Raw genomic sequence first — 115,343 nt, forward strand, 5'->3', positions numbered from 1 at the left:
ATGTTAGAAGGACAAGTAGCTGTTTTAAGTTCAGGTTATATTTCTGGAGAAGCTTCACTAGAACTTTTAAATGCAATGCGTAGTAGCGATTTGTTTAGACCAGACCAATACAGCTATTTATTATACCCAGATAAAGAATTACCGCGTTTTGTAGATAAAAACAATATACCACCAGATGCTGTTAAACAATCTAAATTATTACAGCAATTATTAGAAGATGGAAATCGTCAAATTATAGAAAAAGACAATTTAGGAGTTTATCATTTTAACGGTAATTTCAATAATGCAGAACGTTTAAAAGAAGCTTTGGTTGAATTGCCCGAAGACTATCAAAATATAGTAGAAAAAGATAAAACTTTACTATTAGATGTGTTTGAAGCAATGTTCGATCATAAATCATTTACAGGAAGATCAGGAACATTTTTCGGTTATGAAGGACTAGGCTCAATATACTGGCACATGGTTTCAAAATTATTATTAAGTGTTCAAGAAACATGCCTATTAGCTGTTGCAAATAATGAAAACGAAATCACTATAGGACGTTTATTAGATCATTATTACGAAATTAATGAAGGTATTGGTGTGCATAAATCGCCAAAACTATATGGTGCATTTCCAACAGATCCATATTCGCATACGCCATCAGGTAAAGGAGCACAACAGCCAGGAATGACAGGTCAAGTAAAAGAAGATATTTTAAGCAGATTTGGAGAACTTGGTGTTTTTGTAAAAGAAGGAAAACTACAATTTAATCCAAAATTACTTCGAGGAGAAGAGTTTTTAAGTGAACCAAAATCTTTTAAGTATGTAGCGATTAATAATGATGTTAAAACAATAAACCTAGAAGCAGAATCCATCTGTTTTACATATTGTCAAGTGCCAATTGTATATCAATTAGAAAATAAAAATGGTGTATTAGTAAGCTATAATAACAATAAGGTATCGGAATTTGACGGTTTAGAACTCGATAGAGCTACAAGTGAAACGGTATTTAAGAGAACAGGAAGCATTGATAAAATTATAGTTTCATTAAAAAAATAAAGAGCAAAATCATGAAAAATCACATAACAGTAATAGGAAGTATACTTGTTGTCTTGTTAGTGTTTTCATGTAATAATACAGCTAAAGAAAGTAAAATAGATACTGTGAAAAAACAGAAGACATTACATGCAAAAGATATATTAGGAAACCCTAATTATTTAGCAATATCCTATGGCGGCTATCGTCAAAAATCCAGAGATAGCCAACCTACAATAAAAGAACTCAAAAGCGATATGAAATTATTATCAGCTATGGGTATAAAAATCATTAGAACTTATAATGTACAACTTCAACAAGCACCAAATTTACTGAAAGCAATTAATGAGTTGAAAAAAGAAGATGCGTCTTTTGAAATGTATGTAATGTTAGGCGCATGGATAGATTGCCTAAATGCATGGACAGATCAAGCGCCAAATCATGATGTTGAAAGCCCTAATAACGCTGCAGAAATTGATAGAGCAGTAGCTTTAGCAAATCAATATCCAGATATTGTAAAAATTATAGCGGTAGGTAATGAAGCTATGGTAAAATGGGCGGCTAGTTATTATGTGCAACCTAATGTAATTTTAAAATGGGTTAATCATCTGCAAGAATTAAAGAAAAACAAAAAATTACCTAAAGATTTATGGATTACCAGTTCAGATGATTTTGCATCTTGGGGAGGTGGAGAAGATCAATACCATGTTGAAGATTTAGAAAAGCTAATTAAGACAGTTGATTATATCTCTATGCATACTTATCCGTATCACAACTCTCACTATAATCCTCAATTTTGGGGAGTGCCGCAATCAGAACAATCATTATCTAAAGTCGAGAAAATTGATGCAGCCATGGAGCGCGCTATCGAATTTTCAAAACGTCAATACGATAGTGTTAAAAATTATATGAAAAGTATAGGTGTTAACAAGCCAATTCATATAGGAGAAACGGGTTGGGCTAGTGTGTCTAATGGGTTTTATGGTTCTAATGGATCAAAGGCAACGGACGAATACAAACAAGGGTTATATTATAAACTAATGAGGGCTTGGACAAATGAAGCAGGAATTTCTTGTTTTTATTTTGAAGCTTTTAATGAGCAATGGAAAGATGCTGAAAACCCTAACGGATCTGAGAATCATTTTGGATTATTTACCATAGATGGAAAAGCTAAATACCCAATATGGAATTTGGTAGATAAAGCCACATTTAAAGGGTTAACCAGAGATGGTAACCCAATACTAAAAACTTATGAAGGTAATAAAGACCTTTTAATAGAAAATGTTTTGGCGCCACCATCATTAAATGAAATTATGGCGCATTAATAATTATAATTATGAGACTATTACTATATATTCTTTGTTGTTTTTTATTGATAAATATGAGTTGTAGCAAAAAACAAGAACAGTTAATAGTTGAGGTTTATGAAACTTCTGCTAGCGGAAATAAACTGACTAAAATCACTGATTTTAGCCCAGAGAAAGTTAAAGATAGTATAAAGATTTTATCAGATAAAAAATTGCAAACCATTACAGGTTTTGGTGGGGCATTTACAGAATCTTCTGCGTATTTATTAAATAAATTAAGTAAAGAAAATCGTGATAAAATATTAAAAGCTTACTTCTCTAAAGATGGCGCCAATTATTCATTGACAAGAACACATATGAACTCTTGCGATTTCTCTCTAAACCAATATTCATATTCGCCAGTAGAAGATGATCTTATGTTAGAGCATTTTACGATTGAGGATGATATGGACGATTTAATCCCTATGATTAAAGATGCTATGTCTGCATCAGAAGATGGTTTTAAAATTTTTGCCTCGCCATGGACAGCAGCACCTTGGATGAAAGATAATAACGATTGGGTTGGTGGAAAATTATTACCTAAATATTACGATACTTGGGCATTATTCTTTTCTAAATATGTAGATGCTTACGAAGCAGAAAATATACCAATTTGGGGTTTCACTGTAGAGAACGAACCACATGGCAATGGCAATAATTGGGAGAGTATGCACTTTACCCCAGAAGAAATGACAGATTTTGTGCAGAACCATTTAGGGCCAAAGTTAGAAGCTGATGGTAAAGGAGACAAAATTATTTTGGGTTACGATCAAAATAGAGAAGGATTAAAAGAATGGGTAGATGTAATGTATGCCACTGAAGAATCTTCAAAATACTATGATGGTACAGCTATACATTGGTATGAGAGTACGTACGATTTCTTTCCAGAAGCTTTACAATATGCACACAATAAAGCACCAAATAAATATTTAATAGAAACAGAAGGATGTGTAGATTCTGAAGTTCCAAAGTGGAAAGATGACATATGGTACTGGTCTAAAGAAGCCACAGATTGGGGTTGGGATTGGGCACCAGAACATCAAAAACATTTGCACCCTAAATATGCTCCGGTAAATCGTTATGCAAGAGATATTATAGGTTGCCTAAACAATTGGGTAGATGGATGGGTCGATTGGAATATGGTTTTAGATCGTCAAGGTGGACCAAACTGGTTTAAAAATTGGTGTGTAGCACCAGTAATTGTAGATCCAGATGCAGACGAAGTATATTTTACGCCTTTGTATTATACAATGGCTCATTTTAGTAAATATATACGCCCTGGTGCAGAGGTTTTAGATGTTGAAAATTCGGATGAAGATATAATGGTAACAGCGGCAAAGAACCCTGATGGTTCAATTGCAGTTGTCATTTTTAATGAAGGAAAGCAAACAAAAGATTTCAATTTAAGTTTAAATGAAAAAGCAATAAATGTTCAAATTAAAGGACAAGCAATACAAACTATTATAATACCAACTAATACTAAATAATTATGTCAAATGTAAAAACAGCAAAACAAGACAAAGTTCCTTTTGGACAAAAAATGGCCTTTGGCTCAGGGCATTTAGTACTAAATTTATTACCAGGAGCATTAGCCGTTTTTATGTTCTTTTTAGTAACTGCTTTTGGTATGGATCCATGGTTGGCAGGTTTACTAGGAGGTTTACCTAGAATATTTGATGCTCTCACGGATCCAATAATGGGCTTTATTTCGGATAACACTAAATCTAAATGGGGTAGACGCCGACCATATATTTTTATCGGTGCTGTTTTAAGTGGTATACTATTCGCGCTTTTATTCCAATTGAGTGAAGATAATTCGGTGATGTTTAATTTTTGGTATTTTCTTTTAATGTCTTTATTGTTTCTTGTTGGAAACACAATGTATGCCACGCCATTGGTAGGTTTAGGGTATGAAATGACTACCGATTATAACGAACGAACTCGCTTAATGGCATTTGCAAACACAGTTGGACAAATTGCTTGGATGTTAGTGCCTTGGTTTTGGGTAGTTATTGCAGATCCTACAGTATTTCCTATAAGTGAAGAAGTATTAAGAAGTATTGGCGAAATGGGGCTTACAGGTGATGAATTACAAAAAATAACAACCGAAAAACTACAAGGAACAGGAGTTCGTAAATTATCATTAATAGTAGGTTTAGTCTGTGCCGTCCTTGGTATTTTACCAGCAATATTCTGTAAAGGACTTGATGCTGGAAAAATGGAAAACAGAAAAGAAATAGGTCTTAAAACATTATCGTCTAATTTTAAAGAGTTAGGTCAAGGTATAAAGGAAGTGTTTAAAAACAAGCCTTTTATGAAGTTATGTGGAGCTACATTTTTAGTATTCAATGGATTTCAAATAGTGGCTTCGTTTAGTTTCTTCATAATTGTATTTTATATATACAATGGGGATTATGGCTTAGCAAGTACTTGGCCAGCTTGGTTTGCTTCACTTACGGCAATAATAACAGCCTTTATGGTTATTCCTATCGTTTCTCGTATTGCTAACAAATGGGGAAAACGAAAAGCTTTTATTATCTCTACAGTGATTTCTATTATTGGTTACTGTCTTAAATGGTGGGGTTTTGATAATGATTTAAACGCACAATTTAATCAATCAAGTGCTGGTGTAGGATTAAATAATTTTGTAGCATCAATATTCGATACGATCAATCCTTTTTTAGATAGTATTGGTATGTCATGGTTTAGTATGGATTCCAGTCAAGGCGGTCCATGGTTAATGTTTGTGCCTATTCCGCTTATGGCTTTTGGTTTAGGTGGCTTATTTACTTTAATGATGAGTATGACTGCTGATGTGTGTGATTTAGATGAACTTGAAAATGGAATGCCTCGTAAAGAAGGTACTTTTGGTGCAATATACTGGTGGTTTGTAAAACTAGGTCAAGCTATTGCATTAGTACTTGGAGGAGCAATTTTAAGTTTAGTTGGTTTCGACGAAGGTGCGGTATCTCAAACAGCAGAAACAATGACAAAGTTGCGAATAGCAGATATTGTTATACCAGCTGTAACAGCAGCTATTGCTGTTTGGATTATGTGGAAATATAATTTAAATGAAACCAGATCAAGAGAAATTAAAATAGAATTAGTTAAGCGCCGAGGAGAGTTATAATAATCAATCATCAAAATATAAGAATAAAAATGTCTTACAGAGAAGAGTCGTATTATAAATATAAAGGCTATAGTCAAATAGCAACACAAGGGATAGATTTATCAAGACTATCGCTTGAAGAATTAAGAAACTTATGGGCTAAAACGATGGCAGATGGTTTTCATGGTATATGCTTTAGTATGTATGAAGATGGCCAAAACCCAGGAGATGATATTAGTTTTGAACAAGTAGAACGTCGTGTAAAAATCTTAAAACCTCATGTAGAAGCCATTCGTTCTTTTTCGTGTATAGAAGGAAATGAACATGTTCCTGTAGCAGCTAAAAAACATGGATTAAAAACTTTAGTTGGTGCATGGTTGAGTGACGATAAGGAAGATAATGAAAAAGAAATTGAAGGATTAATTGCGCTTGCAAAAGCAGGGCATGTAGATGTAGCAGCAGTTGGTAATGAGGTGTTATATAGAAATGATTTATCGTTAGAAGAATTGTTAGGTTACATAAAACGAGTGAAGGAAGCGTTGTCTGGTTTAAATATACCAGTGGGTTATGTAGATGCTTATTACGAGTTTTCTCTTCATCCAGAATTGGTTGAAAATACTGATGTTATATTGGCTAATTTATATCCTTTTTGGGAAGGTTGTCCTATTGAATATGCTCTAGGTCATATGCAAGCCATGTACGGTCAAGTTGTTGATGCGGCTCAAGGAAAACCAATTATAGTTACAGAAACAGGTTGGCCTAGTGAAGGCGGAAGTTTTGAAGGGTCTGTAGCTAGTGATGTGGCAGCAATGAAATACTTTATTGATGCGGTACGTTGGACTAAAGAAAACGACATTCCTATATTTTATTTCTCATCTTTTGATGAATCTTGGAAAACAGGTGATGAAGGAGATGTCGGAGCCTATTGGGGACTTTGGGACAAGTATGAGCATCTTAAGTTTTAGTTAAGCATTCTTAAATTGTTATTTAGTACCTATACAATGGATGATTGTAACCCTTTCTGTAATTAAACTTTTTCACTATCTATTTTGCTTGTTTTTCATTAATATAGAATCATATTTTACTTAATATTAGATGAGAAGAGCCTAAACTAAAGAGCCTAACATTTAAATGTTAGGCTTTATTTTTATTTGTAGAAAAGCGTTTATATGACATTTTCTACTCTTATAAGCTATACCATACCCAAATATACTATTACGTAATCACAACCTTAACACAACATTACTACAACATCAATAATTTATCACAGTAAAGAGATGTTGATAGTATCGATGAACTGTTATTAAAAATCGTTCAAATTCCATTTAAAGTACATTTTGTCAAAATCGTAATAAAATAACACTTTTTTTATGTTGTATGTTTTTTGTAGTGGCTAATAATGCGAGATTGTTAATGATGTAGATGTATTTTTATAAGATATACAAATTTAAATTAACTACTTAAATAAAATTTTATGAAAAAAATTACTCTTTTAACTTTTTTACTCATCGGGTCATTAGTTTTCTCTCAAGAACTAGTTACTAATGGTGATTTTGAAACAGGTATGGCTGATCCATGGTTTGGTAATGCAGCTAATGTTGTAGATCAAGGAGGGAACTTCCTTAATCAAGCTAATGTTATGTCAGCTAATCCAGGACAACCTTTTCTGGTTAACTTAAGCCAAAATGTAGATTTAACAAATGGTGTAACATATGAAATGTCTTTTGATGCATTTACTGATAGTGCAACAGGTAGCAGAACTATAGTAGCTGGATTAGGTCAAAATGCAGCACCATTTGCAGCTTTAGTAGAAACTCTAACAATAACTTCTACTTTACAGACATTTACTTTTCAGTTTACGATAAACTATGGTGATGGTGTTGGTGATAGAGTTATATTTGATATGGCTGAGGAAACTGGCTTTATATTTATAGACAATGTATCTGTTACAGAGGTAATGACTACATGTAATAATGGAGTTCAAGATGGAGATGAAACCGGTGTAGATTGTGGAGGATCTGTATGTGAACCATGCATAACTTTACCAGGAGTGCCAGCTCCTACACCACCAGCAAGAGATGCGGCTAGTGTTTTTTCAATATTTAGTAATGCTTATACAAATCAACCAAATGTAGTCTTCGGCGCATTTAACGTTGGTACACAAGATATTACTAATATTCAAGTTGATAGTGATGATGTTACTCAAGTGACTTTAATTCAACCAGATCCTCAATTTCTATTAGTTGATTGGGGTACTATTGTTGATAATACTAGCATGACTCATTTTCATATGGATTATTGGATTGATACAAACCTTACAACAGGGTTAATAGCTAATCCAGCATGGTCTAACCATGTAGGTGATGTTGGTGAAACCTCTTCGTTTGGACTGACTAACCCCGTTTCTACATTTGGAGATTGGGTATCTATAGATGTTCCTCTTTCGACTTTTGATTTTGGAAATAATAGTAATAACCAACAAAGAGATGCATTAAGACAATTTGTACTAACTCTAGCAGGGGCAGATACGGGTAGTAGAACTATCTTTTTAGATAATATATACTTACATAATAATACGACATTAAGTACTAATGAATTTGAGATAGCACAAATTCAAGCTTTCCCTAACCCAACAAAAGGCAGTTGGGAAATTAATAGTATTAATAGAACAATTGAAAGTATTGAGGTTTTTGACATTTTAGGGAAAAATGTATTATCATTAACCCCTAATGCAACAGAAGTATCAATAGATGCTTCAGCATTAATAACAGGTATTTATCTAGCTAGAGTAACTTCTCAAGAAGGTACACAAACACTACGATTAGTTAAAAATTAAGATATTTTAATTTTATTAAATAAAAAACCGCATTCTAAAATGCGGTTTTTTTGTTTAATAATGTTTATAAAAGATTTATAGATTAGTTTAAAATTTAATCCCACTTTTCTTTTATTTTTTCATTCATACCTTCAAGCCATTTAAACTGTTGCTTAATTTGTTCGCGACGTTCAGCAATAGCTTTAGATTTGGCTTCAATGTCGTTTAATACCTTCTGTCTACGTAAACGTTGTTCTTCTTCTTTTTGAAGTATAACCTTTCTTTCGCTTTTTAGCTTAGACTTTTCTAGGTATCGACTTACAGCAATAACACCGAATATTACAAGTAAAAGCCCTATGCTGATTAATACAGTAATAACCCATTCTTTCATAATGTGTTATATTTAAGAGGTTAGTTGTTCTTAAAGATACAAAAAAGTTTATAGATCGTCTTTTAAGTATTCAGAATAATTATAGAGGAGCTCTAGATAGGTATTCTATGATAGAAGTAGTTGCTCCTTTATGTAGTGTAATATAATCCGAATTTAATTGCCCAGATTTTACTCTAAATGGTTGGTCTTCTATTAATGTATGGATAATATCATTAAATTCCTTTTGATTAGAAATTGAAAATAAACCACCATTTTTTTGCATTTTCATGGCTTCTGGAAATTTTTTATGATTATTACCAATAACGATAGGTAAGCTAAATACAGCCGGTTCTAAAATATTGTGCAACCCTGTTTTTCCAATAGCACCTCCTACATAGGCAATATCGGCATAATGATAAGCTTTACTTAACTGACCTATGGTATCTAAAATAAAAACCTTATAATCTTGCAAAGTATTGCTAGACATATTTGTATAGCTTACAGTGTCAGATTCAATTTGTGATACTAAAGATTTGGTATATGATGGTTTTATGTTGTGTGGAGCAATAATAAATTTTATGTCTTTATTTTTACAGCTATTGATTAATGGAATAAAAATAGCATCATCTTCAGGCCAAGAGCTTCCAAAAATGATAGTCGTTTGGTTGTCTTTAAATGTTTCTATATGTGTAAGCGTATTATCAATGTTTAATTGATGACTAACGCGATCATACCGTGTATCTCCAGATACGGAAACAGAAGAATAACCAATACCTTCAATTAAGATTTTGGAGCTTTCGTCTTGAGTAAAAATATGTTCAAAAGCAAATAAGGCATTTCGCATAAAACCACCATAAGACTTAAAAAAAGATTGTTCGGCTCTAAATGTGGCAGAAATTAATAAAGCTCGTAATTGTCGTTGTTGAATCTCTTCTAAAAAATTGGGCCAAATATCATACTTCACAAAAACGATAAGATCAGGATGCACTAGATCTAAAAACTGCTTAGCATTGTTTTTTGTATCTAAAGGTAAATAAACAGCAATATCTGCAATAGGAGAATCTTTTCGTATTTCATAACCCGAAGGAGAAAAAAAGGATAATACAATTTTATGTGTTGGATACTTTTCTTTTAATTGTTGAAAGACAGGAAGTCCTTGCTCGTACTCGCCTAAAGAAGCACAATGAAACCAGAATGTTCTATCTTTTTCTGAAATATGAGTTTTAAGTCTTGTAAAAGTTTCAGATCGGCCAACAACTCCAAGTTTTAGCTTTTTATTAAAAATAGAAGCACCTTTAATAAAGAGATTAGCAATGTGAATACCTGAAGAATATAATGTTTTCAAAAACTCAAATTATTTTATGCTAAAATACAGTTCTTTCAATGAAATGCATTGAACTCATCTTGACTTTTTGTATTTTCGCCAGAGCTTCAAGCGTATTATTCAACAAACGATTCCTTCAGAATGAGAAAAATTCAAATGGTAGATCTTCAAGGTCAATATGCCAAAATTAAAGATATAGTAGATCCATCTATAGAAGAGGTAATGAACAGTGCAACTTTTATAAACGGACCTAAAGTACATCAGTTTCAGAAAAATTTAGAAAATTACCTTAATGTAAAACATGTTATTCCTTGTGCTAACGGAACGGATGCTTTACAGATAGCAATGATGGGTTTAGGTTTAAAACCTGGAGACGAAGTAATAACGGCAGATTTTACGTTTGCGGCTACTGTTGAGGTTATTGCATTGTTACAATTGACACCAGTATTAGTAGATGTTGACCCTGTAACTTTTAATATAGATGTAGATGCTATTAAAAAAGCGATTACACCAAAAACAAAAGCGATTGTCCCAGTACATTTATTTGGATTAGCAGCAGATATGGATGCGATTATGGATTTGGCTAAAGAACATAATCTATATGTAATAGAAGATAATGCACAAGGTATTGGAGGAGATTATACGCATAAAGATGGCTCTAAAACAAAAACAGGAGCGATAGGAGATGTCGCTTCTACTTCATTTTTTCCGTCTAAGAATTTAGGATGTTATGGAGATGGAGGCGCTATTTTTACAAATGATGATGATCTTGCACATACGATTAGAGGTATTGTAAACCACGGAATGTATAAACGTTATCATCATGATGTTGTTGGAGTCAATTCTCGTTTAGATTCAATTCAAGCAGCTGTTTTAGATGCTAAATTACCGCATTTAGATGCATACAATACGGCACGAAGGCATGCTGCTAGAAAATATAATGAAGCTTTTAAAAACCATCCTAGAATAACAACTCCAACCGGTTTATCGAGTTGCGACGGTATTTGTGATAACTGCAACTGTCATGTATTTCATCAATATACACTTAACTTAAATGGAGTAGATAGAGATGCACTAGTGGCGCATTTAAATGAAAACAATATTCCTTGCGGTGTGTATTACCCTATTCCTTTACATAAACAAAAAGCATATGTAGATAGCCGCTATAACGAAGCTGATTTTGTAGTGACCAATCAATTAGTAACATCTGTAATTTCATTACCAATGCATACAGAACTTGATGATGAGCAGATTGATTTTATTACTTCAACAGTTTTAAATTTTATAAACGCTAATTCGTAGCATGAAAATTCTAGTTACAGGTGGGCTTGGTTATATCGGTTCTCATACTGTTGTAGAATTACAGAATGAAGGTTATGACGTTGTTATTATAGATAATTTACAAAATTCTTCAATTGAGGTATTAGAAGGTGTTACTAAAATAACAGGGGTAAAGCCATTGTTTGAAGAGTTAGATTTAAGAGATAAATCTAAAGTTCATACGTTTTTTAAAAAGCATCGAGATATCACTGGTGTTATTCATTTTGCAGCAAGCAAAGCTGTAGGAGAAAGTGTAGAACAACCATTACATTATTACGAAAATAATATTAATACACTAGTTTATGTGCTTCAAGAATTAAGTAAACTAGAAGAACAGAACTTTATTTTTAGTTCATCATGCACAGTATACGGACAAGCGGATGAGTTGCCAATTGACGAAAACGCTCCTATAAAATTAGCAGCATCTCCATATGGCAATACAAAACAAATTGGGGAAGAGATCATTAAAGATGCATGTAAGGTAGATGCTGATTTAAATGCAATCGCATTACGATATTTTAATCCTATTGGAGCACACTCATCTGCTTGTATTGGAGAATTACCGCTTGGTGTACCTCAAAATTTAGTGCCTTTTATTACGCAAAGTGCTATTGGCCTTAGAGGAGAATTACAAGTTTTTGGTAACGATTATCCAACACCAGATGGTACATGTATAAGAGATTACATTCATGTTGTAGATTTAGCTAAAGCACACGTAGTAGCTTTACAACGATTATTGACTAAAAAGAATTTAACCAACTACGAAACTTTTAATCTAGGGACAGGCAAAGGAAGTTCTGTGTTAGAAGTCATTCAATCTTTTGAAAAGGTATCTAACCAAAAATTAAATTATAAAATTGCAGATCGACGAGCAGGAGATGTAATTTCGGCGTATGCAGATACAACCAAAGCAAATACTATTTTAGGATGGAAGACAGAATTAACTTTAGAAGATGCCATGTCTTCTGCCTGGAAATGGGAACAAAACATTAGAAAATAATATAAATAAATTCAATACATATGAAGAAGCTACTTTTACTACTCCTGGTAACCATATCATTTAGTGTAACGGCGCAAGACATCTATTTACATTGTGGTAAATTGATCGACACCAAATCTGGTGAAGTACTCACTGAGAAAACCATCATTGTTTCGGGAAATAAGATTGTATCTGTTGAAAATGGATACGTGAATCCTAAAAAATCAGAAGATTCAATCGTAGATTTAAAAGATAAAACAGTAATGCCAGGGTTAATCGATTTGCATGTGCATATTGAGAGCGAAACTAATCCTAGAAGTTTTGTAGCAAAGTATACAGATAATGAAGCTGATGTTGCATTTCAATCTACAGTATATGCTAAACGCACCTTAATGGCAGGTTTTACAACAGTGAGAGATTTAGGAGGTTCTGGAGTTAATATTGCATTACGAAAAGCCATTGACGCAGGTAAAGTTGATGGGCCACGTATTTTTACGGCTGGTAAAATAATAGCATCTACAGGAGGTCATGGAGATGCTACCAATGGTGCTAAAACAGGATTGTTAGAAGATCCAGGGCCAGATGAAGGTGTTGTAAATTCGGCAGCAGACGCTCGTAAAGCAGTGCGTCAACGCTATAAAAACGGAGCAGATGTTATTAAAATTACAGCAACAGGTGGTGTGCTAAGTGTAGCAAAAAATGGGAGTAATTCTCAGTTTACGGTTGATGAGTTAGAAGCAGTAGTAGAAACGGCTAAAGATTACGGAATGCTAACGGCAGCACATGCGCATGGAGATGAAGGTATGCAGCGCGCAGTTAAAGCTGGGATTAAAACGATTGAACATGGCACATTTATGAGTGAAGTTACTATGGATTTAATGAAGCAAAAACAATCGTATTTGGTGCCAACCATTAGTGCAGGAAAGTATGTTGCGGAAAAAGCAAAGATTGATGGGTTTTATCCAGCAATTATAGTTCCTAAAGCCTTAGAAGTAGGTCCACAATTACAAGGTACTTTTACTAAAGCCTATAAACGAGGAGTGCCAATTGCTTTTGGAACAGATGCAGGTGTATTTCCTCATGGAGAAAACGGAAAAGAATTTCGTTATATGGAAGAAGCAGGAATGCCCGCTATAGAAACCATTCAGTCTGCAACTATTACTAATGCTAAATTATTAAATAGCGAGAATGAATTAGGAGAAATCGCAGCAGGATTCTTTGCTGATATTGTTGCTACAAACGATGATCCTACAAAAAAGATTTCTACAATGGAGAATATTGTTTTTGTAATGAAAAACGGGGTGATTTATAAGAAATAAACTTTATTATTTAGGGTGATTCATTATTCTTATTCCTAATTAATTTTTACCGCCATCACGCTGTGGTGATCTAGGCGAAGGCCATGTTCTTTTTTCTCCAGTTCTTGGGTTAATAGGCATTTTTACTTGATCCCGTGGTGTTTTTTCATCCTCACTTGCCATATATGTTAATATCGCAGTAAGTATTACATTATTTCTTACATCATCAAATACAATTTTATCATAAGTATCTCTATTGGTGTGCCATGTATAATTCCAATATGACCAGCTTAAAGAACTTAAACTAAACGCTGGTGCTCCTGCAGCTAAAAATGAAGCATAATCAGATCCTCCACCACCTGGAAATCCTGGGAAATTAGTTTCTATTTCTCCTCTTATCTCTTGAGGAACGGATTGTAACCATCTTCCTATAAAATCATAAGCGTGTAAAAAACCTTGCCCAGAAATGTTAACTACGCGTCCTGTACCATTATCTTGATTAAATACAGCTTGTATTTCTTTAACGATTTCTGGATGATCTTCAACAAAAGCTCTAGACCCATTTAAGCCTTGCTCTTCACTTCCCCAATGTCCTACTAAAATAGTGCGCTTAGGATTTGGATACATTTTCTTTAAAACACGCATTGCTTCCATCATTACTAGAGTTCCTGTACCATTATCTGTAGCTCCTGTGCCTCCATCCCAAGAATCGAAATGTGCAGATAAGATGACATATTCATTTGGTTTTTCAGAACCTTTAATTTCAGCAATAGTATTAAAATTTGGCACACGCCCTAATTCTTTAGATTCTGCTACAATTTTAATTCTAGGTTTATCTCCATATTCTGCCAATCTGTACAATAATGTATAGTCTTCTAATTCTAAATCTACTGTAGGAATCTTTTTTGTTCTAGCACTAAAAATCTTATTTACTCCAAAACCTCTAGACCAACGACTAGATACAATACCAGCTGCACCTGCATTTTCTAACGCTTCTATTATTGTTCTCCCGTTATACCCTGATCGTCCAATATTTTCTCGCCATGCCTTAGTTTGTTCATCACGTTCATCTTTCATTTTTTGAAACGATACTTCTGTTGCAAATTCTTCCCAATTATAATCTGGTCTTCCTGTCGGTTCTTTCATAGAAATCATAACTAATTTCCCTTTTACATTAGGTAACCAATTCTGGAATGCTATTGAATCTTTAATATTTGCGGGTAAAGTAATTACTTCCGCGGTTACGCCTTCACTCGTTGTACTTGGGTTCCATGCTAATTGAGTGCCTTTTAATGTTTGTATACGTGGATATACCATGTCTATATGTGTAATACCACGTTCCCATCCGCGCCATTCTCCCCACTTTTCATTTCGGGCGTCAATACCCCAAGATTTGTATTTAGAAACTGCCCAATCATTGGCTTGTTTCATTTGTGGAGTTCCAACAAGGCGAGGTCCTATAACATCTAAAAGTTCGTGGCCAAGTTTTTCTAATTGTGAGTTTTCATTAGCTTCAGCAATAATATTTTCGATTACTGAATTTTTGTTTTGGCTAGTTACTATATTAAAGCATAACAAAACAGTTAAAACTGATAACGATAATATGCGTTTCATTTGGTTGTATTTATTGGTTTATATATACGAGTTAGTTTAGGTATACAAATTACAATTTTTAAACACAACAAAAATGCTTTTAAATGTTAAAACCCACTGAAGTAGCTTCAATGGGTTTTAATACAATCTAAAATATTATGTCTAAAGTGTATATACAGCTCTAAAGGTTATAAACCGTGGTTGTAAAAATGTTCTAGAACTAAGTATAGCTAAATTGGTTACGTTATTATTAATATTGGCATCTATATTTAATATGTTATTAGCTCTAACTTCAAACTCCCATTTGGCGTCTCTGTCTTTTCTGTATCCTACACGTGCACTCCATGTTTGAAATGACTCTGAACGACCATCTACATCTTGGTTATTATATGCATAATCTGTAACGAAAGTGACAGAATCCCATATGTATGCATCAAAACGTATAGATGGTGCATTAGTAACAATACGAGAATCTCTTGTTCCTTGGTCTGTATTATTTACTGTATAATTATATCGTAATCTTACATTTGGAGCCTCTCTAAAATTGGTGCGAATTTCAGGCCTATAACCTTGTACAAAACTCTCATTAACTGATTGGCGACCACCAACAAATTGATTTAATATACTATAGTTAAAATTTGCTCTCATCGATGTTATTATTTTACCAAAAGTTTTTTGCCAACTTCCAGTAACCGTTACTGTTTCATCAGCAAACTGAGAATTGAAGAATGTCCCTGTTCTAATAACATTATCAAACGATGTAATACTTCTTATTTGATCAGTATTTCGAGTATAGCTAGCTCTTGCAAAAACATTTGTATTATTAAACAAATTAAAACTTCTGTAAAACAAAGAAAAGTTATGCCTTAAACCATTCTGTAATTCGGCATTACCAAAGGATAAATTATCAAAGCTATTTAATACAAGACCTTCTGCTAAACTGGTTACATCAGTAAACTGATTACTTAATCTATAATTAAATTGTAAACTCTCAGAAGTTTTAAATTGAATACGTGCTTCTAGCTCGGGCAATACTCTAAAGAAATTATCTTCAAATTTATCACCAAATTGAATATTTTGATTTCCATAAGAATGGAATGACAATCCTGGCCTAAGTGTAAATTTGCCAACTCGAACATTATATCTCGTCGCTAAATATATATCTCTAAAATTATATTCCGTATCGTTTACAAGTCCTAAAGTTCCTCCTTCTCCATCGGACACATCGCTCGTAGGGTCTAATTGACTTCCATTATCTAAAAATTGAAAGATATTAGAGTTAAACTCTTGACGACTTAAAATAGTTCCTAGGGTGAAACTAATATTACTTTTTGGACCTAAAATGTTATAATAATCTAACTTGGCATCTAATTGATTTGTTTTTACCAATTGATTCTGACCGATATCATAAACATCTAAAGTCTGATCAAAACCTATTGTTTCTGCTGTCTCATCATAGGCATCTGTAACATTAGGGTCAAGACTATTTTGTAATAATGCATTATAGAACGGATCTTCATTTCTTATAAGGTGCTGTGCTTCTAAAGCAAAAATGTTGTTTTCATTTAATGTATAATAATAATTTAAATTCTGATTGATACTGTATGGTGTTGCTTCATCTAATTGAGACGTTTCACCAATTACCGAAGACAACTCTGATTGACGTTCTTCATCTTTAGATAATCTTGCTAATACATCATAATCTAATTGGTTATTAGCATTTGGTTTATATGATGCACTTAATTTAGCTAAACCTTGATCAGAAGCTTCACGACCTGTATTAATAGTTTCTTCATCAGGTATACCCAAATCTGGGTCTGTATATTGTATAAAACTTTCTTGTCTTGTATTTAAACGTGTTGTATTATAAATAACAAAACCACTTATATCTAGTGTCGTTTTTGGAGAATAACTGAAATTAGTTGCTAATAATTTAGACTCTACACGTTGTGCATTTCTAGAATTGGTTAATCCACCTAAACCATTATTTCCTAAATTAATATTTGTTCCGCTGCTAGCGCTTGGTGCTCTAAATCCACCACCAAAGTTTCTAACATCTCTATTAGAAAGTGCTGGTTCTCCTATATTATTAATATCACCAATGACATTGACACTATATTTAGGACTGTAATAGAATAATTTGGGCTGAACCAAATAGAGTTCGTCATTTGGTGAAGGAGCTGTACCAACACCAACGGTAATATCTCCAAACCAGAAATTCTCTTTACCTTCTTTTAATCTAATATTAATTGCTACATTATCTTGATTATTTTGCACACCACGTAATTGGCTAACTTCAGAAAAATTACGTAATACTTCAATCTTATCTACGGCATTAGAAGGAATATTTTCAGTTGCCAACTTAGAATCTCCGTCAAAGAAATCTTTACCATTTACTGTTATTTTCTGAACGGTATTACCTTCAACTTCTATTTGTCCATTATCATTGATTTCAACGCCTGGAAGTTTCCCTAAAACGTCTCCTAACTTACGTTCAGATCCATTTTTAAAAGAATCTGCATTATATATTATAGTGTCTCCTTTTATTGTAACTGGTAATTCATAAGTTAACTCTACAGCATCTAATGAGTTGTCTGGAACTAAAGTAAAATCTCTGATAAGATCTTCTTCTTTAGTTGTTATTATAGTATCTAAGGTTTTCATGCCCACATAACTCACTTGAACTTTGTAAGCTTTATTTTTACCTAAGGATAATCTGTATTTTCCTTTTGCGTCTGTAATACCGTAGGATTCTAGTGTGCTTGTCTCTTGCTCTATAGCAATGACATTAGCTAATTCTAGAACAATGCCAGTACTGTCTTTAACTGTTCCTTCTAATTTAACTTGGGCAAAAGTAGTGCTAGCTACGCATAGTAGCAGAATAGTGATTAATTTTTTCATGTTTTGGTTAGGGTAAGTTTTTTGATTAATGAATTTAATTAGAAACCTCTTCGTCCGCCACCGCCGCGATTTCCACCACGTCCACGACTGTTACTAAATTCTTCCATTTTCTTTGTAACTATTTTATTGTATTCTTCCTTAGTTACTTCATCTCCTTTAGTTGGAGCTACAATTTTTATTTTCTCTTCAGGATTTATTACTATTTTATTACATATCATTGTAATATTTCCTGCACTGACTTCTAATATTAAACCCGGAAGTCCCCAATATTCTCCTGGTCCTTGACTTACGGCCACTTGAGGAGTATACCATGCTATGACTTCGACAGTTTTTTGTTGATCTTCTTCTTCTTCTTCTTCTGATTTATCTTCTGAACGACCATTTCTTCCTCTTCTAAACATACTTGTAAAATCTACATCTGTAGAAACCTTAGTTGCAGTTGCTTTAAATGCAGTATACTGACCTATTGTTTTAGATTCACCTGTCATTTTCCATTGCAAAGGTTCCATACTCTGTTTTATTAAAAACTTTTTTCCAAAGAATTCTTGATCTTGTATGTATGATTTTGTTTTTAGGTTTTTATATTCTGGTCCAGAAGCAAGACTACTTGCAAAGCCTCCGCCAAATCCACGACCACCTCCAGCTGTTGGTGCGCCTAATTTTTCGTCTTCTTTAAATATTGATTCTTCTTGATTAAAGGATAGCACATACGTTTTCTCTAAGAATTGTTTCATTCTTGCTTCTGCTTGCTTCTTTTGTGCTTCACTTAATTGTCTTCCACCACCAAATTGATTAAGATCGATTGTTGTTTTTGAAATATAGTGTGCTTTACCTTGAAAGCCTTGAGCATTTACATTTAATGAAAAAAGAAGAGTAACTACTAGAATACTGAGTTTAGAAAAAAATGATTTCATAATTAATACGTCTAAAATTGATGTTAATCAAACAAAAGTAATTGATGCTATCTTGTTTTTATACTGTTTATCACAACATTAACATTACTTTTATTTACAAGGATTATTCCTTTAACACCTATTTAGACTCTATATTACTATAATCGTTTAACCTGTAAACGTTAAACTCATGTTAAATATATTAACCTCTTCGACGCCCACGATTATTTCTGAATTCTTGCATTTTTTCAGTAATCGTTTTTTTATAAAGTTTCTTAGTGATTTCCTTACCTCGTGTTGGTGCTTCTATTTTAGATTTTTCATCAGGATTCATAATCAATTTAGAACATAACATTGTAGTATCGCCAGCACTAACTTCTAAAATTAGACCTGGTAAACCCCAATATTCTGATGGCCCATGACGAACAGGAATCTGCATAGTATACCAAGCCTCTACTTGAGTTAATGGAATTTCTAGTGTTTTGGTTTCACTATCAGGAGTTTCAGATTCATTCTCAGTGGTAGTATTTTGAACATCAGACCAAGAGAATGTATACCAATTTAATTCAGAAGTTGGAATTAGCGCTACTGCTTTAAAACAAGTGTAATTACCAATCTGTTTGGTCTCAGATCCTATTTTCCAGTCTATAGATTGCAATTTATCTTTAACTAAAAATTGTTTGCCATAAAATTCTTGTTTTTGTACCTGAGTATTGGTTTTTACATTTTTATATTGATCGCCTGCTGCAAAGTTTTTCCCCCAAGAATCTGTAGCTCCAGAAATAGCATCTAATTTTTCATCTTCCTTAAATATAGATTCTTCTTTATTGAATGTTAAAACAAATGTTTTTTCTAGTCTGTTTTTTAACCGTGATTGTACTTGTTTTTTTTGAGCTTCACTCATTCTAGCTCCCCAACTTCCAAGCTCTAATGAAGACTTAGATACATAATATGCTTTACCCTGAAACTCTTGTGCAACAGGTTTTTCGATTGTGTTGGTAGAAGAGAAAAAGAAGGTAAGTACTAATACACTAATTTTTAAGACGATTGGTTTCATAATAACTTTGTTTAATTATTTAGCTAAAATATTAAACAAATATGTTTAATCATAATTATTCTTATCGTTTAAATAATATTTAACATAAAAAAACACTGGTTTAGAATACTTTAATAAGCACTTTCATGTATTACAAATCGTATCGCAGCCTAAAGGTTATGTATCTTGGTTGTATAAATGTTTGACTAAAATTAGATGAAAAGTTACTGACACTATTTCTATCTCTAGAACGTGTATTTAATAAATTAGTGGCTCTAATCTCGTATTCTAGTTTAGAATCGCTGTTCTTTCTATAGGATAATGTTGCGTTCCAAAAATCAAAAGAGTTTAATGTCTCATCTTCATCACTAATTCGCGTATAGCTGTAATCTGTTCTAAATGTCAAAGCTTTAAAAATATATGCATCAAATTCTACAGATGGAGTATTAGTAAAGAACTTAGTATTTCTACCTCCTTGATTATTATCTGCGGCACTATATGTATATCTAAATTGAATATTTGGTGCATTTATAAAATTAGTACGTATTTGCGCAAAGTAATTTTGATTGTAATTCTCATTTATAGTTGGCACACCTAAAATTAATTGATTAAATCTATTATAGGTAAAACTACCACCTACTGTACCTTTTATTCTTCTGAGACGTTTTTCAAATGACCCAGTTGCTCTAATAGATTCGTTATCTATTGGAGAATTAAATACCGTACGTGTTCTAATAACGCTATTAAAGTCAACGTTACTTTGAACCTGATCTATACTTTTTGTATATGTAATATTTCCAAAAGCTGTGGTTCTGTTAAATTGATTAAAGCTCGAATAATTAATACTGGCAACATGAGATAATGCATTTTCTAAGACTGGATTTCCTGAAAATGGTGAATTAAAATTTGTTAATACTAATCCTCTTGCAAATTGTTTAACATCATTAAACTGAGTTCTTAGATTGTATCTTAAGTTGATACTCTCGGTTTTCTTTAATTTAATTCTAGCACTAAAATCGGGTAGAATTCTAAAAAAATCATCATCAAATTGCTCTCCAAATTGCCTGTTGTTTATATTATAGGCATGTAAGTTAAAGCCTGGTACAAATGTAAAAATACCTGTTATAAATTGATAGTGAGCTCTTAAATAAACATCTGTAAATCTGTAATTTATATCGTTAGAAATTAATCCGTCATTAATTGTAGGAGTTGGCACAAACTCATTACGATCTGTATCTTCTGTATTGCCTAATAATTGAAAGAAATTTGAATCGAAGTCTTGTCTACTTGAAATGACTCCTAGAGTAAAGTTAATATTACTTTTATCTGTAAGCACATTCCAATAGTCTAATTTAGCATCAAATTGATTGGTTTTTACGCGACGTTCTTGAGATAAGTTATAGTTATTAAAATCTCTGTTTAGACCTAAATTATTTGCTGTAGCATCAAAAGCATCTGCATTTAAATCATCATTATTTGTAGGATCATTTTCTAATGCAGCATTATAAAAAGGGTCTTCATCTTGAAGTAGATATTGTGAGTTAAATGCAAAAATATTTTTCGCATTTAATGTGTAGTAGTAATTAAAACTTTGTTTTAAACTATATGGTGTTATATCTTGAAACTGATCTGTATTTCCTGTAACTGTTGAAAAGAAATCTTGATTTTGAGTGGTTTTTGATATACGACCTTGCGCATTGTATTCTAACTGATTCCTAGCATTAGGCTTATATCTTCCTTTTAATTTTAGTAAGCCTACATCTGAAGCCTGCTCGGTTTGAGTCACAGTAGCTTCATCTGGCGGTGTATTTAAAGACTCATCTATTGGTGTATCTGGATTATCTTCAAACTGTACAAATTGCGAAAAACGATTCTGTCTTAAAATTGTACGATTATTAGAAAATATACCAAAGCCACTAATGTTTATACTTTTCTTAGGAGTATACGTAAAATTAGCAGCTCCTAAATTAGTTTCTACATCTAAAGCATTATTATTTTGTGTAGCTAAAAATCCAATATCATTATTTCCTAAGTCAATATTAGTACCACTAGATGCACTTGGAGCTCTAAATCCACTAGAAAATCTAAAAAGATCACTTCTATTTAAAACCACTTCTCCAATATTATTAAGGTCTCCAATAAGATTAATGCTATACTTAGGACTGTAATAAAATAGCTTAGGCTGAAATACATGTAAATTGTCACCAGGCAATGTTGAACTACTAGGTAATCCAGCATCAATTGCAACGCTACTATTAGTCACATTAATATCGCTAGAGGTTCCAGCTCCAGCAGTAATATCTCCAAACCAAAAATTCTTTTTCCCTTCTTTAAGTTTAAGGTTTAATGCTAGGTTATCAGAATTATCCTGTACTCCTTTGAGTTGATCTACTTCTGAAAAATTCCTTAATAACTGAACCTTATCTACAGCATTAGAAGGAATGTTTTTTGTACCTAATTTTGTATCTCCTTCAAAAAAATCTTTGCCATCTACCATAAGTTTAGGTATTGTTTTTCCTTCAAATTTTACTTCGCCAGCATCATTAACTTCAAAGCCTGGCAAGTTTTTAAGCAAATCTCCTAATTTTCTATCTGTGGGTTTTTTAAAAGAATCTGCATTATAGGTTATAGTATCACCATCTACTTTTACAGGAATATCATAGGTTAATTGTATCTCATCTAATAAGTTATCTTCCTTTAAAACAAAATCTTTGACACTATTTTTTTCTTTTGTTTCTAATATTTCACTTATAGCTTTATATCCAATTGAGCTAATTTGTATTTTGTATTTAGTATTTTTCTTTAAATCAAGTCTGTATTTACCTGCTTCATTAGTAATTGCAAAAGATTCTAACCCATTGGTTTCGCTATTAATAGCAACTACATTTACAATTTCTAAGGGATTTCCAATACTGTCTTTTACAATACCTTCTACTTTAACTTGAGCAAAAGAAATGCTGGCTACTATGAAAAACATAGCAGTGAATATATATTTCATGCGATATGATTTATGGATTAAATTTTATGAAACACCTGTTTTTAATTAGAACTTTAAAGTAAAAACAGGCACTTCATTATTTGATTGATGATTGATAGTCATTTAAAGTTTAGCCTCCAATTCTTATAAATTGAACAGCTTCACCATTTCTTCCTCTAGATTTAAACTCTTCCATTTGTTCTTCGGTTTTCTTGCGAACAATCTCATCGTATTCTTTTTGAGATATTTTTTTGCCTTTTTTAGGTTCTTTAATTTCAAAACCGTCTTCTGGATTAATTTCAATCTTGCTACAAATTGTAGTAGTTCTTCCATCATTAACTTCAAGTATTAACCCTGGAAGACCGTGATAAATACCTGGACCTGTACTTACCGGGATTTGTGGTGTATACCAAGCTGTAACAGTAACCTCAACTTCTTTAGTTTCTGGTTCTTTCTTTTCTTTTTTATCATCATCTTTCTTTTCATTAACGCTAAAACTTGAAAATGAACTCACACGCTCTGTTCTTGTAAACGTTTTTGTGGCTTTATAGCATATGTATTCTCCTATATTTTTAGTTTCATTTTCTAACTTCCAATCGTGCTTTTCAAGTTCATCTTGTACCAAGAATAATTTACTAAAACTTTCTCTAGAACTTGTATACCTGTCTTCTTTTATGTTTTTGTATAATAAATCTCCTCCTGCACCTGAAAAGCTAACAGACATACTAAATCCACTTGAATTAGGAGCAGGTGCTGCCAATTTTTCTTCTTTTTTATAAACGGATTGCTGCTTATCGAAACTTAATTTATAGGTCTGTTGTGTGCCTTTCTTTAATTGCTCCATAAGCTGTTCTTGAATCTCAGAAGAGACTTTAAAACTGCCTGAAGATGTTTTTATTCCACCTCCATCTTCTTCATCTAATTTAAGATCTAGCTTGGTTAGGGTTTTGTAAGTTGCTACTCCTTTAAATTCTTGTGCACAGACAGAACCTGAAATTAGTATTGTAAGTAATAGTTTAATGATTGTTTTCATGATTTATTATTTTGATTTGTAACATTTAATTGCCTTTTCTCTAATGGTTTCAACACCTTTTAAAAATTCTTTTTTGTTATTTGAATTTCCTTTAATGGAATATGAAATATTCGATTTTAAACCATTCTCCGTTTTTTCTCTATTACACGTAATTTTAAAAGAAATATCTTCTCCATCTTTAACATCATCAAAAATATCTTCAATATCGTTAACTGTGAATGTAGATTTTAGGTCTTCTTCAGAATCTACAGTGACATGAATACTCATGCGCTCAATTTCAACTTTCTTATCAGAAATTTTCATATCTCCCTTTAAATTCTTCGTTTGTGCAAAACTTATAGTTACTACTATAAGTGCTAAGGCAGTCATTAATTTCTTCACAGCATTTATTTTATGATTAGTATTCTACAAATATCTAAATCCCATTTGTTTTATAGCGTTAACCAACGTTAACGTGTGTTAAGCGATTAGTATTCTTAAATTTTAACATTTACTTTTGACCTATGAATGATAAACGTTATAGATATATACTGTATACAATTACTTTAGTAATTATAGCCACTATTGGTATACAGATTTATTGGAACTATAAAAACTATCTCGTTAATAAACAACAGCTCGTTAATGATGTTCAAGTCAGTTTAGACAAAGCTGTTGACGATTATTACGCTGATTTAGCAAAGCAAACTACTATTGCTTTTTCTTTTGATGGTATTTCTCAAAAAGATGCATTTAAAGAGGGCAGTCAGTTTAGTGAAATTCTTAAAACTATAGACAAGACTAACGAAAAATTCAAAAATCTTAATTCTATAAACACAGATAGTATAGAAGGAATTAGAATTTTTAGAGGAAGCAGCATAGATTCATTAATGCATACTACAGATAAGGCTGACGGAGATATAAACATATCACCAACAGAAGTCGTAAAAGGAAAAGCTACTTATTCTAATGTTAGAATTAATGACGTAGCCTCATTAACTCAAAAGGTATTTATATCTATACAAAACGATACATTAGACATAAGAAAAGTTGATAGTATATTAAAAATCGATTTATTACGAAAAAATATTACTGCTGATTATGACTTAAGTTATAAAACGCACAAGCATGCTAAAGGAGATATAAGGCTTATAAATTCTAGGTATACAGATACTACTGAAAGTAAATCTGATTCTATTGGCTCTTGGAAATTATCGTATGGATTAACAGCTTACTCAAAATCATCTTTATTACCTAGAGATAAAGAATTACAAATCAATTTTACCAACGAGACTAAGGCGGTACTTCAGCGTATGTTAGGTGGTATATCTATTTCTACTTTATTAGTATTAGCCGTGATAAGTTGTTTATTTTATCTTTTGAAGATTATAAAGCATCAAAAGCAATTAGCAGAAGTAAAAAATGATTTGATTAGTAATATTACACACGAGTTTAAAACCCCTATTGCCACCATAAGTGTTGCCTTAGAAAGTATTACTAATTTTAATAGTATTGAAGATAAGGAAAAGACAAAAAAGTATATTAACATGTCTTCTAATCAGTTATCTAAACTTAATATTATGGTAGAAAAGCTATTAGAGACTGCAACCTTAGACAGTGATAGTTTAGAGCTTAATAAAGAAGAGATAGATATTGTTCATTTGCTGACCACACTGTGTAATAAGTATCAAATTCACAATACTGAGAAAACAATCCAAACATATTTTAAAATAGAAACATTGGTGTCAAAAATTGATGTTTTTCATTTTGAAAACGCCATAAATAACATCCTAGATAATGCTATTAAATATGGGGGAAATATAATTACTATAGACCTTTCTCCTAAAAATGAAGGTTTTGAAATCACAATCTCCGATAATGGTACTGGTATTACTAAAGCAAACAAAGATCGAATCTTCGAAAAATTCTATCGTGTGCCAAAAGGCAATACACATGATGTTAAAGGCTTCGGCATAGGATTGTACTATACAAAAACCATTATCGACAAGCATAATGGAACTATTGCTTTAGATTTAAATAATGCATTAACCACTTTTAAAATTAATATGCCTAATGGCTAATCCTATAAAAATACTCCTTGCTGAAGACGAAGCTGCTTTAGGGCAAATTATAAAAGAAAGTCTAGAGACTAGAGATTTCGAAGTTTTGCTTTGCAATGATGGTGAAAAAGCCCTAAAAGCTTATCAATCTGAAAAACCCGAACTTTTGGTTTTAGACGTAATGATGCCCAAAAAAGATGGATTTACTTTAGCCAAAGAAATTAGAAATGTTGATGATACCATTCCTATTATATTTTTAACAGCAAAATCTCAAACTCAAGATGTTGTTGAAGGTTTTACTATTGGAGGCAATGATTACCTCAAAAAGCCTTTTAGTATGGAAGAACTCATCGTCCGTATTCATAATTTAATTAATAGAACACAGCTACAAAAAACAGCAGATGTTCTTAACATCGGAGATTATACGTTTGATTTTCCTAAACAAAAATTGAATTATAAAAATGAAGATGCTACACAATTAACACATAGAGAAGCACATTTATTATTTCACCTTATTAAAAACCAGAATAGCGTTTTAGATCGTTCTTTAATTTTAAATAAATTATGGGGGACTGATGATTTTTTCTCTGCCAGAAGCATGGATGTCTTTATTACTAAACTTAGAAAAAAACTAAATAAAGACGAGCGGATTAAAATTTTGAATGTTAGAGGCTTTGGTTATAAGCTTACTATCTAAAAATATAGTATTTTAAATAATATTTTAGCAATTCTTAAAGTTATAAGTCTAGCAATTTTTGTAATTTTCAAGTTACTATGCAACGACTTCTATTTTTGCTTTTGTGTTTTACAACTTCAATATATGCTCAAGAGCAAATCGAAACTGCATTTATAGATTCTACTCATTTTGAAGCTGATGAAATATTTGGTGTCGATACATTTTCAACCACATATTTCTCTGATAAAAACAACAGTTTCTTCAAAAAGACAACAGATACTACTATTAGTTATTCTAATTTTCAACTCGGTAAAATTACATCTGCCAACGCTTTTAATCCATTAAAAATAAATCTCTTTTATAGAGATTTTAACACGGTCGTTATTGTAGATAATCGCTTAGCTGAAGTTTTTAGAATAGACTTTAATACATTGTTAGAATATAGAAACGTTTCTTTTGTATCTACAGGGTTTGATAATACCATATGGATCTTTAATCAAGATTTACAGCAGTTAGAGTTATACGATTATCTAAGCGGCAAAACACGTCTTAAAACTGTGCCATTACAAACTCGAGTTCTAGACCTTAAAAGTGATTATAACTATTGCTATTTGCTCACGGAATCTCATTTGTATGTCTATAGTTATTTTGGAAGCCTTATTCGTAAAATTAAAAATGATGGGTATACCGAAATGGCATTTAGTAAAGCACATTTAGTATTAAAAAAGGATAATAATTTGTTTTTACTCTCTAAAAATGACACAGAAATACATCCTATTAAAAGCGATAATTTGTTAATAAATCAGTTTTTGGTAACCAATGAAACCTTGTATATTTACAATCGCGAAAAATTAAGCCGTTACCAACTAAAATCTAAATAAATTATGCACGTTGCTATTGCAGGAAATATAGGAGCCGGAAAAACAACGCTTACAAAACTATTGGCTAAACATTATAAATGGGAAGCTCAGTTAGAAGATGTTGTAGACAATCCGTATTTAGATGATTTTTATAATGAAATGGAACGTTGGAGCTTCAACCTGCAAGTGTATTTTTTAAATAGTAGATTTCGTCAAGTCAATCAAATTCAACAAAGCGGAAAAGATATTATACAAGATAGAACCATCTATGAAGATGCTTTTATTTTTGCTCCTAACCTACATGCCATGGGTTTAATGACTAATCGCGATTTTAAAAATTATTCTTCGCTCTTTGATCTTATGGAATCCTTTGTTAAAGGCCCAGATTTATTAATTTATTTACGCAGTTCTATTCCTAATTTAGTATCACAGATTCATAAACGCGGTCGTGATTATGAAAATTCTATCAGTATAGACTACCTCAGTAGACTGAACGAGCGTTACGAAGCATGGATTAGTAAATACAATAAAGGAAACTTACTTATAATCGATGTCGATAATTTAGATTTTGTTAGTAACCCTGAAGATTTAGGTGGCATCATCAATAAAATTGATGCTGAGATTAACGGATTATTTTAATTCTTAGCTTGTTTAAGCCTATGTCTTTTTCTAAATTCTGTAGGGCTAACTCCAACTTGTTTTTTAAAGAATTTAGAAAAATGTCCAGGTTCATTATAACCTAAAATATATGTTATTTGTTCTGAAGTTTTATCAGAGAACAGTAATAACCGTCTTGCTTCTGTAATTATTCTATCGTTAATAAATGCAAGTGCCGTTTTATCACTATACATTTTAAAAAGATTCGAAAGGGTTTTAGGCGATTTGTTTAGCATTGCTGCATAATCAGACACTTGATGTTTTTCTTTAAAATGCTCTTCAACCAAAACATTAAAACGTCTTATAATATCAATTTTAACTGTTGGCAATTCAGGCTGTATTATATCTAATTTTACTAAACGAGTAGATTTTATTAATATCCTTTTTAACATCACTCGGAGCATCTCACCTTGAATAGTATCTTTAGTTTCAAATTCTTCCAAAAGTATTTGAAACATCATCATATAACTACTTTCCCCTTTCTCGTTCAAGAATATCACACGAGGAAGAGAAGATCCAAAAAATAAAACACCGTTACATGATACCTCATGGTCATGATCTCTTATACAATAAAACTCTCTATTAAATACAAGTGCTATGGCTCCTTTCTGTTCTTTATCTATTTGCACTACATTCAAGGGAGTACAGAACAACAGATGAGATTTATCTAATCTAAAATCATAACCATCAATGATTAAGTTTAGATTTTCTTCCCTTGCCCAAATAATCTTGTAAAACCCTTTTTGTTTAAGCAATTGCTGAGACGTTGAGCAATTAAAATCTGTAACATTAAACATGTCTTTCTCTATATTGCTTGTGTAGTTTAAGTACATAATAAAAAATTAAAGAAAATTAATGTTATTTAGATGACTAATACTTTTTATAAACAGATTATGCGAAATATACAAGATTTAAGGAAGAATCTATATTCTATAGCATAACTTTCACTGATACTTTTGTCTTCAATAATTTATAGAACAATTAAGTTCTCAACTAAAAAGACAAAAAAATGGAAAATCAAATTAAAAATGCATTATTAGATTTAAAAGAATTATTAGGGAAAGGGCAATTCATCGAAGCTATGGAAAAATACTTAGATGATGATGTAGTTCTACAAGAGGCAAACAATGAACCTAAAGTAGGAAAAGAAGTTTGTCTTCAAGCTGAAAAAGAATTATTAGCAACAGTAACAGATTTTGGCGGCTACCAAATGAAGAATATTGCTGTTTCAGGAGATACTTCTTATTATGAAGCTGTAATGGATTTCACTACAAATGATGGTACTAAACATCACTTCGAACAAGTTAATAGAACACAATGGAGAAATGGAAAAATAATTAACGAACGTTACTTCCACGCTTAATCATATTTCTATAAAAAAGCATCTTTATTATAAAGATGCTTTTTTATTCTAAATTAAATAATATTATAAATAAAGTTCCTAACTTTACAAACTTTGTAAAAATGCGCAGATAAATTCATTAAATAATAGATTCTAAGTATTAAAATTACATATATTTTGCATAAGCCAATTACAATCTTATCTTTTTTAATACTTTTTATTACAACTGCAAACGCGCAATTAAGCGATTTAGCTCGACTAGATTATACCATTATTCCAGAAAACAACTCTAATATAGAATATTCTAAAACTAGAGCTCTATTTAATATACCTGTAAAATTAAAAAGAGAAGGAGAATACCTTTTGTTAGGTTTAGATTACAGCACTGTTAATCTTAATATAAATAGAGATAACCCTACTTTTGATAAAGATTTAATTGGTGATTTTCAATCCTTAGACCTTTCATTAGGCTACACAAAACCTTTAAAAAATGACTGGAGACTTGGTATAAGAGTTAAACCTGGGTTTAGTACCAATTTAACCGCAAACAGTTTGTCTTTTGAAGATTTAGTTATATCAGCAGATGTTGTTTTTATAAGAGAACGAGAATTAGAGAACAATAAAAAAGATCGATTAATTTTAGGTGTAACTTATTCTCAAAACCGAGGTTTCCTTTTTCCATTACCATTTGTTAGCTATTACAAAAAATTTCATGAAAAATGGTCTTACAATATTGGTATTCCAAAAACTAATTTGCAATATCACCTGTCAGATAAACATCGTTTTAAATTTTCAACTGAGTTAGATGGTTTTACTGCAAATCTCCAAAATGGTATTGAAATTGATGGCCAAAATGCTACGGCAAGAATTTTTAATGTCTCAACCATTTTAGGCGGAATTCAGTATGAATATCATATCATAGACCATCTAGAGTTTTTTGCGCAAGCCGCATATACATTCTCAAACAATATAAGGTTAAGAACAAACAATAGAGATAACCTTATTACTATAAATAATGAGTCTAGTCTATTTTTAAAAACAGGACTTCGTTTAAAAATATAAATTATGCAGGTATTAAAAAAATCATCCCTTAAAGTCATATTGTTCTTATTCTTTTCCACGACTATAGGAGCACAAGAATTTTACTTTGCAGGCGCAGGCGCAGCTTTAGAACTTGATAATAATTTGATAGGAGCAAATGCTAGACTTTTTTATGGAATTAATGAAACGTTTTGCTTTGGTCCCGAAATATCTTTCTTTCCGTATCAAGACACTGAAGATGGTTATGAAGAGAACATAATAGATCTTAATATAAATGCTCACTATATTTATGAAGTTAGCCATAAACTAGGAATTTATCCTTTATCTGGGATTAATTATACTATTGAAAAAATGCGTTTAATAGAAGATAACAATGAATCCGAAACAGAAAATGAATTTGGTATAAACTATGGATTTGGCTTACACTATATCGTAAATAATTTTTATGTATTTGCAGAATTCAAAGGAGTTGTTGGGCAATTAAGTGGTGAATTTATAACTGCTGGCGCAGTATTTTATTTAGATAAGCCCAATAAAAAATCAAAAGAAGAACACTAAAAAAATAAAATTTGTTTTATCAAACACCTACCGCATACATTGATTAATTGATGATAATCATATTGGTAATGCCCTATCTACACCAAACAAGATGATTAATGATTTTTATTTATATTAGAGATTATAAGTTTATATAGCGCAATTAAAATTATTTAAAACCATAATTATAATGTTTGATGTATTTATAGGTATTACAGCCCTTGCCGGATTACTGAGTTATCTTAATTATAAATTTTTAAGATTACCCGAAACGATTGGTATTATGATTTTATCTATTGCCGTATCTCTATTATTTGCATCTGTTTATTTTATTGATAAAATTCATTTTGTAGAGTTTACTCTAGCAGTTAGAGGAATAGATTTTAAAACTATTTTATTCGATTTTTTATTAGGCATTCTTCTTTTTGCAGGATCAATTCATGTAAATCTGCATGGACTACTTAAAGAAAAAGGTTCTGTAATTATTTACGCTACTTTCGGTGTTTTAATTTCTACATTTTTAATTGGCACGGTATTCTTTTATACAACAAATGCTATGGGTTTACCTATAGACTATATGTACTGTTTAGTCTTTGGGTCTTTAATTTCACCTACAGATCCTGTAGCTGTATTAGCTTTATTAAAAAAAGCTGGTGCTCCAAAACATATGGAAATTAAAATTGTAGGAGAATCATTATTTAATGATGGAGTAGGCATTGTTGTTTTTCTATCTTTATTCTCTTTAGCAACAATGGCTCAAGAATTTGAGATTTTACATATTGCTGAAGAATTTGCATTAGAAGCTGGCGGCGGATTACTCATGGGGTTTGTTTTAGGTTTCATAGGAAAAAGATGCATAAAAAGTATAATAGATCAACCTATAATTGCAGTTCATATATCATTAGCTATCGTTTTAGGTGGTTATTGGCTATCGGGGTTTCTTCATGTATCCGGTGCAATTGCGATGGTAGTTGCTGGTCTTATTATTGGACACAGTCTTCACTCTAAAGAAGTGTCAGAAGATCTTAAAACTCATATGAATATCTTTTGGAAAGTATTAGATGAAATTTTTAATGCTGTACTTTTTGTACTCATAGGAATAGAAATTATTGCTCTTGATTTTAACTTTACTCATTTATTATTAGGAATAATTTCCATATTCATTGTTCTTTTTTCGAGATATATTGCAATATTTCTATCTAATTTTTTACTTAAAAAATCTCACAAGGCAGATAATAAGGAACGAATTATATTAACTTGGGCAGGTTTACGTGGTGGTATATCTATCGCATTAGCACTAACATTACCCGAAGGAGATATAAAAGATATTATTCTGTATGCAACTTATGTTATTGTAGTGTTTTCAATTATTGTTCAAGGCTTAAGTGTAGAAAAACTCATTAAAAAACTATTGAGTTAAGCTCTTAAAATTTTCTTGCCAAAAGACATTAATCAGCATTTAAATTATAAAAAATGTTAAATCTTTCTATATAATTAACCCTATCATATAATTACAGAGTTTACACGATAAAGATTTATTACTTTAGTGCAATTATCTAATTAAATCAAGGATTAAACCAACGTAATAATGAAAAAACTATCGCTTTTATTTACACTAGTGTTAGCTTTTAATTTTCTTTTAGCTCAAGAAAATAGCACTGATGTACCTACCCCAAATTATCGAGCTGCAGCCAAATATTCTCCAACTAATATTGCTAAACTAGTTCACTCAACATCTGTAAGGCCTAATTGGTTAAAAAAAGGAAATCGTTTCTGGTACAGCTATAAAACCACAGAAGGCTCTAAATACTATATAGTAGATGCTGACAAACGCACTAAATCTGAATTATTTGATAACGAGAAAATGGCGCAATGGTTAACAGAGATAACAAAAGATCCTTATGATGCGCAACACTTGCCTCGTTTTAATTTTGAATTTGTGAAAGGTGAAACTGCAATTCGTTTTAGAATAACTTCAACTGAAAAAGTAGAGGTTGTTAATGAAGATGCTGAAACCAAAAATGATTCTACAGCGACAAAAAAGAAAAAAAGAAAACCAAAAATGGAAAATAAAACGTTCCATTTTGAATACCGTTTAGGCAGTAACTCGCTAACACTTTTAGACAACAAAAAGAAAGGTAAAGAAGATTGGAAACGTTGGGCAAATATAGCCCCAGATAGTTCTATTGTTTTGTTTTCTAAACATTACAATTTGTATTGGATGGATAAAGAAAACTTTCTTAAAGCTGTTAAAAATGAAAAAGATTCTACTATAGTAGAAAACCAATGGACTAAAGACGGTGAGTTATATAACTCGTACGGTGGAGGAAGTGGACGTGGAGAAACTAATGAATCCATGAAAAAAGATAAAGATAAACGTAAAAGAATCTTTGGAACTTGGTCTCACGATTCTAAAAAGTTTGTTTTTCAAAGAAGAGATGAGAGACACATTAATGATTTATGGGTTATCAATTCAACAGCTAGCAAACGTCCTACACTAGAAACCTATAAATATCATATGCCTGGTGAGGATGAGTTTTATAAAACAGAACTCCATATTTTTGATATGCCTTCTAAGACTAATATTCAAGTACAATTAGATACTGTAAAACAACAAAATATTCAGGTCTATCGTGAGCCTATAAAAAAAGCTAATTTTTCTGATGACTTTATTCCTTCTTTACTACTCTCTAAAAAAGGAAAGATCTATTACAATGTTATTAGTAGAGATCGTAAAAAAATGGACATCTGTGTTGCAGATATTAATACAGGTGAAACTAAAGTTTTAATAGAAGAGCGTTTTAATACTTATATAGAATCTCGACCATTGGTATTATTAAATAACGAGACAGAAATGTTACATTGGGCAGAGCGTTCAGGCTGGGCTCACTATTATTTATATAATATTAATGGTAATTTAAAGAATCAAATTACCAAAGGAGCTTACCATGTTGAAAGTGCTATTGGTGTTGACGAAAAAACACGCACGCTATATTTTAGTGCACATGGTATTCCTAAAGACCAAGATCCGTACTATGAGCATATGTATAAAATTAACTTAAATGGTTCTGGATTAAAGCCACTGAATCCTGGCAATTATAATACACAAAATAGTATGGCTGATTCTAATAGTTTCTTTGTAAGCAACTATTCTAGAGTTAATACGGTTCCTAAATCTGAATTAAGAAATAGTGCTGGAAAGGTAGTGATGCAGTTAGAAGAAGCAGATTTATCAAGATTAATGGAAACAGGTTATCAATTCCCTGAGCCATTTAAAACGAAAGCTGATGATGGAGTTACTGATATATATGGAGTGATGTATAGACCTTTTGATTTAGATTCTACAAAAAAATATCCATTATTAGAATATGTTTATCCTGGACCTCAAACTGAAGCTGTAAACAAGTCGTTTTCTGTACGTATGGATCGTTTAGATCGTATGGCTCAAGTTGGTTTTGTGGTTATTACTTTAGGTAATAGAGGTGGCCATCCAGATCGTTCTAAATGGTATCATAACTATGGTTACGGTAATCTTAGAGATTATGGTTTAGCAGATAAAAAACATGTTGCAGAACAACTTGCAGATAAATATGATTATATAGACATTAATAAAGTTGGCATCTATGGACATTCAGGTGGTGGTTTTATGTCTACTGCAGCCATATTAGTATATCCTGATTTCTTTAAAGCTGCAGTATCTTCTGCTGGGAACCACGATAATAGTATATATAACAGTTGGTGGAGTGAAACACATCATGGAGTACTAGAGGAAAAAGATGCTAAAGGAAATACAAAATATAAATACATGATTGATACTAACCAATCTTTAGCTAAAAACCTAAAAGGAAAGCTAATGTTAATCCATGGTGACGTTGATAATAATGTACATCCAGGTGGTACAATTAGAATGGCAAATGCGTTGATTAATGCTAATAAACGTTTCGATTTTATGATTATGCCAGGGCAACGTCATGGATTTGGAAGAATGACTGAGTATTCATTCTGGTTAAGAGCAGATCATTTTAGCAAACATTTCTTAGGAGTTGAAGCGACAAGTGTAGATATTACAGAAATGAATAGAGATCGGCCTAAGAGTAAGTAGTTAAAATTAAAAAAGAAAAACTCTTAACAGACTCATGGTTTAGTTGAGAGTTTTTCTTTTTTTATCTTAATGAAATCTGTAACTGTTATTTATGACGAGTCAATATAAAGTATAAAAAAGCTACTAAGACTTAATAGTAGATTTTTTCTTTTTACTTAAAAAGTTACTAAAGATTAAAATAATCATTCCTGTGGTTACCGATAAATCAGCAACATTAAAAATTCCTGTTTTTAATTTCCAGCCTAGATCTATAAAGAAAAAATCAGTAACAGATCCTAAAACAATTCTGTCAAAAACATTAGCAATTCCACCACCAACAATACAACAAAAAGCAATTAGGCTTAGACGATCTAATGTTTTGGTTTTAACGATATAATAAATAACATATCCTAATACTATTGTTGGTAAGATTAGGAGGAAGATGAGTTTTAAAGTCGGATTCATGTCGCTGCCCATACCTAAAAATGCTCCTTCATTTTCAACCCATATTAATTGAAAATAATCTCCAATAACATCTATTTTTCCTCTAGCACCTTCAGTCATCGTTGACCTAACGTATACTTTGCTAATTTGGTCTATAGCAATGTTAGCTATAATGATTAATGCAATACTGAGATTACGAGATAATTTCATAAGGTGTTTTTAAGCGTTAGTTTCAAAAGTTGCTGAAGCAGTTTCAGACTCTCTATTTATTTTCCTTACTAAACCTTGTAAAACTTTACCAGGTCCAACTTCAGTGAAGTGTTTTGCACCATCTTCAATCATTTGTTGTACAGATTGTGTCCAACGTACAGGAGCTGTTAATTGCGAAATTAAATTCGCTTTTATTTCATTTTCATCAGTAATCGCTGACGCTGTTACATTCTGATATATTGGGCAATTGGGTTTGCTAAATGTTGTGTTTTCTATAGCAGCAGCTAATTCTTCTCGAGCTGGTTCCATCATTGGAGAATGAAATGCTCCACCAACAGGTAATACTAAAGCACGTCTTGCGCCTGCTTCTTTCAAAGCTTCACAAGCTTTATTAATTGCTTCAACCTCACCAGAAATTACTAATTGACCAGGACAGTTATAATTTGCGGCTACAACAACACCTTCTGTCGTTTCACATATTTTTTCAACCACAACATCATCCAAACCTAAAACTGCAGCCATTGTGCTAGGTTGAGCTTCACAAGCTTTTTGCATGGCTTGCGCACGTTGAGAGACTAACTTTAATCCGTCTTCAAAAGTTAAAGCACCAGCTGCAACTAAAGCAGAAAATTCCCCAAGTGAGTGACCAGCAACCATATCTGGTTTAAAACTCTCACCTAAGGTTTTTGCTAAGATTACAGAATGTAAGAAAATTGAAGGTTGTGTTACTTTAGTTTCTTTTAAATCTTCAGCAGAACCTTCAAACATAACGTCAGTAATATGAAAACCTAAAATATCATTAGCCTTTTCAAATAACTCTTGCGCTAAAGGTGAATTCTCGTAAAGATCCAATCCCATTCCTGAGAATTGTGCTCCTTGTCCTGGAAAAATATATGCGTTCATTTGTAATTCAAATTAAGGTGCAAAAATAGGAATATTTTTTTTAGATATTAGCTCACTAAGCTGTTAGATATTAGAGCAAAGATTGTATAGAATTTCATATTATGTTGTATGCCTATATTCTAGTTTCTAACAGTTCCGAAACTTCGGAATGTTCTATTTCTATATTTATAAACTAGCTACAGCAGCCTCTGCACAACGCTCTCCATCCATAGCAGCAGAAATTATTCCGCCAGCATAACCACCACCTTCACCACAAGGAAATAAATTAGATATTTCAGGATGCTCTAAAGTTTCTGTTCTTGGAATATTTACAGGAGATGAGGTACGCGATTCTACACCAATAATATTTGCTTCTTCAGTGTAATAGCCTCTCATTTTTTCGCCAAAAGCTTTAAAACCTTTTCGTAATGAACTACCAATTATCTTAGGTAATAAGGAATGCATTGGAGCAGATTTTAAGCCAGGTTGATAAGATGTTTCGTTTAAACTAGAAGACAATTTGCCTTCAACAAAATCGGTAAGACGTTGTCCAGGAGCAGATTGTGTTCTTCCTCCAGAAGTAAAGGCTAAACGTTCTAAGTCTTTTTGATATTCTAGAGCTTTCAAAGCACCAAAATGTTCGTATTTATAAAGATCTTTATCAGCATTAATTTCAGTCACAATTCCTGAGTTAGCAAATTTGTTGTTTCGTTTAGAAGGAGACATGCCATTAACTACAACTTCTCCATTAGTAGTTGCAGCAGGAACAATGAAACCGCCAGGACACATACAAAAAGAATATACACCTCTATTATTAACTTGTTGCACCAAACTGTAAGCTGCTGCAGGTAATAGTTCACTACGCGGCTCTCCTTTACAGTGGTATTGAATACCATCTATGATTTCTTGTGGATGCTCAACCCGAACTCCCATTGCAAATGACTTCGCTTTTAAAGCTACATTTTTATCATTCAATAAATAAAAAATATCTCTAGCAGAATGACCTGTTGCTAAAATGACTTTTTCAACATCAAATTCATTTCCATTTTGAAGTTGAATAGCAACAATTTTATTGTCTTTTAAAGTAAAGTCCGAAACTCTAGATTCAAAATGCACTTCTCCTCCAAAATTTAAAATGGTTTCTCTAATATTTTGAACCACTTTTGGTAATTTATTTGTGCCAATATGCGGATGCGCATCTACTAAAATTTGATCTGTGGCTCCATGAAATACTAAGTTTTCGAAAATACGACGAACATCACCACGTTTTAAACTTCGTGTATATAGTTTACCATCACTATAAGTACCAGCTCCACCTTCCCCAAAACAATAGTTAGAATCTTCGTTTACAAAATGATCTTGATTTATAGCTTTTAAATCACGACGACGTTCTTGTACATTTTTACCACGCTCTAAAACAACAGGCTTAAAGCCTAGTTCTATACAGCGTAATGCTGCCCACATTCCTGCTGGTCCAAAACCTATAATGTGGATTGGTTTAGCATTAGAAACATCTTTATAGTCAAAGGTATAATCTGATGTCTCAGGAACAGGTTCATTGATATAAACTTCAACCTTATAGTTGAACATGATATTACGTTTACGTGCATCAATTGATTTTCTAAGAATTTTAATTCCAGAAATTTCAGAAGGTTGCATCCCTAAATCATATGCAGCTTTATTAAGCAAACCATCTGGTTGTCCTTCTCGGTGCATATTGATACGTAATTGCAAAGCTTTTATCATATTGCGAAATTAGTTATATTTATTAGGTATAAAAACCTAGCTAATTAAATATAAAACTTTGACTTATGAATTTCACATTAACAACACAAATAAAGGCAACACCAAAACAGATTTATAAGTCGTGGTTAAGTACACAAAGGCATAGTAAAATGACAGGAAGTCCTGCTTATGTTTCAGATAAAATAGGGGATACTTTTAAAACAAGAAAGGGGTATATTACAGGAAGTAATATTGAATTAGAACCTTATACTAGAATAGTACAATCGTGGAGAAGTTCTAATTTTGAAGACAATGAAAGCGATTCTCAAATTGAAATTTTGCTTTCTGAAGATGGTGAAGAAACGACTTTAACTCTCAATCATACTAACGTACCTGAGTTTGGGGAAGATTATAAAGAAGATTGGAATAAGCATTACTTTGAACCTATGAAACGTTATTTTGAAGCTTTAAATAAAGCTTAATTTACTTTGAAATAATTTGATCGATGATTTCAAAATATTTAGATAAATCCACAGTGAAATCTGTAATTTCCTTCTTTCCAGAATACAAGTGTTTAACACCTTTTTTAGCACTACCTTCATAAAGTACTGAAGCTCCTGTAGATTTGTGAACTAGATTAAAATCTTTATCATAAATCAATGTTAGTGGAACAACTTTACTGCCATTATTTAGTTTTGAAATGAGTTCACTGTCCAAATCAAAATACATTTCGTAAGGCCATTCAAATGCTTCTACAAATTTCTTAGCAGATTCAACTCTTGAAGCAGGATCTATAGAAATTGAAATTATTTTTACGCCAGTACGTTTTTGCCATTCTGCGTATTTATCTTTTAGAGTATTGTATTTTATAATACAAGGCTTACAATATGTAGCCCAAAAATCGATGATAATAGGGCCATCGTGTTTAAACGTATTACTATTTATCGTTTCACCATCTATTGTAGTCAATGTAGATGCAATTGGGAATGTTTTAGATTGACTAGAAGCAAAGTAAGTTATACTAACAGTCATTAAAATAGCGAATATCTTTTTCATCTTTTAAATAGTTATGGTTTATATATAAAGACGCAAAATTTAAACTAAAGGTTGTCTAAGGTACAAAAAAAATACAGGTCTTCTAGTTATCTAGAAAACCTGCAAGATCTATATTTGGTATAAATTAAAGTTACTCTTGTAAGCTAATCCGCTTAATATTATCATCATAAACACGATCTATTAAAAGGTGTCTAGGATCAATAGCTGCTTTTACAGGTAGTTTGTCTAATTGTACCGTGATTGATGATTTTTCTTTATTAAACTTCATTCGTTTTTGTTGATATAACTCTTTTTCGTCATCATCCATAAAGAAACCAACATCGATCCAATCGTTAATAGCAGTTTTAGTCTCGTTTCCTAAACTGTCTGATTTTATTTTTGAACTTTCAATTTCTAGTGTAACTTCATATTTTCCATTATCTAACATTTTATAGTTAGCTTCTTTTAAGCGGTTATCATACAAGGTGATTTCTTTAAACCAATCGTTAACTAAGTATTTTAATGAATCTGGAACTCGAGGTTCTAAATGCCTTAAAAAGTCTAATGAACTTGGGTATGGTGTGTTTCTATAACGATATTCTTCTAAGAAGCTTTTCATGGCAACATTTAAGCTGTCTTCACCTATGTAATCTTGTAGCGCATATAAAATAACACTCCCTTTTCCGTAGTGGATATAACCTTGATTTTCTACTTTATAAAGAGGTAATTCTTTTTCGCGTTCTCCACTACGTCCACGTAAATAACGATCGTGATCGTACTTTAAAAACTCGCGCATTTTCATTGGATTATCTGAGATACTTTTTAAAGTCATTAAAGATGAATATTCAGAAAAACTTTCACTCGTCATTGTACCACCTTGCATATTAGCACCTATAACTTGGTGTGCCCACCATTGATGTCCCATCTCATGTGCAATTACAGCATCTATAACGTTGTTGTCTGTTTCATCTTCAAGATTAATTACAAAGCCAAAAGCTTCAGAATATGGCATAGTTCCTGGAAACGCTTGCGCAAATGTTGCATATCTTGGAAACTCAATAATACGTGCTTGTTTATGATAATACGGACCAAAATTTTCGGTATAATATTCTAACGAGCGTTGTACAGCATCTAGCATCATATCAATATTAACATCATGCTTTTCATCATAATAAATTTCCATATCAATACCATTCCATTTACGCTTTGCAATTTCAAAATCTGCTGACATAAACGAGTAGAAGTTAAGAGATGGTGTATCTGTTTTATAATGATAGTAGTTTCTATTATTCTCTTCCCATTGTTTTGTTAATGTGCCTGGAGCAATAGCGGTTTGATCTTTTGATGTAGAAATAATAGTTTCTACATTTATAAAATCTGACTGCCCATCGCTTAGGTAATTTGCCATATGTAATTCTCCAACTTCTTCAGTTAATTTAGGCATGCGTTCTTTAGGCGGAAGATCATGTTTTCTACGTGTATTTTTATCACTAATTTCATAACCATCATTATAACCCATAGTTGGCAAAAGTTGTCCGTTATTAAAGAAGGTACCGTTATTTATAATATTAGTATTTCCTCTACCATTACTAAAGCCCTTAGTAATATATTTATTGTCAATTTTCATTACCATTTTTTCTCCAGGTTGCAATGGAGGACTTAGTTTATATATTTTGTATAAATAAGTTTCATCGGTATAAACGACTTTAGAGTTAGGAATGTCAAAACTAGAATCCCAATCATCAATGGTATAAAAATGTAAAGAATCAATAGGTTTATCTGATGCATTAGTGAGTTCGATATCTGCTTTTACATTCATATTACGTTCAGCAGGAAAAATATCAATATAGTACTTTGCATCTGTAACTTTAGGAGAAATAACATCTCTATACTTTCCATATTTATTTTCGTAATCTACAGCCAATTGTTCATTGGTATCACCAGATCGATAAGGGTTTAATATTTGAGTATTATAGTAGACATATCCTGAAACACCTAACCAAGCTATTGTAGCTACAGCTATTACACCTCTGTAACTCTTAGGGATTTCTTTTCTTGCCGCTTTTACTCTTGCTATTAAAGAGCTTTTAGAACCACGATTCCATAATGCACCAGCAACTAATAATCCTAAAAGAGTAAATAATATCCAATAGAGATTAAACCAGAGCGCAGCTTTAAGACCTGGGCCAAAACGATCCATATCTGAGTACTGTAAGAAAGGACCATTGGCTAGATTCAACATATTAGAACTTATATCTAAAATGCTCAATACAATTTCAAGAACAAACAAAATTAGTATAGCAATAAAGTAACCAATGTATTTATTGCTAGACAATACTTGGATTAAGATGGTAACTCCAGAGAATGTAATAAATAGCGGAAGATTAACATATAGGAAATCTAATAAATAAACATCAAGCTCTATGCGTGTATACCCATTTAATAATTGATAAATTACACCTATAACAATGAAGAATAAATTTAGAATAACAACTGTACTAATTAATGATAGTGTTTTAGCAGCCATTGAAATAAATGAGGTGTGCGCAGAAGCATCAATGACTTCATTAATTTTAGAATCGCGATCTCGCCATATAAGTTCGCCACTAAAAAATACAGCAATAATGACTAGGAATATTTTTGTACTCCCTTCAATAGAATCTATGAGTCTATAGGTTAATGGATAAGATTGTAACCCAAAATACTCAAAACCACCACTAAGATCAGCAACTAAGATAATAACACAAAATAAGAACAGTATTTTAAATGTAACACTCTTAATAATACTCAGAAAATTGGTGTAAAAAAAGCTTTTAAATTGAACCCAAGATGTATTTCCCGTAAAAGAAGGATTGAGTTTAGGTAAGTCAAAAATGGTTTCATTTTTAGAATGACTTTCTTTTTGCTTTTTTACTTTTTTATTCTTTTGTTTAAAAGAAAAACTAAAATAAGATAACAATAATATTATAACACCTAGTACCGACCATATTAAACGGTTTTGAAGTAGTAACCCTGAAAAACTTGGACTAATAGTGTTTTTTTCAACAGGTGTAAAGTATTTGGTTTCAATGTTATAAGTATTCATTCCAAAGATGTCCGATAATCCAGCGATAGTTTCATTATCAATATCAGACACCAAAGTTGTAGAAACAATATAAGCTACAATAATTACCAAACCGCCAACAAAAGAGATAATAGTACTTTTCCATTTATTAGCCATAGCATAAATAACAGCACCAGCCAAAAACATGTTTGGTAAAATAAAAAGTAAATAATTGTTTATATAAGCTTCTATATAGAAAGGTCCAAAACGATTAGGGTCTAGCCATCCAAATATTGAATTCATGGATGTACCTAAAAGCATACCTATAAATACACCTAATAATGGTAAAGTAGAAACTAATAATGCTCCAAAGAAACGCCCGAAAAAGAACCCAGGCTTACTTAAAGGTGTGGTGAATAATATTTCGTTAAATTCATTATTATGATCTCGTAAGGCTGCGTTATTAAAGAAAGTAACAGCCATTATAAGTGAAAAGATACAAAAGATTGTTATGTGTTGAGTAAGCGTGTAAGGAGAGTTTCGGTATACATTACCAATGGCGCCACCAACTTGTACATTATCACTAACCGTTGCAAAGAATTCAAGTAATGCGAAAATGAATATGAAAATATACACTACGGGTTGTTTTAATGTATATATTAATTCCGATAAAAAGAATGTTTTAAACATAATTATAAAGATTAGTGAAGGTTAGACAAGTACATTAGAAGTATTGATTTTTGAAAAGAACACATCTTCTAGATTAGGTGTTACTTGTTCAAAACCATTTTGCGGGTGACCTTCACTAAAGACATGGATTAGCGGTTGTCCACCTACCATTTTGTTTGAAATAATCTTATATTCTGAAGCATAATTATCGAGTTGATCACGATCAACAATTTTTTGATAAACTTTACTGTTAAGGTCATCAATTGCGGCTTGAGGAGAACCGTGGTATACAATTTCACCAAAATTCATAATTGCCATTTTTGTACAAAGCTCGCGGACATCATCAACAATATGTGTCGATAGAATAACAATTACTTCTTTGCCAACATCTGCCAATAAATTATAAAAACGATTACGTTCTCCTGGATCTAAACCAGCAGTTGGCTCATCTACGATGATAAGTTTTGGATTTCCAATAAGAGCTTGAGCAATACCAACACGCTGTTTCATTCCTCCAGAAAAACCCTTTACAGATTTGTTACGCTTATCATACAAATTAACTTTGTCAAGTAAGTATCTTACTAATGCTTTGCGTTCAGAAGGATTAGTAATTCCTTTTAAAATTGCTAAATGTGTTAATAGCTGTTCGGCAGTAATACGAGGATATACGCCAAACTCTTGAGGTAGATATCCTAAAACTTTACGAACTTCCGCGGGTTGTTTTAAGATGTCAATATCATCTAAAGTAGCAGTGCCAGAATCAGCTTCTTGTAATGTTGCAAGGGTACGCATTAAAGATGATTTCCCGGCTCCATTAGGTCCTAAAAGCCCAAACATGCCATTTTCTAATGTTAAAGAAACATCGTCTAAAGCTTTAACTCCATTAGAATAAGTTTTAGATAGATTAGTAATTGTTAGTGTATTCATAATTGGTGTTTTTTTGATTGAAAGTTTTTAATAAGACGACACAAATAGAAAAGCGTTACATCCTATATAAGGATTTATAAGCTAATACCCTATATATAAAGACGCAATAAATTATAGAATAGTTGCCTAAGCATAATTTATTAATTATAAAATTTGGTTTTTGGTAATTAGTAGTTAATTGTCGGAATTCAAGATAAAATTAACTGCAACTTTAGAATGAATGAGAGTTGTATTAAATAGTGGTACAGAGAGATCGTCTTTTAAAATCATTAAAGGAAACTCGGTACATCCTAAAACTATACCTTTAGCACCTTCATTTATCATCTCTTGCAAAACAGTTATCACATATGCTTTAGATTCTGGTTTAATAATGCCATAAGTTAATTCTTCAGCTATAATACGTTGTAATTCATTTATTGTAGTAATATCTTTAGGTACTATAACTTCTATATTATTGTTTTTAATTCGTTTAGTTATAAAATCATCTTCCATAGAATACTTAGTGCCAATAAACCCAACTTTATCAACGCTATCATTTTTAATAACCTTAGCGGTTGCATCACCAATATGAATTATGGGTGTTTCATTTAAATCTTTTTGAACTTGATTATAGACTTTATGAGGTGTGTTAGCACAAAATATAACAGCATCTGCACCTGCTTTCTTTAATTTTAATCCAGCTTGTGATAACAGATATGCTATAGAATCCCATTTATCTTCTTTTTGAAATCGATGAATTTCGGCTTGGTTTATATTGTAAATTAACAAAGGAGGATTAGTGTTGTTTCCAAAATGTGAATTTACAGATTCATTAATAGCCGTATAGTAATCTAAAGTAGAGTGCCAAGATAAACCGCCTATTAGTCCTAAAGAATTCATAGCACTTTTGTTTGGCTTTTTTTCATCCGACTTAGTTGTGCAATTAAATACAAACAAAAGGCTAGTAACAAATAAAATAATAACTGATGATTTCTTCATTACTAAAGATTTAGATTTTTGTGTAAGTGATGAAAGAAAAAGCATGATTATGTTTTTCATCTTTATCATGAAATTTACGTTCTGTTTCTCTCCATTGCGTTAAATTAATCTCAGGGAAGAAAGTATCAGCATCATTAAATGATGTATGCACGCGAGTCATCTCAATTTTATCAGCTAAAGACATGGCTTGTATGTAAATTTCTCCACCACCAATAATAAATGGATTTAGATCTGATTGAGCAGCATCGATAGCGTCTTCTAAAGTATTAACGATAATAACTCCATCTGAAGCTGAATAATTTTTTTGCCTTGTTATAACTATGTGTGTACGATTTGGTAAAGGTTTTGGGAAACTTTCAAATGTTTTACGACCCATGATAATATGGTGTCCATTAGTTAAAGCTTTAAAACGTTTAAGATCATCGCTGAGATGCCAAATAAGATCATTGTCTTTGCCAATAGCATTGTTTTCGCCAGCAGCTACAATAATGGTTAACTCAGAACGTTTTTTTTTTTCAGAAGTTTGAGATTGAGTCGTGGCCTCATTATACGCTTTAGATTGCGCTATTTTTTCTTCTTCTTTTAAGAAGCCTTGTTTTAGTTTTTCAATTCGGTTTTGTTGCTGTGCAACCAATTTATCAAGTTGTTGTTTCTCCCAATCTTTGCCCATAAATTTATGCGTAATAAATACATTGACAAAGTGATATAAAAATAAAAACAACCATCCTAAAATGGCAAAAACAAACCAATTGGTAATGCCGAAAAGTTCAAAATCTTCACCGATACCTAAAGCTGTATTAGCAATAATTAAAAAAACAGCGCCAATTAAAAAAATTACAAAATGAATATACAAACGCTTTTTTTGTCGAATACGCTTTTGTGCATTTTCAATTAGCTCTAGCTGCTCTTTGTCTATATTTGGAATCTGCTTTTTTTTGTTAAACATAATATAAGTTATATTGCTACAACTCCTTTAATATGAGGATGTGGATTATAATCTACTAATGTAAAGTCTTCGAATTTAAAATCAAAAATATCTGTAATTTCAGGATTAAGAATCATTTTAGGTAAAGGTCTAATATCTCTAGATAGTTGCAGTTCTAATTGTTCTATATGGTTATTGTAAATATGAGCATCTCCAAATGTATGAATAAAATCTCCAGCTTGGTAACCACAAACTTGCGCCATCATCATTGTAAATAGGGCATAAGAAGCAATATTAAAAGGTACACCTAAAAAGATATCCGCACTACGCTGATACAATTGGCAAGATAGTTTGCCATCAGCAACATAAAACTGAAAAAAAGCATGACATGGAGGTAAAGCTGCTTTGCCATTGGCTACATTTTCCGAAAAAGATTTAGAAGTATCTGGCATAACTGATGGATTCCATGCAGAAACCATCATCCGTCTACTGTTAGGGTTGTTTTTTAAAGCATTAATAACCTCTTTAATTTGATCAATATCTTCACTATTCCAATTGCGCCATTGATGTCCATAAACGGGTCCTAAATCTCCATTTTCGTCAGCCCATTCATTCCAGATTCTAACACCATTTTCAGTTAGATAATTGGTATTAGTGTCTCCTTTTAAAAACCACAATAATTCATAGATTATAGATTTAAGGTGTAACTTTTTTGTGGTTACCATTGGAAAACCTTCACTTAAATCGAAACGCATTTGGTGCCCAAAAACACTAATTGTGCCTGTGCCTGTTCTATCTCCTTTCTGATTGCCTTCTGCTAAGACATGTTTTACTAAATCGTGATATTGTTTCATATTTATTTCCCACGAAAGTGGGAATCTCTATTTGATTAAACGCTAAAATTCTAATAATGAAAAATAAAAAAAAGCTTCAAACTATTTGGCTTGAAGCTTTGTATAATATTAAAAGTTATTAACTTATGTCTAACCTATAATCATGCCAGCTATAGTTGCAGAAATCAGAGATGCTATAGTACCACCGATTAAGGCTTTTATGCCAAACTTTGAGAGTTGTTTTCGTTGACCTGGTGCTAAAGATCCTATGCCGCCAATTTGTATGCCAATAGAGGCGAAATTTGCAAAACCACATAGCATATAGGTTGCCATGATGATTGATTTTTCGTAAGTAAGATGTGTAGCATTAGCTACATTCTTTAAATCTGCTAATTGTATATAACCAACAAATTCACTTGCAGCAAGTTTAATGCCTAGGAGTTGCCCCATTAGCATTACATCTTCTTTTGCAACACCAATAAGCCACATCAATGGTGCAAAAATCGTACCTAAAACAGCTTCTAATGATAGTACATCATATGGAGAGTTTGTACTAACCCATTCGTTAATATTCCCAATAGTACCTATTTTCAAAAGACCATAATTAATTAATGCAATAAATGCTACAAAAACCAAAAGCATAGCAGCAACATTAGCAGCCAATTTAAAACCTTCTGTAGTTCCTATAGCAATTGCATCTAAAGACATTAGATCCAATCTTTTGTTTAGAGACACTAACATCAGTGTTTACTTTTTCAGTTTGTGGAAAGAGAATCTTTGAAATTACAATAGCACCAGGAGCCGCCATAACAGAAGCTGCTAGTAAATGCTTAGCAAAATATTCTCTTAAAACTATATCATCTCCACCTAAAAATTGAATGTAAGCAGCTAATACTCCTCCAGCAACGGTAGACATTCCTCCAATCATCACTAGAAGAATTTCAGATTTATTCATTTTTTCTAGGTAAGCTTTTATCATAAGAGGAGCTTCAGTTTGCCCTAAAAAGATATTACCAGCGACACTTAAACTTTCAGCTCCAGAAATCCCTAAAACTTTGGTTAATAACCAACCCATAGCTTTAACTACTTTTTGAATAATACCTAAATAAAATAACAGGGAAGTAAGAGCAGAAAAGAATATTATAGTTGGCAATATGGTAACTGCGAAGTTAATTAATGGGCTCTCTATTTCATTAGAAATGAATGAACTAAAAAGAAATTCTGTTCCTGCTTCAGTAAAAGTCAATATCTTATTGAACACTTTTCCTAAATATTTAAAAATGGCTTGAATAAAAGGGACTCGTAATATCCCAATAGCTATAACTAGCTGAAATGCTAATCCAAGACCAACAGTTCTCCAATTGATTGCTTTACGATTGCTACTACACAAAAAAGCAATAAATATGAGCGATACCATTCCTAAAATACCTCTCCATAAACTGTTTAAAGAAAAATCTTCACTAGGAATTATTGAAATGTTGTCAGGTGTTTCTATTTCTTCTTTTTGTACTGATATATCTTCAATTAATTCAAAACTAGCACTTTCAAAAAATGCAGAATTGCCTTTGTTGAGTAGTATTAAAGTAGAGTCTGACGATTGACGAACTCTAAATTTCTGAACAATATCTCCAGGTTTATCATAATAAAATACTAATACATTATTTTGAAAAATATAATTACCTGAAGGACCTCCTGAGGTATTCTTATCCTTGTCTAGAAAAAATTCGCCTTTTTTTAACGACAGGAATTTAAAATCATCTATATATATAGAATCATTAATTTCAATTGCTGATTGACCAAACCCATTCCCACTCCATTTAAATTCCCATGTTTTTTCTAACTCTTGCGCAGTAATTGATGATAGTCCAATAAAAATAGCAATAAAGACTTTGAAAAACTGATTCATAAAAATATGTATTAGTTAGCGTTTAGATATCTCATCTCTAATTTTAGCAGCAGCTTCGTAATCTTCATTATTTACAGCCTCGTCTAAAAGATTGTGAAGATCTTCTAAAGATTTGTCTTTATAAAGGTCTTCACCAAATGCGGCGGTTTCAATTTCTTCTGCAATGAGATCATCTACTAAAATACTATCTTCATCTTTACCTTCTTTTTTAGGATTGACTTTAAGATAGATGCCAGCTTTATCTAAAATGTTTTTATAAGTAAAAATTGGTGCTTTAAAACGTAAAGCCAATGCAATAGCATCGCTTGTTCTAGCATCAATAATTTCTTCAATATTATCGCGTTCGCAAATTAAACTTGAGTAAAATACTCCATCTACAAGTTTATGGATAATCACTTGTTTTATAACGATATCGAAACGGTCAGAGAAGTTTTTAAATAAATCGTGAGTTAAAGGCCGTGGAGGACGAATCTCTTTTTCTAAAGCAATAGCAATAGATTGTGCTTCAAAAGCACCAATAACAATAGGTAGTTTTCGATCTCCATCAACTTCATTTAAAATTAATGCATAAGCACCATTTTGAGTCTGGCTATAAGAAATCCCTTTTATGTTTAAACGTACTAAACTCATGATTTATAAAACACAAAGAACTGTTTAAATTAGGACTTTACCAAACTGCTTTTACAGATTTCGATGTTGTACTAATTAAACAGCCCTTTGACTATTACAAGGTAATAAAATTATGCGTTTTGAGCTTTAAAAGCTTTTAATTTTTCTGTAAGTTGAGGTATAACCTCAAATGCATCACCAACAATACCGTAATCTGCAGCCTTAAAGAAAGGAGCTTCAGGATCAGTATTAATAACTACTTTTACTTTAGATGAATTAATACCTGCTAAATGCTGAATTGCTCCCGAAATCCCAATTGCTATATATAAATTTGAAGCTACGGGTTTACCTGTTTGCCCAACGTGTTCGCTATGAGGTCTCCAACCCAAGTCAGAAACAGGTTTAGAACATGCGGTAGCTGCTCCTAAAACATCTGCTAAATCTTCTACTAATCCCCAATTTTCAGGACCTTTTAATCCTCGACCACCAGAAACAACTACTTCGGCATCAGCAATAGTCACTTTATCCGTTGCTTTGTCTACGGATTCTACAACAACACCAGATTCTGGTAGTGAAGGCGAAAAATCTTCAGTAGTCGCAGAACCACTTGCTTCAACTAAACCAAAAGAATTATTAGATAACCCAACAATTTTTGTTGCTGTTGTAATTTCTGTATTAGTAAATGCTTTGTTTGTAAATGCTGTACGTTTTACTGTAAAAGGAGTTATATTAGATGGAGCTTCAACAACATTAGACGCATAGCCTGCATCTAAACCTACTGCTAAAAGCGGAGCTAAATATTTGCTGTCTGCCGATGAGCTTAAAACGACAACGTCAGAACCTTCTTTTTCAGCAGCTTGCTGAATAATACCTGCGTATGCTTTAGCATTAAATGTATTTAAACTCTCATTAGAAACGTTAAGTACTTTAGACGCTCCGTAGTTTCCAAGTTCTGATGTGTCATTGACATTAATTGCTATTGCAGTTACAGTAGTTCCTATTTTATCTGCTATAGCCTTACCGTATGAAACAACTTCTAAAGCTGTTTTTTTAAATTGCCCATTATCGGACTCTGTATATACTAGAATTGACATAATCTTTAATTTTTTAAATCACTTTAGCTTCGTTGTGAAGTAAGTTTATTAATTGATCTATATTATCAGCGTCTACTAAAGTTACAGCACCTTTTGGAACTGGCTTTTCAAAACTTACACTATTAGTTTCAGTTGTAGATGTTGTAGGTTCTAAAACGGTTAAAGGTTTTTTACGAGCCATCATAATACCACGCATATTAGGAATACGTAAATCGCTTTCTTCAACTAACCCTTTTTGTCCACCTATAACTAATGGCAATGTTGTAGAAACAGATTCTTTTCCTCCGTCAATTTCTCTAACAGCTTTTGCATTATTACCTTCAACTTCTAAATGAATACAGTTAGTTACAAAATTTGCATCTATCATGGAAGCTAACATACCTGGTACCATACCACCATTATAGTCAATAGATTCTCTACCGGCTATTACCAAATCGTAATTACCATCTGTAACTACTTTTGCTAATTCTTTTGCTACAGCAAATCCGTCTTTTGCTTCAGTATTAACTCTAATGGCTGCATCTGCACCTATAGCTAAAGCTTTACGTAATGTCGGTTCAGTCTCAGTTCCACCAACATTAATAACATCAACACTAGCACCTTGTTTTTCTTTAAACCACATTGCTCGTGTTAAACCAAACTCATCATTAGGATTAATAACAAACTGTACACCATTAGTATCAAACTTAGTATTTCCTTCAGTAAAATTGATTTTTGATGTTGTATCAGGAACATGACTAATACACACTAAAATTTTCATATTTTCTTGTTTTTTTGAGTATAATTTTAAGAGAAAACAAAGGTAGTTATAAAAATCAAAATATTTACTATGCGCGCATAGTAAATATAAAAGAAATTTCATATAATTAATTTTCGTTTTATTGTTATTTTTGTTTTCTATTTAATATGATATAAATGAAGACAATTCAATTTAGAGAAGCTATTGCAGAGGCAATGAGTGAAGAAATGCGAAGAGATGAAAGCATTTATTTAATGGGTGAAGAAGTCGCAGAGTATAATGGTGCATATAAAGCATCAAAAGGTATGCTTGATGAGTTTGGTGCCAAGCGCGTTATCGATACACCTATTGCCGAACTTGGATTTGCTGGTATAGCTATTGGTTCTACAATGACAGGCAATCGCCCAATTGTAGAATATATGACATTTAACTTTTCTTTAGTTGGTATAGATCAAATTATAAATAATGCAGCTAAGATTAGACAAATGTCTGGCGGACAATTTAAATGTCCGATCGTTTTTAGAGGTCCAACAGCTTCTGCAGGTCAATTAGCAGCAACACACTCACAAGCTTTTGAGAGTTGGTTTGCTAATACGCCAGGATTAAAAGTTATAGTACCATCTAACCCTTATGACGCTAAAGGTTTGCTAAAGTCTGCAATAAGAGATGACGACCCTGTTATTTTTATGGAGAGTGAGCAGATGTATGGAGATAAAGGCGAAGTGCCAGAAGGTGAATATACTATTCCTATAGGAGTTGCAGAAATAAAGCGTGAAGGTACAGATGTAACTATAGTATCTTTCGGAAAAATTATTAAAGAAGCTTATAAAGCAGCTGACACGTTAGCTAAAGATGGTATTTCTTGTGAGATTATTGATCTGCGTACTGTTAGACCTTTAGATAAAAATGCCATTTTAGAATCTGTAAAGAAAACAAACCGTTTAGTCATTTTAGAAGAAGCTTGGCCATTTGGCAATGTATCTACTGAAATTACATATATAGTACAATCTGAAGCATTTGATTATTTAGATGCTCCAGTAATAAAGATTAATACGGCAGATACACCAGCACCATATTCTCCAGTTTTATTAGCAGAATGGTTGCCAAATCACGAATCAGTAATTACTGCTGTAAAAAAAGTAATGTATAAATAAATAATTCGCAGATCTCTGCGTTAAATAAACTTCATCTTCTATCGACAAATAACTTTTAGCACGATAGTTGATGAAGTTTTTTATCATGAAACATAGATTATTATTTTTATTACTAGCATTTAACATTGCTTTTGTCTTTGCGCAAACTAAGGTAAGCGGCTACGTATTTGATGAAAACAATGAGCCTATTGCCTATGCTAATATATTGTTTAAAGGGTCAACAGAAGGAACAACCTCAGATGAGAATGGACGCTTTTATTTAGAGTCTGATGAAAATTGGGATGTTCTTCAAGTCTCTTTCTTAGGGTTTGAACTTCAGGAATATAAACTACCTAAACGGGTTAATTACGATTTGCGTTTTGTTCTCAAAGAAGAAGCTGCAGCTTTAGATGCTGTGGTCATTGTGTCAGGAAAGCAATCTAAAAAAGCCTCCGAGAATCCTGCGATTCGTATTCTTAAGAAAATATGGGAACGAAAACGAAAGAATGGACTCAAACAATTTAAACAATACGAGTACGATCAATACGAGAAAGTAGAGTTTGATCTTAATACCATTGATAGTGCGCTAATAAAAAGTAGGTTATTTAGAGGTATGGAATTTGTGTTTGAAGAAGTAGATACATCTCGTGTAACTGGGAAAACATATTTGCCTATTTTTATTAATGAATCTGTAAAAAAAATATCAGGAGATAATGTCATTAATAAAAGGCGTGAAGAACTTTTAGGGAATAAAAACTCTGGGTTTAATGACGATCAAATTATAATAGACTTTGTTGATGAGTTATATTCAGATTATGACGTGTATGATAATTACCTTAAATTTTTCGATAAAAGTTTTATAAGTCCAATAGGAAAAACAGGGATTCAGACATATAATTATGTGCTCTCCGATAGTGCTTATGTTGATGATAAATGGTGCTATAATATTATCTATTATCCGAGGCGAAAAAACGAATTGACATTTAAAGGAGATTTTTGGGTCAACGATTCTACCTATGCTATAAAAGAAATTAATCTACAAGCATCTAAAAGTGCCAATATTAACTGGGTAAAAGAGATTTATATAGAACAAGAATTTGAGGTACTAAATGATTCTCTATTCTTAATTAAACGCGATTATTTTTTATCGGATTTTACACTTAATAAAAAAGAAGAATCGAGAGGTGTTTACGGTAAACGTACTACGCTATACGATAATTATGTGTTTGATAAACCCAAGGATCCTAAGTATTATGATGTACAAGTTTATAATTATGATAAAGACGTCTATAATAGGGAAGATGAATTTTGGGATAAAAATAGGTTAGAAGCTTTAAACCAAGACGAAAAAGGAGTCTACACTATGTTAGACACCTTAAAAACGGTAAAGAAGTTTAAACGGCTTTATAGCTTAGGTAGCATATTGGCTTCTGGCTATATTGAATTTCCGAGTATTAATTTCGATTACGGACCCATTTTTTCCACCTTTGGATTTAATGAAGTTGAAGGCACCCGAATACGAACAGGAGGTCGTACCTATTTTGGGCCTAATGATTTGTGGAGACTAGAAGGTTTTGTAGCTTACGGATTTAGAGATAATAAATTTAAATATGGCATTTCTGGTAAATGGTTATTAGATAAGAAGAGTCGTCTTATTATTTCTGGTGGTAACCGGCGTGATGTAGAGCAAACAGGTGCTAATTTAACCTCATCCACTGATGTTTTGGGCAGAAACTTAGCTTCATCATCTATAGTTAATACGAGTACTAATGATAGATTGACGAGTATTAATTTAACAAATCTGGCAATAGAAATAGAACCTCTCCGTAATTTTGTAATACGAGGCAGTGGTACATATAGAACATTAGAATCGGCTTCGCCAACGTTTAGTTTAGATTATTTTGATCCAGAATCGCCAACGGGCATTTCTGGTGATATTAATCAGTTTGAAAGTGCTTTGTCGTTGTCCTATTTTCCTAAGCGTGAAATGACAGGTTTTGGTGTAGAACGCCGATCTAAAAATGATGGTTTTGCAAGTTTGTTTGCGCAAGTCACTCGTGGTGATCGCGATATCTTTAATAGCGATTTTGATTATACTAAAGTGCAATTCTCATACATTCAACCATGGCAAGTTGGTGGTTTTGGGCGTTTAACATCTACAATTGAAGTGGGTAAAACATTTGGAGAAGTTCCGTTAGGTTTGTTAAGTGCAGTTCCAGGAAACCAATCGTTTTTCTCTATTTATAACACGTTTTCTCAACTCGACTTCTATGAATTTGTGACAGATACTTATGCTTCTTTTCATTTAGAACATAATTTTAACGGACGTATATTTTCTCGTATTCCATTTCTTAGAAAATACAATTTAAGAGCAATTGCAGGTATACGTGGAGCATTGGGCAGTGTTAGTGATGAAAACAATGCGCTTAACGCTACAGGTATTCCTTATCTAGCACCTGATGAAGATATCTATTATGAGTATAGTATAGGTGTCGGTAACATCTTTAAAATTTTGCGTATAGATTTTAATTTTAGAGGCAACTATTTAAGTTTACCAGATGCTAGGCCTTTTGGAGTTACTGGCTCTTTTGGGTTTTATTTTTAGATCAAAATTACTTCAATCGTTTATCCATAGCTAGGATTGTATGCAATAAAACATTAGCACCATTAGCCATATCTTCTGCACTTGTAAATTCTTTTGGGGAATGACTAATGCCATCTTTACTAGGTACAAAGATCATCCCTATAGGTGCAAACCTTGCTATTTCTTGTGCATCATGACCAGCGCCACTTGGCATTGACTTGTATGAGTATCCTAATTGCTTAGTAGCATTAGCAATATCTTTCTTTATAAGCTTGTCAGCTAATGCAGGTTTTGAAGCAGCTTCAATATGTCTAAAAGAAATTCCCATACCATCTGTTTTTGCAATTTGTTTTGCTTTGTTTTCAATAGCTTTAAATACAGTCCAGATTTTCTCTGAAGAGAGATCTCGTATTTCTAAACTAAAAGTTACTTGTCCGGGAATTACATTTGGAGCTCCTGGTGAAGCATTAATACGTCCTACAGTTCCTACTTGTGCACCATCAAAACTATTAACTGTATTATTAACTTCTAAGATCACTTTGGCTGCGGTAAGCATTGCATCTTTTCTAATATCCATAGGTGTAGTCCCTGCGTGATTAGCAAACCCATTAATAGTAATATCCCACCATTCAATAGCGACAATACCTTCAACAACACCGATTTGTAAATTTTCTTGATCTAAAACACCTCCTTGTTCAATATGCAATTCTAAAAATGCTGCGACATCTCCTTTTTTTCGTTTTAGCTCAGGTATTTTATCTGGGTTGCCTCCAATGCGTTTTATGCCTTCTGCAATGGTATAACCACTAGGGCTAGATTCGTTTAAAGCTTCAGGTTTTAAGGCTCCAGCCATAGCACGGCTGCCAACAACAGCGGCTTCTTCGTTAGAAAAAATGATTAACTCTAAGGGATGTTCAGTTGTAATATTTTGATCTTGCAATGTTTGTAAAACTTCAATGGCTCCCATAGAGCCCACGCAGCCATCATAGTTACCACCATTAGGAACGCTGTCAATATGTGAGCCAAAAGCAATAGGTGGTTTTGAATTATCACTGCCTTGTTTTTTACCGATGATATTACCGGCATAATCAATATTAACTTCTAAACCTGCTTTTTGCATTAAGCTTATGACATATTCACGGCCTTTTAAATCGCCATCGCTATAAGCAACACGGCTAAGTTCGCCAGTATTTTCAGGATCTTGTCCAAATTTCGCTAATTCTAATATAGAATTTTCTAAACGCTCTTGATTTACTAGGATCGATTTAGATTGCGAAAACCCATATACAGATGAAAGCATTAAAGCAATTATTAAAATAGAATGTTTAAAGCAGTTGGTGTTCATAATTGAAAATAATTTTAATTAAGCTGTTCCATAAAACCAATATTATCTATGACAACTAAACCTTTATCGGTTCGGTCAAAAATAAATTGAATTTCGGTAATTTGTTGAGGATTAAAATTAGAATTCAACTTCAACATATCTTCTATAGGAAAAGAAAATAACTGCATAACGTTTTCAGATTTTGCAGAATCGTTGTAATCGCTTTTCCAAACTTTCACAGCGAGTCGACGTTGTAAAGCCGAAAAATTACTTAATGGAAAGTAAACGATCTCACCTGAAGCATCTTTTAATGCTATTGAAAAATCAATAGGATCTTTTCCTTTTTTGGTTTTGTCATCCTTTTTACCATCACTTTCTTCAGCTTCTTTTTCATTAGCATTGTTTTCATTAGATGCTTTATTCTCTACATTTTTGTCATTTTTATTTGCATCTTCACTCTTGTTATTTTCCTCATTTTCATTTTTATCATCAACCCATTTGCCACTTGCTTTGGGGTTTGTACTGCCTTTAGATTCTGACATAGAAAAAACAAATACAGAAGACGAATCTACAGAGGTAATAGTCTTAGGAAATTTAATACTATAACTTGCAATTAGCGTGTCGTTTACTGGTGTGGTTACAGTAGAGTCTAAAGCTTTCCAAGTTTTAATATCTTCTTTTTTATAATGCCAACCCAAAAAGACACCTCTATTTGGTTTACTTCCTCGTTTTAATGGAATTTGTTTTTCACTCCATACCGTTAAATTAGTAGAAGTAATACTAGAGGAATCTTTTACTGTCGTAGTAGTAACATCAAAGTCTTCATCGAAAGTATTAGTAAATACCGTGTTTGAATCTTCAAATTGATTGAGGTATATAGTTTCTGGCAACCAATCTTTTCCAGTTCTAACATCTGTAAAAAGTGGTAAGTAACTTTTGTTGTTTTTTAAGGTGGTTTCTAAAAAGGCACTGATATATACTTTAGCTATTTTTTGCTGATCTTCTGCGCTAATTAACTGCTCTAAATTTAAAAGTTTTGTAAAGGGTGTACCAACATCATTATTGCCCCAACTTGTATTAAATTGTCCGTGGTTAGCGCCGTAAACATAGAGGCCAGATTTAAAATGATAAGTGCTATCTGTATATGTTATACGATCGTATTGTCGAGACCCTGCAAAAGAAGATACGTCTCCATCTTGAGCACCGTGTATTGTAAAATAGTCGACATTTTTAAGTTTTGTTCTAGTATTTCCTGGTGCATATTGCCCATCTACAGGTGCAATGGCAACAATTGATTTTATATTATAATTATAGTCTAAAGGAATAGTTGCATCGTCTGAATAGTATGGTAAGGTGTTTAAAAGTGCTGCGTGAGCTATAGCTTCACCACCACGAGAATGCCCAATTAAAGCTAAATTTTCTGTGTCTATTTTATTAAAAAAAGGATGATTAGAATCTTCGTTCCATTGGTGCCAAAGTTTTAAATGCTCTAAAAGAATCCAACCTCTAGCATCATTTTCTTTAGTTAATCCATCACTAAACATATCGGTCCAAGACAAATTGATGAAATTTTCATCCACTGAAGCGGCAATAATACCTCTAGAAGCAAATAACTCACCAAGATAAGCATAGCCAGGATCTGAAAAATCTTGCATACTATGATTGCCATGAACCATTAATACTAAAGGAAAAGGGCCTTCGCCTTCAGGATACCAAACTTGTGCGTTTAATGGTAGTGCTTTAGAATCGAAACCCCAATATTTTGTGCGCCACCAACCACTAATACCTTCCCAATTATCTAAAAAAGCAACTCCGTTTACAGAATCTGTTTTAATGTCAACATCTTTTCCAAAATGTTTTTGATGTTTATCTTTTCCACTACCATAAGTTAACGACTTTACAGTATATGTTCCTTTTTTAGCAGGAGATGCTTCAGTAATATGTGTAATAGACGTCTCCGAAGTATATGCCGCGTTTACTATAGGATCTACCTCAATGCCTGTTGCATTTAAAAAGACGATTAGTGCTATTATTCCTGATAATCCACCTGTAAACCCAATAAGACTTACTATCTTTTTTGGAAGCGTTAGATTTTTGAATTTTGTTTTAAACAAGGCATAAATTGAAGCTCCAAACAAGGTGCATAACACAATAACAACCAATGTTAGTGTTGTATCTAATAAAACCATTAAGAGTAATGGATATGAAACAATAATCAGTAATCTGAAAAATTTAGGAATTTTAAAAATAAGTTTCAGTAACCAATTAGCAAGAAGCGTCGCAAGTACAATTAAAGCAGCTATAACAATAGTAAATAAAAAGATCCATGGATCTTTCATGTTATATGATGTAAGAAAGCCGTAAGCTAAAAATAATAGAGCAGTAATACATAGAAGAACTGTAGAAGCTCCTTTTTCTGCATTTTTACCAGGTGTAATAGATTTAGCTCGTGCTTTAAACCAATTACCAATTCTTATAAAAAATCGTTTCATGAATATTGCGGTTGATTGAATGTTCTAAGATAGTGTTTTTACAAAACTCTTTAACTGAGCAATTAATTCATTACTATCAATATGCCCAAATTTATGATACAAGATTTCATAATTGTCATCGAAAAGAATAAAACTTGGAGTTCCCTTTAATTGATTGAGAGTGAAAGTCATCGAAATAATTTCAAGCTTTTCAAAATAAGCTTTTACATGTGCTTTAAAGAGTAATTGTTCTCTATATGAAAAAGAAGTGTAATTAGGGTTGATTGAACAAATATGGAGAATGGCTTTTTCAAGGTCTTCACTATTATTCATTATTTTATCCATGGCAATAGGAAAATCGATTGTATATGGATACTCATCAAAACCCTGATTTTTTAATGCTTTTTTAGTATGGCCAATAATGGTATTGTTATTAACCAATAATTTAGTATTAGCAGCAGTATTTAAATCAAAATTTTCAAAGGCTGTAGATAATCCCAAAAATGATATGTCTTTTTGAAATTCTTTATAGAGTTTATTTACTAAAGGAATACCATATAAAAAGCATCCAGGACAATTGACCTGAAAAACAAAAAGGAAGTTGAGTTTTTTCAACTCAAAACTTCCTTTTAGTAGATTGTTGTAATGTAATGCAAGTTTCTGCATTATGTGTAAATCCTAATTTTTATTTTTAAACTTGTCAAAATCTGAAGCTTCTTCCACTTTGGGAAAACTGTTGTTTTTCATATTCGTATCTGCAAACTCAAAATTTGGATCTAAGATTACATTTTTAACTTGCTTAGATTTAATAAATGTTTTCTTAGCTTCATATTCATTATGTCTCCAAATTTCGGCAGGAATCGTATCAATTTCAGAAGTGCCATCCGTAAATTGCCATTCTACACGTACAGGCATTACTAAACCTCCAACATTTTTTACTGTTATTTCGTAGATGTTTTTGCCTTTTAACTCTTTACGTAATTCGGGTTCGTTTAAACGTGATAAAAACTGTCCATAGGCCTGGTCTGGTGCTGAGGTCATTGTAATAACTTCTGGCCCTGAAGAAAAATCTCTAGCCATATGACCACCATTCTCAGCCTTAATATTTGCTTTTACAGCTTGACTTTTATTTTCAATACTAACTTCATCTTCTACGGTAAACCATTTTACATCGGCGAGTTCCATGTCTACATTATCAGTAGTAAAAAACCATCCGCGGTAAAACCAATCTAAATCTACGGCAGTGGCATCTTCAAGTGTTCTAAATAAATCAGCAGGGTTCGGATGCTTATATTTCCAGCTGTTAGCATAAGCTTTAAAGGCTTGGTCAAATAATTCTTGTCCAACAATAGAGTTACGTAACATTTGTAAGCCAACCGTTGGTTTTTGATAGAAGTTAGCTCCAAACTGCGTCATAAGTTCATTGTCTGAAGACGTCATAATAGGACGCATAATACTTTGATCTCCGCTCATAAAAGGTACAATACTTTTAGGTGTGGTATGGTTGTAGTCAGGATATCGTTCTTTCATGGTACGTTGATGAATAAATGTGTTTAAACCTTCGTCCATCCACATCCATTGACGCTCGTCAGAACTTACAATCATAGGAAACCAGTTGTGTCCAACTTCGTGAACAATAGTGCTAATCATTCCTGCTTTTGCATTTTCACTTATTTTTCCATTAACAGGGCGACCTCCATTAAAACTAATCATAGGAAACTCCATACCAATATTAGAAGTGTTTACAGAAATAGCAACAGGATAAGGATATTCAAAAACAGCTTCAGAATAGATTTCTAATGCATTTTTAACCGCAAGCGTAGACGACTCACTCCAAACTGGCAAACCTTCTTTTGGGTAGAAAGACATTGCCATAACGGTATGTGTTTCTAATGGTACAGCTTGTGCATCCCAAATAAATTTTCGAGAAGAAGCAAAAGCAAAATCACGAACATTCTCTGCTCTAAATTTCCAAGTTTTAGTTGAAGTACTTTTGTCTTTTTCGTTATCACGCGCTTCTTGTTCGGTGACAATCATTATGGGCTTATCTACAGATTTTCGAGCTTTAGCTAAACGATCTCGCTGTGTTTTTGTTAAAACATCACCTTCGTTTTTTAAATCTCCAGTAGCAGCAACGATATGATCTGCAGGCACAGTGAGTTCTACATCGTAATCTCCAAATTCTAAGGCAAATTCTCCTAGACGATTAAATTGTTTGTTCTGCCAGCCTTCAGTATCATTATAAACTGCCATTCTTGGAAACCAATGCGCAATTAAATAAACGGTATTGTCATCTTCAGGGAAATATTCATAACCTTCACGAGTCAATAAAAATTTAGCTCTATCTGTTATAGGATAAGACCAACCAATAGAAAATGTCATTGATTCCCCCGATTTTAGAGGTGTTTTTAGAAGCACCTTCATCATGGTATTATTGACGATATGTTTAATATCTGCGCCTCTATTATCTTTAATATATTTTATAGTATAACCAGCAGGAAAATCAACAGCACGTGTTAATAATTGCATTTGTCGTGTATTTATAGAATCGCGAACACTTCCTTGAACAAAACTAAAATCTTCGCTTCCTTTTTTGTTGACGTTTTGTTCTAGTTGAATCCATAGATAGCGCAAATCGTCTGGTGAATTATTAAAATATGTAATGACTTCATCTCCAAAAATCATATTGTTTTTTTCATCTAAAGAAGCTTTAATCTTATAGTTAGCACGTTGCTGCCAATAGGCCTTTCCAGGTGCGCCACTTGCAGCACGATATACATTTGGTGCTTTTATGAGGTTGTCTATAGGTTCAAACTTGCCCTGATATTGTTGGTTTTGGGCAATGATATAAGGAGACAAAAAGATAAATACTAGTAATAATAGTATTAAGTTAGTACGGATCATAATTTGAAATGAATTAGTATATATTGGTAAAGTTAGAAATTATTTAAATAGTATAGCACTCTTAAAAATTTTCTTTTAGATCTTCAATAATACGTCTGCTTAATTCGCTAACATAAGTTTCACCAGAAAGCCACCGTTGAGTATAATCAGAAAACTTCTTATCTAGATTAATACCTTTAGATTTAAGTTGTTTATAAACTGTTTTATATTCGGAATTATCAATATTAAAATCATCCCATAATTTCAAATCATATTGTAAATAAGGGTCATTATTATATCTATTTAAATTCCAATATTGCTGTTCAGAGAAATTTAGAGTATCAAATTTTTGATTTATAATTTTTAAGTTACAATAATGTTCCAATTGATCTATGTTATAATAACTGTTAACCATAGATAAGTAAGGTGTGTCATTAAAATAGTTAAAACGCATTGTAATTTCTGCCTTCAGTTCCATGTTTTTTAAAGCACTGAAATAATTATTAGTTTTATATTCAATAGATAATATTTGATAATTAGAATTGTATACATCTATAAATCCATTTTCACCTTTTCCTTTAAAATGGATACGCCGTACTAATCGATCATCTGACGTATAATAGGTTGAATCTTGTGAAAAATTATAAGTATTGAATTTAGCTTTAGATAGAATACCTTGATGTTCTAACACTCTCAATGCTCTTAAATTATTTCCGGCGCTAGGCATAGATGGTTTATTAGCAAACTTGTTTTCATTTAACCACCTAGAGTCTGAGACATAAGCTCTACTGTTGTCAAAAAAGAATTTATAATTAGAATATACGGCAACGTTACCAATTTTCCCTGAAAAAACAGAATAACCGATACTTTCCATAAACATGATATGTTCATTATTCTTTTTAGCTTTTTCGTTATAATACGCTATAGCTATATGGGGATCCTTTTTCCGATTATCATTATAAGTTTTAACTAATGTTCTAATAAAAGGTTTTAGCTTAAATTTAGATTTAGAAGTAATAATTATTTCTTCAAGCTTATTTGGCTTTAATTTAAAAATTTCGATTTTTTGAGCTTTCTCAAGCGTTAAAGACATAGTTTCATATCCAATATGAGATATTAAAATAATATCGCTTTTACTTCCATTATTTATTAACAATGTAAAAGCACCATTTTGGTCAGAAAACGTGCCTGTAGATTTCTGCTGATGTAAAATATTAGCGTATATAATTGGTTCGTTAGTATCTTCATCTAAAATCTTACCAGTAAGTCTAATGTTTTCTGTTGAATGACTTAATGATGTTAAAAAACACCAAATTAATGTAGTCATTAAAGATTTTTTCATGTCATATTTTTAATTTAATAAACCTAATAAATAGGTTGTTAAAGATAAACATTAGATTATCTTTGCAGCCCGAAATTTTCAAGAATTAATAATAAGATTTCCTTTTTTGTGGAAATAAAAATACATTTTAATGAGTCCAAAAGGTAAACTAACATTCGATGTTTTAATAGAAATCCCAAAAGGGAGTCGTAATAAATACGAATACGATTTTGAGTTGCAAAAAATACGTTTTGACCGTATGTTATTCTCTTCAATGATGTATCCTGGAGATTATGGATTTATTCCAGAAACTTTAGCTTTAGATGGAGATCCATTAGATGTATTGGTAATGGGAACAGAGCCTACGTTTCCTATGTGTGTAATGGAAGTAAAACCAATAGGTGTTTTCCATATGGCAGATGAAAAAGGACCTGATGAAAAATTAATTTGTGTACCTGTAACAGATCCTATCTGGAATAGTTATAACGATATTACAGACTTAAATCCTCATCGTAAAAAAGAAATTACACATTTCTTTCAAGTTTATAAAGATTTGGAAAAGAAAAAAGTAGATGTTGGTGGTTGGGGAGATGCTTCTGAAGCCTATGATATTCTTCATAAATGTATTGAACGTTATGAGAATAGCGAACATAAAGTAAATAAAGATTTTACAATTTAGAAGTTCTAAAATATAATTATAGAAACCCTTCTGTATTAGATATAGAAGGGTTTTTTAATTCTCATTGATTTTACTACTTTTGCCGAGCAAAATAATAAATCAAATTAAAAACTATAATATGGAATCACTGATGATTTACATGCCAATAGCTTTGGCGTTTTTAGGATTAATCTATATGATTGTAAAACAATCTTGGGTAATGAAACAAGATGCTGGAGATGGTAAAATGAAAGAAATTTCAGATCATATTTACGAAGGAGCACTTGCTTTCTTAAATGCAGAATATAGGTTGCTTGCTGTTTTTGTTCTTATTGTAGCTGCAGCGTTAACTGCAGTGTCTTTTATAGTACCAACAACACATTGGTTAATTGTAATTGCTTTTGTTTTTGGTGCAGTATTCTCTGCATTTGCAGGAAATATTGGAATGAAAATCGCAACAAAGACTAATGTAAGAACAACTCAAGCTGCACGTACAAGTTTACCTAACGCACTTAAAATCTCTTTTGGAGGTGGTACTGTAATGGGACTTGGTGTTGCAGGTTTAGCCGTATTAGGTTTAACAGCATTCTTTATATTTTTCTTTTGGTTTTTTATGGGGAGCGAATGGACAAATACAATGGATATGACTATTGTATTAGAAACATTAGCTGGTTTTTCTCTAGGAGCTGAATCTATCGCATTATTTGCAAGAGTAGGTGGCGGTATCTATACTAAAGCTGCTGATGTAGGAGCTGATTTAGTAGGTAAAGTAGAAGCAGGTATACCAGAAGATGATCCTCGTAACCCAGCAACTATTGCAGATAATGTAGGTGATAATGTAGGTGATGTTGCAGGTATGGGAGCCGATTTGTTTGGATCTTATGTAGCAACAGTATTAGCAGCAATGGTTTTAGGTAACTATGTGATTAAAGATATGGGAGGTAATATCGGTGAAGCCTTTGGAGGTATCGGGCCAATTTTATTGCCAATGGCAATAGCTGGCGCAGGAATCATAATTTCTATTATTGGAACCATGTTGGTGAAAATAAAAAGTAACGATGCTAAAGAAGCTCAAGTTATGGGAGCTTTAAATATTGGTAACTGGACATCTATTGTTTTAGTTGCTATATCATGTTTTGCTTTAGTAACTTGGATGTTACCAGAAACAATGCAAATGAACTTCTTTGGTGAAGGTTTAGTTGAAATTTCTTCTATGCGTGTGTTTTATGCAACCTTAGTTGGTTTAACGGTAGGAGCAGTTATTTCTTCAGTTACTGAATATTATACAGGATTAGGCAAAAAACCAATTTTAAATATTGTTCAACAATCGTCTACTGGAGCAGGAACAAACATTATTGCTGGTTTAGCGACTGGAATGATTTCTACTTTCCCTTCAGTATTATTATTTGCTGGAGCAATATGGGCATCTTATGCTTTTGCTGGATTCTATGGTGTTGCTTTAGCAGCTTCTGCGATGATGGCTACAACAGCTATGCAGTTGGCAATTGATGCTTTCGGGCCAATTTCTGATAACGCTGGTGGTATTGCTGAAATGAGCGAACAAGAACCAATCGTTAGAGAACGTACAGATATCTTAGATTCAGTTGGTAATACAACGGCAGCAACAGGAAAAGGTTTTGCGATCGCTTCTGCTGCATTAACGTCATTAGCATTATTTGCTGCTTATGTAACGTTTACAGGAATTGATGGTATTAATATTTTTAAAGCACCAGTATTAGCAATGTTATTTGTTGGTGGTATGGTACCAGTAGTATTCTCTGCTTTAGCAATGAATGCTGTAGGTAAAGCTGCCATGGAAATGGTAGAAGAGGTTCGTCGTCAGTTTAGAGAGATTCCTGGAATTATGGAAGGTACTGGGAAACCAGAATATGATAAATGTGTCGCAATTTCTACTAAAGCATCTTTAAAAGAAATGATGTTACCTGGTTTATTAACTATCGGATTCCCATTAATTATTGCATTTGTACCTATGTTATTTGGAATGGATAATCAAGCTATTGCCGAAATGTTAGGAGGCTATATGGCAGGTGTTACGGTATCTGGTGTGTTATGGGCTATCTTTCAGAACAACGCTGGTGGTGCATGGGATAATGCTAAGAAATCTTTTGAAGCAGGTGTTGAAATTAATGGTGAAATGACATTTAAAGGTTCTGATGCGCATAAAGCAGCAGTAACTGGAGATACAGTTGGAGACCCATTTAAAGATACTTCAGGACCATCAATGAACATCTTAATTAAATTAACGTGTTTAATAGGTTTAGTAGTAGCTCCAATTTTAGGAGGTCATACAGAAGAAGGTCTAGCAATGGTAAATGAGAAAGAAAATGTTTGGATTGATAATAATGGTGTTAAGCATAATATAGCTGAAGCTAAGGAGATGGAGTTTTCGGACGAAGCTAAATCTATAGAAAAGCGTGTTGAAGTAAAAATGACTAAAGAAGAAGATGGATTGGCAAAAGCTATTTTTACAACAACGATTACAAAGAATGGAGAAGATACTGTTACTGAAAAAGTTTTTGAAGGTACAGAGGAAGAAGTGAAAGCTAAAATTGAAGCCTTTGAGAAAATGTCAAAAGAAGCTAAAGAAAAAGTAAAGAAAGCAATTAAATAAAGAGATCGTATTTAATATACTTATAAAAAAACCACGTCTTTGACGTGGTTTTTCTTTATATTATAATCAGTAATAAATTATAATCCAAAAGCTATTTTTACCTTATCGACGTAATCTAATTTTTCCCATGTAAATAATTCAACATCTATAGTTTTAGATTCACCATGAGGTTGTACAAATATTTTAGATACGATTTCATTTTGCCTTCCCATATGTCCATAAGCAGCTGTTTCGCTATACATAGGTTGACGTAGTTTTAAACGCGATTCAATAGAAGCTGGACGCATGTCAAAGATATCTTTTACTCTTTCAGAAATTTCACTATCTGTCATATTAAAAGGGCATGTGCCATACGTGTCTACTAAAATAGAAGTTGGTTGTACAACTCCAATAGCATAACTTACTTGCACTAATACTTCATTGCAAATACCAGCAGCAACTAAATTCTTAGCTATATGGCGCGTTGCATAAGCAGCACTTCTATCTACTTTACTTGGGTCTTTTCCTGAAAATGCGCCACCACCATGAGCGCCTTTTCCGCCATAAGTGTCTACAATAATTTTACGTCCTGTTAATCCTGTATCACCATGTGGACCACCGATAACAAATTTTCCTGTTGGATTTATATGATACGTAATGTCGTCATTAAATAGTATTTGAATATTTTCAGGAAGTTGCGCTTTAACTCTCGGGATTAGAATATCAACAATATCTTTTCTGATTTTTGCAAGCATAACATCGTCAGATGCAAAATCATCATGCTGCGTAGAAACTACAATAGCATCAATACGTTGAGGTATATTATCATCACTATATTCAATAGTCACTTGACTCTTAGAATCTGGACGTAGATAAGTAATATCTTTATTTTCTCTTCTTAATTCAGCAAGCTCAATTAAAATTTTATGCGATAAATCTAAAGCTAAAGGCATAAAATTTTCTGTTTCTCTAGAAGCATAACCAAACATCATACCTTGGTCACCTGCGCCTTGTTCTTCTTTAGATTCACGGTCAACTCCACGATTTATATCTTCAGATTGTTCGTGTATTGCAGAAAACACACCACAAGAATTACCATCAAACATATATTCGCTTTTAGTATAGCCAATTTTATTAATAGTATCTCTTGCAATTTTTTGCACATCTAAATACGTGTTAGATTTTACTTCACCAGCTAATATAACTTGACCTGTAGTTACAAGTGTTTCACAAGCTACTTTCGATTCTGGATCGAATGCTAAAAAATTATCAATTAACGCATCACTAATTTGATCTGCTACTTTATCTGGGTGTCCTTCAGAAACACTTTCTGAAGTAAATAAATATGCCATATTCTATTTCTATTATTTATTGCAGATTTGACGAAAATGTCTAAAGAAGTTTACACTGCCTTTAGCATTTAATCCCGAACTTTGTTTCGGAATCTGTCTGTAATTAGTGACAGGTGCTGAAACAAGTTCAGCACTAGAGGTTGCAATCAGTCAAATCTGTCCTCTATTTTTTAAGATTTCAAAAATACAAAAATCAAAGTACTCATAAAACGAAACCAATTAAAAATAAAAGATAAAATTTTGTAAAAGTTATAGTAACCTTAAACTAAAGATTATTCTGCACTTATAACCTTATCTGTAATAGCATTTAAAGCTCCACTTACTTTGGCTAAAATATCATCCTTACCTTCTATTTGATGTCTGCTTTTAAGGTAAGATGGATCATTATATGCAATATTTACATTACCACTATCATTGACATAAACAATAATTTTTTGAGGCAAATCAATACTTACAGTTTGGCTAGTTTGCATTAGAGGTGTTCCTAGTTTTGGATTACCAAATAATATAATACGTGTAGGATTAAGATTTAAATCTACCGAAGCTGCATTTCTACTATGATCTAATTCTAAAATAATTTTAAGATTTGGGTTAGTATCAATGATAGATCTTAATTTGGTGTAAGTTGTATCAAAGTCATAAGGACTTTCTTTAATAATTAAGCCGTTGTTTGTATCCATGTTTTTAGTATTACAAGAAGTTAATGTTATAATCATTAAACTGATAAAAGCGAAACGATATTTCATTTTGTTGATATTTTAAAATTTACTTTTTAAAGATATGATTATTAGTAGAGAAAATAATTTAAAGTTAACAAGGATTATAAAATGATTTTAAATAATGTAGATTTTTTTAAAAAAATATTAAAACAATTTATATATTTGGCTCGTGAATACTATTGAAAATAAAATACAATTACGCAAACGCCGCTGTCGCTGTTAATACTAGAACCTTAGTTTAATCAGTAACGTAATTATTTTATTTTAACCTTGTATCATTTTTTCTCAATATCATTTTTTCAAACTTTAGTTATTTTTAATAATAACAAAACCATACGTCGTCGTTTTTTCTTTCGCCGTCGCTAAGGCGTGTACTTTATTCTAAGAACTTAGGTGTGTCCGGTTCTTCTTTTCAAAACAAATTTTAAAAATAGTTTAATTAAAAGTCAAGATAATGAAAGTCATTATTGCTGATAAAACACATATTGTATACGCAGATATCATTTGCGAAACCATTTCTGATGCTGCTAAAGTGCGAGGTACAGGCATAGCGAAACGGCAGCCAAAGTATATTATTTCTAAGATTGAAAAAGGTAATGCTGTTATTGCTTTGGATGGTAAAACCTTTGCTGGTTTTTGTTATATCGAATCTTGGGGGCACGATAAATTTGTAGCCAATTCGGGATTAATAGTTCATAAAAATTATAGAAATCAAGGTCTAGCAAAAAAAATAAAGAAAAAGATATTTGAGCATTCAGTTAAAAAATTTCCAAACGCAAAATTATTTGGAATTACAACAGGACTTGCTGTAATGAAAATAAACAGTGAGCTAGGTTACAAGCCTGTTACATTCTCTGAGCTTACTACAGACGAATCATTTTGGAAAGGTTGTCAAACTTGTAAAAACTATGATGTATTGCAACGCACCGATAGGAGTATGTGCTTGTGCACAGGTATGCTATATGACTCAGAAACCAAAACCTCAAAATCTAAAGAAGTTAAAGAAAAGACCTTTACAAGGTTAAAAAACATGAAACAAACATTGTTTCTAAAAAAGAATAAAAAATGAGCAAATCAAAGAAACTAGTATTGGCCTATAGTGGTGGATTAGATACTTCGTATTGCGCAGTGCATTTATCAAAAGATAAAGGATTTGAGGTACATGCAGTAAGTGTAAATACGGGTGGTTTTACTAAAGAAGAAATAAAAACCATAGAAGCAAAGGCTTATAAAATGGGCGTTATAACCTATAAAAATATTGATGCTATAACATCGTATTACAATAAAGTTGTAAAGTATCTCATTTTTGGAAATGTCTTAAAAAATAATACCTATCCATTATCGGTGAGTGCAGAACGTATTATTCAAGCAATAGAAATTATCAATTATGCAAAAAGTATAGATGCTAAATATATAGCACATGGAAGTACAGGAGCTGGAAACGATCAAGTGCGATTTGATTTGATTTTTCAGACTCTAGCACCAGAAATTGAAATCATAACACCTATAAGAGATCAACAATTATCAAGGCAAGAAGAGATTGATTACCTCATTCAAAACGGAATAGATATGTCTTGGCAAAAGGCAAAATACTCTATCAATAAAGGGCTTTGGGGTACAAGCGTTGGCGGTGATGAAACACTAACATCCAATAAAAACTTACCAGAGGAGGCATATCCGTCACAACTGGAAAATGATGAGGAACAACAAGTGAAATTAACCTTTGATAAGGGAGTGTTTATTGCATTTAATGGTATCGAAAACACTTCTGAAAATAATATAGACATATTAAACGATCTGGCTTCAAAATATGCAATTGGTAGGGATATACATGTTGGAGACACTATTGTTGGTATTAAAGGTAGAGTAGGTTTTGAAGCCGCAGCGGCAACAATTATAATTAAAGCACATCATTTGCTAGAAAAACACACATTGACCAAATGGCAATTACAACATAAAGATTACATGGCAAATTGGTATGGCATGCATTTGCATGAAGGTTTGTATTTAGATCCTGTAATGAGAGACCTAGAAGCGTTTTTAAGTAGTAGTCAAAAGCAAGTATCAGGAGATGTATTTGTGACTTTAAAACCATATCATTTCAGTTTAGATGGTATTGACTCTAAACACGATTTAATGCATGCTAAGTTTGGAAGTTATGGCGAAGAAAACAAAGGTTGGACTGCTCAAGAAGCGAAAGGCTTTATTAAAATTTATGGAAATCAAAGTAAAATCTATCAAAGCATAAACGAATGATACAAGTAGGAATCATAGGTGGCGCTGGATATACAGCAGGAGAATTGATTAGGTTATTAATTCACCACTCTAAAGCAGAAATCAATTTTGTGTATAGCACTTCTAATGCTGGTAACCCCATTAGTGATGTACATCAGGATTTAATTGGAAGTGTTGATGCAAAGTTTACAGATACAGTTAATACTAATATTGATGTTCTATTTCTATGTTTAGGTCATGGAAATTCAAAATCATTTTTAAAACAACATACATTTTCAGAACATACAAAAATTATTGACTTAAGTAATGATTTTAGGCTTAAAAAGGATGCTATTTTTAATAAAAAAGAATTTGTTTACGGTTTGCCAGAATTGCAAAAAGAGCAAATTAAAAATGCTGATTTTATAGCAAACCCTGGATGTTTTGCCACTACTATTCAATTAGCATTATTACCATTGGCAAAGCATCAATTACTAAAAAACGATGTACACATAAACGCAGTGACTGGATCTACTGGAGCAGGCGCATCATTAGGTAAGACAACTCATTTTGCATGGCGAGACAATAACTTTTCATATTACAAACCATTTGTACATCAACATTTGGAAGAAATACATCAAAGTGTTGTGCAATTGCAAAACGCATTTAATTCAGAGCTTTTATTTATGCCAAACCGTGGTAATTTCTCAAGAGGAATTTTTGCAACGCTATACACCACTTTTAAAGGTGATTTATCAGAAGCAAAGGGCATCTATAAAACATTTTATCAAGATGCTTCTTTTACACATGTTAGCGAAAACCAATTACACCTAAAACAGGTTGTAAACACCAATAACTGCCTGCTTCATTTACATAAACATGAAGGTAGATTATTAATAACCAGTTGTATTGATAATTTATTAAAAGGAGCGTCAGGACAAGCGATACAAAACATGAACTTAATGTTTGGTTTTGAGGAAACAGAAGGATTACAATTAAAAGCAACTTATTTCTAAATCACAGTTATGAATTTATTTGATGTATATCCTTTATTTAATATAACGCCTACTAAGGCTAAAGATGTATGGGTTTATGATGAAAATGACAATCAATATCTTGATTTATATGGAGGGCACGCGGTCATCTCAATAGGACATTCGCACCCTCAATATGTAAAAAACATTTCTGATCAGCTTAAAAACTTAGGATTTTATAGTAACTCAATTAAAAACCCATTACAAGAAGAACTTGCAGAAAGAATAATAGAATTATCTGGTAGCAATGACTATAAATTGTTTTTGTGTAATTCTGGTGCCGAAGCTAATGAAAATGCTTTGAAATTAGCATCATTTCATACAGGAAACAAAAAAATAATTGCGTTTAAAAACGGATTCCATGGGCGTACATCGGCTGCTGTAGCGGCAACAGATAACTCTAAAATTATAGCACCGATTAATGCACAACAGCAAGCACTATTTTTTGATTTAGGTGATATAGAGTCAGTTGAGCATTCAGTAAAAAAAGGAGCTGTTTGTGCTGTAATTATTGAGTGTATTCAAGGCGTTGGTGGTTTGGATGAAAGTACAACCATCTTTTATCAAAGTCTTGAAAAAATTTGCAATAAACATAACGTAATGCTTATTGCAGATGAGGTGCAATCTGGGTTTGGTAGAACGGGCGATTTTTTCGCATTTCAAAAACATAACATTACACCAGATATTATTTCTATGGCTAAAGGCATGGGTAATGGGTTTCCTGTTGGGGGTATTTTAATTCATCAAAAAATTAAAGCAAATTATGGTTTATTAGGAACCACTTTCGGGGGTAATCACCTTGCATGTAAAGCTTCACTTTCAGTTTTAGAGGTTTTAAAAAAAGAGCAATTAATGCAAAATGTAAACACAGTATCTCAATACTTTATTGAAAAAGCCAAAACGCTTCCAAAATTAAAACAGATTAAAGGTCGAGGATTGATGTTGGGTTTAGAATTTGATTTTCCAATTGCCGAATTACGAAAGGCGCTGATTTATAAACATAAAATTTTCACAGGAAATTCTAAAAACGCAAACCTACTCAGAATCCTTCCGCCATTAACCATTCAAAAACAGCATCTAGATATTTTATTTGATGCTTTAAATAAAGAATTATAGTATGAAAAATTACACAAAAATATCAGACATAAATAATTTAAACCAGACGATTAAAGATGCGATTCAGCTTAAGGTAAATCCATTTCAATATCAAAGTTTAGGGAAGCAAAAAACCTTAGTCATGTTGTTTTTTAATTCGAGTTTACGCACACGTTTAAGCACTGAGAAAGCAGCAAAACAATTAGGAATGGATGTCATGATATTGAACGTTAATGATGCTTGGAATCTAGAGTTTGAAGATGGAGCTATAATGAAGATGGACAAGTCTGAGCATGTTAAAGAAGCTGCGCAAGTCATTTCACAATATGCAGATATTATTGCAATACGAGCATTTCCAACATTAATAGATAAACAAAAGGATACCTCAGAATTTGTACTCAACAGTTTTTTAAAATACACATCGGTACCTATTGTAAATATGGAAAGTGCCACAGCACATCCATTACAAGCTTTGGCTGATGCTATTACTATTGAAGAATTAAAATCACTTGCAAAACCTAAAGTAGTTCTGTCTTGGGCACCACATCCTAAAGCATTGCCACAAGCAGTTGCAAATTCATTTATAGAAATGATGCAGTATTTAGATGTGGATTTAACGATTACACATCCTAAAGGCTATGAGTTGAGCAATAACGTGGTTAAGAATACTAAGGTTAGTTATCATCAAAACGAAGCGCTTAAAGATGCGGATTTTGTTTATGTAAAGAATTGGAGCAGTTACAAGCATTATGGAGAAATTTTATCTCAAGATTCTAATTGGATGATGACTAAAACCAAATTAGGCACTGCAAAGTTTATGCACTGTTTACCTGTTCGTAGAAATAGTGTTGTTGAAGATGCGGTTTTAGATAGTGAGCAATCTGTAGTGATTCAACAAGCAAATAACAGAACATTTTCAGCACAAATAGTACTGAAACAAATTCTAGAAAACTTATAATGATAATGTCATTCAGAACAAAGTGAAGAATCTTTTTAAATATGAGATTCTTCGTTTCACTCAGAATGACAAAAATGATAAAATGAAAGCATTAAAAATCATAAAAATAGGAGGAAGCATTATCGATCAACCAGACGCGTTGGATGATTTTCTATCTGAATTTTCAAAATTAGAAGGACCTAAACTGCTGGTTCATGGTGGTGGAAAATTAGCAACAGATTTGGCAGAAAAATTGAATGTAGAAGTGAAATTAGTAGATGGAAGGCGTATTACAGATATTAATACCTTAGATATTATTACTATGGTCTATGCAGGTAAGGTCAATAAAAAAATCATTTCAAAATTGCAACGTAATCATTGTAATAGCATAGGTTTTACAGGTGCTGATAGTAATACCATAGTGTCAGATAAACGACCTGAAAAACCTGTTGATTTTGGTTATGTAGGGGATATTAAACATGTTAATATTGAAACAATTCAATTGCTATTAAAACAACATATTACGCCTGTATTTTGTGCCATTACACATGATGGGAATGGACAACTTTTAAATACCAATGCAGACACCATTGCTTCAGAAATTGCAATTGCTTTTTCAGAATTGTATAACGTTGAGTTATATTATTGTTTTGAAAAATCTGGGGTGCTTCAAAATGTGGAAAACGATAATTCAGTAATCAAAAACATTGATAAAAATAGCTATGCTAAATTATTAGGACAGAATAATATTGCCGCAGGCATGCTTCCTAAACTAGCAAACGCTTTTCATGCTATCAATAACCAAGTGCATAAGGTTTGTATTGGTAAACCTGAAATGCTATTTAATAAAAATTCAAAATTCACAACCATTCAAAACTAATGTCACAACAAGAATTAACACATAGCGCTATAAACTTACTTAAAAGCCTCATTGAAACACCCTCACTTTCTGGTGAAGAAGTTGGTACGGCAAAATTGATTGAAGAATGGTTTAATGCTGAAAGCATTCCGTTTAATAGAACAAAAAATAATGTTTGGGCTGTAAATAAGTATTTTGATGAGAGCAAACCGACATTGTTGTTAAACTCACATCATGATACGGTAAAACCTAATCAGAGTTATACTAAAGATCCGTTTAAAGCTATTATAGAAGACGGTAAATTATATGGTTTGGGCAGTAATGATGCTGGAGGTTGTTTGGTGTCGCTGTTAGCAACATTTGCTTATTTCTATAAGCATAAAGAATTAAAGTATAATCTGGTTATTGTAGCATCTGCTGAAGAAGAAAATAGCGGTGAGAATGGAATACGACATATGTTAGAAGTTATTCCAAAGATTGATGTTGCTATTGTTGGCGAACCTACACAAATGCATTTGGCAATAGCCGAAAAAGGCCTTGTCGTATTTGATGCTAAAATTAAGGGAACTGCGAGTCATGCGGCACATCCAAATAACGATAATGCGATTTACAAGTCGATTGAAGCATTACAATGGTTCCAAAATTATAAGTTTGAAAACACATCAGAGACTTTAGGCGACGTAAAATTAACAGTAACTCAAATCAATGCAGGGAAACAACATAATGCGGTTCCATCGGAAGTAGATTTGGTGATTGATGTTAGGGTGAATGATAAATATACCAATGAAGAAATCGCAAAAATGCTTCAAGAAGCATCACCTTGTGATACTATTACACCTAGAAGTTTACGATTAAATTCGTCTTCAATTCCTAAAAATCATCCATTAGTACAATCAGGTATTTCTTTAGGAAGAGAGACTTATGGGTCGCCAACATTATCAGATCAAGCAGCGTTGAGTTGTCCATCATTAAAGTTGGGACCAGGGAATAGTTTGAGATCACATACCGCAGATGAATTCATTTACATCAATGAAATTGAAGAAGGCATTGATTTATATATAAAATTGTTAGAAAACGTATTATAATAGATAAAAGAAAATAGAAAATAGACAATTAAATTATGTTAGATATTAATCTTTGTTCTAACAGCAAAGCGGTCTTTTTTCTATAATCTAAATTTTAAAAATTAAAATTTACAAATATGAAACTTTGGGACAAAGGCTTTTCAATAGATAAAACCATAGAACAATTTACTGTTGGTAACGATAGAGAAATCGATTTACACATTGCAAAATACGATATACAAGCATCTTTAGCACATGCAAAAATGCTGTATAAAATCGATATTTTATCTGCTGAAGAATTGCAACAGTTGGAAAAAGGATTGAGTAATTTGCAAACTCAGATTGATGAGAATTCGTTTTTTATAGAATCTCAATTTGAAGATGTACATTCTAAAATTGAATATGAATTAACAAAAACTTACGGAGACGTTGGGAAGAAAATACACACTGCAAGATCCAGAAACGATCAGGTTTTAGTTGCGTTGCAGTTATTTTATAAAGATCATTTACAAAGTATTAAAGCGAAATCGAAAACGCTTTTTAATACTTTATTAGAATTAGCCGAAACACATAAAGAAAAATTACTTCCTGGTTATACACATTTGCAAGTGGCAATGCCATCCTCATTTGGATTATGGTTTTCTGCTTATGCTGAAATATTGATTGATGATATGTATCTATTAGATGCAGCTCTAAAAACAGTTGATCAAAACCCGTTGGGATCAGCTGCGGGTTATGGAAGTTCATTCCCTATAGATAGAGATTTTACAACAAAAGCATTAGGTTTTACTACGTTAAAATATAATGTCGTTGCAGCACAAATGAGTCGAGGTAAAAACGAGCGTACCATTGCTGCTGCCTTTGGAAGTTTAGCAAACACATTATCTCGTTTTGCTATGGATATATGCTTATACATGAGTCAGAATTTTAATTTCATCTCATTTCCAGATGAGTTAACTACTGGCAGTAGTATTATGCCGCATAAAAAAAACCCAGATGTATTTGAACTTATTAGAGGAAAATGTAATAAAATACAGGCATTACAAACAGAAATGGTATTAATCACAAATAATTTGCCAAGTGGGTATCATAGAGACTTTCAGTTATTGAAAGAGAATATGATACAAGCATTTGTGGATTTAGAAACCATTTTAGATGTGTTTAATTATGCAATTCAACAAGTTATTGTAAAAGATGTGGATTTAAATGATGATAAATACAAATACCTGTTTACGGTAGATAATATCAATAGTTTGGTTGAAAATGGTATGTCGTTTAGAGATGCTTATCAACAGATAGGTTCTCAAGTACAAGATGGAAGTTATAAACCAGACGCATCAAAACAACATACGCATATAGGAAGTATTCATAATTTGTGCTTGGATGAGATTAGAGAGAAGTATGATAAATAGATTAAGTCTTCTCAAAGATTAGGAAATAAACACATAAAATGCGCAATCATTATATTGCAAAAAAATACCGATATATATGGTAGTAATTATTGGTATTAAATAAATCAAATCTAAAAGAATGAGTGATTTATTATATATACCGATAAAAGATTATGTAACTCATAACGGAAGTTGTATAAAAACTATTAATTTATCGTATCAATTATTTGGTAACCCATTACATACAGCACCAATTGTATTGGTTAATCATGCACTAACAGGCAATAGCAATGTTGCAGGTAAAGATGGTTGGTGGTCCAGTTTAATAGGAGACGATAAAGTTATTAATACTAAAGATTTTACGGTTTTAGTTTTTAATATTCCAGGAAATGGATATGATGGTCAGTTATTTAATAACTATAAAGATTTTGTAACTACAGACATTGCAAAACTTTTTTTACAAGGATTAAAACACCTTAAGATTGAAAAGTTATATGCTACTATAGGTGCTTCTTTAGGTGGTGGATTAGCCTGGGAAATGGTTGCTCTACAACCTAATATAACCAAATATCTTATTCCTATTGCTGCCGATTGGAAATCTACAGATTGGCTTATTGCAAATTGCAGAATTCAAGAACAATTTTTAGAAAATTCAAAACAGCCTATTCACGATGCTCGTATGCATGCCATGTTGTGTTATCGTTCCCCACAATCGTTTAAGCATAAGTTTAATAGAAGTACTAATGAAGATTTGCAACTATTCAATGTAGAGAGTTGGTTATTACATCATGGTAAAAAGCTTCAGGGTCGTTTTCAGTTGTCGGCGTATAAGCTTATGAACCAATTATTGAAGACTATAAATATAGAAAGAGATAACGATGACATAACATCTGTTTTTAAGGCAATAAAAGGAAAAATACATCTCATAACTATAGATTCTGATGTGTTCTTCACATCAGATGAAACGGAAGAGACTTATTCTACATTAAAATCATTAGGAGTTGATGTTCATTTAAATATTATAGAATCTTATCACGGACACGATGCATTTTTGATAGAATATGAGAAGTTGAATGCTATTTTAAAACCGATTTTTAGTTGAAAATAGATACACTAAAATTAGAAAGTAATAGTCCTGAAGATGATGTTAAAAACGCCCGTTTATAATAAGATTTCTAAATCTGTAAAACTTGTAAACATAAAAAAACACAATTGGTTGAAGTTGCTAAATCGTCACCCATATTATTTGATGTTCTATAAAGAGTAATATACTTTATTATTTTACATTTGTCAGTAACTAAATTTTAAATGAAGTACTGGCTTAGTTTTATATTCTGTTTCCTAATGACTTCTGTTCTTCTTTCACAAGAAAGTACGACTTCTTCTTATTTAGATGTCAATTATTTTAGAGGTAATATAGCACTTCATAATAACGACATTTTAGGATTAATAACAGGTCATCCCGAAGGTGTAATTCTTAGCTGGAATAAAAAAACATTTGGCAATAAAGCTTGGGAACAACGTTATAATTATCCAGATTATGGAGTGTCTTTGATTTACCAGAATTTAAAGAATGAAAACTTAGGCAACAATATTGGTATATATGCTCACTATAATTTTTATTTTTTTAAGCGAAATCTAATGCTACGTATTGGGCAAGGATTAGCATATACATCTAATCCCTTTGATCGTATTGATAATCCAAAAAATATAGCTTTTGGCTCTCATCTTTTAAGCAGCACTTATTTAATGCTTAATTATAAAAAAGAACGTATCATAGATCGTTTTGGTTTACAAGGAGGTTTATCGCTTATACATTATTCTAATGCCAATGTAAAAGCACCAAATACAAGTATTAATACTATAGCTTTAAACGTTGGGGTTACCTATAATTTAGATGAAAGTGATCCTGAGTATATAGATAATGGTAAAGATGAAAAATTTACCGAGTCTATAAAATATAATCTTGCATTTAGAAGTGGAATTAATCAAAGCGATATTATTGGTACGGGGCAATTTCCATTTTATATTGTATCCGCTTACGCAGATAAAAGATTAAGTCATAAAAGTGCTATTCAATTAGGAACAGAAGTTTTCTTCTCAAATTTTCTTAAAGAGCTAATAGAGTTTCAAAGTGTATCTGGTTTAGGAGATAATGTTACTGGTGATGAAGATTTTAAGCGTGTTGGTCTATTTGTAGGTCATGAATTATTTATTAATAAAACATCGATTGAAACTCAAGTAGGATATTACGTATATTATCCATTTGATTTTGAGGGAAGAACGTATTTACGAATAGGATTAAAACGCTACTTTGGAGATAAATTATTTGGTGCCATAACTTTAAAGTCTCACGGAGCAAAAGCTGAAGCTGTTGAATTTGGAATTGGAGTACGATTATGAAAAAACTATTTGTCATATTAAGTGTTGTAGGTTTGCTTTTTGCTTGCGATAGTGAAAGTGCATCAGATTGTTTTCAAACTTCAGGATCTATAATTCAAGAAACAATTACAGTTCCAAATTTCAATCGCATTTTAGTGAATAGAGATATCGAATTAATTATTCGACAAGGTGAAAATTATGAAGTGACTATAGAAACAGGAGAGAACCTTATCAATGATATAACGGTAGAAGTTATTGATGATCGATTAGTGCTTACAGATAATAATACATGTAATTTTGTGCGTGATTTCGGAATTACTAAAATGTTTGTAACAACACCGACATTAAGTGAAATCCGTTGTTCAACACAGTTTGAGATTTCGTCAGATGGAGTTTTAAATTTTGATACTCTTAATTTGATTTCGGAAGATTTTAATGAGCCAGAGACCTTTCCTATAGGAGATTTTAGATTAGAACTTGATGTGGAAAACTTAAATATTATAGCTAATAATCTCTCTTTTTTCTTTCTCTCAGGTGAAGTTACTGAAGCCAACTTTAGATTTTTTGGTGGAGATGGACGTATAGAAGCAGAAAATTTAATTGCTCAGAACATAAATATATTTCATAGAAGTAGTAATGATATGATTATTAATCCACAGCAATCATTAACAGGCGTCATTAATAATACAGGAGATGTAATTTCAGTAAATCAGCCTCCAGTTGTCGATGTCGATGTACTCTTTACAGGGAGATTAATCTTTAACTAGTAAGAGATCTAAACAAACTCTCTAAACTTGCATTTTTCTGGTTAAGTTGAAGAATTTTCAATTCATTATCATGTGCAAAATCAAAAACATGAGAACGCATATCTTGTTTAGTAGCAAAAGTGATTTCATAGACAAAGTCGTGCGTATTTTTCACAGAAGTTACTTTAGGTAATTTTTGTAAAAAAGCATCTTCCACTCTATAATCAAACTCAACAATAACAATTTGCTCTTGGTCTTGTCTTAGGTCTTTAAGGTATTTATCTGCGACAATTTTACCTTTATTAATAATAATAACGCGGTCACACATAGCTTCAACTTCTTGCATAATATGTGTAGACAGAAATACGGTTTTTTCTTTTCCAACAGAGGTAATTAAATTTCTAATATCCACTAACTGATTTGGGTCTAAACCTGTTGTGGGTTCGTCTAAAATTAAAACTTCAGGATTGTGTAATAGGGCATTAGCTAAACCTACACGTTGACGATAACCTTTAGAAAGTTGCCCTATTTTTTTGTGAGCTTCAGGTGCTAATCCCGTCAATTCAATAACTTCATTAATTCTATCTTTAGATACATCATAGACATTGGCATTAAATCTCAAATATTCTTTAACATACAAATCTGTATATAAAGGATTATGCTCAGGCAAATAGCCTACTGAACTTTGTACTTCTTTTTTTTGGGTATCTACAGAGAAATCATTAACGTTTGCAGAGCCTTTAGACGCATTAATATAAGTGGTTAATATTTTCATCATTGTAGATTTGCCTGCGCCATTAGGGCCTAAAAAACCAACAATTTCAGCATCTTTTACAGAAAAAGAAACGTCGTTTAACGCTTTTTGCTCGCCATAAATTTTTGTAACGTTTTTAACTTCAATAGACATGTAGAAAGATATTTAGTCAAAAATAAGTATTATATAAGTTAGTATGGCAATTACTAAGAATTCTTTAAAACTTAAACGAGAAAAATAAAAAACTATTTTAACAATTTTGATTTTTCAATTTATTAGTTACTTTAGCGATATATTATTTAACGATGCAAACACTTAAAATATATTATACTTGGTTTTACTTTTTTTATAATAAAGGAAGCGAGGCATAATATGTTTTATTGAAAAATATAATAACTTTAGTCTCGATGAAAATCGAGACTTTTTTTTGAACCTAAAAATGTGAGATTATGATAGAAGTGGCCGATCGACTAAAACATGTTGAAGAATATTATTTTTCTAAAAAGCTAAAAGAGGTCGCTTTTTTGAAATCTCAAGGTAAACCTATTATAAATTTAGGAATAGGAAGCCCAGATTTAGAACCACCATTTAAGGCTATAATGGCTTTAGGAGAAAGCTTAAATGATAAAACAGCTCATAAATATCAAAGCTATTTAGGGCTTTTAGAACTCAGAGAAGCAATAGTTGATTTTTATAAAAATCATTATAGCGTTAACCTTAGTGCAAAAACTGAAGTTTTACCACTTATAGGAAGTAAAGAAGGTATTATGCATATTTCTATGGCCTTTTTAAACCCAGGTGACGAAGTATTAATTCCTAATCCTGGCTATCCAACTTATGCATCTGTAACTAAATTATTAGGAGCTAAACCTATATATTATAATTTAACAGAAGATAAAAACTGGGAACCTAATTTTGTAGCACTAGAGCGCTTAGATTTAAGCAAAGTAAAACTAATGTGGATTAATTATCCGCATATGCCTACAGGCGCAAAGGCATCACATAAATTTTATGATGACGTTATTGCTTTTGCAAAGCGTCATAACATTCTAGTAATTAATGATAACCCTTATAGTTTTATACTTAACAAAAACCCAAAAAGTATCCTTAAGTATAAAGGAGCTAAAGATGTTTGTTTAGAGCTGAATTCAATAAGTAAAACCTTTAACATGTCGGGTTGGCGCGTAGGCATGCTAGCTGGTAATTACGATTATATTAATTCAGTTCTAAAAATAAAAAGTAATGTCGATTCTGGTATGTTTTATGGCATTCAAAAAGGAGCTATAGAAGCATTAAAAAGTTCTGAGATGTGGTTTATAAGTCTAAATAGCGTTTATCAGCAAAGGCGTAAATTAATATGGAAATTGGCAACAGCACTTAACTGCACATACGACGAAGGTACTTCGGGTTTATTTGTATGGGCAAAATTACCACCACATATTAAGTCTGAAGAGTTTACAAATTTAGTATTAAAGGAGCATAGTATTTTTATAGCTCCTGGAACCGTTTTTGGTAGTAATGGAGAAGGTTATATAAGGTTATCTTTATGTGAAGAAGAAGATGTTATAAAGGAAGCGATTGCAAGAGTATGAAAAATTTATACCTTATTGGAGTAGGATTAATCGGAGGTAGTTTTGCGTTAGATATAAAAAAGAAATATCCCGATTGTAAAATTTATGGTGTTGATACTAATGGAGCTCATCTTAATGATGCATTAACACTTGGTGTTATTGATGAAAAAGCTAATGTAGAAGATGTCTATAATGCAGAAGTTGTGTTTATAGCGATTCCTGTAGATGTAACCTTAACGGTTTTACCTCAAATATTAGATTATATTTCAGATGAGACACTTGTTATTGATGCAGGTTCTACAAAAGAAGCTATTTGTTTAAGTATAAAGGATCATTCAAGACGAAGAAATTATTTGGCAGCGCATCCAATTGCCGGAACTGAATTTTCAGGACCAAATGCAGCGACCTACAACTTGTTTCAGAATAAAACTAATATTATATGCGAAGTTGAAGCAACAGCATTTAAACTTCAAGAGAAAGCTTTGGGTATATTTAGAGACTTAGGTATGCGTATTCGTTATATGAATCCTAAAGCGCATGACAAACATATTGCTTATGTGTCGCATCTGTCTCATATCAGTTCTTTTATGTTAGGAAAAACGGTAATTGAGAAAGAAAAAAATGAACGCGATATTTTTGATATGGCTGGCAGTGGGTTTGAAAGCACTGTACGTTTAGCGAAAAGTTCACCAGCAATGTGGACGCCAATTTTTAAGCAAAACAAAGCAAATGTTATTGAAACATTAGGTGAGTATATCAATAATTTAATGCACTTTAAATCTTTAATGGAAAATGAAGATTTTGAAGCAGTGTATAAGGAAATGAAAAAAACAAACCACATTAAATCAATTTTGAGTGGTATTAAATAAAATAACCTATTAAGTCAGTAAGACCATTGTAGGAGTAACAATAAAATTATGAAGAATAAAAAAGAATTAAGAGGATGGTTAGATAAGTTTGGTTTAGATCATCCCTTAGTTATTGCAGGTCCGTGTAGTGCAGAAACAGAAGCACAGGTTTTAAAAATCGCTCATCAATTAAAAGATAGCGATGCTACAGTCTTTAGAGCAGGTATTTGGAAACCAAGAACACGACCAGGAAATTTTGAAGGAGTAGGAGCATTAGGGTTAAAATGGATGCAGAAAGCCAAAGAAGAAACGGGTATGATGACTACTACCGAAGTAGCAAATGCAAATCACGTAGATTTAGCCTTAAAACACGATGTAGATATTTTATGGATTGGAGCGCGTACTACAGTAAGTCCATTTATTGTACAAGAAATTGCTGATGCATTACAAGGCACGGATAAAACGGTGTTAATTAAAAATCCGGTTAATCCAGATTTATCATTATGGTTAGGTGCAGTAGAACGTTTTTATACAGCAGATGTTAAAAACCTAGGAGTTATACATAGAGGATTTTCAACCTACGAAAAAACACGATATAGAAATAACCCAGAGTGGCAAATTGCTGTAGATTTACAAAACCGTTTTCCAGATTTACCATTAATATTAGATCCATCGCATATTGCAGGTCGTCGAGATATTATTTTTGAATTAAGTCAAACAGCATTAGATCTTAATTACGATGGGTTAATGATTGAGACGCACCACGACCCAGATAATGCATGGAGTGATGCTGCTCAGCAAATTACTCCAAAAACTTTAATTCAGTTCACAGAAGATCTTCGGATTAGAAAAGAAGTTGGTGAAGCGGCAGAATTTAAAAACAAGATAAATACACTAAGAACTCAAATTGATGTGATTGATCATCAGCTTATTGAAACATTAGGGAAACGTATGAATATAGCTGATGAAATAGGAGCATTGAAAAAGGTGCATAATGTAGCTGTATTACAATCTAAACGTTGGAATGAAATATTAGGAAAAATGATACTTCAAGGCGAGAATAAAAATTTAAGCGAAGAGTTTATATTAAAAGTATTTAAAGCCATTCATCAAGAATCGATTAATCATCAAGAGAAAGTTATTAATAACTAGTAAAAAGCTCGCGTATTGCGAGCTTTTTTATTAAATGTTGTTTCTTTGTAAAGGATATTAATAATTAATGACAGGCACAGTTTATAAATCTACAGGAAGTTGGTATACCGTTAAAACATTGAATGGTAAATTCTACGAATGCAGAATTAAAGGAAAATTTAGATTACAAGGTTTTAAAAGTACTAATCCTATAGCTGTTGGAGACACTGTTGTTTTTGACTTAGAAACTAAGAATGATGCAGAAACAGGAGTCATAAAACGTATTGAAGAACGCGAAAATTATATTGTTAGAAAATCGGTAAACCTCTCTAAACAAACACATATTATAGCATCTAATATAGATCAGGTTTTTCTTCTAATTACAATTGATAATCCACCAACATTTGCAAGTTTTATAGATCGTTTTTTAGTTACTGCAGAAGCATATTCAATAAAAACAATTTTAGTTTTTAATAAGATAGACACTTATGATGAAGAAAAGGTATTAGAAGTTAAGTATATGAAAAACATCTATAAAACTATTGGTTACGATTGCATCTCTATTTCCGCAAAAACAGGGAAAAATATAGACCGTATCAAAAATATCATGAAAGATAAGGTGAGTATGTTTGCAGGTCATTCGGGTGTTGGTAAATCGACTTTAGTAAATGCAATTGAGCCAGGACTAGATTTAAAAACTAAAGAGATATCTAACCAGCATATGCAAGGTCAACATACGACTACTTTTGCGGAAATGTTTGATTTGAGTTTCGGAGCAAAAATTATTGATACGCCAGGTATTAAAGGTTTTGGAGTTGTAGATATGGAAAGAGAAGAAGTAGGTGATTATTTCCCTGAGTTTTTTCAATTAAAGCAAGATTGTAAATTCAATAATTGTTTGCATCTTAAAGAACCAAAATGTGCGGTAAAGAAAGCTCTAGAAAATGACAAAATTTCTTATTCTAGATATAGAAGTTATCTTCAGATTTTAGAAGGCGAAGACGAACATTATAGAACAGATAATTGGAATGAATAATAGATAGTAATTTTGTAAACCTTGCAAGTTTAATTTTAAAAGATTCCCATTTTTATGGGAAATGATATGAAAGTGATTATTCAACGTGTAACTGAAGCTTCAGTTACAATTAACCATAAAGAAGTAGCTTCAATTGAAAAAGGATTTTTAGTTCTTTTAGGAATTGTTAATGAAGACACTAAAGAAGATATAGATTGGTTATGTCGAAAAATACTTGGACTTCGTGTTTTCCCTGATGAAAATGGTGTTATGAATACATCTATTTTAGACGTAAAAGGTCAGATTATAGTCGTTAGTCAGTTTACATTACATGCAAGTACAAAAAAAGGAAATCGACCTAGCTACATTAAAGCAGCAAAACCAGACGTAGCAATACCATTATATAAAACTTTTATTAAGCATTTAGAAGAATTATCGCAGATGCAAATTCAGACAGGTGAGTTTGGGGCAGATATGAAAGTTAGCCTTCTAAATGATGGTCCAGTTACAATTATTATAGATTCTAAAAACAAGATGTAATTTTCTTAACAAATTTTTAGGAATAAAGAAATCTTTTACTAATTTAGATAGAGCTAATCATTCAATATAGACTTTATGCCTCACCTAAAGAGTAAGTTACTATTAATTTATGTGCTATTAAGCACTTCTATTTTTTCACAATCCGATAATGATTTTATAGCAATATTAGCTCCTGCTGAACTAAAGGAAAAGGCAAATGCTATTGTTCGTTACGATAAACAAGTTGTAGAAATTAATGCATACAATCGTATGATAGTAACTACAAATCGAGTAGTTACTATCTATAATAAATATGGGGATAGAAGTCATAATGCTTATGAAGCTTATGATCCTAATACCAAAATCAAAAAAATGGAAGTTCGTATTTACGATGCTGCAGGTAAAGAAATTAAAAAAATAAAGACGAGTGACTTTGCTGATGAAAGTGCAGTTAGTGGTGGAACGTTGTATTCTGACAGTCGTGTAAAATACCTTAATTATACACCTATAAAATACCCATATACTATCCATTACAAATCTGAAGTAGAAATGAGGAGTACGGCTTTTGTTCCACAGTGGAGACCTATAGACGGTTATTATCTTGCTGTACAATATTCCGAATTTAAAATTATAAACAATTCTGGTGTAGAAGTAAGAACAAAAAACGAGAATTTTGAAGCTTATGGTATAGAAAACTTAGGGGAAAGTCATGTATCGGCAAAAAACCTTAAAGCTATAAAATATGAAACATATAGCTCAGATATTGGTGATATTACGCCATGTTTAAAATCGGCATTAACTACGTTTGATATGGAAGGGGTTAAGGGAGAAAATAACAACTGGGAGGATTTTGGAAAATGGATGCATACTAAATTATTAATGGGTACTGACGATTTACCGCAATCCGCTATTGATGAAGTAAAAGCTCTTACTGCTAATACCGAAGATAAAATAGAACGTGCTAAAATAGTATACAAGTATATGCAAGACAAAACACGTTATATCAGTGTGCAAGTCGGTATAGGAGGTTGGAAACCAATGTTGGCAAATGAAGTAGATAAACTGGGTTATGCAGATTGCAAAGGCTTAACTAATTATACAAAAGCATTGTTGGAAGTTGTAGATGTACCATCGTATTATACCGTGGTATGGGGAGATCAGAACATTAGAGATATAGATAGTGATTTCTCTATTACCGAAGGAAATCATGTAATACTATGTGTACCGAATAATGATGAAAATATTTTTTTAGAATGCACAAGTCAAACCAATCCCTTTGGGTTTACAGCTGGGTTTACTGATGATAGAGATGTACTTTTGGTAACTCCAGAAGGAGGAAAGATAGTGCATACTAAAGTGTATAGTGCAGACGAAAGTTTGCAGTTAACTAAAGCAAATGTGGTGTTAGACGATATGGGAAATTTTACCGCAAATATTTCTATAAAAACTACTGGTTATCAATATGATTTACATGAAGGTATGGAGACCAGGCCTTTAAGAGATCAAAAATTACATTATAAAGAATATTGGAATAATATAAATAATTTAGATATTACGTCTATAGATTATAAAAATGATAAGGATCAAATAGAATTGATAGAAACTCTAGATGTCTCAGCAACTAATTATGCTTCAAAAAGTGGAAATAGATTGATTATTCAACCCAATATGTTTAATAAAGTGACAGGATTACCAACCCGTTATGATAAACGAAATTTAGATTTTAAAATTGAACGTGCTTTTAAAGATGTAGATGAATTTATAATAGAATTACCAGAAACTTTAAAAGTAGAAGCAATGAGTGAAGGGGCTAAAGTTAACACAAAATATGGCTCTTATGAATATGCTTTAGAAAAGCTAGAAGGTAACAAACTAAAATATACAAGAACTTATATAATGAATAAAGGAAATTATGATAAAGAAGATTATGAAGCCTTTAGAGATTTTAGAAAACAAATTGTAAAGCACGATAAAACCAAAATTGTACTTGTAAAATAAAACCAATCAAATAAAATTTAACACATGAAAAATTTACTAACCATTATTGCTATAGTTTTTTACAGCTCATTTATAACTGCACAAGATTTTAAATACGGAAAAGTGTCAAAAGAAGAGCTTGCTGAAAAAGTACATTCTGTTGATGCTTCTGCTAATGCAGCTGTATTATATAGAAATGAAGACATCTCTTTTGTCTATACACAAGATGGGTTTATTCAAGAAAGAGAAGTTCATGAGCGTATTAAAATCTATAATAAAGAAGGCTATAATTGGGCAACTAAGAAGGTTTATCTCTATGAAGGAGGAGGTGGAAGTAAAGAGAAAATTCAATCTATCAAAGGAACTACTTATAACTTAATTGATGGAAAAATTCAAAAAGACAAACTTAAAAAAGACGGTATTTTTGAAGAAGATTATAGTGAGTTTACAGAGATAAATACCATAACAATGCCTAACATCCAAGATGGTGCTGTTATAGAATATAGCTATAAAATTTCGTCACCTTTTATAGTCATTGATGATATTGTACTTCAAAATGATATCCCAATCAATAAGTTAGATATAAGAATAGCTACCCCGCAATTTTATGTGTATAATAAACTGATTAACCCTAAAGCATTTTATTCTCCAAAACTGAACGAGTCGAAAATGAAAAAAACTTTTGTCTCTTCAAGTTCTAGCGGCAGAAGTGTAACAGGAACTACTTTTGATACAAGTACTTCTGAATATTCAGATAATGTTATTAAAGTTACTGATGAAAACATTCCAGCATTAAAAGAAGAATCTTATGCTGGTAATATGAATAACTATCGTGCTAAAATGAGTATGGAATTATCCGCTATTGTTAACAGGTATGGAGCTGTGGAGAAATCTTATTCTTCATCATGGGAAAAAGTGTCAAAGTCAATATATGAAAGCCCTAATTTTGGAGCTCAATTTAAAAGGACTAACTTCTTCAAAGACGATGTTACTTCAATAGTAGCAGGAGTAGAGGATCCATTTCAAAAAGCATTTACACTTCAAAATTATGTAAAATCTAAAGTAAAATGGAACGGGTATAATGGTATTTATACACAAAAAGGCATACGTAATGCTTATAAAGAAGGAGAAGGTAATGTGGCCGATATTAATTTGCTACTTATAACAATGTTACGTTCTCAAGGTATTAATGCTAATCCAGTTTTAGTAAGCACAAGGAGTAATGGAATTCCTTTATATCCAACTCGTAATGGATTTAATTATGTAGTGTGTATGGTTCAAAATGGACAAAACTATATTTTATTAGATGCATCAGAGCCTTATAGTATGGTAAATGTATTACCAGAAAGAGCATTAAATTGGAGAGGTCGCCTAGTTATGGATAACGGAACATCAGACTGGGTATCGTTAAGGCCAAATAGTCAGGCAAAAGAAACCACCTCATTAAATGTTCAGTTCAATGATGATTTTTCTGTAAAAGGGAAAGTACGTCAGAGTATGACTTCTAATGTGGCACTAAGATATAGAAAGAAATATGCTTCAATGAGCCAAGATGATCATATTAAATCTATAGAATCAGGGAAAGGAGCTATTGAAGTTAGTGAGATTAATTTTGAAAATGCTAATGACATTACTGAACCAGTAAAACTATCTTATAATTATGAATTATCTGATGCAATAGATGATATTGGAGGAAAACTTTATTTTTCGCCAATGCTATTTATGGCAACAAAAGAAAACCCTTTTAAATTAGATGAACGTAATTATCCTATAGATTTTACTATGCCTATTTTAGATAAATATGTGGTTAATGTTGAAATGCCAGAAGGTTATAAAGTAGAAGCGTTACCAAAAAGTGAGATTATTGATTTTAAAGAAGGTGCAGCAAAATTCAGTTATATAGCTAAAGAGAATGGAAAGTATCTTCAATTTGTCATTAACTTTGATTTAAAAACATCTATAATAGATCCTACAGATTATGGGGTTTTTAAGCAATTTTTTGAAAAAATGATAGAGAAACAAGCAGAACAAGTTGTGCTAACTAAAGCCTAAAAATGAATATAAAAAATGCACAGAAACTAGTTGATGATTGGATAAAAGAACACGGAGTTCGCTATTTTAACGAGTTAACTAATATGGCACAATTAACAGAGGAAGTCGGAGAAGTGGCAAGAATAATTGCAAGACGATATGGTGAGCAGAGCGAAAAAGAAAGTGACAAGGATAAAGACCTAGGAGAAGAACTTGCAGATGTTGTTTTTGTAGTCATGTGCTTAGCTAATCAAACAGGAATTGATCTTCAAGATGCTTTTGATAAAAAGATGAATAAAAAAACAAAACGAGATCATAATCGACATCATAATAATGAGAAATTAAAGTAATTTTGTTCCCGCTATAAATTAGCGGGAATCTTTTTTATATGAATATTCAATTACTAAAGTCAAAAGTAAAACAGCGATCTTCTATAGCGATTACAGGATCTAAAAGTGAATCTAATAGATTATTGCTTTTACAAGCATTATATCCTAATATTAAAATTAATAACGTATCAAATTCTGACGATTCTCAATTAATGCAAAATGCTTTAGTTTCAAAAGAGAAAATTGTAGATATACACCATGCTGGTACGGCAATGCGTTTTTTAACAGCATATTTTTCAATTCAAAAAAATAGGCAGACGATTTTAACAGGTTCTTCGAGAATGAAAGAGCGCCCAATAGCTGTATTAGTGAATGCTTTAAAAGATTTAGGTGCCGATATAGAGTATATAGAGAACGAAGGCTATCCGCCATTAAAGATTACAGGTAAAGAAATTCTTAAAAATAAAGTAACATTAAAAGCAGATGTAAGCAGTCAATACATTTCGGCATTATTACTAATTGCATCATGTTTAAAAAATGGTTTAGAGGTCACTTTAAAAGGGAAAATTACATCAGTACCTTATATAAATATGACACTTCAATTATTAAGTCAAATAGGTGTAGCATCTAATTTCTATGGTAATGTTATTACAGTAAACCCTCAAACGGATAAAATAAAATCTCAAATATTAACAGTAGAATCGGATTGGTCTTCTGTGTCTTATTTTTATAGTATTGTAGCACTAAGTGAAATTGGGACTGAGGTTAAATTATCTTCATATAAGGAAAACTCACTTCAGGGGGATTCAGTATTAGTAAAAATTTATAAAAGTTTTGGTGTAGATACTGTGTTTGAAAAAAATAGTATCAGGCTTAAAAAATCAAAAATTGTAGATCGTTCAGTATCAATCGACTTAGATTTAAGTAATGCTCCAGATATTGCTCAAACCATTTCAGTAACTGCTTTTGGTTTAGGCCTTGCTTGTCATTTAAAAGGACTTCATACATTAAAAATAAAAGAAACAGATCGATTAGTTGCATTAAAAACAGAGCTCGAAAAATTAGGAGCTGAGGTTAGTATTACTAATAACTCATTAATGCTTAAAACTTCAGGAATAATAAAAGAAAATATTAGTGTTGCTACATATAACGATCATAGAATGGCAATGGCATTTGCCCCGTTGGCTTTAAAAACAAATATTAATATTGAAGATGCTAATGTAGTTTCTAAATCTTATCCAGATTTTTGGAAAGATCTAAAACATATTGGTTTCAACATTAAATAAATACCATATTACTTGACAAGGCCTGTTTTCAGATTGTATATTTGCGCCTTGTAAAAATTAACCAATATTAGATGAAATTATCACATTTTAACTTTGACCTTCCAGACGAATTACTAGCCGAATATCCTGCAGACCATAGAGATGAAGCAAGATTAATGGTATTAGATAGAGCTAATCAAACAATTGAGCATAAATTATTTAAAGATGTTATCGATTATTTTGATGAAGGAGATGTAATGATTTTAAATAACACTAAAGTTTTTCCTGCTAGATTATATGGTAATAAAGAAAAAACAGGAGCACGTATTGAGGTTTTCTTATTAAGAGAATTAAATCAAGATCAGCGATTATGGGATGTATTAGTAGATCCAGCAAGGAAAATAAGAATAGGTAATAAATTATATTTTGGTGATGACGAGACACTAGTCGCTGAGGTGATTGATAATACTACATCTAGAGGTCGTACACTTCGCTTTTTATACGATGGATCATATTCAGATTTTAGAAATAAGTTAACAACACTTGGAGAAACTCCACTTCCAAAATACATTAAACGAGAAGTAGAAGCAGAAGATGAAGAACGTTACCAAACGATATACGCACGTAATGAAGGCGCAGTAGCTGCACCAACCGCAGGATTACATTTCTCTAAGCATTTACTAAAACGTTTAGAGATTAAGGGTGTCGATTTAGCAGAAGTAACATTACATGTTGGGTTAGGGACATTCAATCCTGTAGAGGTTGAAGATTTATCTAAGCATAAAATGGATAGTGAAGAAATTGAAGTTAGAGAAGAAGCTGCTGACATTATAAATAATGGAATTAAAAATAAGAGACGAATTTGCGCTGTAGGAACAACATCAATGCGAACTGTTGAAAGTTCGGTATCATCTAGTGGGTCTTTAAATCCATATCAAGGTTGGACCAATAAATTTATATTTCCTCCTTATGATTTTAGTATTGCAAATTGTATGATTACAAATTTTCATACTCCAAAATCAACATTATTAATGATGGTTTCAGCTTTTGCTGGTCACGATTTTATGAAAAAAGCTTACGAAGAAGCTGTAAAAGAAAAATACAAATTCTATTCTTATGGTGATGCTATGTTAATCATCTAAAAGTATTGAAAACGCTATATAAAAAGCCTCTTATTCACTGAGTAAAGTCGAAGTGTAAGAGGCTTTTTTTTGTTTATAGATTAATCCGTTCATTTAAGTAACTTTGCACCAAATGGAAGTAAAAAAGAAAGACATACGCGCATTAACCAAAGAACAACTCAGAGCGTTTTTTGTAGATCATGGCGACAAAGCGTTTAGAGGCAATCAGGTGTATGAGTGGTTATGGCAAAAAGGGGCACATAGTTTTGAAGATATGACAAACATTTCTTTAGAAACTCGTAAAATGCTTCAAGATAATTATGTCATTAACCATATCCGTGTAGATCAAATGCAACGTAGTGAAGATGGTACTATTAAAAATGCAGTTCGTCTTCATGATGACTTAATTGTAGAATCTGTTTTAATTCCTACAGCATCACGTACAACAGCATGCGTGTCATCTCAAGTTGGTTGTAGTTTAGATTGTAAATTTTGTGCAACAGCACGTTTAAAGCGTATGCGTAATCTTAACCCTGATGAAATCTACGATCAGGTTGTGGCTATAGATAACGAAAGCCGTTTATACCATAATAGACCTTTAAGTAACATTGTGTTTATGGGTATGGGTGAACCACTGATGAACTATAATAATGTGCTTAAAGCTATTGATAAAATCACATCTGATGAAGGTTTAGGAATGTCTCCAAAACGTATTGTAGTCTCTACATCTGGTATTCCAAAAATGATAAGAAAAATGGCAGATGACGAAGTGAAATTTAAACTAGCAGTATCGTTACATTCTGCAATCGATGAGGTAAGGACTACAATTATGCCATTTAATGCCACTTTTCCATTACAAGATTTAAGAGAAGCACTGCAATATTGGTATGCGAAAACCAAAAATAGAATTACATATGAGTACGTGGTTTGGGAAGGTATTAATGATACCCGTAAAGATGTTGATGCCTTAGTAGAGTTCTGCAAATTTGCACCAAGTAAAGTCAATCTTATTGAATATAACCCTATAGACGATGGTATGTTTCAACAGGCTAATGCTAAAGCTATTGATATGTATGTTTCTGTTTTAGAAGCTAACCATATTACAGTTACAGTTAGACGAAGTAGAGGAAAAGATATTGATGCAGCTTGCGGACAATTAGCAAATAAGAGTTAAACATTAGACTTACTTTATATTAGATTGTATATTTGAAAAATAATATTTTGTTATATAAATAATAAACGCTTTAACCAATATTAGAGGATAAAGCCAACTCTGAAGAATAAAAATCTCGATTATCGAGTGAAAATAACCGAACAAATAAAGCAACCCATTGCATACGAGATGGAACTTTTTGAACAAAAGTTTCAACTAGCTATGTCTAGCAAAGTAGCTTTACTAAACAGAATTACACATTACATTGTAAATAGAAAAGGGAAACAAATGCGCCCAATGTTTGTTTTTCTTGTAGCTAAGATGTTAAATGATGGAGAAGTCATTGATAGAACTTATAGAGGAGCTTCTGTTATAGAGTTAATTCATACAGCAACTTTAGTACATGATGATGTTGTGGATGATAGTAATCGTCGTCGTGGTTTTTTCTCAATTAATGCACTTTGGAAAAATAAAATTGCTGTCCTCATTGGCGATTATTTATTGTCTAAAGGATTGTTGCTTTCTATAGATAATAATGATTTTGATTTATTAAAAATCATTTCTGTAGCGGTGCGCGAAATGAGCGAAGGAGAATTACTTCAAATTGAAAAAGCACGTCAGTTAGACATTACAGAAGATGTTTATTACGAAATTATCCGTCAAAAGACAGCAACCCTAATTGCTGCATGTTGCAGTTTAGGGGCAGCCTCTGTAAAACCAGATTCTATTGAAGTGTCTCGCATGCGTAAGTTTGGAGAACTTATAGGTATGGCGTTTCAAATAAAGGATGATTTATTTGATTATGGAGAAGCCAAAATAGGAAAACCTACAGGCATAGATATTAAAGAACAAAAAATGACTTTACCTTTAATCTATGTGCTTAATAATGCTTCAAAAAAAGAGAAATCTTGGTTAATCAATTCCGTAAAAAAACATAACAAGGATAAAAAACGAGTTAAAGAAGTTATAGCTTTTGTTATAGAAAGAGGAGGTTTAGATTATGCGGAGGCAAAGATGAAAGTATTCCAAAAAGAAGCCTTAGAATTATTAAAAGATTACCCAGAATCTGAATATAAATCTTCATTAACCTTAATGGTTAATTATGTTATTGATAGAAAAAAGTAAAATAATTATATTTTTAAATTGCTGATTTTTAATTAGTTACATCATCATAGTCAATTCTTATTTAAAAAAGTAACACTGCAGACAACCTTTTGCATCACTTTTGCGTCTTTATAAATAGAAGTGCAAACCAAAGCTATTAAAATACTAAGTGAAAGTCATTCAGCTTCATAATAACGAAATTAAGCTTATACAAAAAGCAGCGAAGAATAATCGCGAAGCCCAGCATGTATTGTATGAGTTACATGCGCCAAAAATGTTGAGTGTATGTCGTTATTATATAAAGGATGTGCAACAAGCAGAAGAAGTACTGCTAAATGGATTTTTTAAAGTATTTAAACATTTAAAATCATTTAAAGGAGAAGGTAGTTTTGAAGGTTGGATAAGACGAATAATGGTAAGAGAAGCGATTTCGTATTTACGAGGAAAAAAGAAGTTAGAGTTTCCAGTAGAAGATGTAGATTTTAAACAAAATTATTCAGACAGTATTAATTCTAATATCGCAGTAGCAGAGATACAACAACTTATAGACAGTTTGCCAGAAGGTTACAAAATGGTATTTATTATGTATGCCATTGAAGGTTATAAACATCATGAAATTGCAAAAATGCTTCAAATATCAGAAGGTACATCAAAATCGCAATTATATAAGGCAAGACAATTGCTACAACAAAAAATTAAAGATTTAAATAACACCAATTATGGCGCCAATTAAATTTGAAGAAAATATAAAAGATAAGCTAGAGAAGCGCACAGTAATGCCTTCGGAAGCATCTTGGTCTAAACTCTCTCAGCGATTAGATGTTGAAGAAAAACGAAATAAAAAATCATCATTTTGGTGGTTCGGTATCGCAGCGAGTATCGCAGCATTAGTATTTGTTTCTATCACTTATTTTAATAGTCAAGAAAGAGAAACTTTATCTCCTAAAATGGTAGAAGAAAAAGTTGAAGAATTTATTAATGAAACTAATATAATTAATAAGGAGCAGCCTATTGAAGTAGTTGCAGATGAAACCTCAAAAATTGAAAAAGAAAATGCATTAATAAAAGAAGAAACACCAAAGATCAATGTTTCTCAAAAGGATATAATTAAAGCAGTAAAATCAATAGAAACTAGTGTGGCAAGTGTAAATAAAGATAAATCAGAAGTGAATCAAAATACAACAGAGCCTACTAATAGTGTTACAGAAGTGATATCTATAGATACAGAGAAACTTAATAACGTTTTAGAAGCTGTGGCAGATGCAAAAACAAAAAATCAAGAGATTAGTGAACAGCTAATAGATTCACTTCTAAAAAATGCAAATAGAGAAATTTTAAAAGCCAAAATACTTAAAAAGAAAACAAATGTTGTAGATGCCAATTTGTTACTTCAAGACATTGAAGAAGCTTTGGGGCAATCTTTTAGAACTAAAATTTATGAAGCCTTAAAAGATGGTACAAAAAAGGCAAGAACTGCAATTGCCGACCGTAATAATTAAGAATTTTAAAGGCAATCTCATATAAAATTTCATCAATTAAAAAACGAATAGTTTAATTATTAACATCAAAAAAACGAACAATGAAAACGATTACTAAACACATCGTAGCACTTATCTTATGTCTATCTGTAACTGGATTAAGTGCACAAGATAAAGTAGAGACTACAGTTAAAACAGACACTGATAAGGAGTATAAAATTGAACTTTTAGAAAAAGAAAAAGAAAGAATAGAAGAAAGCGAACGCGAAGGACTGAAATCTAGAATTAAATCGATTAATAAAAAACAAGATCGAGGAGAAATTACTGCTGCTGAAGCCGATGAATTAAAAAAAGAAGCAGCAAAGAATACCGCATTAAATATTGAAAACCGTTTAGCAGTTATAGACAACAAAATTGAGTTCTTAAAACGTAATAGTTTTGTGTTTAACGACGGATTCAGTAAAGAAGTTAGAGGCATAGGAATTAATGGAAGAGATTATTCTATAGGTATTAATTACGATTCTAAAATTAAACCACCTAAATATGATCGTCGTACAAATAACCAGTTTGTTTTTGCAATAGGCTTTAATAATGCTATCGAGGATGGACAGAGCTTAGGAGATACACCATACGAGCTCGGTGGTTCTGGTTTTGTAGAATTAGGTTGGAATTGGAAAACGCGTTTATTCAAAGAGTCTAATTTTTCAAGAATAGTATATGGATTTTCATTTCAATGGAATAAATTAAATGCTAAAGATGATTTATTCTTTGTGCAAAATGGTGATATAACTTCTTTAGAAGAGTTTCCTGTAGACCTTAAAAAATCTCAATTAAGAGTCACTAATTTAGTTTTCCCTGTACATTTTGAATTTGGACCTTCAAAAAAACGAGAATATAAAGACAAAATTAGATATTCAACATACAATCAATTTAAAATTGGTGTTGGTGGTTATGGAGGTGTTAGATTAGCAACGCAACAAAAATTACGCTTCAGAGAAGATGGAGATCGTGTAAAACAAAAAATAAGACGAAATTTCAATGCTTCCGATTTTATATACGGATTAAGTGCTTATGTAGGCATAGGAAGCACATCCTTATATGCCAAATACGATCTTAATTCATTATTTAAAGACCAAGCTGTAGATCAGAATAACATCTCTTTAGGAGTTAGATTCGATTTTGACTAAAACAAATGTGTGAGTTGTTTTTTAAAAGCCTTAATCTTTATGTAGATTAAGGCTTTTTCTTTTTTTAAAACTTTACATTGTATTAAATTTACCATTCGTTTCTTCGAAAAAGGGAAACCTATTAATTTTTGAAAAGATTTCTGCTTATGCAGAGAGTAGTATGATTTCACAGAATACCATAACTCAAGTTTTTGAAACCGCTCGTGTAGAAGAGGTTATTGGTGATTTTGTGCAACTCAAAAAATCAGGATCAAACTTTAAAGGGTTAAGTCCTTTTAGTGATGAGCGCTCTCCAAGTTTTATGGTCTCTCCAGTAAAACAAATTTGGAAAGATTTTTCTAGTGGTAAGGGCGGCAACGCGGTTACATTTTTAATGGAACATGAGCATTTTACCTATCCCGAAGCTATAAAGTATTTAGCTAAAAAATATAACATTGAGATTGAAGAAACCGAACGCACAGACGAAGAAAAAGAACAAGCTGATACACGTGAAAGTTTGTATCTAGTCAGTGAGTATGCGAACACCTATTTTCAAAACATATTACATAAAACAGATCAAGGAAAATCTATTGGTCTAAGCTATTTTAAAGAACGTGGATTTACAGAAGATACTATTGAAAAATTTCAATTGGGTTATGCTTTAGATGAGTGGCAAGCTTTTACAGATGAAGCTTTAAAAAAAGGCTATAATATTAATTTTTTAGAAGGAACAGGCTTAACCATAGTAAAACCTGAAAAGCATTTCGATCGTTTTAAAGGACGTGTTATGTTTCCTATTCATAGTATGAGTGGCCGTATTTTAGGGTTTGGCGGTCGTATTTTAGTAAATGATAAAAAAGCAGCGAAGTATTTAAACTCGCCTGAGAGTGAAATTTACCATAAAAGTAAGGTGCTATATGGATTATATTTTGCAAAACAGAGTATCGCTAAAGACGATAATTGTTATTTGGTTGAAGGTTATACAGATGTTATTCAATTTCATCAAACCGGAATTAAAAATGTAGTATCCTCTTCTGGTACAGCATTAACTTCAGATCAAATTAGGTTAATTAATAGATTAACCAATAATATAACAGTGCTTTTTGATGGTGATGCAGCAGGTATGCGAGCATCTGTACGTGGTATAGATTTAATATTAGAGCAAGGAATGAATGTTAGGGTTTGTTCATTTCCAGATGGTGAAGATCCAGACAGTTTTGCCAAATCGAATACACTAGAAGAACTCACAGATTATCTTAACGAAAATGCTAAAGATTTTATTCAGTTTAAGGCATCGCTTTTAGTTAAAGAAGCCAATAATGACCCTATAAAAAAAGCTGAAACAATACGAGATATTGTAAATAGTATAGCAAAAATTCCAGATCAAATAAAAAGAGAGGTTTATGTACAAGAATGCGCACGTATTATGGATATTAGTGAGAGTGTTTTGTTTAGTACGTTGGCACAGATCAATAAAAAGGAATCTCAAGACGCAAATAAAAAATACAAGCAAGAACAAAAAGCATTTCAGGTTGTTAAGCCAGAACAAAAACCTTCAAAAAAAGTTGATATTCAATATGAATTAGAACGAAAAATTATTGAAATTTTACTGCTTTATGGAGAAAAGACAGAACGGTTTGAAGATTTAGTTTTAAAAGAGGACGAAGTCTCTGGAGATTTAATTTTAGAACCTGTAGTTCAGGAAACACGTGTTTTTGAAAAAATATATTTAGACCTTCAAGAAGATGAAATGCAATTTACAGACGAACGTTTTAAAACCTTGTATTATTCTATTATAGACAAGTTAAATCAAGATCAAGAATTTTCTACACGTCATTTCATCAATCAAATCGACCAAGATATGGCAGCTACTGTAACTAGTATTTTGATGGAGGAGGAGAAATATTCTATTGATGATTGGGAGCGAAATCAAATTGTACCAAAGAAGAAAACAGAAAAACTAGAACAACTTGTACATCAAACCATATTGAGTTTAAGATGTTTTTTGATAGAACATAAAGTGGAAAATCTTAAAAATAATATTCTTCTTGAGAATGCTAATGCAAAATCAATATTAGAAGATGTTAGGGATTATTCTGATTTAAAAAAATTATTGTCTTATAAATTAGGCAAAGTAATTAGCGGTTAAGCTAAATCGTGATGCTTGGCTTGATGAATTAAATCTACAAGATTTGTAACATTCAATTTTTTAAACAAGCGTGCTTTATATGTACTTACTGTTTTTTCGTTAATCTCTAACTCTTTAGCAATTTCCTTATTTTTCTTACCTATAGATAAAAGTTTTAAAACTTCAACTTCTCTTGTAGACAATCTTTTAAAAAGGCGTGTACTACTCTTACGAGTATCTTCAAATTTATAATGCTTATCCATTTTTTCACTCAGATAAACTTTATCATCTTGAATGGTATTTATGGCTTCTATAATTTTGTCTGGACTAGCGGATTTATGCAAATAACCAGAAGCTCCGGCTTTTAATGTACTTATAGCATAAATTTCTTCAGGTTGGTTGCTAAACATTAATACATTAATGTGTTTGTTTTCTTTTTTAATGGCTCTTAAGGCAGTGATGCCATTAAGTTCAGGTAAGTCAACTTCCGAAATAATAACATCAACATCATTCCTTCGTACAAATTCAAAAATTTCTATACCGCTATTGAGTAGTCCAACAACTTTAAAGTCAGGAAAACTGTCGAGAATGAGTTCTAAACCTTTTCTAACAATAGGGTGGCTGTCAACAATTAATATCTTTACCATGTTCTAACATTATTTAATATAGGGAACCAGAATAGGTAATATTCAATTTTGATTAAAAAAATACGTGGCTGGTTAAACAAAAATAATGAAAAAAATAAGATTTTAATATTTTTAATATTAAAAACGCAATAATTATTTTATATTCTTAGGAATTTCGCAAATAGGTATAGGAATCATCTTGTGTTTGTTTGATGTGTTATAACGCATAAAAATTTCAAAAACAGTACGTTGCCTTCCAGAAAAATCCTCAGCAACTTTACCTTCATCTTTCATCTGCATGGCCCATTCTAACTCAGGATAAGAAGCTCCGATTTGATCTTCGTCACTACGCGCATCTCCAAATAATCCATCACTTGGCGCTGCATTCATAATAGAATCAGGAACATTTAATGCTTTTCCAATAGTGTAGACTTCCGATTTTAAAAGATCAGCAATAGGGCTTAAATCCACTCCGCCATCTCCGTACTTGGTGTAAAACCCAACCCCAAAATCTTCTACTTTATTTCCTGTGCCAGCAACTAACAAGCCTAACAAGCCTGCATGATAATAAAGTGTGGTCATTCTTAAACGTGCTCTGGTATTTGCTAAAGCCATATCTACTGCAGCTTGTTTACCTTCTAGGCTAACTTCAGTTTTAAATTCTTCAAAAACAGGAGTCAAATCAGTCCGCGTATCTTTTACATTAGCAAAGCGGGTTTTAAGTTGTGCAATGTGTTCTTGTGCTCTACTAACATGGCTTGGTGCTTGATGGATTGGCATTTCAATACACAAAACATCTAAGCCTGTTTTTGCACAAAGTGTTGAGGTAACAGCAGAATCTATTCCCCCAGAAATGCCAACAACAAAACCATTAACTTTTGCGTTTAAAGCATAATCTTTTAACCAATTAACAATATGGTCAATAACCTTTTCTGTTTGCATAATTTAGATGTTTTTTTACACAAAGAAGTGTACCTTTGCACAACAAAAATACTTTAAAGAGTTAAGCTTTAAAAATGTTTTCTAAATGAGAATACAAAATTATAGTATAACACTAGTGCTGCTAGTTTTAATGTCTTGTAACAAAGACTCTGCTTTAGAAAAAGAGATTGCTAATGTAGAGGTGTCATTTAATGTAGAACGTTTTGATAAAGCATTGGCAGTAGCAACTCCAAAAGATTTATCAACATTGAAACAGACGTATCCGTTTTTGTTTTCGAAACGCATTCCAGATTCTGTATGGATTGGTAGATTCAATGATTCATTACAAAAAGTACTCTTAAACGAAGTTGATAAAGCATTCGGAGATTTTAAAACGGAAACTGCTGAATTAAAGGGACTTTTTCAACATTTAAAATATTATGATAAAAACTATAAAACACCTCGAGTTATTACTTTAACTAATGATGTGGATTATAGAAACAAAACAATAGTTAATGATTCTTTAGTATTAATAGCGTTAGATAATTACTTAGGCGGAGATCATCCATTTTATCAAAATATACAATTATATATTTCTGAAAGATTATCAGGTGACAAAATAGTATCAGATATTGCAGAGGAATATGCTAAGAAATATACATACCAACAACGTAGAAAAACATTATTAGACGAAATGATTTATTTCGGAAAGTTATTATACTTTAAAGATGTTATGATTCCTTTTAAATCTGATGCAGAAAAAATAGGATATACAACAGAAGATGTTGAGTGGGCTAAAGTAAATGAAAATCAAATTTGGAGCTATTTTGTAGAGAAAGAAGTACTCTTTAGTTCCGAGAGTAAGTTGTTTGGTCGTTTTATTGCACCAGCTCCGTTTTCAAAATTTTATTTACAATTAGATAATGAATCTCCAGGACGATTAGGACAATACATTGGTTGGCAAATTGTAAGAGCTTACGCCAATCGAACAGGAGATGATGTTTTTAAAATACTTAGAACAGAACCTGACGATATTTTTAAAAATTCAAAATATAAACCAAGAAAGTAATGGCAAATACAATACAATCTAAAATAGAACTTAATGTAGAACTCGATGAAAATCGAGTGCCTGAGAAATTAAGATGGTCAGCACAAGACGGAGGGATTGATAATGAAGAAGCAAAAGCAGTTATGCTTTCAGTTTGGGATGGTAATGCACAAGAAACATTGAAAATAGATTTGTGGACTAAAGACATGCCTGTAGATGAAATGAAATTGTTTTTTCACCAAACATTGGTAACTATGAGTGATACTTTTTTGCGTGCGACTCAAGACGAAAAGATGACAGCTACAATGAAAGATTTTTGTGATTACTTTGCGGAAAAACTAGAATTAAAGAAGTAATTTTTTTAATCATTTTTAATGTTTAATTAACATTAAATAAACTTGTTAGGGTTATTTTTGGATTGCTATTAATTAACGAAAACATTAGTCGAAGTTTATATTAAACGAAGGCTGGTGTTTTTTTTATGTAAATTAGCGTATGCGAAAAGTTCTATTTGGAGTCATTATTACATTAATTGTTTTATTCACATTTAAGTTTTGTGATGATGACAATGATCGCATTGTTTTAAAAGAAAATGCCTCTATAATACAAGAACAACTGAAAAATGTAAGTAAGTTAGTCGTAACCGAAGGTCATTTTTCAGAAGTTTTTAATTATGAAAATTCAAAAGAAATTTTTGGAGATTATTTTACAGCTGAAAAAAAGGCTTTAGTGGTTGTTAATGCTAAAGTGAGTATTGCTTATAATTTAAAAGAAGTAAAATACAGTTTAGATGAAGCTAATAAAACAGTGGAAATTATATCTATACCAAACTACGAAATAGATATAAATCCAGATTTAGAATACTATGATATACAATCTGATTTTTTAAACCCTTTTGAAGCTGAAGATTATAACCAAATTAAAGAAACAGTAAAGGAGTCTCTACTTAAAAAAGTTGAAAATTCTAAGCTTACCACTAATACTCAAGACAGATTAATAAGTGAATTAGCTAAATTTTATATTCTAACAGAATCTTTGGGCTGGACATTGATTTACAAGAATAAACCAATGAGCTCGCAGGAAGATTTTGAAAAATTACTACTATAAACTCATATAGTAGTATTTCACCTTTATTAATCCCATTAGATCTTAACGCACAGTTTTATCTTAGAAAGTATACTGTTATAAAATGAGCGATTATAGGTTTATTTATAGTTTTTTATAATAATTTCTATACCATCCGATATGAGATGTGCAATTTTTGGTTGTTCCTTTTTTTGTAATTTTAAATACTCTAAAAGTGTTTCAGAAAAGACATTTAATTGCTTTTCTTTAGTGAGCTCTAATAATTCAATAGATAACAACCAATCTTTAGGATGATCTTGTTTTAAACTCTTAAATATAGTTTTGAGTTGAGATTCCTCATACTTCTCAGTAGATCTATAATTTCTAACGGTTTGGTATAAGTTTTCTAATTCAATAGTTTTTTGATTTTGTTCAGCTTTTACTGTTTTGCTTTCTGGAGCATGATAAAGATTCTCAAAAGAATGATAATCTGCACTGCCAGCATAAGCAGAAACAATTGAAGAGCCTACAGCCAAATCAAAAGTGCCGTCTTCTGGGGTAAATAGAACCTCATTATTATAAGTAACGGTACAATCTTCAAACTGAATTAAAATTAGTTTTCCTTGTAGATTTCTAATTCCTGTAATGTTTAAGCCTTCTATAGTAATACCACTTTCGTACTCAAAAGCAATACGTTTATTGTCATAAAAATTATAAGCTTTTAAATCTCGTGGTCCCATATCTTCAATGGCAAGATTAATACCTTTTAGCTTACCAATAGGTGAGCTAAACCCTTTAGAATGCGCTTCTGTACCGTGACCAATTAATTCTTTTTCTCTATTAGCAAGTGCGGTAGAGCCCTCAGTCTTAAAAAAAACAACATTGTTGTCTTCGTCTCTAATCATTCTAGTAAAAACTCCAGAAATTTGTAATCCCGTATTTAATTCTATAGTCCCAATCTTTTTAGATTCTATAAGTTTATTGAGTCCTCTCCAACCTCCTTTACGTAAAGCCATTGTATTTGTAAACTCATCTAAAACTTGCATTAAATATGAGAAATCTGGTGTTACAAAAAGTTGTGGTTGCGGTTTAGTAATATCAAATTCAGTATGCGCAGCAGAAATTGAATAAGGTATTTTTTTTACATTATCAGATAAACACCAAGCACTTTCGCCAATAGAAGACAATAATCCTGCACCATACAATTTTGGGTCTTCTAAGGATCCAATCATACCATATTCTACAGTCCACCAATGTAAATTTCGTATTTGAGCCATTTCGGATAACGGAGGCTTTTGCGATTGTAGATGATTAACTTCTTCCTCAGCATTATCGATTTCTTGTTGGGTAGAATATTTAGCTTCTTTTAAGATAGAAAGTTTTCGTACAGCTTCATACATGTCATTATCATGAGACGACAAAATGGCTTTCGCTCCGATCTCACCAAAACGACGTAAATATTCAGCATAATCCGGATTAGCAATTATTGGAGCATGTCCTGCAGCTTCATGTATAATATCTGGTGCAGGAGTATATTCAATGTTTTCGAGTTGTCTAATGTCGCTAGCGATAACTAATACTTTGTAAGCTTGGAATTCCATAAAAGCATTTGGAGGAATAAATCCATCAACAGCAACAGCAGCCCAGCCAATTTCTTTTAAAATACGATTCATACCATACATGCTAGGAATAGCATTAATAGAAATACCAGTTTGCTCAATCCCTTTTGTATACGAGTGATGTGCAACTTTACCTAAATACGAAATATTTTTTCGCATTACAAAACGCCAAACCGCTTGATTAATCGGAGTGTAATCTTCATAATCTTGAGGTTTTATAAATTGCTTTAAATGAGGTGGTAATCGATCTATTAAGGGATTAGTCTCTATTTGCTGATTCATTTTGTTGTTTGCTTCTATCTTGCAAACTTATCAATTTATGAAATAGCATCAGTTAAATAATTGTTTAAAAATAAAGAGATTGTTTATCTTCATCGTCACTATGAAAACATTAAACAGAAAAGACGAAATTTTAATTGTTGCAGCCAAACTATTTAAAGAAAAAGGATATAGTGCTGTAACTATGCGCGATTTAGCAACCGATATGCATATAAAGGCGGCGAGTTTATATAATCATATAGAATCTAAACAAGCAATTTTAAAAGAGATTATCTTGTCTATTTCTGAGCAATTCACTGAAGGAATGGAGCGTATTATAAAACTTGATGCGTCTTCAATTGAAAAACTAAAAAAGGTTATTCGTCTTCATGTAAAGATAACAAGTCGTAATACAAATGGCATGGCATCACTTAATAATGATTGGATGCACTTAGGGGATCAATTAGAATATTATAAAAAACTAAGATATAATTATGAAGATAATTTCAGGCAGATAATTCAAAATGGAATTGATTCGAATGAAATTAAAAATGAGAAGTTAGATGTATTGTTGTTTTCTATGCTATCTACATTAAGATCCTTATATATATGGATTCCTAAAAAAGAAGATATAAATATAGAAGAATTGTCCGATTCTTTAAGCGAAATCTTAATCACCGGAATTAACAAATAATTAGCAAATAATTTTGTAAATTTGTAACCAAAACTAACAATTGTTAGTCTAACTTGAAAAACCAAAAATGGCAGATTTTTATTCAATAAAAGTTGTAGATATATATAAAGAAACTAAGGATTGTTCAGTGGTTTCTTTTGCTATTCCAGATGATTTGTACGACAAATTCACATTTACTCAAGGACAGTATTTAACATTGCAAACAAAAATAAATGGCGAAGATGTAAGACGTTCATATTCGTTATGCTCAAGTCCATTAGACAATCAATGGAAAGTTGCTGTAAAGCAAATCCAAGGAGGTGTTTTTTCTACGTATGTGAATACAGAATTGAAGCAGGGAGATACTTTAGGGGTAATGCAACCTTCAGGTAATTTCTTTGTTGAGGTGGATAAAACATCTTCAAAAAATTATATTGCATTTGCTGCAGGAAGTGGTATTACGCCAATGCTGTCTATAATTAAGACACATTTGCTATCAGAACCAAACAGTACCTTTAAGCTGTTTTATTTAAATCGTACAGTAAAGTCAATCATTTTTAAAGAAGAAATTGAAGAACTTAAAAATCAATTTTTTGAGCGTTTTCAAGTATTTTATTTTTTAACTAAAGAACAGCGTGATATTCCATTTTTAAATGGGCGTTTCGATAAAGAGAAGTTAGAGGTCTTAACTAAAACATTTATTGATGTTGAAGATACAAGTGATTGTTTTATTTGTGGTCCTCAATCTATGATTTTTCTAATTCGAGATCATTTAGAAGAAAAAGGGTTGGATAAAGATAAAATACATTACGAGTTATTTTTCTCTGGTGATAATAAAGATTCTGATGGCCAAATAGCAGAAGTGTTAGAGCAAAAAGTAGAAGGGACAGAAGTTACTATTATTGATGGTGGCAAAGAATTCCATTTTACAATGGATGATGATTTTGATAATATTTTGGATGGCGCTTTAGCTGCTGGAGCAGATTTGCCTTATGCTTGTAAAGGAGGTGTTTGTAGTACGTGTAAGTGTAGAGTTGTAGAAGGAGATGTTAAGATGAAAATCAATTATGCTTTAGATGAAAAAGAAGTATCACAAAACTTAGTATTAAGTTGTCAGGCAGTACCAATAACAGAAAAAGTAGTTGTTGATTTTGATGTGTAAAATATTAGCGATTTAAGAATGTTGATTGGAGATTTAAGAAATTTGAGTATACAATTCAGAAATCAAAAATCCTTAATCAAAAATCATAAATTATTATGAGTGAAGAACAAATAAAAAATTTAGAAACACAATTTGAAGCACGTATTGCACGTGATGAAAAAATTGAACCAAAAGATTGGATGCCAGAAAAATATCGTAAAACACATATTAGGCAGATGTCTCAACACGCACATTCCGAAATCATTGGTATGTTGCCTGAAGGTAATTGGATAACACGTGCGCCTTCTTTACGTCGTAAAGTGGCATTACTGGCAAAGGTTCAAGACGAAGCTGGTCACGGTTTATACTTGTATAGTGCTTGTGAAACTTTAGGGATTTCTCGTAATGAATTGTACGATCAATTACATACAGGCAAAGCCAAATATTCGAGTATTTTTAATTATCCAACAGTGACGTGGGCAGATATGGGTGCTATTGGTTGGTTGGTAGATGGTGCTGCAATTATTAATCAAGTGCCACTATGTAATACATCATATGGGCCGTATGCAAGAGCTATGGTTCGCGTTTGTAAGGAAGAAAGTTTCCACCAACGTCAGGGATATGAAATCATGATAAAATTAGCAAATGGTACACCAGAGCAAAAAGAAATGGCACAAGATGCTTTAAATCGATGGTGGTGGCCAAGTTTAATGATGTTGGGTCCAACAGATGATAAATCGGTACATACAGAGCAATCTATGAAATGGAAATTAAAGCGTAAATCTAATGATGATTTACGTCAACAATTTATAGATCAAACAGTACCTCAAGCAGATTTAATTGGTTTAACAATTCCAGATCCAGATTTAAAATGGAATGAAGAAACAGGGCATTATGATTTTGGTGAAATTAATTGGGATGAATTTTGGCAAGTGGTTAAAGGTCATGGTCCAATGAATAAAGAACGTATGAAAGCTAGAGTGGGAGCTTGGGAACGTGGTGAATGGGTGAGAGATGCAGCAGTAGCTTATGCAGATAAAAAACAAAATAGAAAAGAGAAGCAAGCAGTTTAAAATGTTTGTCACCTTGAGCGCAGTCGAAAGGTTATCAGGCAAATAACAAGATAAGATTATGACAACAAAAAAGAATTGGCCACTTTGGGAAGTATTTGTAAGAAGCAAAAACGGATTAGAACATCGTCACTTCGGAAGCCTTCACGCAGCAGATGAAGAAATGGCTTTAGAGAATGCACGCGATGTCTATACCAGAAGAAATGAAGGTGTTAGTATATGGGTTGTAGAATCAAAACACATAACAGCTTCAAATCCTGAAAATTATGGAGAGTTATTTGAGCCTGCTCAAGATAAAGTATATCGTCACCCAACATTTTATGATTTACCTGACGAAGTAAAACATATGTAATTTGAGTTTTACTCAAATTACAATTCCTGAGAAATCAGGAAACTCAAAAATTAATATAAATGTTTAATCTAAAGGATTTCCACTTTCGTGGAAAGTAAACATGAAAAATCAAAACTTATACAACTATATACTAGGAATAGCAGATAATAGTTTAATTCTTGGGCAACGAATGGGAGAGTTAACTGGTCACGGCCCAAGTCTAGAAACAGATATTGCTTGCACTAATATCTCACTCGATTTATTTGGTCAAGTAAGAAGCTATTATCAATATGCGGCAAAAATAGCTGGAGATAAAAGAACTGAAGATGATATTGCAATGCTTCGTAAAGAGCGCGAATATGTAAACGTATTATTGGTAGAGCAACCAAATACAGATTTTGCATATACCATTGCACGACAGTTTTTATTTGATGTTTACCATTTTATGTTTTTAACAGAGTTGCAAAAAAGTCGTGACGTTACTTTATCTGCTATTGCAACAAAATCAATAAAAGAAGTGAGTTACCATCAACGCTTTTCTTCAGATTGGATAAAGCGTTTAGGAGATGGTACAGAAAAAAGTAAATCGAAAATACAAAATGCAATTGATTCACTTTGGACCTATACAGATGAATTGTTTCATCAAGTAGAAGCAGATAAGGTAATGGTTGGAGAAAATATTGGAGTAGATGTTACCCAATTAAAAGATAACTACTACCAAAGAGTGAATGCGATTTTAACTGAAGCAATGCTAGAAGTTCCAGAATCAAAATGGTTTCAAAAAGGAGGAAAAGAAGGTGTGCATACAGAACATCTGGGGTACTTGCTAAGCGATTTACAATATATGCAGCGCGCTTATCCTAATATGGATTGGTAGGATGATTAATGATTGTAGAATTTTGATTTTAGATTTATGAGTGACTAATTCAGAAATCAAAAATCGTTAATCAACAATCTTGGATATTTTATGACAACAACAGAACAACATATTGACGAAAAATTAATCCCAATACTGGAGCAAGTGTCAGATCCAGAAATTCCAGTGTTATCTATTATGGATATGGGTGTTGTGCGTTCTGCTGTTGTAATTAATAATATAGTAAAGGTTGAAATTACACCAACCTATAGTGGTTGTCCTGCAATGGATGTCATAGGGGACGATATAAAAAAAGCACTTCATGAAGCAGGATATAAATCTGAAGTTGATTTGATTCTGTACCCAGCTTGGACAACCGATTGGATTACACCAAGAGGTAGAAAAGCGCTTGAAGATTATGGAATAGCTGCACCTTTAGATGCCGATGCAGATAAAGACGTGTTGCTTAATGGAAAACGAATTGTTAAGTGTACCAATTGCGGTTCGCAAAATACACGAATGGTTAGTCAGTTTGGTTCAACAGCATGCAAAGCACAATTTCAATGTGAGAATTGCCAAGAGCCATTTGATTATTTTAAATGTTTAAAATAATGTTGGGTTTAAGAACAACGATATATAAAGTAGGTGACATATCTGAGGCAAAAACTTGGTATGCAAAAGCATTTAAAACAGAACCTTATTTTGATGAACCTTATTATGTGGGTTTTAATATTAAAGGGTACGAATTAGGATTACAACCAGACGATTCAGTAAAAGGAGATAATGTTATCTCTTATTGGGGAGTTGAAGATATTCAAGAAGAATACAAAAGATTAATAGACTTAGGAGCAATTAAACATGAAGTGCCAACCAATGTCGGAGGTGAATTAATGGTTGCTAGTGTTTATGACCCTTGGAATAATATTATAGGATTAATTTATAATCCATATTTTAAACTTTAGTTCCTACGAAAGTAAGGATCTCATAAAAGGTAATAAGAGATGAGTTCAATAGAACTAAAAATAGAAAATAAAGTAGCGTACATAACGCTAAATAGACCAGAAGTATTTAATAGCTTCAATAGAGAAATGGCTTTAAACCTTCAAAGCACGCTAGATAATTGTGATAACAATGACGAAGTGAGAGCAATTGTACTTTCAGGAAACGGAAAAGCATTTTGTGCTGGTCAAGATTTAAAGGAAGTCACTGATCCAGAATTAAACCCAGGATTTAAGAAAATATTAGAAGAACATTATAATCCAATAATTACAAGACTACGTTCTGTTAAAAAACCCATTATTGGAGCAATTAATGGTGTTGCAGCAGGAGCAGGAGCTAATATTGCATTAGCCTGTGATATTGTTGTTGCTCATGAAAAAGTTAGTTTTATTCAAGCCTTTAGCTTAATTGGCTTAGTTCCAGATAGTGCGGGCACGTTCTTTTTACCACGTTTAATTGGTTTTCAAAAAGCACAAGCTTTGGCAATGCTTGGTGATAAAATTTCAGCAGAAGAAGCAGAAAAAATGGGAATGATTTATAAATCAGTGCCTTTAGAAGAATTTGAAGAAACGATTTCTAAACTAGCAGTTAAAGTAGCTAATATGCCAACTAAAGCTTTGTGGCTTATCAAAGAACTATTTAATAAGTCAATGACAAATACGCTTGAAGACCAATTGGCTTTAGAATCTAAATTACAAATCGAGGCTGCAAGTAGTAATGACTATGCAGAAGGTGTCGCTGCATTTATAGAAAAACGTAAACCAAATTTTAAAGGGAACTAAAAAGGATTAATCGAACAATTGTCCCCTTGAGGGGACTTTAGGGGTGTAAACATCAGAGTGAAAAACAAAATAATTCCATATAACCCAAAATTAAAAGAATATGCAAGAGAGCTAAGAAAAAACAGCACACTTGCAGAAGTTCTTCTATGGAAAAACATTAAAAATAGAGCGTTAGGTGTTCAGTTTCATAGGCAAGTCCCAATGTTAGATTATATCGCTGATTTCTATTGTCATGAAATTCAACTTGCAATCGAAATTGATGGCAATTCTCATGATTTTAAATATTTTGAAGATACAGACAGGCAAAACAAGCTTGAAGAACGTGGTGTAAAGTTTATTAGATTTAGTGATTCTGATGTTAAAAATAATATGTTTAGTGTTTCTATGTCGTTAGAGGAAAAAGTAAAATCTTTAAAAACACCCCTCAAGTCCCCTCAAGGGGACAATTTAAAACAAACCCTCATACAAGCTCACAATAGAATAAAACCATTTATTCATAAAACGCCTGTATTAAGTTCTAGCTTAATAAATGAAATAGTAGGTGCAAATATTGTGTTTAAATGCGAGAATTTTCAGAAGATGGGAGCCTTTAAAATGCGAGGTGCAGCAAATGCAATTCTTTCGCTTTCAGAAGAAGAAAGGCAACGTGGAGTCGTAACGCATTCCTCAGGTAATTTTGCGCAAGCGGTGTCATTAGCAGCTCAAAAATTGGACGTTAAAGCCTATATTGTAATGCCAGAAAATGCACCACAAGTCAAAAAAAATGGTGTAAAAACTTACGAAGGTGAAATTATAGAATGCGAGTCAACGCCACAAGCAAGAGAAGCAACTGCTAATAAAATAAAAGAAGAAAAAGGCGCTTCTTTTTTACATCCATCAAACCAAGATGAAGTCATTTATGGTAACAGTACTGCTGCTATAGAATTGTTAGAAGACCACCCAAATTTAAATGTAATTTTAACGCCTGTCGGCGGTGGCGGACTTATTGCTGGTACTGCTTTAGCAGCACATTATTTTTCAAATAATTGTAAAGTTATTGGTGGTGAACCTATGGAAGCAGATGATGCATATCGTTCTTTGATTTCTGGTAAAATAGAAACCAATGATAGTTTTCATACAGTTGCAGATGGCTTACGAACACATTTAGGCGATCGTAATTTTCCAATTATTCAAAAGCATGTCGATAAGATTATTAGAGTAGAAGAAGATGAAATTATAAATGCGATGCAACTCATTTGGGAGCGTATGAAAATTATTATAGAACCTTCATGCGCTGTACCTTTTGCTGCAGTATTGAAGAATAAAGAAGAATTTAAAAATAAAAATGTCGGTATTATTTTATCTGGCGGAAATGTAGATGTGAAAAATTTACCTTTTTGATTAATGATTGTGGAATGATGATTTATGAGTTTTGAATTAAAAAATATTATAAGTGAAAGCTAATGAACTAGAAAAAAGATTGATTCAATTTTCAATTGATATTATTCTGTTGTGTAAAACAATAGATAAATCTTTTGCTTCAGAACATTTGGCAAAACAATTAATACGTTCAGCAACATCATCCGCTTTAAATTATGGTGAAGCTAGAAGCGGAGAATCAACAAGGGATTTTCTTCATAAAATGAAAATTTGTTCAAAAGAGCTAAGAGAATCTTTCATAAATTTAAAAATAATGAAAGGTGCAAATCTAATTTCAGATATGGAATTATTAGAAAAACTATCAAAAGAAAATAATGAGTTAATTTCAATATTCGTATCGAGTATTAAAACAGCATCAAATAAACTAAAATGATTAACGATTGGAGATTCATGATTGAAGATTTTAGAATTTAAAAATCAAATATCAGTAACTTCAAATCAAAAGTAATATGAGTAAGGATCAAAAATCAAATATCAGTAATCAAAAATCAAAAATCCTACATGTAGGAATTATTGGTTCGGGAACAATGGGAAGCGGCATTGCACAAGTTGCAGCCACTGCTGGTTGTCAAGTAAAATTATACGATACAAATCAAGCTGCTTTGGATAAAGCTAAAGCGGCATTAGAAAAAATATTAAATCGTTTGATTGAAAAAGGTCGAATTGATGCTGACGAAAAAGTTAGAATTCAATCTAATATCTCTTATGTTGATAGTCTGAAAGATTTAGCAGATTCAAATTTGACCATTGAAGCTATTATTGAGAACCTCGATATAAAGAAAAAAGTCTTTTCTGAACTTGAAACATATGTGTCTGACGATTGTATCATTGCATCAAACACATCAAGTTTATCTATAGCATCTATAGCCGCATCATTAGAAAAACCAGAGCGCTGTATCGGGATACACTTTTTTAATCCAGCACCTTTAATGAAGTTGGTCGAGGTTATTCCTGCTATTCAAACTTCTCAAGAGGTGCTTCAAAAATCAATTGATACCATTTCTAACTGGAAGAAAGTAGTAGCAGTAGCAAAAGATACACCAGGCTTTATTGTAAATAGGGTTGCGCGCCCATTCTATGGAGAAGCGCTTCGTATTTATGAAGAAGGTATTGCAGATTTTGCAACCATTGACTGGAGTTTAAAAGCTATTGGCGGATTTAGAATGGGGCCATTTGAATTAATGGATTTTATAGGAAACGATGTGAATTATACCGTCACAGAAACTGTATTCACAGCATTTTATTTCGATCCAAGATATAAACCAGCATTCACGCAAAAACGTTTTTCAGAAGCAGGTTATTTAGGTCGCAAATCTGGTAAAGGTTATTATGATTATGATGAAAACGGGAAAATAATGGGAAGTTTAGATGTCACTTCGAGCGCAGTCGAGAAGTCTCTAGCAGAATCGATATTCAACCGTATATTAGTGATGTTAATTAACGAAGCTGCAGATGCACTATTTTTAAACATTGCTTCAACAGAAGATATTGATAATGCCATGACAAAAGGCGTTAATTACCCTAAAGGTTTATTGTCTTGGGCAGATGAAATAGGAATTGACAACTGTGTTACAGCATTAGACAGATTGTATGATGAATACCATGAAGATAGATACCGTTGTAGTCCGCTATTACGTAAAATGAATAGAGAACATAAAACATTCTTTTAATTAAAATTTAAAATATAACTAGATGTCACCTTGAGCGCAGTCGAAAGGTCTCATAAAAAGATTCCCACTTTCGTGGGAAGTGAACATGAAAGGAGAGCAAATTCCATATAAAATGCTAAGTCAAGATGCTTACAGTCAATGGTTGGGTATTGAGATTTTAGAATGCGAAATTGGTCGTTGCAAAGTTGCTATGACCATCAGAAAAGAGATGCTTAACAGTATGAATAAAGCGCATGGAGGAATAAGCTATTCGTTAGCAGATACAGCTTTTGGTTTTGCGGCAAATACGCATGGCAAATATGCAGTATCAATAGAAACAAGTATCAATCATATTGAAGCGTTAAATGAAGGCGATTATTTGGTGGCCGAATCAGTTATTGAAAAAGTAAATAATAAATTAGGATTTAATATCATTGAAGTGAAACGTGGTGATGAATTAGTAGCACTTTTTAAAGGTGTAGTCTATAGAACTCAAAAAGATTGGGAAGAATAAAAAAGAAATTAGATAATAGACCGCTGCGCTGTTAGAAATTAGCCTGCAGGTAGTCACTGTTGAAATGAGGAATTTTTGATTCGTTTTGTTTCAAGACAAAATGAATAAAGAAATAAAGAAGATATAAATTAATGATTAAGTTTTTTAGACATATTAGAAAATCATTGCTTACACAAGGCAAAACAGGAAAATATTTCAAATATGCTATTGGTGAAATTATCCTTGTAGTTATTGGAATACTTATTGCTTTACAAATTAACAATTGGAACGAAAATCGAAAGCTCAATGAGCAACGAAAAGAATTGATTAGTAATTTAATTACAGACTTTACCGATACAAATGAAACATTAGTTTCAGCGATTGAAAAGCGAGAAAATGAACTCAACACAATGAACACCTTTTATAAAATCATCGAAAACGAGACACAAACTATTTCTGTTGATTCTTTAAGGAAAATTGCAACGGTATTTTTTATGGAAGACAATTTTAAACCTACTATTTCAAGCTATAATGAGGCGGTTTCGAATGGGGATTTCAGATTGTTAAAGAGTAGGTCCTTGACACAATATATTGATAGGTTTTTTGAAAGTGCTGATTCATACAGTAATACCTTTAATTTCGGTGGAGAAAATTTTTTCAATGGGTCAGCTTGGGAACTTCGTAAAAGTTTAGGCTCATTACAACCTATTGTTGTAAGCAGAAGTAATTTTGATGCAATGCCGTACAAAAAATTATTGTACA

The 115,343-nt window shown here is 32.1% G+C and carries 99 protein-coding genes and 2 pseudogenes (2 of these 101 cut by a window edge); 67 read left to right on the forward strand and 34 right to left on the reverse strand.

Translation table 11 applies throughout. The features are described 5' to 3' along the window. From K8Z87_RS04320 to K8Z87_RS04345, 6 genes are all read left to right on the forward strand, one after another. Positions 1-1,041, forward strand: the end of a protein-coding gene (locus K8Z87_RS04320; protein WP_227476388.1) for a hypothetical protein. Its footprint begins 2,418 nt before the window's first position; 1,041 of the gene's 3,459 nt are visible here — the last part of the coding sequence; the start codon falls outside the window, past its left edge; its stop codon occupies positions 1,039-1,041. A gap of 11 nt (positions 1,042-1,052) precedes the next feature. Next, positions 1,053-2,342, forward strand: a complete 1,290-nt coding sequence (locus K8Z87_RS04325) for a glycosyl hydrolase family 17 protein (protein WP_227476256.1) — start codon at positions 1,053-1,055, stop codon at positions 2,340-2,342. A 56-nt stretch (positions 2,343-2,398) separates the two neighbouring features. Beyond that, positions 2,399-3,850 carry a glycoside hydrolase family 30 protein gene (locus K8Z87_RS04330; protein ID WP_227476257.1) on the forward strand — a complete coding sequence of 484 codons (1,452 nt, stop codon included), beginning with the start codon at positions 2,399-2,401 and terminating at the stop codon, positions 3,848-3,850. A 2-nt stretch (positions 3,851-3,852) separates the two neighbouring features. Next, positions 3,853-5,493, forward strand: coding sequence for an MFS transporter (locus K8Z87_RS04335; protein ID WP_227476258.1), 1,641 nt, complete (start codon positions 3,853-3,855; stop codon positions 5,491-5,493). Between the two features lie 29 nt (positions 5,494-5,522). After that, entirely contained in the window at positions 5,523-6,437 is a 915-nt protein-coding gene (locus K8Z87_RS04340) for a glycoside hydrolase family 17 protein (RefSeq protein WP_227476259.1), read from the forward strand. A 509-nt stretch (positions 6,438-6,946) separates the two neighbouring features. Continuing rightward, entirely contained in the window at positions 6,947-8,308 is a 1,362-nt protein-coding gene (locus tag K8Z87_RS04345; RefSeq protein ID WP_227476260.1) for a T9SS type A sorting domain-containing protein, read from the forward strand. Positions 8,309-8,402: 94 nt separating this feature from the next. Here K8Z87_RS04345 and K8Z87_RS04350 read toward each other — a convergent pair whose 3' ends face one another. Together K8Z87_RS04350 and K8Z87_RS04355 are read right to left on the reverse strand one after the other, a co-directional pair. Beyond that, the gene (locus tag K8Z87_RS04350) at positions 8,403-8,678 is read right to left on the reverse strand and encodes a hypothetical protein (RefSeq protein ID WP_227476261.1); all 276 of its coding nucleotides are present in this window, start codon (positions 8,676-8,678) and stop codon (positions 8,403-8,405) included. 79 nt (positions 8,679-8,757) lie between these two features. Further along, positions 8,758-10,002, reverse strand: coding sequence for a 3-deoxy-D-manno-octulosonic acid transferase (locus K8Z87_RS04355; RefSeq protein ID WP_227476262.1), 1,245 nt, complete (start codon positions 10,000-10,002; stop codon positions 8,758-8,760). A gap of 120 nt (positions 10,003-10,122) precedes the next feature. Between K8Z87_RS04355 and K8Z87_RS04360 the strand changes: the two genes are divergently transcribed. The 3 genes from K8Z87_RS04360 to K8Z87_RS04370 are packed head-to-tail and all read left to right on the forward strand — an operon-like array spanning position 10,123 to position 13,599. After that, complete coding sequence (locus K8Z87_RS04360; protein ID WP_227476263.1) at positions 10,123-11,283, forward strand: DegT/DnrJ/EryC1/StrS family aminotransferase; 1,161 nt, start codon at positions 10,123-10,125, stop codon at positions 11,281-11,283. 1 nt (position 11,284) lies between these two features. Beyond that, positions 11,285-12,301 (forward strand): UDP-glucose 4-epimerase GalE, encoded by a 1,017-nt coding sequence (gene galE / locus K8Z87_RS04365; RefSeq protein WP_227476264.1) that lies wholly within the window; start codon positions 11,285-11,287, stop codon positions 12,299-12,301. Positions 12,302-12,321: 20 nt separating this feature from the next. Continuing rightward, positions 12,322-13,599 carry a metal-dependent hydrolase family protein gene (locus tag K8Z87_RS04370; protein ID WP_227476265.1) on the forward strand — a complete coding sequence of 426 codons (1,278 nt, stop codon included), beginning with the start codon at positions 12,322-12,324 and terminating at the stop codon, positions 13,597-13,599. A gap of 39 nt (positions 13,600-13,638) precedes the next feature. Here K8Z87_RS04370 and K8Z87_RS04375 read toward each other — a convergent pair whose 3' ends face one another. The 7 genes from K8Z87_RS04375 to K8Z87_RS04405 form a co-directional block, all read right to left on the reverse strand. Next, complete coding sequence (locus K8Z87_RS04375; RefSeq protein WP_227476266.1) at positions 13,639-15,192, reverse strand: M20/M25/M40 family metallo-hydrolase; 1,554 nt, start codon at positions 15,190-15,192, stop codon at positions 13,639-13,641. A 141-nt stretch (positions 15,193-15,333) separates the two neighbouring features. Beyond that, positions 15,334-18,072: a TonB-dependent receptor gene (locus K8Z87_RS04380; protein ID WP_227476267.1), complete on the reverse strand. Its 2,739-nt coding sequence runs from the start codon at positions 18,070-18,072 to the stop codon at positions 15,334-15,336. A gap of 38 nt (positions 18,073-18,110) precedes the next feature. Then, positions 18,111-18,986: a GLPGLI family protein gene (locus K8Z87_RS04385; RefSeq protein WP_227476268.1), complete on the reverse strand. Its 876-nt coding sequence runs from the start codon at positions 18,984-18,986 to the stop codon at positions 18,111-18,113. Between the two features lie 181 nt (positions 18,987-19,167). Then, complete coding sequence (locus K8Z87_RS04390; RefSeq protein ID WP_227476269.1) at positions 19,168-20,022, reverse strand: GLPGLI family protein; 855 nt, start codon at positions 20,020-20,022, stop codon at positions 19,168-19,170. A gap of 130 nt (positions 20,023-20,152) precedes the next feature. Continuing rightward, entirely contained in the window at positions 20,153-22,999 is a 2,847-nt protein-coding gene (locus K8Z87_RS04395; RefSeq protein ID WP_227476270.1) for a carboxypeptidase regulatory-like domain-containing protein, read from the reverse strand. A gap of 109 nt (positions 23,000-23,108) precedes the next feature. Beyond that, on the reverse strand, positions 23,109-24,011 hold the full coding sequence (locus K8Z87_RS04400) for a GLPGLI family protein (RefSeq protein WP_227476271.1): 903 nt from the start codon (positions 24,009-24,011) through the stop codon (positions 23,109-23,111). A 6-nt stretch (positions 24,012-24,017) separates the two neighbouring features. Further along, positions 24,018-24,392 carry a hypothetical protein gene (locus K8Z87_RS04405; RefSeq protein WP_227476272.1) on the reverse strand — a complete coding sequence of 125 codons (375 nt, stop codon included), beginning with the start codon at positions 24,390-24,392 and terminating at the stop codon, positions 24,018-24,020. A 122-nt stretch (positions 24,393-24,514) separates the two neighbouring features. On the opposite strand from K8Z87_RS04405, the gene K8Z87_RS04410 reads away from it, so the two are divergent. The 4 genes from K8Z87_RS04410 (at position 24,515) to K8Z87_RS04425 (ending at position 28,225) form a co-directional block, all read left to right on the forward strand. Then, positions 24,515-26,071, forward strand: coding sequence for a sensor histidine kinase (locus tag K8Z87_RS04410; RefSeq protein ID WP_227476273.1), 1,557 nt, complete (start codon positions 24,515-24,517; stop codon positions 26,069-26,071). Further along, the gene (locus tag K8Z87_RS04415; RefSeq protein ID WP_227476274.1) at positions 26,064-26,747 is read left to right on the forward strand and encodes a response regulator transcription factor; all 684 of its coding nucleotides are present in this window, start codon (positions 26,064-26,066) and stop codon (positions 26,745-26,747) included. The genes K8Z87_RS04410 and K8Z87_RS04415 overlap by 8 nt, the downstream gene beginning before the upstream one ends. A gap of 77 nt (positions 26,748-26,824) precedes the next feature. Next, complete coding sequence (locus K8Z87_RS04420; protein WP_227476275.1) at positions 26,825-27,607, forward strand: hypothetical protein; 783 nt, start codon at positions 26,825-26,827, stop codon at positions 27,605-27,607. Positions 27,608-27,610: 3 nt separating this feature from the next. Continuing rightward, positions 27,611-28,225 carry a deoxynucleoside kinase gene (locus K8Z87_RS04425; protein ID WP_227476276.1) on the forward strand — a complete coding sequence of 205 codons (615 nt, stop codon included), beginning with the start codon at positions 27,611-27,613 and terminating at the stop codon, positions 28,223-28,225. Here the strand turns inward: K8Z87_RS04425 and K8Z87_RS04430 are convergent. Continuing rightward, the gene (locus K8Z87_RS04430; RefSeq protein ID WP_227476277.1) at positions 28,222-29,076 is read right to left on the reverse strand and encodes a helix-turn-helix domain-containing protein; all 855 of its coding nucleotides are present in this window, start codon (positions 29,074-29,076) and stop codon (positions 28,222-28,224) included. The genes K8Z87_RS04425 and K8Z87_RS04430 overlap by 4 nt on opposite strands. Positions 29,077-29,252: 176 nt before the next feature. Between K8Z87_RS04430 and K8Z87_RS04435 the strand changes: the two genes are divergently transcribed. The 5 genes from K8Z87_RS04435 to K8Z87_RS04455 all read left to right on the forward strand — a co-directional run bounded on the left by K8Z87_RS04435 (position 29,253) and on the right by K8Z87_RS04455 (position 35,265). After that, on the forward strand, positions 29,253-29,606 hold the full coding sequence (locus tag K8Z87_RS04435) for a nuclear transport factor 2-like protein (RefSeq protein WP_227476278.1): 354 nt from the start codon (positions 29,253-29,255) through the stop codon (positions 29,604-29,606). 156 nt (positions 29,607-29,762) lie between these two features. Beyond that, positions 29,763-30,647 carry a DUF6268 family outer membrane beta-barrel protein gene (locus K8Z87_RS04440; protein ID WP_227476279.1) on the forward strand — a complete coding sequence of 295 codons (885 nt, stop codon included), beginning with the start codon at positions 29,763-29,765 and terminating at the stop codon, positions 30,645-30,647. Between the two features lie 3 nt (positions 30,648-30,650). Next, entirely contained in the window at positions 30,651-31,184 is a 534-nt protein-coding gene (locus tag K8Z87_RS04445) for an outer membrane beta-barrel protein (protein WP_227476280.1), read from the forward strand. Positions 31,185-31,353: 169 nt separating this feature from the next. Beyond that, complete coding sequence (locus K8Z87_RS04450) at positions 31,354-32,583, forward strand: cation:proton antiporter (RefSeq protein WP_227476281.1); 1,230 nt, start codon at positions 31,354-31,356, stop codon at positions 32,581-32,583. 168 nt (positions 32,584-32,751) lie between these two features. Continuing rightward, the gene (locus K8Z87_RS04455) at positions 32,752-35,265 is read left to right on the forward strand and encodes a S9 family peptidase (protein WP_227476282.1); all 2,514 of its coding nucleotides are present in this window, start codon (positions 32,752-32,754) and stop codon (positions 35,263-35,265) included. Between the two features lie 123 nt (positions 35,266-35,388). On the opposite strand, the gene lspA is transcribed toward K8Z87_RS04455, so the two are convergent. The 3 genes from lspA to K8Z87_RS04470 all read right to left on the reverse strand — a co-directional run bounded on the left by lspA (position 35,389) and on the right by K8Z87_RS04470 (position 38,526). Further along, positions 35,389-35,898 carry a signal peptidase II gene (lspA, locus tag K8Z87_RS04460; RefSeq protein WP_227476283.1) on the reverse strand — a complete coding sequence of 170 codons (510 nt, stop codon included), beginning with the start codon at positions 35,896-35,898 and terminating at the stop codon, positions 35,389-35,391. Between the two features lie 9 nt (positions 35,899-35,907). Next, positions 35,908-36,801 carry an ACP S-malonyltransferase gene (gene fabD, locus K8Z87_RS04465; RefSeq protein WP_227476284.1) on the reverse strand — a complete coding sequence of 298 codons (894 nt, stop codon included), beginning with the start codon at positions 36,799-36,801 and terminating at the stop codon, positions 35,908-35,910. 165 nt (positions 36,802-36,966) lie between these two features. Continuing rightward, positions 36,967-38,526 carry an NAD(P)/FAD-dependent oxidoreductase gene (locus K8Z87_RS04470; protein ID WP_227476285.1) on the reverse strand — a complete coding sequence of 520 codons (1,560 nt, stop codon included), beginning with the start codon at positions 38,524-38,526 and terminating at the stop codon, positions 36,967-36,969. A gap of 65 nt (positions 38,527-38,591) precedes the next feature. Here K8Z87_RS04470 and K8Z87_RS04475 point away from each other — a divergent pair, with 65 nt between their 5' ends. Further along, positions 38,592-38,987 carry an SRPBCC domain-containing protein gene (locus tag K8Z87_RS04475; RefSeq protein WP_227476286.1) on the forward strand — a complete coding sequence of 132 codons (396 nt, stop codon included), beginning with the start codon at positions 38,592-38,594 and terminating at the stop codon, positions 38,985-38,987. Position 38,988: 1 nt separating this feature from the next. Here the strand turns inward: K8Z87_RS04475 and K8Z87_RS04480 are convergent, their stop codons facing one another. The 10 genes and pseudogenes from K8Z87_RS04480 to K8Z87_RS04525 all read right to left on the reverse strand — a co-directional run bounded on the left by K8Z87_RS04480 (position 38,989) and on the right by K8Z87_RS04525 (position 51,284). Beyond that, complete coding sequence (locus K8Z87_RS04480; protein ID WP_227476287.1) at positions 38,989-39,561, reverse strand: TlpA family protein disulfide reductase; 573 nt, start codon at positions 39,559-39,561, stop codon at positions 38,989-38,991. A gap of 130 nt (positions 39,562-39,691) precedes the next feature. Then, complete coding sequence (locus tag K8Z87_RS04485; RefSeq protein ID WP_227476288.1) at positions 39,692-43,273, reverse strand: ABC transporter permease/M1 family aminopeptidase; 3,582 nt, start codon at positions 43,271-43,273, stop codon at positions 39,692-39,694. Positions 43,274-43,294: 21 nt separating this feature from the next. After that, positions 43,295-44,179 (reverse strand): ABC transporter ATP-binding protein, encoded by an 885-nt coding sequence (locus tag K8Z87_RS04490; protein ID WP_227476289.1) that lies wholly within the window; start codon positions 44,177-44,179, stop codon positions 43,295-43,297. Positions 44,180-44,353: 174 nt separating this feature from the next. After that, complete coding sequence (locus K8Z87_RS04495) at positions 44,354-45,157, reverse strand: aspartate/glutamate racemase family protein (RefSeq protein WP_227476290.1); 804 nt, start codon at positions 45,155-45,157, stop codon at positions 44,354-44,356. A gap of 10 nt (positions 45,158-45,167) precedes the next feature. Beyond that, the gene (locus tag K8Z87_RS04500) at positions 45,168-46,103 is read right to left on the reverse strand and encodes a dihydrofolate reductase (protein WP_227476291.1); all 936 of its coding nucleotides are present in this window, start codon (positions 46,101-46,103) and stop codon (positions 45,168-45,170) included. Between the two features lie 8 nt (positions 46,104-46,111). Continuing rightward, entirely contained in the window at positions 46,112-46,936 is an 825-nt protein-coding gene (locus K8Z87_RS04505) for a thymidylate synthase (RefSeq protein WP_227476292.1), read from the reverse strand. Between the two features lie 129 nt (positions 46,937-47,065). Beyond that, a pseudogene (locus K8Z87_RS04510) lies at positions 47,066-48,821 on the reverse strand (NupC/NupG family nucleoside CNT transporter). A gap of 15 nt (positions 48,822-48,836) precedes the next feature. Then, a complete protein-coding gene (locus tag K8Z87_RS04515) occupies positions 48,837-49,451 on the reverse strand; it encodes a bifunctional nuclease family protein (RefSeq protein ID WP_227476293.1) in 615 nt (204 codons plus the stop codon). A gap of 110 nt (positions 49,452-49,561) precedes the next feature. Beyond that, complete coding sequence (locus K8Z87_RS04520) at positions 49,562-50,524, reverse strand: electron transfer flavoprotein subunit alpha/FixB family protein (protein ID WP_227476294.1); 963 nt, start codon at positions 50,522-50,524, stop codon at positions 49,562-49,564. 13 nt (positions 50,525-50,537) lie between these two features. After that, positions 50,538-51,284, reverse strand: a complete 747-nt coding sequence (locus tag K8Z87_RS04525; RefSeq protein WP_227476295.1) for an electron transfer flavoprotein subunit beta/FixA family protein — start codon at positions 51,282-51,284, stop codon at positions 50,538-50,540. Between the two features lie 155 nt (positions 51,285-51,439). Between K8Z87_RS04525 and K8Z87_RS04530 the strand changes: the two genes are divergently transcribed. Both K8Z87_RS04530 and K8Z87_RS04535 read left to right on the forward strand, forming a co-directional pair. Next, positions 51,440-52,417, forward strand: coding sequence for a pyruvate dehydrogenase complex E1 component subunit beta (locus K8Z87_RS04530; RefSeq protein WP_227476296.1), 978 nt, complete (start codon positions 51,440-51,442; stop codon positions 52,415-52,417). Positions 52,418-52,502: 85 nt separating this feature from the next. Then, positions 52,503-55,001 (forward strand): DUF5686 and carboxypeptidase-like regulatory domain-containing protein, encoded by a 2,499-nt coding sequence (locus K8Z87_RS04535; RefSeq protein WP_227476297.1) that lies wholly within the window; start codon positions 52,503-52,505, stop codon positions 54,999-55,001. A 7-nt stretch (positions 55,002-55,008) separates the two neighbouring features. Here the strand turns inward: K8Z87_RS04535 and K8Z87_RS04540 are convergent, their stop codons facing one another. The 5 genes from K8Z87_RS04540 to K8Z87_RS04560 form a co-directional block, all read right to left on the reverse strand. Then, positions 55,009-56,325 (reverse strand): Zn-dependent hydrolase, encoded by a 1,317-nt coding sequence (locus tag K8Z87_RS04540; protein WP_227476298.1) that lies wholly within the window; start codon positions 56,323-56,325, stop codon positions 55,009-55,011. Positions 56,326-56,339: 14 nt separating this feature from the next. Beyond that, positions 56,340-58,796: a hypothetical protein gene (locus K8Z87_RS04545; protein WP_227476299.1), complete on the reverse strand. Its 2,457-nt coding sequence runs from the start codon at positions 58,794-58,796 to the stop codon at positions 56,340-56,342. A 24-nt stretch (positions 58,797-58,820) separates the two neighbouring features. Further along, entirely contained in the window at positions 58,821-59,441 is a 621-nt protein-coding gene (locus tag K8Z87_RS04550; protein WP_227476300.1) for a hypothetical protein, read from the reverse strand. A gap of 12 nt (positions 59,442-59,453) precedes the next feature. Continuing rightward, on the reverse strand, positions 59,454-61,679 hold the full coding sequence (locus tag K8Z87_RS04555; RefSeq protein ID WP_227476301.1) for a M1 family metallopeptidase: 2,226 nt from the start codon (positions 61,677-61,679) through the stop codon (positions 59,454-59,456). 61 nt (positions 61,680-61,740) lie between these two features. Next, positions 61,741-63,000: a carboxypeptidase-like regulatory domain-containing protein gene (locus K8Z87_RS04560; RefSeq protein ID WP_227476302.1), complete on the reverse strand. Its 1,260-nt coding sequence runs from the start codon at positions 62,998-63,000 to the stop codon at positions 61,741-61,743. A 130-nt stretch (positions 63,001-63,130) separates the two neighbouring features. On the opposite strand from K8Z87_RS04560, the gene K8Z87_RS04565 reads away from it, so the two are divergent. Together K8Z87_RS04565 and K8Z87_RS04570 are read left to right on the forward strand one after the other, a co-directional pair. Next, positions 63,131-63,658 (forward strand): inorganic diphosphatase, encoded by a 528-nt coding sequence (locus K8Z87_RS04565; protein WP_227476303.1) that lies wholly within the window; start codon positions 63,131-63,133, stop codon positions 63,656-63,658. A gap of 118 nt (positions 63,659-63,776) precedes the next feature. Next, positions 63,777-66,269: a sodium-translocating pyrophosphatase gene (locus K8Z87_RS04570; RefSeq protein WP_227476304.1), complete on the forward strand. Its 2,493-nt coding sequence runs from the start codon at positions 63,777-63,779 to the stop codon at positions 66,267-66,269. A 77-nt stretch (positions 66,270-66,346) separates the two neighbouring features. Here the strand turns inward: K8Z87_RS04570 and metK are convergent, their stop codons facing one another. Next, entirely contained in the window at positions 66,347-67,600 is a 1,254-nt protein-coding gene (metK, locus tag K8Z87_RS04575) for a methionine adenosyltransferase (protein ID WP_227476305.1), read from the reverse strand. Positions 67,601-67,872: 272 nt separating this feature from the next. Continuing rightward, positions 67,873-68,346 carry a DUF302 domain-containing protein gene (locus tag K8Z87_RS04580; protein ID WP_227476306.1) on the reverse strand — a complete coding sequence of 158 codons (474 nt, stop codon included), beginning with the start codon at positions 68,344-68,346 and terminating at the stop codon, positions 67,873-67,875. A gap of 427 nt (positions 68,347-68,773) precedes the next feature. Between K8Z87_RS04580 and K8Z87_RS04585 the strand changes: the two genes are divergently transcribed. The 11 genes from K8Z87_RS04585 to K8Z87_RS04635 all read left to right on the forward strand — a co-directional run bounded on the left by K8Z87_RS04585 (position 68,774) and on the right by K8Z87_RS04635 (position 80,062). Continuing rightward, positions 68,774-69,388, forward strand: a complete 615-nt coding sequence (locus K8Z87_RS04585; RefSeq protein WP_227476307.1) for a GNAT family N-acetyltransferase — start codon at positions 68,774-68,776, stop codon at positions 69,386-69,388. Next, positions 69,385-70,575: an argininosuccinate synthase gene (locus K8Z87_RS04590; RefSeq protein WP_227476308.1), complete on the forward strand. Its 1,191-nt coding sequence runs from the start codon at positions 69,385-69,387 to the stop codon at positions 70,573-70,575. Before K8Z87_RS04585 ends, K8Z87_RS04590 begins: the two co-directional genes overlap by 4 nt. Further along, positions 70,572-71,549: an N-acetyl-gamma-glutamyl-phosphate reductase gene (gene argC / locus K8Z87_RS04595; protein WP_227476309.1), complete on the forward strand. Its 978-nt coding sequence runs from the start codon at positions 70,572-70,574 to the stop codon at positions 71,547-71,549. Before K8Z87_RS04590 ends, argC begins: the two co-directional genes overlap by 4 nt. Positions 71,550-71,558: 9 nt before the next feature. Beyond that, on the forward strand, positions 71,559-72,683 hold the full coding sequence (locus K8Z87_RS04600; protein ID WP_227476310.1) for an aspartate aminotransferase family protein: 1,125 nt from the start codon (positions 71,559-71,561) through the stop codon (positions 72,681-72,683). A gap of 1 nt (position 72,684) precedes the next feature. Beyond that, entirely contained in the window at positions 72,685-73,620 is a 936-nt protein-coding gene (locus K8Z87_RS04605; protein WP_227476311.1) for a Rossmann-fold NAD(P)-binding domain-containing protein, read from the forward strand. Between the two features lie 82 nt (positions 73,621-73,702). After that, entirely contained in the window at positions 73,703-74,479 is a 777-nt protein-coding gene (gene argB / locus K8Z87_RS04610) for an acetylglutamate kinase (protein ID WP_227476312.1), read from the forward strand. Continuing rightward, positions 74,479-75,543 (forward strand): M20 family metallo-hydrolase, encoded by a 1,065-nt coding sequence (locus tag K8Z87_RS04615; RefSeq protein WP_227476313.1) that lies wholly within the window; start codon positions 74,479-74,481, stop codon positions 75,541-75,543. The genes argB and K8Z87_RS04615 overlap by 1 nt, the downstream gene beginning before the upstream one ends. A 116-nt stretch (positions 75,544-75,659) precedes the next feature. Beyond that, positions 75,660-76,934, forward strand: coding sequence for an argininosuccinate lyase (argH, locus tag K8Z87_RS04620; protein ID WP_227476314.1), 1,275 nt, complete (start codon positions 75,660-75,662; stop codon positions 76,932-76,934). A 118-nt stretch (positions 76,935-77,052) separates the two neighbouring features. Beyond that, positions 77,053-78,015, forward strand: a complete 963-nt coding sequence (locus tag K8Z87_RS04625; RefSeq protein WP_317207419.1) for an alpha/beta fold hydrolase — start codon at positions 77,053-77,055, stop codon at positions 78,013-78,015. A gap of 242 nt (positions 78,016-78,257) precedes the next feature. Further along, a complete protein-coding gene (locus K8Z87_RS04630) occupies positions 78,258-79,316 on the forward strand; it encodes an acyloxyacyl hydrolase (RefSeq protein ID WP_227476315.1) in 1,059 nt (352 codons plus the stop codon). Further along, positions 79,313-80,062 (forward strand): head GIN domain-containing protein, encoded by a 750-nt coding sequence (locus K8Z87_RS04635; RefSeq protein ID WP_227476316.1) that lies wholly within the window; start codon positions 79,313-79,315, stop codon positions 80,060-80,062. Before K8Z87_RS04630 ends, K8Z87_RS04635 begins: the two co-directional genes overlap by 4 nt. Here the strand turns inward: K8Z87_RS04635 and gldA are convergent. Further along, positions 80,055-80,948: a gliding motility-associated ABC transporter ATP-binding subunit GldA gene (gene gldA / locus K8Z87_RS04640; protein WP_227476317.1), complete on the reverse strand. Its 894-nt coding sequence runs from the start codon at positions 80,946-80,948 to the stop codon at positions 80,055-80,057. The two genes, K8Z87_RS04635 and gldA, sit on opposite strands and share 8 nt — an antisense overlap. Before the next feature lie 296 nt (positions 80,949-81,244). Between gldA and K8Z87_RS04645 the strand changes: the two genes are divergently transcribed. From K8Z87_RS04645 to dnaG, 16 genes are all read left to right on the forward strand, one after another. Further along, complete coding sequence (locus K8Z87_RS04645) at positions 81,245-82,387, forward strand: pyridoxal phosphate-dependent aminotransferase (RefSeq protein ID WP_227476318.1); 1,143 nt, start codon at positions 81,245-81,247, stop codon at positions 82,385-82,387. Continuing rightward, positions 82,384-83,235 carry a prephenate dehydrogenase gene (locus K8Z87_RS04650; RefSeq protein WP_227476319.1) on the forward strand — a complete coding sequence of 284 codons (852 nt, stop codon included), beginning with the start codon at positions 82,384-82,386 and terminating at the stop codon, positions 83,233-83,235. The genes K8Z87_RS04645 and K8Z87_RS04650 overlap by 4 nt, the downstream gene beginning before the upstream one ends. Before the next feature lie 48 nt (positions 83,236-83,283). After that, positions 83,284-84,366: a bifunctional 3-deoxy-7-phosphoheptulonate synthase/chorismate mutase type II gene (locus tag K8Z87_RS04655; protein ID WP_227476320.1), complete on the forward strand. Its 1,083-nt coding sequence runs from the start codon at positions 83,284-83,286 to the stop codon at positions 84,364-84,366. 67 nt (positions 84,367-84,433) lie between these two features. Then, complete coding sequence (rsgA, locus tag K8Z87_RS04660) at positions 84,434-85,381, forward strand: ribosome small subunit-dependent GTPase A (RefSeq protein WP_227476321.1); 948 nt, start codon at positions 84,434-84,436, stop codon at positions 85,379-85,381. Between the two features lie 66 nt (positions 85,382-85,447). After that, positions 85,448-85,900, forward strand: coding sequence for a D-aminoacyl-tRNA deacylase (gene dtd / locus K8Z87_RS04665; RefSeq protein WP_227476389.1), 453 nt, complete (start codon positions 85,448-85,450; stop codon positions 85,898-85,900). Between the two features lie 75 nt (positions 85,901-85,975). Continuing rightward, positions 85,976-87,877: a DUF3857 domain-containing protein gene (locus K8Z87_RS04670; RefSeq protein ID WP_227476322.1), complete on the forward strand. Its 1,902-nt coding sequence runs from the start codon at positions 85,976-85,978 to the stop codon at positions 87,875-87,877. A 24-nt stretch (positions 87,878-87,901) separates the two neighbouring features. Continuing rightward, positions 87,902-89,908: a DUF3857 domain-containing protein gene (locus K8Z87_RS04675; RefSeq protein WP_227476323.1), complete on the forward strand. Its 2,007-nt coding sequence runs from the start codon at positions 87,902-87,904 to the stop codon at positions 89,906-89,908. Between the two features lie 2 nt (positions 89,909-89,910). Beyond that, positions 89,911-90,237, forward strand: a complete 327-nt coding sequence (locus tag K8Z87_RS04680; protein ID WP_227476324.1) for a nucleotide pyrophosphohydrolase — start codon at positions 89,911-89,913, stop codon at positions 90,235-90,237. 38 nt (positions 90,238-90,275) lie between these two features. Beyond that, the gene (locus K8Z87_RS04685; RefSeq protein WP_227476325.1) at positions 90,276-91,502 is read left to right on the forward strand and encodes a 3-phosphoshikimate 1-carboxyvinyltransferase; all 1,227 of its coding nucleotides are present in this window, start codon (positions 90,276-90,278) and stop codon (positions 91,500-91,502) included. A 71-nt stretch (positions 91,503-91,573) separates the two neighbouring features. Beyond that, the gene (gene queA, locus K8Z87_RS04690) at positions 91,574-92,623 is read left to right on the forward strand and encodes a tRNA preQ1(34) S-adenosylmethionine ribosyltransferase-isomerase QueA (protein WP_227476326.1); all 1,050 of its coding nucleotides are present in this window, start codon (positions 91,574-91,576) and stop codon (positions 92,621-92,623) included. 112 nt (positions 92,624-92,735) lie between these two features. Further along, positions 92,736-93,776, forward strand: a complete 1,041-nt coding sequence (rlmN, locus tag K8Z87_RS04695; RefSeq protein WP_227476327.1) for a dual-specificity RNA methyltransferase RlmN — start codon at positions 92,736-92,738, stop codon at positions 93,774-93,776. 126 nt (positions 93,777-93,902) lie between these two features. After that, positions 93,903-94,880 (forward strand): polyprenyl synthetase family protein, encoded by a 978-nt coding sequence (locus K8Z87_RS04700; RefSeq protein ID WP_227476328.1) that lies wholly within the window; start codon positions 93,903-93,905, stop codon positions 94,878-94,880. Positions 94,881-95,028: 148 nt separating this feature from the next. Continuing rightward, positions 95,029-95,592, forward strand: coding sequence for an RNA polymerase sigma factor (locus K8Z87_RS04705; protein WP_227476329.1), 564 nt, complete (start codon positions 95,029-95,031; stop codon positions 95,590-95,592). Beyond that, entirely contained in the window at positions 95,579-96,358 is a 780-nt protein-coding gene (locus K8Z87_RS04710) for a hypothetical protein (protein ID WP_227476330.1), read from the forward strand. Before K8Z87_RS04705 ends, K8Z87_RS04710 begins: the two co-directional genes overlap by 14 nt. A gap of 80 nt (positions 96,359-96,438) precedes the next feature. Next, a complete protein-coding gene (locus K8Z87_RS04715) occupies positions 96,439-97,524 on the forward strand; it encodes a hypothetical protein (RefSeq protein WP_227476331.1) in 1,086 nt (361 codons plus the stop codon). A gap of 160 nt (positions 97,525-97,684) precedes the next feature. Then, positions 97,685-99,652, forward strand: coding sequence for a DNA primase (gene dnaG, locus K8Z87_RS04720; protein WP_227476332.1), 1,968 nt, complete (start codon positions 97,685-97,687; stop codon positions 99,650-99,652). Here dnaG and K8Z87_RS04725 read toward each other — a convergent pair. Both K8Z87_RS04725 and nadE read right to left on the reverse strand, forming a co-directional pair. Next, positions 99,649-100,278, reverse strand: coding sequence for a response regulator (locus K8Z87_RS04725; protein ID WP_227476333.1), 630 nt, complete (start codon positions 100,276-100,278; stop codon positions 99,649-99,651). The genes dnaG and K8Z87_RS04725 overlap by 4 nt on opposite strands. A 132-nt stretch (positions 100,279-100,410) precedes the next feature. Next, on the reverse strand, positions 100,411-101,199 hold the full coding sequence (gene nadE, locus K8Z87_RS04730) for an NAD(+) synthase (RefSeq protein ID WP_227476334.1): 789 nt from the start codon (positions 101,197-101,199) through the stop codon (positions 100,411-100,413). A gap of 85 nt (positions 101,200-101,284) precedes the next feature. Here nadE and gldB point away from each other — a divergent pair, with 85 nt between their 5' ends. From gldB to K8Z87_RS04745, 3 genes are all read left to right on the forward strand, one after another. Then, positions 101,285-102,247 carry a gliding motility lipoprotein GldB gene (gene gldB / locus K8Z87_RS04735; protein WP_227476335.1) on the forward strand — a complete coding sequence of 321 codons (963 nt, stop codon included), beginning with the start codon at positions 101,285-101,287 and terminating at the stop codon, positions 102,245-102,247. After that, positions 102,247-102,582: a gliding motility protein GldC gene (gldC, locus tag K8Z87_RS04740; RefSeq protein WP_227476336.1), complete on the forward strand. Its 336-nt coding sequence runs from the start codon at positions 102,247-102,249 to the stop codon at positions 102,580-102,582. The genes gldB and gldC overlap by 1 nt, the downstream gene beginning before the upstream one ends. Positions 102,583-102,721: 139 nt before the next feature. Beyond that, positions 102,722-103,333, forward strand: coding sequence for a DUF4230 domain-containing protein (locus K8Z87_RS04745; protein ID WP_227476337.1), 612 nt, complete (start codon positions 102,722-102,724; stop codon positions 103,331-103,333). Between the two features lie 98 nt (positions 103,334-103,431). On the opposite strand, the gene K8Z87_RS04750 is transcribed toward K8Z87_RS04745, so the two are convergent. Then, the gene (locus K8Z87_RS04750) at positions 103,432-105,192 is read right to left on the reverse strand and encodes an aromatic amino acid hydroxylase (RefSeq protein ID WP_227476338.1); all 1,761 of its coding nucleotides are present in this window, start codon (positions 105,190-105,192) and stop codon (positions 103,432-103,434) included. Positions 105,193-105,292: 100 nt separating this feature from the next. Between K8Z87_RS04750 and K8Z87_RS04755 the strand changes: the two genes are divergently transcribed. From K8Z87_RS04755 to K8Z87_RS04820, 14 genes and pseudogenes are all read left to right on the forward strand, one after another. Next, positions 105,293-105,862: a TetR/AcrR family transcriptional regulator gene (locus tag K8Z87_RS04755; protein WP_227476339.1), complete on the forward strand. Its 570-nt coding sequence runs from the start codon at positions 105,293-105,295 to the stop codon at positions 105,860-105,862. Between the two features lie 67 nt (positions 105,863-105,929). Further along, a complete protein-coding gene (paaE, locus tag K8Z87_RS04760; RefSeq protein WP_227476340.1) occupies positions 105,930-107,003 on the forward strand; it encodes a 1,2-phenylacetyl-CoA epoxidase subunit PaaE in 1,074 nt (357 codons plus the stop codon). Positions 107,004-107,098: 95 nt separating this feature from the next. Beyond that, complete coding sequence (gene paaA / locus K8Z87_RS04765; RefSeq protein ID WP_227476341.1) at positions 107,099-108,055, forward strand: 1,2-phenylacetyl-CoA epoxidase subunit PaaA; 957 nt, start codon at positions 107,099-107,101, stop codon at positions 108,053-108,055. 58 nt (positions 108,056-108,113) lie between these two features. Beyond that, entirely contained in the window at positions 108,114-108,404 is a 291-nt protein-coding gene (gene paaB, locus K8Z87_RS04770) for a 1,2-phenylacetyl-CoA epoxidase subunit PaaB (RefSeq protein WP_227476342.1), read from the forward strand. A gap of 100 nt (positions 108,405-108,504) precedes the next feature. Next, positions 108,505-109,260 (forward strand): 1,2-phenylacetyl-CoA epoxidase subunit PaaC, encoded by a 756-nt coding sequence (gene paaC, locus K8Z87_RS04775; protein ID WP_227476343.1) that lies wholly within the window; start codon positions 108,505-108,507, stop codon positions 109,258-109,260. 90 nt (positions 109,261-109,350) lie between these two features. Continuing rightward, on the forward strand, positions 109,351-109,851 hold the full coding sequence (gene paaD / locus K8Z87_RS04780) for a 1,2-phenylacetyl-CoA epoxidase subunit PaaD (RefSeq protein ID WP_227476344.1): 501 nt from the start codon (positions 109,351-109,353) through the stop codon (positions 109,849-109,851). Beyond that, the gene (locus K8Z87_RS04785) at positions 109,851-110,201 is read left to right on the forward strand and encodes a VOC family protein (protein WP_227476345.1); all 351 of its coding nucleotides are present in this window, start codon (positions 109,851-109,853) and stop codon (positions 110,199-110,201) included. Before paaD ends, K8Z87_RS04785 begins: the two co-directional genes overlap by 1 nt. A gap of 39 nt (positions 110,202-110,240) precedes the next feature. After that, positions 110,241-111,020, forward strand: a complete 780-nt coding sequence (locus tag K8Z87_RS04790) for an enoyl-CoA hydratase-related protein (protein ID WP_227476346.1) — start codon at positions 110,241-110,243, stop codon at positions 111,018-111,020. A 57-nt stretch (positions 111,021-111,077) separates the two neighbouring features. Continuing rightward, a pseudogene (locus K8Z87_RS04795) lies at positions 111,078-111,395 on the forward strand (endonuclease domain-containing protein); the annotation flags it as partial. Positions 111,396-111,404: 9 nt separating this feature from the next. Beyond that, a complete protein-coding gene (locus K8Z87_RS04800; protein ID WP_407704197.1) occupies positions 111,405-112,400 on the forward strand; it encodes a threonine ammonia-lyase in 996 nt (331 codons plus the stop codon). A 52-nt stretch (positions 112,401-112,452) separates the two neighbouring features. Next, positions 112,453-112,812 (forward strand): four helix bundle protein, encoded by a 360-nt coding sequence (locus K8Z87_RS04805; RefSeq protein ID WP_227476347.1) that lies wholly within the window; start codon positions 112,453-112,455, stop codon positions 112,810-112,812. Positions 112,813-112,888: 76 nt separating this feature from the next. Then, positions 112,889-114,109, forward strand: coding sequence for a 3-hydroxyacyl-CoA dehydrogenase NAD-binding domain-containing protein (locus K8Z87_RS04810; protein WP_227476348.1), 1,221 nt, complete (start codon positions 112,889-112,891; stop codon positions 114,107-114,109). Between the two features lie 85 nt (positions 114,110-114,194). Then, positions 114,195-114,602 (forward strand): PaaI family thioesterase, encoded by a 408-nt coding sequence (locus tag K8Z87_RS04815; RefSeq protein WP_227476349.1) that lies wholly within the window; start codon positions 114,195-114,197, stop codon positions 114,600-114,602. Positions 114,603-114,733: 131 nt separating this feature from the next. Beyond that, on the forward strand, positions 114,734-115,343 hold the 5' portion of the coding sequence (locus tag K8Z87_RS04820; protein WP_227476350.1) for a DUF6090 family protein. The gene runs 152 nt beyond the window's last position; 610 of the gene's 762 nt are visible here — the first part of the coding sequence; its start codon is at positions 114,734-114,736; its stop codon lies beyond the right edge, outside the window.

Source organism: Winogradskyella immobilis, from assembly GCF_021887715.1.
Lineage (GTDB): Bacteria > Bacteroidota > Bacteroidia > Flavobacteriales > Flavobacteriaceae > Winogradskyella > Winogradskyella immobilis.

Coding starts and splice junctions, on each gene's coding strand:
- K8Z87_RS04325 (WP_227476256.1), top strand. CDS start 1,053: ATGAAAAATCACATAACAGTAATAGGAAGTATACTTGTTGTCTTGTTA.
- K8Z87_RS04330 (WP_227476257.1), top strand. CDS start 2,399: ATGAGTTGTAGCAAAAAACAAGAACAGTTAATAGTTGAGGTTTATGAA.
- K8Z87_RS04335 (WP_227476258.1), top strand. CDS start 3,853: ATGTCAAATGTAAAAACAGCAAAACAAGACAAAGTTCCTTTTGGACAA.
- K8Z87_RS04340 (WP_227476259.1), top strand. CDS start 5,523: ATGTCTTACAGAGAAGAGTCGTATTATAAATATAAAGGCTATAGTCAA.
- K8Z87_RS04345 (WP_227476260.1), top strand. CDS start 6,947: ATGAAAAAAATTACTCTTTTAACTTTTTTACTCATCGGGTCATTAGTT.
- K8Z87_RS04350 (WP_227476261.1), bottom strand. CDS start 8,678: ATGAAAGAATGGGTTATTACTGTATTAATCAGCATAGGGCTTTTACTT.
- K8Z87_RS04360 (WP_227476263.1), top strand. CDS start 10,123: ATGAGAAAAATTCAAATGGTAGATCTTCAAGGTCAATATGCCAAAATT.
- galE (WP_227476264.1), top strand. CDS start 11,285: ATGAAAATTCTAGTTACAGGTGGGCTTGGTTATATCGGTTCTCATACT.
- K8Z87_RS04370 (WP_227476265.1), top strand. CDS start 12,322: ATGAAGAAGCTACTTTTACTACTCCTGGTAACCATATCATTTAGTGTA.
- K8Z87_RS04375 (WP_227476266.1), bottom strand. CDS start 15,192: ATGAAACGCATATTATCGTTATCAGTTTTAACTGTTTTGTTATGCTTT.
- K8Z87_RS04380 (WP_227476267.1), bottom strand. CDS start 18,072: ATGAAAAAATTAATCACTATTCTGCTACTATGCGTAGCTAGCACTACT.
- K8Z87_RS04385 (WP_227476268.1), bottom strand. CDS start 18,986: ATGAAATCATTTTTTTCTAAACTCAGTATTCTAGTAGTTACTCTTCTT.
- K8Z87_RS04390 (WP_227476269.1), bottom strand. CDS start 20,022: ATGAAACCAATCGTCTTAAAAATTAGTGTATTAGTACTTACCTTCTTT.
- K8Z87_RS04395 (WP_227476270.1), bottom strand. CDS start 22,999: ATGAAATATATATTCACTGCTATGTTTTTCATAGTAGCCAGCATTTCT.
- K8Z87_RS04400 (WP_227476271.1), bottom strand. CDS start 24,011: ATGAAAACAATCATTAAACTATTACTTACAATACTAATTTCAGGTTCT.
- K8Z87_RS04410 (WP_227476273.1), top strand. CDS start 24,515: ATGAATGATAAACGTTATAGATATATACTGTATACAATTACTTTAGTA.
- K8Z87_RS04415 (WP_227476274.1), top strand. CDS start 26,064: ATGGCTAATCCTATAAAAATACTCCTTGCTGAAGACGAAGCTGCTTTA.
- K8Z87_RS04420 (WP_227476275.1), top strand. CDS start 26,825: ATGCAACGACTTCTATTTTTGCTTTTGTGTTTTACAACTTCAATATAT.
- K8Z87_RS04425 (WP_227476276.1), top strand. CDS start 27,611: ATGCACGTTGCTATTGCAGGAAATATAGGAGCCGGAAAAACAACGCTT.
- K8Z87_RS04430 (WP_227476277.1), bottom strand. CDS start 29,076: ATGTACTTAAACTACACAAGCAATATAGAGAAAGACATGTTTAATGTT.
- K8Z87_RS04435 (WP_227476278.1), top strand. CDS start 29,253: ATGGAAAATCAAATTAAAAATGCATTATTAGATTTAAAAGAATTATTA.
- K8Z87_RS04445 (WP_227476280.1), top strand. CDS start 30,651: ATGCAGGTATTAAAAAAATCATCCCTTAAAGTCATATTGTTCTTATTC.
- K8Z87_RS04450 (WP_227476281.1), top strand. CDS start 31,354: ATGTTTGATGTATTTATAGGTATTACAGCCCTTGCCGGATTACTGAGT.
- K8Z87_RS04455 (WP_227476282.1), top strand. CDS start 32,752: ATGAAAAAACTATCGCTTTTATTTACACTAGTGTTAGCTTTTAATTTT.
- lspA (WP_227476283.1), bottom strand. CDS start 35,898: ATGAAATTATCTCGTAATCTCAGTATTGCATTAATCATTATAGCTAAC.
- fabD (WP_227476284.1), bottom strand. CDS start 36,801: ATGAACGCATATATTTTTCCAGGACAAGGAGCACAATTCTCAGGAATG.
- K8Z87_RS04470 (WP_227476285.1), bottom strand. CDS start 38,526: ATGATAAAAGCTTTGCAATTACGTATCAATATGCACCGAGAAGGACAA.
- K8Z87_RS04475 (WP_227476286.1), top strand. CDS start 38,592: ATGAATTTCACATTAACAACACAAATAAAGGCAACACCAAAACAGATT.
- K8Z87_RS04480 (WP_227476287.1), bottom strand. CDS start 39,561: ATGAAAAAGATATTCGCTATTTTAATGACTGTTAGTATAACTTACTTT.
- K8Z87_RS04485 (WP_227476288.1), bottom strand. CDS start 43,273: ATGTTTAAAACATTCTTTTTATCGGAATTAATATATACATTAAAACAA.
- K8Z87_RS04490 (WP_227476289.1), bottom strand. CDS start 44,179: ATGAATACACTAACAATTACTAATCTATCTAAAACTTATTCTAATGGA.
- K8Z87_RS04495 (WP_227476290.1), bottom strand. CDS start 45,157: ATGAAGAAATCATCAGTTATTATTTTATTTGTTACTAGCCTTTTGTTT.
- K8Z87_RS04500 (WP_227476291.1), bottom strand. CDS start 46,103: ATGTTTAACAAAAAAAAGCAGATTCCAAATATAGACAAAGAGCAGCTA.
- K8Z87_RS04505 (WP_227476292.1), bottom strand. CDS start 46,936: ATGAAACAATATCACGATTTAGTAAAACATGTCTTAGCAGAAGGCAAT.
- K8Z87_RS04515 (WP_227476293.1), bottom strand. CDS start 49,451: ATGAGTTTAGTACGTTTAAACATAAAAGGGATTTCTTATAGCCAGACT.
- K8Z87_RS04520 (WP_227476294.1), bottom strand. CDS start 50,524: ATGTCAATTCTAGTATATACAGAGTCCGATAATGGGCAATTTAAAAAA.
- K8Z87_RS04525 (WP_227476295.1), bottom strand. CDS start 51,284: ATGAAAATTTTAGTGTGTATTAGTCATGTTCCTGATACAACATCAAAA.
- K8Z87_RS04530 (WP_227476296.1), top strand. CDS start 51,440: ATGAAGACAATTCAATTTAGAGAAGCTATTGCAGAGGCAATGAGTGAA.
- K8Z87_RS04535 (WP_227476297.1), top strand. CDS start 52,503: ATGAAACATAGATTATTATTTTTATTACTAGCATTTAACATTGCTTTT.
- K8Z87_RS04540 (WP_227476298.1), bottom strand. CDS start 56,325: ATGAACACCAACTGCTTTAAACATTCTATTTTAATAATTGCTTTAATG.
- K8Z87_RS04545 (WP_227476299.1), bottom strand. CDS start 58,796: ATGAAACGATTTTTTATAAGAATTGGTAATTGGTTTAAAGCACGAGCT.
- K8Z87_RS04550 (WP_227476300.1), bottom strand. CDS start 59,441: ATGCAGAAACTTGCATTACATTACAACAATCTACTAAAAGGAAGTTTT.
- K8Z87_RS04555 (WP_227476301.1), bottom strand. CDS start 61,679: ATGATCCGTACTAACTTAATACTATTATTACTAGTATTTATCTTTTTG.
- K8Z87_RS04560 (WP_227476302.1), bottom strand. CDS start 63,000: ATGAAAAAATCTTTAATGACTACATTAATTTGGTGTTTTTTAACATCA.
- K8Z87_RS04565 (WP_227476303.1), top strand. CDS start 63,131: ATGAGTCCAAAAGGTAAACTAACATTCGATGTTTTAATAGAAATCCCA.
- K8Z87_RS04570 (WP_227476304.1), top strand. CDS start 63,777: ATGGAATCACTGATGATTTACATGCCAATAGCTTTGGCGTTTTTAGGA.
- metK (WP_227476305.1), bottom strand. CDS start 67,600: ATGGCATATTTATTTACTTCAGAAAGTGTTTCTGAAGGACACCCAGAT.
- K8Z87_RS04580 (WP_227476306.1), bottom strand. CDS start 68,346: ATGAAATATCGTTTCGCTTTTATCAGTTTAATGATTATAACATTAACT.
- K8Z87_RS04585 (WP_227476307.1), top strand. CDS start 68,774: ATGAAAGTCATTATTGCTGATAAAACACATATTGTATACGCAGATATC.
- K8Z87_RS04590 (WP_227476308.1), top strand. CDS start 69,385: ATGAGCAAATCAAAGAAACTAGTATTGGCCTATAGTGGTGGATTAGAT.
- argC (WP_227476309.1), top strand. CDS start 70,572: ATGATACAAGTAGGAATCATAGGTGGCGCTGGATATACAGCAGGAGAA.
- K8Z87_RS04600 (WP_227476310.1), top strand. CDS start 71,559: ATGAATTTATTTGATGTATATCCTTTATTTAATATAACGCCTACTAAG.
- K8Z87_RS04605 (WP_227476311.1), top strand. CDS start 72,685: ATGAAAAATTACACAAAAATATCAGACATAAATAATTTAAACCAGACG.
- argB (WP_227476312.1), top strand. CDS start 73,703: ATGAAAGCATTAAAAATCATAAAAATAGGAGGAAGCATTATCGATCAA.
- K8Z87_RS04615 (WP_227476313.1), top strand. CDS start 74,479: ATGTCACAACAAGAATTAACACATAGCGCTATAAACTTACTTAAAAGC.
- argH (WP_227476314.1), top strand. CDS start 75,660: ATGAAACTTTGGGACAAAGGCTTTTCAATAGATAAAACCATAGAACAA.
- K8Z87_RS04625 (WP_317207419.1), top strand. CDS start 77,053: ATGAGTGATTTATTATATATACCGATAAAAGATTATGTAACTCATAAC.
- K8Z87_RS04630 (WP_227476315.1), top strand. CDS start 78,258: ATGACTTCTGTTCTTCTTTCACAAGAAAGTACGACTTCTTCTTATTTA.
- K8Z87_RS04635 (WP_227476316.1), top strand. CDS start 79,313: ATGAAAAAACTATTTGTCATATTAAGTGTTGTAGGTTTGCTTTTTGCT.
- gldA (WP_227476317.1), bottom strand. CDS start 80,948: ATGTCTATTGAAGTTAAAAACGTTACAAAAATTTATGGCGAGCAAAAA.
- K8Z87_RS04645 (WP_227476318.1), top strand. CDS start 81,245: ATGATAGAAGTGGCCGATCGACTAAAACATGTTGAAGAATATTATTTT.
- K8Z87_RS04650 (WP_227476319.1), top strand. CDS start 82,384: ATGAAAAATTTATACCTTATTGGAGTAGGATTAATCGGAGGTAGTTTT.
- K8Z87_RS04655 (WP_227476320.1), top strand. CDS start 83,284: ATGAAGAATAAAAAAGAATTAAGAGGATGGTTAGATAAGTTTGGTTTA.
- rsgA (WP_227476321.1), top strand. CDS start 84,434: ATGACAGGCACAGTTTATAAATCTACAGGAAGTTGGTATACCGTTAAA.
- dtd (WP_227476389.1), top strand. CDS start 85,448: ATGAAAGTGATTATTCAACGTGTAACTGAAGCTTCAGTTACAATTAAC.
- K8Z87_RS04670 (WP_227476322.1), top strand. CDS start 85,976: ATGCCTCACCTAAAGAGTAAGTTACTATTAATTTATGTGCTATTAAGC.
- K8Z87_RS04675 (WP_227476323.1), top strand. CDS start 87,902: ATGAAAAATTTACTAACCATTATTGCTATAGTTTTTTACAGCTCATTT.
- K8Z87_RS04680 (WP_227476324.1), top strand. CDS start 89,911: ATGAATATAAAAAATGCACAGAAACTAGTTGATGATTGGATAAAAGAA.
- K8Z87_RS04685 (WP_227476325.1), top strand. CDS start 90,276: ATGAATATTCAATTACTAAAGTCAAAAGTAAAACAGCGATCTTCTATA.
- queA (WP_227476326.1), top strand. CDS start 91,574: ATGAAATTATCACATTTTAACTTTGACCTTCCAGACGAATTACTAGCC.
- rlmN (WP_227476327.1), top strand. CDS start 92,736: ATGGAAGTAAAAAAGAAAGACATACGCGCATTAACCAAAGAACAACTC.
- K8Z87_RS04710 (WP_227476330.1), top strand. CDS start 95,579: ATGGCGCCAATTAAATTTGAAGAAAATATAAAAGATAAGCTAGAGAAG.
- K8Z87_RS04715 (WP_227476331.1), top strand. CDS start 96,439: ATGAAAACGATTACTAAACACATCGTAGCACTTATCTTATGTCTATCT.
- dnaG (WP_227476332.1), top strand. CDS start 97,685: ATGATTTCACAGAATACCATAACTCAAGTTTTTGAAACCGCTCGTGTA.
- K8Z87_RS04725 (WP_227476333.1), bottom strand. CDS start 100,278: ATGGTAAAGATATTAATTGTTGACAGCCACCCTATTGTTAGAAAAGGT.
- nadE (WP_227476334.1), bottom strand. CDS start 101,199: ATGCAAACAGAAAAGGTTATTGACCATATTGTTAATTGGTTAAAAGAT.
- gldB (WP_227476335.1), top strand. CDS start 101,285: ATGAGAATACAAAATTATAGTATAACACTAGTGCTGCTAGTTTTAATG.
- gldC (WP_227476336.1), top strand. CDS start 102,247: ATGGCAAATACAATACAATCTAAAATAGAACTTAATGTAGAACTCGAT.
- K8Z87_RS04745 (WP_227476337.1), top strand. CDS start 102,722: ATGCGAAAAGTTCTATTTGGAGTCATTATTACATTAATTGTTTTATTC.
- K8Z87_RS04750 (WP_227476338.1), bottom strand. CDS start 105,192: ATGAATCAGCAAATAGAGACTAATCCCTTAATAGATCGATTACCACCT.
- K8Z87_RS04755 (WP_227476339.1), top strand. CDS start 105,293: ATGAAAACATTAAACAGAAAAGACGAAATTTTAATTGTTGCAGCCAAA.
- paaE (WP_227476340.1), top strand. CDS start 105,930: ATGGCAGATTTTTATTCAATAAAAGTTGTAGATATATATAAAGAAACT.
- paaA (WP_227476341.1), top strand. CDS start 107,099: ATGAGTGAAGAACAAATAAAAAATTTAGAAACACAATTTGAAGCACGT.
- paaB (WP_227476342.1), top strand. CDS start 108,114: ATGACAACAAAAAAGAATTGGCCACTTTGGGAAGTATTTGTAAGAAGC.
- paaC (WP_227476343.1), top strand. CDS start 108,505: ATGAAAAATCAAAACTTATACAACTATATACTAGGAATAGCAGATAAT.
- paaD (WP_227476344.1), top strand. CDS start 109,351: ATGACAACAACAGAACAACATATTGACGAAAAATTAATCCCAATACTG.
- K8Z87_RS04785 (WP_227476345.1), top strand. CDS start 109,851: ATGTTGGGTTTAAGAACAACGATATATAAAGTAGGTGACATATCTGAG.
- K8Z87_RS04790 (WP_227476346.1), top strand. CDS start 110,241: ATGAGTTCAATAGAACTAAAAATAGAAAATAAAGTAGCGTACATAACG.
- K8Z87_RS04800 (WP_407704197.1), top strand. CDS start 111,405: ATGTCGTTAGAGGAAAAAGTAAAATCTTTAAAAACACCCCTCAAGTCC.
- K8Z87_RS04810 (WP_227476348.1), top strand. CDS start 112,889: ATGAGTAAGGATCAAAAATCAAATATCAGTAATCAAAAATCAAAAATC.
- K8Z87_RS04815 (WP_227476349.1), top strand. CDS start 114,195: ATGAAAGGAGAGCAAATTCCATATAAAATGCTAAGTCAAGATGCTTAC.